The organism is Cytobacillus sp. ABV4_503, from assembly GCF_056158445.1.
In genome coordinates, this window is sequence record NZ_JBSWTH010000001.1 from 3,738,645 (window position 1) to 3,853,987 (window position 115,343).

The following is a 115,343-nucleotide window of genomic DNA, read 5'->3' on the forward strand; positions in this document are numbered from 1 at the left end:
CTTTAAAATGGCGCTGATAACGGAAATCCATTAACGTGCGCAATCCCTCATTCACTTCAAAAACAACATTGGCACCCTTACCGCCATCTCCGCCGGCAGGGCCTCCGTTCGGCACATATTTTTCACGGCGGAAAGCAACCATTCCGTTGCCCCCGTCTCCGCCTTTAACATAAACTTTGACTTGATCGACAAACATATATTATTCCTCCCGTCTGCAGTATGTCCCAATTGTCTGGCATTCAGCCAAATTACCGGCACTGACTGGATCCACTCTTACACTTAAGAAATGCTCCAGCCTGCAGAGTTTCACACTTAGTATTGCTTTTTTCAGCGGAAATCACTCTCTGCCATTAGCAATGAATGGCACAAATAACTCCAGTGCAAGCTCCTCTTCAGCTAAATCCTGAACAGAAGCGATTATGTCATCGTTCTTCTTTTTGAAGAACTGATCTAATTTATCGATATCTGTTAGTATTCCGCTAAAATCAAAAAAGAAACGAGCCCCTTCTTTTTCATGCCTGATGGATACAGATAAATGATTATCATGGTAAGGCTTTACTGATGAATCCAAAATGGCAAAAAAAGAGCCTGTCCACTCAGAAAGGACAAAATCATCCAATCTGCCGGGAATGGTATCATCGAGCACCTCATATTCAAGCTGAAAGTAGTGGTTCTCCCAATTATAAGTCAATAAAAGCGAAGCAAACGCAGGAAGGTTTAAATTAGAAAGTCTTGCTTCCTGCTGTGCTTCCACCACGATTTCATCTATGATTTCCTTAGCCCTGTCTACCTTGTTAAGGGAAAGGTTGCCTTTAATTAATTGTATTTTGTTCAGCCAGTCATGCCGGGCATGACGCAGCACTTCAATCATATTCCAGTCTTTATCCATATTTGCACTCCTGTATGGTTATTAGGCTGTCAGAAGACTGTGCTTGCTGTAAGTATATCAAAAAACATAAGTCCAGTAAGCAAATTTATGTTAAATAAGAAAATATTGCTTATGCGAAGAAGAGCTGCCTGTCTTCTGCAGCTATAAATTCATTAGATAAAATGTGAAGTGCACTGGCGGATTTTTTTGCCAAAAAAAGAAAACCCTAACCTTGTGGGCTAGGGTTTTCTCGAAAAGGCTTACGCCTCTTGAGCTGCAGGATATACGCTCACTTGCTTGCGGTCACGTCCAAGACGCTCGAACTTAACAACACCGTCAACTTTCGCGAATAGTGTGTCATCGCCGCCTTTACCCACGTTTACACCTGGGTAGATCTTAGTACCGCGCTGACGGTATAGGATTGAGCCGCCAGTTACGAATTGTCCGTCCGCACGCTTAGCGCCAAGACGCTTAGAGATTGAGTCACGGCCGTTCTTTGTAGAACCTACTCCCTTTTTAGAAGCGAACAACTGAAGATCTAATTTTAATAGCATTTATTCCACCTCCTGCTTTTTGAAGGTAATCTTTATATACTTTCCGTAGTCTTCTTCAATCGTCTGCAATGAAACAACCATGCCTTCAAGAAGAAGCTGCACTTTCTCATTCATATCATCATCCTGAAGATCAGGAAGGACACAGCGGAGAAAGCCATCACCGTGGCTGATTTCTGGTGTCACGCCGGTTAAGGCATGGACAGCATTAATGGCACCGATGGAAACGGCAGATACGCCTGCACAGACGATATCCTTGCCTCTGTTTGCGAAGAATGCATGACCGCTTATTTCAAACGAATGAATATTTCCGGAATCTTTACGAATAATCGTAACTTCAATCATCTGAATCGCCTGATTAAGCGTTGATTTTTTCAATCACAACTTTAGTATAAGGCTGACGATGACCTTGCTTTTTACGATAGTTTTTCTTTGCTTTGTACTTGAATACAGTGATTTTCTTTTGACGGCCTTGTTTTTCAACTTTAGCTGTAACAGTAGCACCTTCAACTACAGGGCTTCCTACTTTTACGCTGTCTCCGCCAACGAAAAGAACCTTTTCAAAAGTAACTGTTTCGCCTGCTTCAGCGTTAAGCTTTTCGATGTAGATAGCTTGACCTTCTTCTACACGTAATTGCTTACCGCCAGTTTCGATAATCGCGTACATGAACTGCACCTCCTCTTAGACTAAGACTCGCCATCCCAGGCGCCGACACGAAAAGCGGGCTTATGTACCTGTTCTGTGCGGTTGTAGCACGGGTGCGCTACAAACATAACATGAAAATCCTATCATATAATGATTAATCATGTCAATAAGAATTATATGATTCTCTTTGTTTGCACCTAAAATAACTTTTTTGCGTGCCTATACAATTATAATGCTAATGGTTTTATTAGGGAAGTGGGAAATACTGCACTAAAAAAGCAGGCGGGGGCAGTTAACCCAGCCTGCTTTGAACTAACCTAGCTCATTAGCACTGCCAAACTTTCTGATTTCATAAAATGGCTTGCAATTTTCCTTATAGGAAAACATGATCTTTAAGCCAATGCTGCCTTCAATTCGATTTTTATGGGTATTATTTTTCCCTGAGAAGACCGCTGCTGTGTCTTGAGTAGTTTCGATCAGGACAGCTTCATAGTCATTGCCGCGATGTTCCCACAGTTCTCTTTCGAGCTTGAAGGCAATGGTTTCAGCACTCAGCACTCTTCCGGTGCCTTCGCATACTTGACACCTTTCGGTAAGTGATTCTGAAATGGCCGGTTTTGTTTTTTTTCGGGTCATCTGGAGGATTCCAAGCGGGGTGAATCCAACGAGATTAGTGCGTCTTTCATCTTTTTTCAGCGCATTTTCCATGGTGGAGAGGATATGCCTCCGGTCCGATGCTTCTTTCATGTCGATAAAATCGATTAGGATCATGCCGCCAATATCGCGGAGCCTGATCTGTCTTGCAGCTTCTTCTGCCGCCCGCTCGTTCGTTTTTAACACAGTATCCCTTCGGTCCTGATTACCGGTGAACTTTCCGGTATTTACATCGATGACTGTTAAAGCTTCTGTTTCATCAAAAATAAGATAAGCTCCATTTTCAAGCCATACAATTCGTTTCAGCGCTTTATCAATTTCAGCTTCAACATTAAAAACGGAGAAGATATTTTCCTTGCCGGCGTGCAGCCGAATTGGGAGGCTGGTGTGTTTTTGGAGCACACTCTTCAGTGTTAAATCGTCCACTGCGATTTCTCCGTCAGCCATTTTCTTCGCTTCTTCTTTAATTTCCTCAATAAAAGAATCCGCTTCGTACACTTTTCCCGGTTTTTTCTTTGCTTCTGCTGCCCTTAAAAGGTCCCTGTACTCCAGCCTTAGCCTTCCAAGCTCATCTAGGAGGTCAATTTCTTTCTTGTTATCACAGGATGTTCTGAAAATCAGCCCTTCATTCTCTTCTTTAGCACGATAGCCAAATTGGCGCCAATTTTCCCTTGCTTCACTATCCTCAATTTTCTTGGATACAGCAACATAACGGCCATTTGGCATATATATCAGCGAATCTCCTGAAAACTCAATAAGACCTGACAATCTCGGTCCTTTGGTTCCGGCAGCGTCCTTTTCAACTTGAACAAGTATTCTTTCTCCCTGATGGACAAAAGAAGAGATGCTCCGTTTTTCCTTTACTTGCAGTTCTTCAGCAGAACAAACATAGGATGCCAGTTTGTCCCGATGAAGGAATCCGCTTTGATCTTCCCCTATCTCTACAAAAGCTGCATTCAATCCAGGCATTACTTTTGCAACTGTGCCCAAGTAAATATCCCCCACTGATGAACGCTGCTTCGGCTGATCGATAAATAGCTTCTCGACCCTCTTATCTTTTAAAAGCGCAAATCTGCGCTCTCTTGATGCATAATTGACAACTAACATATCCAAAACGATTTCCTCACTTTAAAACATTATTTATTCAGGTTATTAAAAACTTGCTCTTCAGTAAACATAAAGCAAATCGCCAATTTTAGCGGTCAGCACTTTTTCTGCAAAGCACGCATGCAGCAATTCATTTTCATCTAAAGCACCCTTCTCTTTCCCGTCCTTTTCAACTATGATTGGGTGTTTGCACCCTCGCTGAAATCTTTCCAGAACGTCAATAACCAATTCTTCTTCTCTGACAACGATTGGTTTTAATTTCCGGAAGTCGCTGTGTTTCCCGTAGTATCTCTCAAGGAGAAAACGGATAAATATGAATCGGCTCTGCTTCCATTCATGATATAGCGAAAATACCAAAAAAGCGAGGACTACCCATATATTCAGGTTTACTGGGGAAGTCAGCAAAGTTACTATTATGAAACTGATTAGACCCGCAGCCGAAATGAAAAGTGTTTTTCTGTGCGCTTCCGGAAATGCCTGATTAAGAGAAAGCCATAAAAAAACTAGCTTTCCTCCATCCAACGGCCATACAGGGAGCAGATTAAAGATCAGTATCATTAAATTGAACTGAATAAACAGTTGTAATATATCAGCAGACACCCAAGAGAGCTCATAAAATAACAGCGCCGCCCCCATCATCCAAATATGCTGAAGCGGCCCTGCTATAATGACTACTATCTCCTCTTTCAGCGGCCGGTTTCCGTGTTCATCCATTTCCGCTACGCCTCCAAATGGCAAGAGGGCAATCTTTTTTATTCTCCAGGAATAAAGGGATGCTGCAGCGGCATGGCCCATTTCATGAACGAAGATAATCAGGAGCAGCATGCATAATTCCATAAAATGAGCAGTCGCGACAGATAGTCCGATTATGGCCCATAACAAAGGATGAATATGAATATGTTTAATTAATCCTGTTATTTTATTCAAATGGGATCACCTGGATCGGATCTATAAAATCATCATCTTTTTTAATCGCGAAATAAAAAGATCCTTTTTCTCCATCACCGGCGTCACCTGCCGTACCTAAACCGGTTCCTTTTTCAACATATTGATATAAATTCACATTAATTTCAGCCAAATTGCCATACCAGGACTCACTTTTATCACCATGCTGAATAATCACCGTATTTCCGAAACCATCTTTCTTTCCAGCAAACCGCACGAGCCCTTCACTCATTGCTTCAATGGATGCTTCTTTACCTGTTTCGATTGTTATTCTCTGGCCATTATCATTAAAGTCTTCCAGGATTTTTGCAGATGCAGGCAATGCATACTCACTGTTTTCATCAACGTTCTTCTCATCTTTTTGGCCATCTGAAAATGGCAGCAGAGCCAGCGGTTTTCCGAATTGTTCTTCATACCAGCCGGAAACCGCGGCGAATTGAAAATCTTTCTCCATGGCTGCCTTTACAAAATCTCTTGCAGGATCAAATGTCGCAGCCTGATTTTTAAAAAGAATAGCAGCGAATAAAAAAACACATGCAGAAGCAAGCAATTTGAAAAGAAATAGTTCCTTGCGAAATAAGGGGTGATTTCCCTCATCGAGTTTGCTCTCGTATGAAGGCAGCTTATTAAACCCATACCGCTCTTCATCTTCTGTCCAAAGAACAGTTGAGTCTCTCTTTTTTGAGAATCTTTCATTCTCCTTTTTTCTCCGCTCAATTCTCTTGCGTATTTCATCCGCTCTTGAATTCATAATATCCCCACCATTTCTATATAGCTCTATTTGTACAAGTTTATGAGTTGTCCAAATAGAGTATGACTTGAAGTGGGTGTCTGAGATAAAAAAATAAACCGGGGAAGACTCCCCGGCTTTAGTTCTACAAATTTCAATTATTTAACACCAAAAAACTTTTTTAGCTTTGAAAAGACACCTTTATTCTCCTCTTCAAGGGGCTGAAGCGGTACAGCTTCACCAAGTATGCGGCGGGCGATATTACGGTAAGCAACAGAAGCTTTGCTGTTAGGATTTAAAGCAATAGGCTCACCATGATTGGATGCCTTGATCACTTCATCATCATCAGCCACAATTCCAATTAAATCAATCGACAAATGTGCGGTTATTTCATCGACATCGAGCATGTCGCCATTTTTCATCATATGGCTTCTAATTCTATTTATTATCAGTTTTGGAGCCTCTACATTTTCCTCTTTTTCAAGCAAGCCGATAATCCGGTCAGCATCACGTACGGCTGAAACTTCAGGAGTGGTAACAACAATTGCTTTATCTGCACCGGCAACAGCATTTTTGTACCCCTGCTCAATTCCGGCAGGGCAATCTATGACAATATAGTCATAATCCTGCTTTAATTCATCGACCAGTTTTTTCATCTGTTCTGGTGTAACAGCCGTCTTGTCACTTGTTTGAGCAGCGGGAAGCAAATACAGCAAATCCTCAAACCGCTTATCTTTAACCACAGCCTGATGAATTTTGCACCGGCCTTCAACTACATCGACCAGATCATAAATAATGCGATTTTCCAGTCCCATCACCACATCAAGATTTCGAAGGCCAATGTCTGTATCCACCAGGCACACTCTTTTCCCCTGAAGGGCCAAAGCAGTACCTACATTTGCGGATGTAGTCGTTTTTCCGACCCCGCCTTTTCCGGACGTAATGACAATCGCTTCTCCCATCCTAGCTTCCCCCTTGCAATCTAGTTATATTCGGTCTCAGATGCATTAATACTTGTAATCTATCTACGGTTATTTGATCGTTTTCATCTATGTAAGCACATTCCATTTCTCTTTTTTCGTCATCCTGATCCTTGTCAGGTGCCCGGTTAATACAATGGCTGATCCTTAATTGGGATGGTTTCATAAGCGAAGCAACGATAACGGCTTCCTTATTCCCATGGCATCCGGCATGGGCTATGCCTTTTAGCGCCCCCATTATAAAGATGTTTCCTCCTGCCATGACAGTGCCCCCGGGATTTACATCTCCGATAAGAAGCAGGTCTCCCGCCACTTCGAGAACCTGCCCGGAACGAATCACCTTTGCAACAGAAACAATTTCGTTTTCTTCCTTCTGTTTTTCAGCTTCTTCTTTGGTAATGACATTGGAGCTTATAGACTCAACAATCAGGTTTTTCTTTTGCCTGATTAACTCCTTCAACTCTTCCTGCTGTACTTCTGTGAGATAACGGTTCCCTACTTGTACCCTCACTGAAAGAAGCCGGTCTTCAACCGATCTGGAGTTTTCTGAAAGCTTTCTATCAAGTTCTTTCTTCAGCTCTCCATATGAACAGGAATCATCGAGATGCAATGTCAGACCATCTTTCGTCCCTTTTATTGTAACGTTTTGGTTTTTTTTCATTTCAAGATGTTCACCTCAATGATAAGAAACACATAAGTGCTGCTGGCACTCTATTTTAAAGCAGTCCATGAACTGCTATTTTTTCAAATAGCCGCAAGGCCATTCTTTTTAAACAAATTATGTCAATTATCCCTATCCAATTTGCCCATAAAGGTAGGATTCGACAGAAACCTTCTAAATTCCTTTTTTACTAAAAATTATTCATTTAAAAGAAACCGGATTAATCCGGTTTCTTTTAAATGAATTGTGAAATTATATCACTTCAAACGATTAGTCGTTTAAGCTATCTGCAAATTTTTCAGAAAGTCTTTTAAAAGGATAAACAGCTAAAACAATGAAAATGGCATTTAATATCAACGTTGGCACGAGACGGGAAGAAAGAAAGGCTGCAAAGACCATATCAGTATGGTGAATTAATAAGTTCATCTGGTAGACACCGGCCTCAAGGAGGGTGATGCCTAAGAGCACAATGATGGAAGCCATAGCCATATTCGTCTGAAGAATTTTCATTAGTTTGGTTGTAATAAAAGCTATGACTGGAAATAGAAACAGGTAAATGCCGATAATTTCCACATACACAATGTCAAAAAGCAAGCCGAATAATAAGCCGTAAAGAATTCCGTGTTTTTTTGAGCCAAAAATGGTCAAAAAAAGCAATCCGGCCATCAGGAAACGGGGAACTGCTATTTTTCCGCTGCCTAACAAATCATGCGGAGTTAATTGAACAAATATGCTTTCACCGATAAATAAGGCCAGGAGTATGAGTGGAAGAAGGAATCTTCTCACAGTTCCTCCTCCTTCTCATCAACCATTTCCATTAGTTCAGGCTGCAAAGCACCTCTTTTAACGACCATTACATGTCCAATATCGTAGAAATCTGCCCCCGGCTTAACATAGGCGGTCTGGGTAAGTCCAAATTCATCAGGAACAACATCAACAACCTTACCAATCGGCAGGCTCTCAGGAAAAACGCCGCCTAGACCTGATGTAATAACGTTTTGATCCTTTTTAACCTTTGCATCATAAGGAATTCGCTTAAGCAAAAGAAGACCTTTTTCCTTATCATAGCCTTCAATCAGACCGAAAAAGTTATTTTCGCCTGCCTGAATTTTTGCAGAGATGCGATTTGTCGGGTCCATCGAACTAAGAAGCTGAACTGTTGAAGTAAAGGTATTGCTGCTTTTCACTTTGCCGATCAGGCCTTTAGACGTAATGACAGCCATGTTCGGTTCAATGCCAGCATTTTTCCCTTTATTAATGATTAGCAATTCATGCCATCTGTCGGGATTTCTTCCTATAACAGTTGCCTGCTTTGGCTCAAATTCACTTAAAGAGTCTTTCTTATCCAGAATCTCACGAAGTTCTGTATTATCTTTTTTCAGCCGCTGAACTTCAGACTCAAGGCGTGCAAGTTCATCCAGTCTTGTCTTCAAATCTTTATTTTCTTTGTATGTATTTTGCAAGTCTTCGACATTTTCAAAGAATCCTGCCACATAATTCACAGGGCTGGAAACAGCATTTTGTATAAACCCGGTAGTATCTTTTAAAAATTGTTCAGGCCAGGTCAAATTTTCTCTATCTTTTAAAGAAAATCCAATCAATGCCACGAGAATAATAATGCTGACAAGCAAAATAATCAGGCGTTTGTTCAAAAAGAACTGTGGCATCCGTTACACCTCGATTAGTAGTATTTCAGAAAAAATTGCGCCATTCAGGCACTGCTCAACAAAATATAACATATATCTGCGAAATTATCATTTAACTTAGAAAAGCGGAAGCGCCTTGCCCACCCCCAACACCTCGAGGGGGTAGGCGCTTCCGCTATACAGTTCTCGTAGTTGAAAATTATATGCTTTCTTATTTTATAAGCCAAATTTGAGCCCATGCACTTTTTATGAAGTGAATGGGCTTTATCATTTTCTTATTCAGGCTTATATTTATCTGGATTCTTTAGCTTTCGTTTTGAATAAATCGATATGGTCAAGAGCTTTTCCCGTACCGATGGCGACACAGTCCAATGGGTTTTCAGCAATAAGGACAGGCATTTTCGTTTCTTCGCTGATTACCTTGTCCAGGTTGCGGAGAAGCGCTCCCCCGCCAGTAAGGACAATACCTCTATCCATAATATCTGCCGCCAGTTCAGGAGGAGTTTTTTCAAGAGTATTTTTTACTGCATCCACAATTGCATAAACTGTGTCATTCAACGCTTTTGAAATTTCTTCAGCAGTAATTTCAATAGTTTTTGGCAGGCCTGTCAGCAGATCGCGTCCGCGAATTTCCATGTTTTCGACGCCTTCCGGATCTCCAGCAGAACCCACTTCCACCTTAATTGTCTCTGCTGTACGGTCACCAATCATTAAGTTGTAATTTTTGCGGATATAATTAATGATCGCATCATCCATTTCATCACCGGCAATGCGGATGGATTGGCTAGTAACAATTCCGCCCAGGGAAATGATGGCTACTTCAGTAGTACCTCCCCCGATATCGACCACCATGCTTCCTGTCGGTTCCCACACAGGAAGATTAGCCCCGATTGCAGCGGCAAACGGCTCTTCGATGGTATAAGCATCGCGTGCCCCTGCCTGGCGGGTTGCATCGACAACTGCACGTTCTTCAACAGCTGTAATACCGGATGGCACACAAACCATTACATATGGCTTGCCTGAAAAGAAGCCCTTATTTTTATTGGATTGTTTAATATAATATTTCATCATAACTGCGGTTGTTTCATAATCCGCAATTACGCCATCCTTCATTGGACGGAGCGCAACAATATTACCTGGTGTACGGCCGATCATATTTTTCGCGTCATTGCCGACAGCTACAATATTTTTCGTATCAGTCTGCAGTGCTACTACTGACGGCTCTCTGACAACGATTCCTTTTCCTTTCACATAAACAAGTGTATTAGCTGTTCCTAAATCTATTCCAAGGTCTCTAGTACCGATTCCAAACATAAATGGTATCTCCCTTTCTGATACAAATTGCTCATTTTCCTAAGTAAGGTATTTTAATGGAATTTTCTTTAATTTTTCTAGTACAATGAGCCTCCAAAAAGCAAGGCATCTCAAAAATCATAACCAATATTATAGCGCAACGTCAAATAAAAACATAGTGTTATAAATACCCTTTTTCCTTTAAACTGACAAATTTATTTTCACCGATGATCAGATGGTCCAGCACATCGATGCCGATTATTTTTCCGGACTCTGCAAGTCTCCTGGTTACTTCAATATCTTCCCGGCTTGGAGTCGGATCACCGCTCGGATGATTATGAATGCAGATAATGGACGCAGCCGATCTGCGAAATGCCTCTTTAAAGACCTCCCTTGGATGAACAATGGAAGCATTCAGGCTTCCAATAAAGATGGTCTGCTTATGAAGCACCTGATTTTTTGTATTTAAATAAAGGCATACAAAATGTTCCTGAGACAGGAATCGCATATCATGCATAACATAATTTGCTCCATCCTCAGGAGAACGGATAATATATCTGTCTTCATATGTGAGATTTGAAATCCTCCGGCCGATTTCAACTGCTGCCAGCAGCTGAATTGCCTTTGCCGATCCTATGCCTTTAATGGACGTTATTTCATCCAGGGATGCATCCTTTAATAGCCGGAGTCCTTCAAAATGGGTAAGAAGCCTGTTCGCTAATTGCAGAACAGATTCATCTTTCGTGCCTGTCCTGAGTAGTATCGCTATCAGTTCGTGATTGGATAAGCTCTGCGGACCATTTTGGACAAAGCGCTCACGAGGGCGTTCATCTTGAGGGAAATCTTTAATCAATAGAGTTTCCGTTTGCATATTTTCCTCCCTAAACTCTGGGGTCAGGGAGCTGAAGATGAAAAAAGGATATTAAGGAAGCGGATACCCTGCTTTCCTTAATTCACGAACCGTTCTGGAGACAGGAAGGCCAACAACAGAGAAATAATCTCCGGTTATGCTTTTTACAAGCATGCTGCCAATGCCTTGTATCCCATATGCCCCTGCCTTGTCGAATGGTTCACCGGTGCCAATATAAGAGTTAATTTCTTCATCCGTTAACTCCCAGAACACCACATCGGTTTTTTCATAAAATGTAATTACATTTTCAGGCGTCATAATGGATACACCTGTGTAAACAGAATGGGTGCTTCCAGACAGACTTTTGAGCATAGTGAAGGCTTCCTTGCCGCTGCCTGGCTTTCCTAAAACATTGCCGTCTTTAACTACAACTGTATCTGAGCCAATTACATATGAATCAGGATGCTTTTTAAATACAGCCTGTGCCTTTCTATGGGCAAGCTCCTTCACGATCTCTCCTGGTGACAGCACGGGATCAAAACTTTCATCGACATCACTGCTGGAGACTTCAAAATGCAAATGAAGATTTTCAAGAAGTTCTTTTCGCCGCGGGGAAGAAGAGGCTAAAATGAGGTTTTGCATGTAATCACCTTACCTTTATGTATCGTATTGGGAGATACAGGTTAATCGTATCAAAAAATTGCCAGACAAACAATTTTAAAGAGGTCATTTATTGATATTTTTATCATATATTATCGAATAATGACTAAAAGAAAGAGTCTGTCTAAATTTCCCGAACAGACTCCATTTAATATGTGATATTTCCCAGAAAATATTCGAAACGAATATTATTATGGCAAAATATGCCGGGTCCTTACTGCCCGTCTGACTGCAGCAAAGTCTGATAAGCTGCAAGAAACGCCAGCAGATGCTCCTGAATTTTTCCGGCTGATGCAGAATCACCCGCCTGCTGGTATGCGTCTATTTGCTTTGAAGCACCCAACAGTTCTTCTCTTATAGAAATCAGGCTTTTATTTTTAATTTGATCGGCCGGCAGATCATTCACTGCCTTGCTATGATTTTTTATTTCCTCAGCCGCCTCAGGGGTTATGGAGCTGCCGAGAGAGGCACTGGCTGCACCTTCTGAAAGGGATTGATAAAAGGCAGGAGCATTTTCTGCAAGTTTTTTCTCTTCGGTATTCAGCCCTTTAATCGCTTTACCTTCAAAGGCGACTTCTTTTGCAAATACATCAATCCCTTTGCTTTTTAGATCCGCACCTATTTCCTTCGCCTGATCAAGGCTACCGGAAACCCCTAAAAAAAGAAAAGTCTGCTCTCCCATTTTTATTGTTTGGCTATAGACTCCTTTTTGTGAGTTAGCTTCCTGGATTTGCTGTGCTGCTTCACTGTTTGAGAAAACGCCGCCTTGAACTACGTATGCAGTTAGGGCCTCTAAAGCTGCCGCTGCAGCGGGTGTCTTCTGATTTGATGCTGCCGGAGTTTCATTAATTGGAGGCGCCACAGTTTCTGCTCCCTGATCTGTAAATACCAGCTTCAGCATGATGAATCCAAAGCTTGTCCCAAGCAGTACAGCAAAAAACACAGCCAGAAATATGGATGTTAAGAATCCTTGCTTATTTCTCCCCTGGAATTTCTTAGCCAGAGTGCTCAGCCCATTTTTTGCTGGTGATTTAGGAGGAGCTGCTTTTTTATATTCCTTTAGATCCGCATCTTCCGTTTCCTCAGGCAGAATCCAGTCGAAGCTGTCATCCGCCTCTTTGCCGGCCGCTGTTTGTATGGATGCGAAAAATTCAGTTTGCTCCTGCTTCTTCTTTCTATCCAGCTGTCTCGGATCCCATGCTTTCTCCTGCACTTCTTCCTTTTTCTCCTGAAACGGACGGTCCTTGCCATTTATTTTAATCGTGATCGTTTTTTCGCTTTTAGGCTTGTCCACATCTCATCCTCCTTCCGTACCGTTTCCTGAATTGTTTTCATCCTAACATAAGGAAAAAAAAAATAACAAGACTTTTGTCGTCTTGTTACGGAAGGATTTCGTCAAATTTTTCATTAGTATTTCCGGTTAATTTTCTGTAATTAAATCAGGATCTAATTTATATATGGGGATTCCTTCATTGCCATCAGAATAGCATAAACTCCGCTTTTCGCCTTTAAAACAAACAGCAGTTATGGATTTTCCTTTGACGACAGCAAAAGTATACTCTGAAGGCTGAAGAAGTTTTTTTGTATCCGGGTCCCTAATAGGTTCAATGAAGTCAGCTTCTGCCAGTCTTTTGTATGTCACTTTTTCCGGCAGCGCACTTCCGCTGATCATTTCATTTTTTATATAAAGCTCTGCTGATTCCTTTAATGCAAAGGCATTACCCACAAAAGCCTGATCCTTTACTCTTTGAATGACATTATTAACAGCGATGATGGCTATTAAAGAAATGATGCCTAATATAATTAGGACAGCAAGCACTTCAATTAATGTAAATCCTTTTTGTTTTAGTCTAGCAGCAAACATCATTTACTAGACCTCTCTTCATTTTTTTGATTAAGGTGTTTTCTCATCATCCTCAGCTTCCAGTTCAGAGAAACTGCTTAATGGATTTCTTTTATTGGAAATTCCCGGGGCATCCAAAGGAGGAATCTCCTTTCGCAATTCTTCCAGTTCAGGGTAGTAATAGGCAGCTATCGCCAGTTCGAATTCAACCATCTGGTCTTCCTGCATTACACTTACAACTTCATCGAATCCTGTATACTTCAGGCTTTCCACTTTAATGATTCTTTTTAAATCTAATAGATTCTTTATGAAACTTTCCATTTCAAAATATGTATCTGCTTGTCCATTTAAGACAATAGAAACCTTTTTAATCCCATTTGGCAGCTTCTCTTCAGATAATGGATCTGCTTCTGCAATTTCATTGGAATCATCCGTTTCAGGCTCCGCCTCTGAAACTTCTTGTTGAGACTGATTCCTTTCTTCTTCAGACAGGTCGATTTCTTCATCACTTTCCGTCCCATTCATCTTCAATTCTATGATATTGGTATCTGATATAATTTCAGATTTTTCGATATCCAAAAGAAGCTGATCAAGCAGCCTCTTAACCGGCACCTGTTTTTGAAGTTCAACTGTGCTCAATACGGTTTGATCATTCAGCTGCTGAAGATTATTTTCTAATATGGTTAATTGCTGAGCGGCCATTTGCAGCTCGGTTTGCTTTCTGTCCATTTTTTCGTTCAAAGGGCTAATAAAGAGATAATAACTGCCAAAAGCCATTGCCGCGAATAGAACAACGGCAAGCAAGAAAACCCCAAGCTGTTTTTTGGAAATTTCCCGGTTCACGGAGAATCATCTCCTTCCTCTTGCTGAGCGGCGGAATCCTTCTCCTCTATATCTTTGATTACTTTCTGTTCGGCTTCTTCATTAAGCAATGATGTGATAATTTTTAATTCATATTCTGCATAATACCTCGGCTGAATGTTTGCCTGTTTTCGAAGTTCAGCTGCTTCATCTTTTAAGATGTCTGCTGTTTTAGCTTCGGTTATAATCGCTTCATCAACCCAGGACAATTCCGTCAAACTATGCAAATAATAGGCCGCCTCACTTTTTGCATCAAATTGAACGATTTGTTTGATTCTGTTTTCTTCATCCAGCTCAAATTCTATTACAAATCCTCGTTCAGGAAGAAACCTGGTTATTTGTTCCATAAGGAAGACTAAATCGAATGGCTGCCTGTCTGCCCATTCAATAGCAACTTTCAGCTCCTCTGCCGCATTGGAAGATTGATATTCTTGAAGCTTTGCCTGCTGAGCTTCAAGAATTTCATTTGTCTGGATTATTCTTTTCTCAATTCCCAAAAGCTCATTGTTTTTCTCTTTAACCGTTAAAAAAACAAGCAAGAAGGCTGCAGTAAGCAGGACTACAATAAAAGCTATCATAATATAGACGTTTTTAGGCCCTTTTTCCTTTTGAGGAAGCAGGTTAATGTCAACTCGCATGTGCTACCCCTCTTTTAAACCCAGTCCAATATTTACATGGAAAGATGATTGTTTTAACAGCTCATTTTGTCCGGTGATAAGGCAGTCTTCGAAAGAAGCAACTGGCACTTCCATTCTGTTTTTTATGTCCTTATGAATGTTTTCAAGCCATGGATGGTCACCGCTTACAATGATCCTGTCAATTTGGCGCTGTCCCTGATTTAATGAATACCTGTAAAAATTCATTACTTTTTCTATATCATTGTAAATATCCAATAGGGGATTTAGCACTTCTTCTTCTTTGCCAATGTATTCTATCTTCTTTTCTCCACTGGGCATTTTTACAGTCCCCCACTTGCTGAGATCGATCTCAATCGCAATATTTCTCATGAATACCGGTATGTCCGATTCGAAGATGCTGCACACTGCAGAATTAAGGTCAAACTGAATGAGCATGATATCTTCTCCTGTTTTATCCTCAAAATGGCTGCAATAAAGCCGATACAATGCCAGAGAAGACACATCTGCAGCTGCGGGCCGGAGTTTTGCATCCTCGAAAAGCCCGGTATATTCCATGACAATTTCCTCAGGCGCAGCGAATAGCAGTATTTCAGTTGAATTCTGCTGATTAATACCGAGAACATGATAATCAAATACAGGCTCTTCAAAAGGCAGGTGTATGCTTGTGCCGAGTTCCATATATAAATAGCCTTTAATTTCATCCAGCTGGACATCTCCTGGCAATGTCAGCTTTCTCAAAACAATAAAAGGATCAGGTACAGTAAAAAATACCTGCCTGTTTTTTATTTTCCACTCATTGACGCATTCTTCAAGAATGAGAGCAAGTGTATCATAATCCAGGATCTTCCCATCCTTAATAATTCCCGGCGGCAGAAAACGTTCATTCCATTTTGCCATTTCCAAATCGCGCTGACTTTTTAATTCTGCATAACGAATAACGTGGTCTTTGATAATGATATTTACAGGCTTCTTTTTTCCGGGAAGAAATCGCATTGCCATGATGAAAAACTCCTTGTAAATAGAATTGCCTAGGGAGATAAGAGCCGGAATAATCCAGCTCCTACCCAAAAATTCGTATCCTTATAGAAATGAATGAAAATACCATTCAATTAATTCATTTCCATAGAAATAAGCTATTAAAGTCCCAATTCCTATGAATGGACCAAATGGGATGGGCTTGCCTTTTTGCACAAGTCCCAGAACCATGCCAAGTCCTCCAAGGACAGCTCCGAACAAAGTTGCGAGAAAAAACGAAAGCAAAACAAGCTTTACACCTAATGCAATGCCGATGACAGCATACAGCTTTATATCCCCTCCACCCATGCCGCCTTTACTGATAACAGCTATAAGCATCAGAAGGAAAAAACCAAGTCCTGAACCTGCTAAACTGTTCCACCATGGAGAGAGCGGAATGAAAATGCGTTCTGCCATAATAATTACAGCAAAAAACAATAAAACCTTATCCGGGATGATCATATATTTGATATCAGATACAAACACAATGATCACAAGGGAAATCAGCGTCCAGGCGACAAACAATTCAGCAGTCCAGCCCATAATCAGCGGTGCCGCCGCAAACAAAATACCTGTGGAAAGCTCAACAGCCGGATATAAGGCTGAAACCGGCGCTTTGCAGCGCCGGCACTTTCCGCCTAGAAATATATACGATAATACTGGAATAAGCTCCAGAGGTGATAGAGTATGCTTACATTTTGGGCAATGGGACCGCGGTGCTGCGATAGACTGGTTTTGCGGGATTCTTAGGCCTGCTACGTTGTAGAAGGAGCCAAGGAGAAGACCCACAAGAAAGAAAAAAAGATACATTATCTTTAGTTACCTGTATGAGTTAATAACTCATCTTCAGTTACCGTTGTATCCTCTCCATCATCTTTAACTAAATCTGCAGCTGAATGGCCTTTTAATGTATAAGTATATTCACCTGAACTGTTGGAAACTAAAACACTAAAATCTTTCGTCTCTTCAACGTTATCTAGATATTTCATTAGTTGTTCTTTTGAAATTGAAGTTGCAGTTGGATTAGTTGTTATATACAATTTCGCAGCATTAACAATTTGAACCGCCTCAGCAACTTTTGCATCCTCTTTTGTCTTATTAATCAACCCACCGATACTAGGAACAGCAATCGCCGCAATAATCCCCAAAATAACAATAACCGCAAGCAATTCAATCAGTGTCAATCCCTTTTGATTCTTAAGTCTATTCCTTAAATTTTTCAGCATTTTTTCTCTCCCTCTCAAATATTCTAGTTTATTTTACCTATTATGGTACTATTATACTAAACTCAAATTCTAATAACAGTCGAATTCTTTACTATTTTGTAAATATTTAGCCAATGTGCTGGAATATTTCAAACATCGGTACCATAATGGATATGACTATAGTCCCGACTATACTGGCCAGAAAGACGATCATGAGGGGTTCAATGAGTGATTTAAGCCTGTCTGTGGCGCTTTCTACTTCTTTTTCATAAAAGTCAGCTACCTTCCCAAGCATGGCATCAAGCGATCCTGACTCTTCCCCAATGGCTATCATTTGAGAGACTAGCGGAGGGAACACCCAGTGTTTTTTCATCGGTTCCGTCAGAGACTTCCCCTGCTCGAGTGAATCTCTTGATTTTGCAATTACCTTTGCCATCACTTCATTTTCTACAATGCTTTCTACAATGCTTAAGGCCTGCAGAATCGGCACAGAGCTGGAAAACAAGGAGCTTAAGGTTCTTGTCATTCTTGCTATGGCTGCTTTCTGAAGAATCTTTCCGAAGATAGGCATTCTCAGCAGGAAATAATCAAGATAATATTTACTGGCTTTGTTATTGCGAACTAATACAACACCCATAAAAACGACCAAAAATAAGCTGATGATCAGCCACCAGTATTGCTGCATAAATTCACTGGAGCCCAGAACAAATTGTGTAATGGCAGGGAGTTCTCCTCCGAAATCCTTAAACATCTCCACGAAAATAGGAACAACAGAAACAAGCAGAAAGATGACTACTGCAATAGCTATAATGCCGACAGTTATCGGATAGGCAAGTGCTGAAATGATTTTCTGCTTTGTGTAGTGCTGCTTTTCAAAATGAACTGCCAGCCTTTCCAGCGTTTCATCCATATTCCCGCCTGCTTCGCCTGCTTTGATCATATTGACAAACATTCCACTGAAGATTTTTCTATGTCTGGAGGCAGCATCTGAAAGCGGAAGTCCATCACGCAAGTCCTGTTCGACAGCTTTCAATGCTTTTTTCAGCGCTTTGCTTTCTGTTTGCTTCGCAAGTATTGCGGTTGACTCTACTACTGTCACTCCGGCTTTCAGCAAAGTTGCAAACTGACGCAGATAGATAACAAAATCCTGAAGCTTAACAGGATTGCCAATTGTTATTTCTTTTGTTAAAAAAGTCTCCGGAACTTCCTGTATATCAAGAACTCTTATTCCGTTTTCCTTCAGCTGAAGCATAGCTTCCCTTTTAGAAACTGCTGTCACGATCCCTGACTTCTTGCCTTTTCGGTCACGCCCGCTGTATTTATAGCGGGACATGATCCGTCACCTGTTCCTGTATGTATGGCAATGCTGATTCTTTGGCGATTTTTCCGGTCTCCAGGAGAGAATTAATGCTTGTCTCAAGTGTATGCATTCCCTGGGCGCGTGATGTTTGCATCACATTAATAATCTGATAAATCTTTTCATTTCGAATCAGGTTTGCTACAGCTGAATTATTGATAAGAATTTCTGTAGCTGCATAACGGCCCTTCCTGTCAGCTTTCAGAAAAAGTCGCTGCGATATAATTGATACTAGTACAGTGGCAAGCTGGATTCTGATTTGTGCCTGCTGTGAAGGCGGAAATACATCAATAATCCGGTTAATTGTAGCCGGAGCACTGGAAGTATGCAGTGTTCCAAGAACTAAATGGCCAGTTTCGGCTGCTGTTATGGCTGTTTGAATAGTTTCCAGGTCCCGCATTTCCCCTACTAGAATGACATCCGGGTCCTGCCGTAAAGCAGCTCTCAATCCATTAGCAAAATGCTTTGTATCAAATCCCACTTCACGCTGATCAATAATGCACTTTCCATGCTTATGCAGATATTCAATCGGGTCCTCGAGCGTGATAATATGCTTTCTCATCGTCTCGTTCATATAATTAATCATTGATGCCAATGTCGTTGATTTCCCGCTTCCCGTCGGCCCTGTTACCAGCACTAGCCCCTGGGGTTTTTCTGCCACTTTTTTTAATACAGGGGGAAGCCCAAGTTCTTCTAAAGCAGGAATTCGTGTAGGGACAACACGGATGGCCAGTGATATGCATGACCGCTGAAAATAAGCATTGACCCTGAAACGGGACAGTCCCGGGATTCCATATGAGAAATCAAGCTCGCCGATATCCTCGAATTTTTTCCATATGTCTGCAGGAATAATTGCCTTAGCCATGCCCTCGGTGTCTTCAGGACGCAAACTTTCTTTCCCATATTTTTTTAAACCCCCATTAATTCTTATGACGGGGGGGACCCCAACAGTCAAATGGAGATCCGAGGCCTTCAGCTCATACGCCGCTCTCAACAGATGTTCTATTTTAGTTTTCATACTGTACTCCTAATCAGATATAGCTACCCGTAATACTTCTTCAGTGGTTGTAATGCCCTGTTTTACTTTTAGCAGGCCATCGTCAATAAGAAAAACTGTTTTATTTCTTATTGCATAATCCCGAAGCTTTGAAAATGATTCACCATTCATAATGATTTTACGCATCTCATCGTTTATGGGCAGCACTTCGTGAATGGCAATTCTCCCCTTATATCCAGTCATATTACAGGAAGAACAGCCTTTCCCCCGCACAACCTTCTCAAGCCTTATGCCTCTCTTTGCAAAGATTTCGATTTCCCGCTTAGCCGGCTGCTGTTCTTCGGCACAATCCCGGCAGACTTTCCTTACCAGCCGCTGTGCAACAATTCCGCTCAAAGACGATGCGACGAGAAATGGTTCGACTCCCATATCCAGCAGACGTGTAATGGAACCTAATGAATCATTTGTATGCAATGTACTAAGCACAAGATGTCCCGTTAATGATGCTCTAATTGAAACTTCTGCAGTTTCTCTATCCCTGATTTCACCTACCATAATGATATTTGGATCCTGACGCAGAATAGCTCGTAAACCTTTCGCAAAAGTCATTCCGACATTTGAGTTAACTTGAATCTGATTAATTCCTTCAAGCTGATACTCAACCGGATCTTCAACGGTTATAATGTTTACTTCTTCACAGTTCAGGCGATTTAAAGCCGCATATAGAGTAGAGGATTTCCCTGAGCCGGTAGGACCGGTTATCAAAACAATGCCTGTAGGCTTTTCAATCATTTCGGTAAATCTCTGCAGATTTAATTTATTGAAGCCAAGCTTTTGGATGTCATTCAAAGCACTGCCTAAGTCCAGCAATCTCAAAACAATTTTCTCACCATACACAGTGGGAAGTGTAGAAACCCTCAAGTCTACCGGATGAAAATCAATATTAAGCTTTATTCTTCCATCCTGGGGAATTCTATGTTCAGTAATATCCAGGTTGGACATGATTTTAATTCGGGCTGAAAGCACACTTTGCATATGCTTAGGGAGAACACGCTCAGTTCTTAAAACTCCATCTATCCGGTATCTGATCAGCACCTTTGTTTCCTGGGGATCTAGGTGTATATCACTTGCCTTTAAAGCAGCTGCACTGGCAATGATCTGATTGACAAGACGGACGACCGGGGAATCTTCATCTACCATCTGCTTATCTTCTGCTGCATCAGGATTCCCAGCTGTCCCCAGCAGTTCCTCAAAACCTTCATTCATATCGTAATATTTATTGATTGCCCGGAGAATATCATCCTTTGTTGCAATGGCCGCTTCAATTTGAAACCCCGTTGATAGCCGCAAATCATCAATAGTGTAGAAATCCATAGGATCGGCCATGGCCACAAATAGCTTCTCTCCGTCTTTCTTTAATGGGATGAGGAGATTGCGCTTTGCCACGTCTTTTGGTACGATGCTGAACAGCTTAGTATCAAAGGGATAGCGATACAAGCTGACATGTGGAATCCCAAGCTGAAATTCAAGAACCTCAATCAGCTGCTGTTCTGTAATATATCCTTTTTGAAGCAAAACATCACCGAGCTTTTGATTTGAATCCTTTTCTCTTAAAGATGTTTGAAGCTGCTCCCCGGTGATAAGGCCGGCGTCCACCAGCAAATCTCCCAGTCTCTTACGCATCTGCTTCATGCCCATCACTGCCTTACCTTTTTATTTGACGGCTTCATCCTCTATTCCCCATAGGTCTTCACCATTTCCACTTTTATTCACGCTAGTGTCTTTATTGCCATCTGTTTCAGATTGTTTATTTTTAGTGTCCTGTTCAGCTGAAGTACTGCCATCAACTGATTCTGATTTCTCATTCTCAGTGCTTACGCTTTCTTCAGGCACATTTCCCGCTGTTTCATTTGCGCTATTCGGATTATCCTTTTTAATTGCCAGACTGTATATAAGAACCTCATGAACTGGCGGATAGAAGTCCTCTGCTATTTTTTCGGAGTTTACTAGTTTTCCTGCTTCATCAATCTGATCACGATATACATCTATCAAAATGCCTTCTTCGCCTTCAACTCCAGTTCTTTTTTGTCCAAATGGCAGCTTGGCATCAGTTTGGATTATTGTTTTCGGCTTAAAAGTCTGCTTATTTTTTAGAACTGCCTGATAAGTATATATCGTTTTGGGCCCTTTAACAGAAACATACAAAAGCTTATCAAGCTGCTGGAATTCAATCACGTATTCATGGTCATTCGGATTACTAAAAATTAAATCCATTTGTTTTAGTGAGTCCACTCTGGCCTCAAATCCGGGTTCAATGTATCCAGGAAGCAATCTCCCAATATGCCTTTCTGTAATCATAAAGTTGGTGTTCAGCAGGGCTTTGTAAATAGCAGACGATAGGATGCTTATTTCGTCTGCTTCGAAATGCAAGCTTCCTCTTTCTTCAGCAAGCTCAAGAAAAGAAACTTGTGAATGCGGAGCAACTTCAATGCTTCCTTCTTTGCCAGCCCACATATCAATAACACTTTCTTTACCGGAGATTTTAGTTGACGATTCGGCAATCACCTCATCCTCGAGAAGGTCTCCGGGTAAATAGTTTTGCAGTTTTAACGTATGATTGCCATTTTCCAGCAATGTCGCATACATAAGAAGGTCAGCTAAAAGATTTTCGCGTTCTAAGCTATCTTTATAAAGGTCCGGCAGCATTTCTTCCAGAAGAGCATTGAGCTTTTCTTCATCTATTTTGACAATGAGCTGATTTTTCTTGCCTGACGATGCAAGAGAAATGCTTTGTTGAATATCAAATTGATAAAACGCTGAAACGGGTTTGATATCCTTCGTTACTTCCTGGAATTGAAGCGAGACAGCTGTACCATTAAGCCATTGTTCCTGCTTTTCAGTTATATAGGCTAATGCCCGGGACTTGTCCATTCCTGTTACGTCTTCATTTCCAATAAAAGTACCTTCAGCAAATGCGTCATGATCGGAAAAGACCTTTCCGTATGCTGCAGTTCCAATATAAGAAAAGCTTATAATAAACGAGGTGCAGAGTGCTGTAATCAAAAATAGCTTTATTATCTGAGGATTTCTCACATTGAGCTTCCTCCTTCAATTATGCATTCACATTCATTGACAGATTTACAACTACATTCGGGCCATTTTCTTGAGCTTTCTGTACGTCCTGTTCTGATAAAATTCGCCCGGACGGGAACAATATATTTCCATTTAAGTCATAGATATCAGCTTCTAACTCTTTGCCGACTAATAATTCCATTTGTTTGTTTTTCAATGATTGAAGCTGATAATTGTTGTCTTCTTCACTCGGAAAGACTCCACTTCCAGTTATTGGGTTAAGCAGTGATACATTGCTTAGGTACCTTTCAGATGAATCTTCCTTAACAATAAGAATATCCTTTCCATAAGTTAAGATTTCTTCGGCAGCCATTACTGCAGAAGCATCTGAAAGCTGAATCTCAACTCCTAGTATATTTCCAGTTTCTTCATCTGTGTAAAACTCCGCTGTTTCTCCCAATAATTGGCCTTTTCGTGTCATTACCTTGGTTTGGGTAATGCGGATTTTTTTGTTTACCAGCTGATTTGCAATTGGGATTTCATTTAAATCAATTACGGCACGGTCACTTTCCACTGTCACAGCGTATTCGCCGATTCCGATTATCTTTTTGAATGGAATTGCTTTTACACTAACTTGCCAATCTTCATGCTCAATTGTTAAGAAATCGATGGAGCCTTTTTCAGGATTTATGACCAATGATTTTACTGTTCCAATTTCCTGGCCTTCCTGAATAGAGATAATAGGAAGACCTGTAATTTCTGTATTTTTTTTCATTTTGACATCACCTTAATTTATAGTTTTTTCTCTTGGCTGCAGCAGCATAGGACATTTGGATAAATTTGATTTCCTGTTTTAGGACAGGATAAGCAGAAAATCTTGCTTCAAGACTTTCTGCAAGTTCCAGTAATTTATCAAACTCTTTATGAATGATATAGTGATCGAATAGTAATCTTGCAAATGTATAATAATCTGAGGGCTGCATATTAGGATTCATACATCCAATCACTAACATTTCATAACTTTTCTTATCAAGGCTATTGCGGGCCAGCTCAAGCTGGGGTGCTATCAGCTGGAACATTTGATTCTGGAATTCTGCTCTGCTTCCCGGATCGGCAGCCTGCCGTTTCTCTTCTGCTTTCGTTTCTTTCCCACTTTCATCCTTTATACCGATTTTTGCTTCAGCAGCAGCTGCCGCTTCTTCACTACATAGGGCTGGGGTGTGTTCCTCTGAGTCTGCCACCACATACTCAGTCTCTCCACCCATATAATGTTCCCTCAATTCACCAGAATCTTCAAATACGTTAAGAATTGCAAAGTATTCATCAGGTTCATGATCCGAAATCTTTAGCTCATCCTGACAAGTCTGATCCTCTGGTTCACGAATTTCCACAGCGGTATGGTTAGCAGGTTCCATTTCTTCATTCATCATATCTTCTAGTTCCGAGAGATAATTGATCTCTTGAAGGATTGGATCCAATGGATTCTCCACTTTATCTTTTTCATCTAATTGCAGGGCATTTTCCTCAATCACTTCTTCTAAAAGCATGCTTTCAATTTCCTCCAAACTGAAATCCTCCTGATGGCTTTCTTCCTCCGAAAGACCTATTGAAGCACCTTCTATTAACGAATCTTTTCGACTGCCACTATTCTCATCCTTGCTAAAATCTATTAAATCTAAGTCTTCATTATCTTCTTCTGATACATGTTCCACTAATGCCACAGCAGGTTTTTCAGTTTCCTGGTCTGCAGCGGCTATTGCATTTAAACTCTCATCTGAGACTGTTCTCTCAATTACAGATGCATTTAAAGCTCCTGTTTCTTCAGCTGCATGAAATAATCCGGTGATCTTATTATTGGCTAGATAAGTACCTGCCATTATAAGCAGTAAAAGAAGAAGTGCTACTTGCCATTCGGTGAATAAATCATTTGCTGTCAGCCCAAGCAGCCCTAAAAGGATTGAAACCACAACGACAAGCATTTTCCCTTTTTTAGTTAAGTCTGAAGGAATGAAATAAACAGCGGGAATAATGAAAATTAAAGATGCCAAAGCAAAAGCAAGGTAGATCATCTTATCTCTCCTTTCTTTGATAGACTTAACAGCTAAACTTATCAAAAAATGCATAATTCGACCTATACATACAAATATTGCTATTAAATATTGTATAATACAAATAGGTATTTTGAAAGAAGGAGTGGGCTATGAAATATAAAAAAATACTTACTGATTCTAAAGGCTTAACTCTTGTGGAAGTACTTGTTTCATTAACGATATTAGGAATTGTTTTAATGGGAACAATGAAGTTTTTTTCCCAGGCGTACACTTATACGAATATGAATGAAAAGAAGACGGCAGCTGTAAATGTTGCCAGAAATGCTTTAATGCATATTGAGAAAGAAAATTTTATAGAAGTTAGAGAGAGATTTAGAAATAACAAAAACGAAACTCTTAGCCTTCAAATTTGTAATAGTGCTTACAAATTATTTTGGAGTGATGCTTCTTATGATATAGAATGCAGCCCTATAATAGTAAATAATATCGAGTACAATGTAACTATCAATTTACTAAAATCAGAAGATGAGAATGTTAACCTTGCTGATGGAGAACACTCTTCCTTTTTTGTTCCTCTTGAAGCAAGTGTGTCCTGGGAAATCAATGGCAAGGAAGAAATTTCGACAATTGAAGGAGAAATAAAAAGTGAAGATCTTCGATGAGCGCGGTGCCACACTTTATGAATTGCTGGCTGTGCTGGTGATCAGCAGCATCATTCTTCCAATTATTTATGGAGTATTCACTTCAGGGTACAAGCTCTACAATAAGATTGGCATTGAAGGACAGCTGCGGGATGATGCCGATTACACAGCGACGATGATCATGAATACATTTTATTCTTTCCCTTTTGACTATGTTAGAGAATGCGGAGATAAAGATTGCATTGAGCTGGTCAATTCAGCTGGTACAGCTATAACAAAACAAGAGAAGGAACAACAGACTTTTTATAGTATAAATCAAAATGCTGCAATTGAAGCAGAACAAGTTATTAGGATTGAATTAACTGATTCTGAAAGTGACAGCAGCCGTAAAGTGTTTTCAGTCGATAGCGCAGCGATTGATTCGGCAGCTGATTTTAACGAATCGACATTAGGTTTAACATGTACAGAATTTATCAATGATAATAAATGCTCGCAGGGAATGATTAATTTAAAGCTTCAACTCGGTCATGAAAGGCTTGCAGAGAAACTGGAGCTTAATAGCATGTTCGGATTTTAAGAGGTGATGATTTTGCTGAAAAATGAGCGGGGAAATAGCCTCATTACTGTTTTATTAATGTCACTTATATTTACCGTTTTGGGAATGAGTATTGTGGCAGCTTCTCTGAGCGGGGCCAAAAGAACGGAAACGAGGGAGAGTGATATCTCCATAACATATGATTCTGTAAAGCTTATCGATCAAATGACTTCCAAGCTGGCCAGGATACTGCCGCAGCTTCCCCTCGAAAATTACCGGGGAAAGAGCACTGACGGAAATCTTTATGTGCGCAGTGACTTTGATACACGATTAAAGCAGAAGCTGGAAGATGATTTAATCGTGCCGCATAAAGCAAATGAAAATATAAGCTGTTTAAACATTATTGACTTATCAGGCAGCAGCGCAAGCTTCATCGATACTGACACCCCTTGTATCGACGATATTTCAAAATACGATACATTTAATATAGAAACTGAAAATGATTTTACAAGAGTTCTGGAAATCATAATTGTCACCAAAAACCCTATTGAAACAGAAGGCAGAATTACTCGGACAATTAAGAAAAGACTTATCCTGTCACCGCTTCCGAGCTTTTTGAAGTATGCAGCCGGCTCCTTTTCTGATAAAAATGATGCTGGCCTTATTTTAAACGGATCAGCAAATTTCTCTGGTAATGTATATGCTAATCAGCTGACAATAAATGAGGATGCAGAATTCGAGTTGAGAAATGGAAGTAAAAAGAGACAGGATACCAATATGTCCTCAATCAATGGGGATCTGTACAGTTCAGCAGCAAACCTTCTTCCGCTTCTGGATGAAGAGAACTTTTATAAGGGACAAGTTCCTGTACTAAAGCATGATAGCCAATTTATCAATATTGATTTTGACAAGACGATGAATGAACAGGCAAATCAATTATTATCAGCTAGCGGTATTCCTGTTTTCCGAACCGGAGAAGGCGAATTGTTTTCAAAAGAAATAGCATCAGGCATCCTTGCTTCCTTCTCAATGAACACTTTAATTGAGGGGCAAATTGAAAAACTAGCCGGCTTGCCTAAAACTTTGCAGCAAATCGTTACTAATATGGATGCACCTCTTGAAAGTTACCTAATAAACAATTCTGAAGCTGCCATACTGCTCAGTGGCCTTATTCAAGGTGATGTGGTAATCATGGCTGAGAATGCTCCAATTGAAATAAATGAAAAGCTGATTGTTGATGGTGATCTCTATCTTGTTAATTATGAAAGTTTAACACTGAACGAAGATATATTAGTAACCGGGAGAACTCACCTTGTCAATTTTGACGGCAAGCTTGAGGTAAATGAAAGTATTACTTCCGCAAATAATGTTATCATCGAATCCTATGCTAAAAACAGGGATGATCTATTCGAGAAAGGCATTAAGGTGAATGGGGATATTTTAACCGGGAAAAGCACTATAATTAATGCACTTAATACTTCTATTGAAATGAAAGGGACAATAGTCTCCAATGAATCTTTCACTATTAATGGAGATGAAGCCGGTGAGCCTTCAGAAAACGATCAAGTGATCTTTGATTCTGTTGTGTATGCCGGCAAACGGGCCAATATTTCGAATGTAAATATTTTAGGAGCAGAAAATAATTCGAAACAGCTTGTGCTAATGGCAAAGGAAAACCTGCTTTTAACCCGCATTAATGAATTCAATAATTTTAATCCTCCTAGAGAAGGTGAAAAACCGTATATTCCTGAAGATGAAGGTATAAAGCCTTTAAAAGGATTTTTCTATACGGAAAATGATGCAGAATTATATGGAGTGGGTTCATTGTTTTATATCAATGGAGGAATTTTTGCCAAAGAAAGGCTGACAATTAATGCTATTCGAGGTGAAGTAGATTCCATAGAAAATCTACCTTTAAAATCATCACAGGAGGATAGGTATTCTCGCTTTATTGTGAATTACGATCAAAATGTCCTTCTTCAAAGGATAGACACCCTTCCAATCGTAAAACATCTTCAAATCTTTTCGGATGAATTATTAATAGAATAAGAAAAAGGTGCTCATATCAGCACCTTTTTCTTCTACCATTTTCCTTCCCCAGCAGGACCATTGTCAGTTTGATCAGCTTCATTCACTACTTCAAATAGAGCTGAAGCTTTCGGCTGCTTACCGTCTTTTTGCTCTTCAGCTGCAGCCGTTACCTTTGAGTATCCTATTGCTACACCTTCAATATACCACTCAGCACCTCTCTGAACTATTCGGACTTTATCCGGCATCTCAGAGAGCACTTCAACAATATCCTGGTCTGTGGCATTAGAAGGATTAAAGATCAGCAAATTTTTTACTGCGATGCTATCATCTTTGTCAATTTTGTATACAGCTTTATCAAATTTAATTTCCTCTAAGGCAATGTAATGGTCAGTGACAATTATTTTAATTTTCCTCTCTATATTGGAGCCGTCCTTAGCTTTAACAACCAAATAAGTTTCACCTGCAGATTTTCCCAATATTGTATTGTCATCAACGAAGTCTGCTTTGGATGTATCCTCAATTATCATTTCGAGTTCTTGATTAGAAGCATCAGATGGAGAAATTTCTACTTTAAAGGATTTTGATTTATCAACATCCAATTCAATTGGATCTGGAGCTACGCTTATGCTTTCAATTCTTTTCACAATTGTAATTGACTTTGAGATTTCATTCCCGAACGCGAATCCCCCGGATGCTTTAACCTTAATTATATAAGACCCTGGAGCATCTAATAATACACTGCCCTCAGGAGCAAAGGGGTTCCAAATGCCTTCATTCCCATCTTTTTCAACTTTGTAAAAATAATTGACATCCTTGCCGGCAACCAGTTTAGATAGATTGATGGCAATTGGTTCGTAAGCAACACCCTTATCAGAAAAGACATTCCCAGTAACTTCGCCATTCATCTCAAAATCCGGTTCAAAATAAAGCTGTGCGAGACTATCATCCGTATATTCAATTTTAAGGCCTGCAGCTTTGCTGTCTGAAAGGAAATATAAATTTTTGACAGGTTTATTTTTCAGGCCATAATTATTCGGAAACTCTGACTGTGCCAGTTTTTTACCGTTATTATTTAAATCTAACTTTGAAATGATCCCGGCTGCGTCTCCATCATAAGCGATGTTATTAAAACTATTTAATCTTACCTTTGCATCAATAACCTGGCTGGAAGCAGCAATACTAGTTGATTGAGGCTTGTCTGGGAATCTGCTGTCAGAATAGAAAACCTGTGAACGGGGCATGGTTAAGCCATAAAAGGCTCTATCAGCTTTTAATACTATTTTGGCAGAAAGACGATTTGGTGTGAAAGCACCATTTTTATAGCTGCTTTGCTGATTTGTTAGAGTAAGTACCGCATGCCTCTGTCCATTTATGATCTCTTCTTTCACGGAAGGATCTGCAATAAGTATCCCTTCAGGAAGCGGCTGTTTGATAATAATATTCCTCAAGCTGCCTTCCACTCTATTGTCTGGAATTCCTATAGGCTCCAAATTATATTTGATATTAAACTGGTTTGACTTTTTATCCGAACTCATTTCTTTTACTAAGTCACGTAAATCGTTAAGCTCTTTTTCCAGAAGCATCGTCCCATTAAATGATGCTGGTGCATCATCCTGAACTTCAATCTGCACTTCCGGATGGACTATTACGTGTTCCTTATTATTCAAATCTTTGTATTTTAGCTTTATATTATCTTTAAAAACATACTTTCCTTCTTGTGCAAAATTTAGTGGAATACTGAAATCCAGTTCACTTATTGTTTCTTTCCCGATATCGTATTTGAAATTAACCTGCTTGGTAATGATGTTATCGGCATTTTGTATGGCATTTGCGCCTTCTGCCAGCGTTACTTTTCCTTTAAATGGATTTAAGTCTACTTGTATTTCAGCAGTGATGGATGGCTTTAGTACACTGCTTGAAATTCGCTCAAGAATATCTTCTATATTTCCTGTACCTGCCTGAATGGCGGTTTCTCCAGTATAATAGGACATCTCGTTTAGAAAATTTATATCGATATCATCGTCACTGCCAAACCCAATCGAATGCAGCTTGATATTACTTGCAGTGAGCTTTTTTACTTCATCGATAATAGCCTTTCTAATAGAAGTTTGAGTCGAAGCATAGTGTTCACTATTATTTTTTATTGAATAACTTCGGTTATTATTATCTATAAAATATTCATCGGCCAGGTATTGGTAGGGAATATAAGGATAAAATATGCCATTTTTTGTATAACCTCTCGTTAGAAGTTCTTCTATATACGTTACTTCTTCTGTTACTCTATTTGAATCGCAAAATATAAAAACACAGGATTTTTTATTAAAAGTTCTTATTTGTATACTCTCAGAATAAGTAGGCACACCATCTGTCAAAAAGACAATATTATTATTTCCATTCCCGCCTTTCAATAGCTCTTCAGCTTTTTTTATCGGGTCCTTATAATTTGTTCCATTGATTGCTGTTAATGTCCTGACTTTTTCTTTTATCATTCCAAGGTCATTAAGGGCATTTCCCGAAGGATAAAAAAATCCCTCTTGCTCACTGATTTTTTTATTGAAGGGTATTAAAAAGTATCTGTCTGCTGAATTTGCGGTCTGCAAAAAATGGTCAAGAGCATTATTCATGGCGGTTTTAGCACTATCAAGTTTACCAGCATCATTCATTGAACCGGAAATATCCATAATAAAGACAACATCCATTGGTTCTCTATTAATATCAGATGCAGATCCGCCCTGCTTTACTCTGAAATCCAGATTTGCTGCTGCTGGCCTATCGGCTGGTTTAACGATTATATTCTGGGAAGGCTGAACAGTGAAGTTTAATTTGGCATCATTTAATCCAGACGCCATTGAAGATTGTGCAGATAAGAAGCATATGATAAGAACGGTCAATAAACTAAGCAGTATTTTTTTTGCCATATAATAATATCCCTCCTTTACCAGAATTATGTATCACTACTATTATACCAATACACCTATAAGAACAATATATTTAATAGGTAAAAAGGTTTATTTTTGCACAAAAAAAATCCTTTTGTTTGTCAAAAGGATTTTTACTTCGCATATTCCGCAACCCTATTCCTCCCAGCCCGCTTCGCCCCGACATACAAAGCCCTATCGGCATGACGGATAAGGGCGAGTGCATCATCAGCATCTTTTGGAGTCGCGAGCTACCCCGATGGAGGCTGTGATATGAACGGCCTTATTTTTGCTGCTGCCATCAATATGCTGTTCGAGTATGAATGGACGGTTGGCAATGGTCTGTCTGATTAACTCTGCCCAGCCTATCGCATCTTCTTTGCTGGTATCAGGCATTAAGACAACAAATTCCTCGCCGCCATATCGGGCAGCAATTCCTGCCTTATCTATTAAATTTGTCAGACGATCAGCCAGCTCACAGAGGATTTCATTACCGCTTTGGTGCCCATAAGTATCGTTCACTTTTTTAAAATGATCGATGTCAAGTATGATGAGTGAAAGTAGTTCTCTTTCACCATTTTGCAATCTGCTGAATTCTTCATTTAATTTAGCTTCCATATATCTATAATTGAATAGTTTCGTTAACGCACAGCGCTCGCTTTTATCTTTTGTTTCCTCATAGTGCTTTGCATTCTCTATTGCTATTGCAAAATGCGAACATAAAATATCGACAATCATGAGCTGTGACTTTTCATAGGACCTCTTTTTTGCTGAAGAAAGCAGCAGTATTCCCAATACTTCATTACTTCGGATTATCGGAACACAAATAAGGCTTTCGGCATCTTCAGGCAAGAATTCCTTAGCAATAATTTTCCATTTATTCCCAGAATGGAAAAGGGCAGATTTTCGGGTGCCCAAAACCAATCCGCTGATTCCCTCACTTTTTTTGGTAGGCTTAAGGTCATTAGGCTTTATTTGGCTATGCTCAATTCGGTATATTGTGTGAAGTTCCTCGTTATCCTTAATATCAAGAATATAGGCATAGTCAACAGGCATCATTTCGCTCAATTTCAAAATGAAAAGCTCCATAACTTCATTCACATCAAGGCGCTCTGCCATTTGATGGCCTATATCTGCGGCTTTCTGAAGGTAATCAATAACCTTTTCACTTGAGTAATAAAGATGAAGAATGATTGAAAGACTTACAAATGGCACCCCTACAAACAGCAGTGCAAGAATCCCCACCTCAGAATATAAAATGTAAAGGATAAGGCCAATCGGGAATGTTATGAGAGAGGTAATAGTTTCCCAAATAACGTCTTTTTCCAGAAAAGATATTTTTCTGCCATACAATACAGCCTGGATTACGCTGATCAATACCTGATTTAGAGTAAAATGGATGACCGGATATGCTGCAGCAACCCAGAAATATTGGGGATTGGCTATTAGATCTACACCAACTTTACCACCCATTGCAAAGTAAGCGAGTCCGCTCAAAATAGATAATGCAAAGAACAAAAGTGAGTTAAGCGGCAGACGGAACAGCTGGTCCTTTTGTATTTTCAGCCTTAAAAGAAGTACCAGGATCCCCAATTGAACCATTATCATTTCAGCAAGGAGCCCAAAGGTTAAAAACACTGCCATCGTAACCCATTGTATTAAAAAGATTGGTGTATTATTGATTACCATCGGCATGGATGAAACGAAAAACATCAATATGAAAAAGGCAAACAAACTGATTCCCTGTCCTGAAAGATCGGGTGGGTAAAAATGATAGGTTAGCATGGAACCTGCAGGAAATATCAGTATCCATAATAACCATATTATTTTTTTGGCCAGTGAACTAACTATCTTTTTCCCCTCCTCCAATTTATTCAGGAAAATAGTCGGATGATACGAACATTTTATCAAATTTTCTAACTTTTGTCATATTTTCATTTATTATTTTCCAAAAGCTTCAAAAGAATAGGCTTCACATCTGAGAGGAAGTAAAGTGATCCAGTAATAACCAGCACGCTGTTTTTTCCTGCTTCACGCAGTTCAGTCTCCAATAACACTTTCCAGTCCGTATGAAACTGTCTCCTGGCATTTTTACTGAGATTATATAAATCTTCAGCTGATGCTGCTCTCGGAAACTCAAATTCGGTAAAGGTGATGCGTTCTGCAGCTGAATCAAGCATAGTGATCATTTTTTCAAGCTTTTTATCAGCCAGCGCAGCGAATACAATATTTTTGTTTTTATCTCCAAAACGGTTGTTCAGCTCCGCAGTTAAGGCAGCTATCCCTTCTTCATTATGGGCTCCATCTATTATCACCAGCGGGTCTTCAGATAGAATTTCAAATCGGCCGGGCCAGAAAGCTTTTTTCAAGCCTATTCTTATATGGTTTACCTCTATAAGGAAAGAATAAAATTTATTTAATAGCTCTGCTGCCATCACAGCCAGGGAAGCATTTTCAGTCTGGTGTTTTCCGCTCATTCCTGTCTCAAAATCAGGGTAGTTCTGAAAGACTGTCTTCAGGGAAAATACTTCTCCCTGGCCCAGGGATTTATGATCAGAAATCGTAAATTCATTCCCCAGCTGATAAACAGGGGACTTCATGCTTAAAGCTTTATCTTGAATAACAGCGAGAGCATCTTCTTGTTTAACAGCTGTAATAACACTGATTCCAGGTTTAATTATTCCCGCTTTTTCAAAAGCGATTTCCCCGTATGTATTCCCAAGTATGGCGGTGTGGTCGAGCCCGATGCTTGTAATGATTGATAATAATGGATAGATGATGTTAGTGGAGTCAAACCTGCCGCCAAGTCCCACTTCTAACAAAACGAGATCTACCTGCTGTACATGGCCAAAATATTGGAAAGCCATGGCGGTAATGATTTCAAACTCGGTTGGACCGCCAAGTTCCGTCTGTTCCAATTCAATTGCCAGCGGATATATATCATTAGCAACCCGAACGAGATCTTCATCTTTTATTGGAATTCCGTTAAGAGAAATCCGTTCATTAAATTTCTCAAAATATGGCGATGTAAACGTTCCGACTGAATAACCCGCCTCTTGAAGAATGGATCTTAAAAACGTAACTGTTGAGCCTTTACCATTCGTTCCGCCAATATGAACAGACTTAATTCTTCTCTCGGGATGCCCGAGTTTTTCCATCATCCATTCCATCCTTTGCAGACCCGGCTTCATCCCCAGTCTCAGCCTTGAATGAATCCATTCCAGTGCTTCTTCATAAGTAGAAAACATATATATGCACCTCCGTTATACAGGAAGGAAGACGAATCCTTCCTATGGACCCGCCTTCCGCAACTATTAATTATTCTCCTTTTAGCTCTTTAATGCGAGCTTCTACAGCTGCTCTCTTCTCGCTGTAGTCTTGTTCTTTTGCTTTCTCTTCCTCAATTACCTTTTCAGGCGCCTTTTTAATAAAGCCTTCGTTTGAAAGTTTCTTCTGGACTCTTTCAACTTCTTTATTTAATTTATCCCACTCTTTCTGAAGGCGTGCAACTTCTTCTTCAATGTTAATCAGGCCTTCAAGTGGAAGAATGATTTCTGCACCAGTCACAACTGCTGTCATCGCCTTATCAGGCGTCTCAACATTCAGAGCCAGCACTAGTTCTTCAGGGTTACAGAATCGTTCAATATAGGCACGGTTATTTTCCAGTGTACCCAGAATTTCCTCATCCTTAGCTTTAACCATCATTTTAATCTTCTTGCTCATCGGTGTGTTCACTTCAGCACGGCTGTTGCGGACAGAGCGGATGATTTCTACAAGCAGCTTCATTTCGTTTGCAGCCTGGGTATCTGTATACTCATCGTTTACTTCCGGCCACTGGGCAACCGTAATGGATTCACCTGAATGAGGAAGGTTCTGCCAAATTTCTTCCGTAATAAATGGCATAAATGGATGCAGCAGACGCATTGTATTGTCCAGAACAAATGCCAGGATGGAACGCGTAGTTTTCTTGGCAGCTTCATCTTCTCCATACAGCGGAAGCTTTGCCATTTCGATATACCAATCACAGAAGTCATCCCAGATGAAGTTATACAGAACTCGGCCAACCTCGCCAAACTCGTAGCGGTCAGACAATCTTGTAACCGTCTCAATTGTTTCATTCAAACGGGTTAATATCCATTTATCGGCAACAGACTTTTCACCGCTTAAATCAATTTCTTCGTATGTTAATCCATCCATGTTCATTAAGGCAAATCGGGATGCGTTCCAGATTTTATTGGCAAAGTTCCATGTTGCCTCAACCTTTTCCATACTAAAGCGCAAATCCTGTCCCGGCGAGCTGCCTGTAGAAAGGAAATAACGGAGTGAATCGGCACCATACTGATCGATTACATCCATTGGATCAACGCCATTTCCAAGGGACTTACTCATCTTGCGTCCCTGTGAGTCACGAACAAGACCATGAATTAATACATCCTGGAATGGACGCTCTCCTGTAAATTCGAGACCCTGGAAGATCATTCGTGATACCCAGAAGAAAATGATATCATAGCCAGTTACCAGAGCAGCAGTCGGATAGTATCTCTTGAAATCGCTTGAGTCAGTATCCGGCCAGCCCATTGTTGAAAATGGCCAAAGGGCTGAACTGAACCAGGTATCCAAAACATCCTTGTCCTGCTCCCAGTTTTCAATATCTTCAGGTGCTTCGTGCCCTACGAAAACCTCACCTGTCTCTTTGTGGTACCAGGCCGGGATGCGGTGGCCCCACCAAAGCTGGCGTGAAATACACCAGTCACGAATATTTTCCATCCAGCGCAGATACGTTTTTTCAAATCGCTCTGGAACAAAGTTTACTTTTTCTTCTTTAGTTTGAAGAGCGATGGCTTCATCAGCAAGGGGCTGCATTTTAACAAACCATTGTGTTGAAAGGTACGGTTCAACTACTGCGCCGCTGCGCTCTGAATGGCCCACAGAATGCATATGTTCTTCAATTTTGAAAAGAACTTCTTCTTCCTGCAGATCCTTCACGATCTGCCTGCGGCATTCAAAGCGGTCCATATCCTGGTATTTACCGGCTCTGCTGTTCATTGTGCCATCTTCATTCATTACAAGAATTCTTTCAAGATTGTGGCGGTTTCCAATTTCGAAATCATTTGGGTCATGAGCCGGCGTAATTTTTACTGCACCTGACCCGAAATCCATTTCTACATAATCATCTGCAACTATTGGAATTTCGCGTCCTGTGATCGGCAGTTTAACTGTTTTGCCGATTAAATGCTTATAGCGCTCATCTTCCGGGTGTACTGCTACAGCTGTATCGCCAAGCATCGTTTCAGGGCGTGTAGTGGCAATTTCGATATGACCTGAGCCATCTGTCAGAGGATATCTCATATGGTAGAAAGCACCTTGCACATCCTTATAAATAACTTCGATATCAGAAAGGGCCGTTTTCGTAGACGGATCCCAGTTGATGATGTACTCGCCGCGATAAATCAAACCTTTATTATAAAGTGAAACGAAAACCTCTCTAACAGCTTTTGATAAGCCTTCATCAAGGGTGAAGCGTTCACGGCTGTAATCAAGCCCTAATCCAAGCTTTGACCATTGCTGGCGAATATGGCTCGCATACTCATCTTTCCATTTCCAAGTTTCTTCTACGAACTTCTCACGGCCTAAATCATAGCGGCTTTTGCCTTCATTGCGAAGCTTTTCTTCAACCTTTGCCTGAGTGGCAATACCCGCATGGTCCATTCCTGGAAGCCATAATACATCGTATCCCTGCATACGCTTCATCCGGGTGAGGATATCCTGCAGGGTCGTATCCCATGCATGGCCAAGATGAAGCTTTCCAGTTACGTTCGGAGGCGGAATTACAATTGTATAGGGCTGTTTAGTTTCATCGTCTTTTGCTTCAAAAAACTTCCCTTCGAGCCACCAGTCATATCGTCCTTTTTCAATCCCCTGCGGATCATATTTCGTCGGCATTGATAATTCATTACTATCCATATGTCATTCTTCCTTTCTAAAAACAATCCTAAACAAGAAAAGCGGAAGCGCCTTGCCCACCCCCGACATGTTGAGGGGATAGGCGCTGGAGCTAGACAGTTATCGACGTTTAGAATTGAATACTTTCTTTTAAAAATAAAAAACTCCATTCGCCATAAAAGGACGAATGGAGTATGCTTCGCGGTACCACCTTTTTTTCAATCACCAAAGAAAATCAGGGAAAGACATTCTTATAGAGATTGACACTTAATCAGATAACGGATTTCCCGTCTTTTACTACTAGGCTGCAGCCTTTCGCAAAAGATGCTCTAGGGCGACCTTCCAACGGTTCTGCCTGGATAACCTTTCAGCTGCTGGTTTTCCTCTCTAAAAGGCAAATGGCCATTGTACTCTTCCCTGTCTTAGCATCGATATTCAATTTTATATATAAAATATACTACCGAAAAAAGACTATTATAGTCAATAAGGATACCCGAGTTTTTTTTATATTATTCATTATTACCATTGAAGTGATGATGATTTTGCCCGAAAAAAATATTATAGGGGGTATAAAAATGCCGTTATACAGGAAAGAAACGAAAATAGGCACTTTACCGGTAAATGAATCATAGAATATACATATGAACATTCGGGAAAGGGGCATGCGACAATGAGAAGAAAATATAATCCTTACACACTGCCTCCCTGGTTAAGAACTTTCAGGAATGTGTGTGCACAGTTTATTATCCCGTTCTGTGTTTTTCAAGGCATAAGAACAATTTTGCTGCCTACCACCTTTGATGTACTGCTGCTATCGCTGTTCATTCTGATTGCAATTGCTTTCCACCTTCAACTGGTTTAGGAGCCCGCATTTTTAGCTTTGGGCTCCTTCTTGCGCTTGAGCTTCGGCAGCTGCCATTGCTTCTTGTTTTTGCCGTTCGATTTCATCGATTCTCATTGCAGCATATTCAATATTTTTTAAAAGCCAATACTGCCTTTGCAAATGCTGGACAGCCTTTCTTTCCCCCCTTTTTCCTTCCCCTTTATAATATTGCTCAGCAGCCCTGATAATAGGACCCGGATGAGCAAAGTAACTTTGAAACAGCAGCATCTCATCGTCTCTGAATGGAAAGTATTTCATATAATTGTAAATCCACTCTACACATTCTTCCGATCTTTTCGGATAAGTTTTCAGCGTTCTAGATAAAAACGGCAATAAATCATGGAGCGGCGACCCCTGTCTTGCATTTTCAAAATTCGTGAAGAATCCATATCCCCTATCGTCGTATAGAAAATGTTCGGTTGAAACTTTCCCATGAATGATTACCGTTCGTGCTTTGTCGCTTTCTTTCGTTTTTTCATACCAATCTTTAAATTTGTTTGTGGAGAATTTTAATGCCTGGCTGACATCGTGATAATAAAGTGAAAACATTAGCTCAAAGGGGGACATATACTCTTTTCTTTCGCATGATTCAATAAATCCGTCCAAAAATTCATTTTCCTTTTCCCATTCCTGCAAGGTTTTCTCATAATGATCGGTTCGATCTTCCTTTTTTATAGGAACTTCCCGCGAGGACAATGTGTGCAGTCTTGCCAGTTCCCTCAGCATTTGCTGATGCCTCTCAAATCTGTCCTCCTTTTCTTCATTGGGCATCCAGGGCATTAAATAAAATAATTCATTCTGATGGAGCACTGCATATCTTCCATCCACCGTCGGGTAAATAGGAACAATTCTGTTATACCCTTTTTGAAAGAGAGTTTGTACATGCCTTATAAAATCCGCTCCATGCTGAGGCTTTATTTTCTTCAGAGCAAACACACCTTTGCTGCTGTAAACCTTTTGAACTCTCCCAAACTCCTCTACAAAATGCGGCTCTAATGAATAATGATTTAAAATGGGGGAGACTTTCCGCAGCCGATTTTTTTCTTCCACCTAAACCACTCACTTTCCAGAATGAGAAAAAATGATGTTATTCTGAAATATATTAGCTAAACGAAAATAGCTGAGCGGGTTATCAATACCTGCTCAGCCTTTTAACCATTTAATGGGCTACCGCAACAGGAATGTACAGCACTTGCCCTTCATAAATATCCTGATTGATTTCAAGATGATTCACCCGTAATAGCTGCTGGGCTGGTATATCATACCTTTCAGCAATGGCATCAATTGTGTCGCCGTTCTGCACAATGCAAACCTTGAGCTTAACATGTTCCTCTGTCTCTTCTTTCCGGGCAAAGAACTCTGTTAACGACATGCTTTTCTTCTTGGAGAGTTTCTTCTTCTTAGCTTCCTGTTCTGAAGAGGATGAGGATTCCTCTGTTTCCTCATGAGCTGCCTGTGCAGCCGCTTGAACAGGCTTCTTTTCAAAGGAAGGACTATCTGATTCTGATGCTTCCGTCATTTGATAGATTTCCTGTGCGGTTGGCGGTGCTTCCTCCTCATTGCGCTGAGAAGAAAAAGATATTTCCGGTGCAGTTTTTGGCGTCTGTTCTTCTTCTGGCTGCTCTTGTTTTACTTCGAGGGCTGCAGGCACTGACGGTTTAATCACTTCTTGCTCTACCACTTCTGGCTGCTTTCTTGCTTCCGCCTCAAATGGAATATATACCTCATCTGTTTCTGGCTGCTCTTCCTGAGGCTCCTCTTCCCGTATATCTTCCTCGGTGCCAGCGTATACCTTTTCCTCTCTTTCTTCCTCCTCCTCCTGCTCCTGTTCTTCTAGCTGATATGAAGGCCATTCCTGCTGAATTATTTCTTCTTCCTCTATCTCCTCTGCCGCTGCAGAAGACCTGTACAGAGGCTCTAATTCTTCCGTTTCAGTTTCAGCTTCTTCCTCCCATTCTTGAATAGGAACATGCTGCTGATCGCCATACAATCCGGTTATGGTTAAATTTGCTGTCAATTTCATACAGCTTCGTTCCGGCAGAACATAATCGAAGGACTCTACCGCAACGTCAATATCGTAGATGCTTTGGATTCTATTATTCGGAATAGTGATATCGACAGGAAAATAGTGTTTGAATTCACAAACTCCTTCTCCTCTTTCTTCAACTGTCTGAACGAATTTGGTGACTGCCAAATCCTCTTGTTCTTCCTCAGATGCTTCTTCATCGCTGCGTCTATACTCACCTGCCAGTTCAAGAGCTCCCTGGATCGTTACATATTGATCGCTTTCCTGAATTGTTATATTGGGGTCTAACGAGATGGAAATCAGGTCCGATACTTCCTGTCCTTTTTGAAACCATACTGATTCTTCTAAAGAAAATCGTAAACACGATGGATTCCCCTGAGACAAAGCGACTCCTCCCTTCGAATCTTTACGTTTAATCACTATGTCATTAACAATCCTATGAGGGATTAGGATACTTTATGATTAGAAAAATAGCGCTCTGAGGGAATCTTAGATTAATTTAGAAAAAGTTCCTTGGATTAGACTTTTATCGTTCCTTCCACTCCAATCAACACCGTGCAAAATAAAAATTTTGGATAATCACAGTCTATTGAATTCCAGCAACAGTAAAGGGGTTTCTTTCAAACGATACATAAAGACTCAAATAACCATAATTATAAGGGCATAAAAAAACACTCATCAAACCTGATGAGTGTCAGGTCTTGCTTATTTTAATTTGGAGAATGCCTTTTCAGCTGCCTGGATTGTTTTTTCAATATCTTCATCAGTGTGTGCAGTTGAGAGGAAGAGTCCTTCGAATTGGGATGGCGGCAGGAAGACTCCCTGGTTTGCCATTTCCCTGTAGTATTCTGCAAAGAAATCCAGGTTGGATGTTTTAGCTTTTTCATAGTTAATAACATTTTCATTTGTAAAGAAGATGCCAATCATGGATCCTGCACGGTTAATGGTGTGCGGGATATCATATTTTTCAGCAGCTGCTTTAAGCCCTTCTTCCAATCTGTCAGCTTTTCTTTCAAATTCTTTGTAGGAATGTGGAGTCAGCTGGCTTAAAGTCTCGAAGCCGGCAGTCATGGCAAGAGGGTTTCCAGATAGTGTTCCTGCCTGGTAAATTGGACCGCTTGGTGCAATCTGCTTCATAATTTCCGCTTTTCCGCCATATGCACCAACTGGGAGCCCACCGCCAATAACTTTTCCGAGACATGTAATATCCGGTGTCACTCCAAAGTAGCCCTGCGCACAATTATAGCCGACGCGGAAACCAGTCATTACTTCATCAAAAATAAGCAGTGAGCCGTTTTGCTCTGTAATTTCTCTTAAGCCTTCAAGGAAGCCTGGCTGAGGAGGAACGACTCCCATATTTCCAGCTACCGGTTCCACAATCACACCTGCTATATCATCTCCGAATTGCTCAAAGGCATATCTTACGCTTTCTAGGTCATTGTAAGGCACCGTAATTGTATTTTTGGCAACTCCTTCTGGAACACCTGGACTGTCAGGCAGCCCCAGGGTTGCTACACCAGAACCAGCTTTAATTAAAAGGGAATCACCGTGGCCATGATAGCAGCCTTCAAATTTCATGATTTTATTTCGGCCGGTATATCCTCGGGCAAGCCTCAGGGCACTCATAGTAGCTTCTGTTCCGGATGAAACCATTCGCACCACTTCAATGGAAGGCACGCGTTCAATGACCAGCTTGGCAAGCTCGTTCTCGATTTCAGTAGGAGCTCCAAAGCTTGTCCCCATTTCAGCTACTTTCTTAATACCTTCGACCACACGTTCATTAGTATGGCCGAGGATCAATGGGCCCCAGGACAAAACATAATCAATATATTCATTTCCATCGATATCGTAGATTTTAGAGCCTCGTCCGCGTTCCATAAAAATGGGATCCATATTAACTGATTTAAAGGCACGTACAGGGGAGTTTACTCCTCCAGGCATCAATTCGCTTGCCTCTTTAAAAGCCTTGACAGATTTTTCGTAAGAGCGCATGTCATCCCTCTTTTCGTTTAATAAGAAATTTTCAATTACTAAGACATCATATTATTAGTACTGTTCCTTAATCCACCTTGCCGCATCTTTCGCATGGTAAGTAATAATTAAATCACTTCCTGCACGCTTCATGCCTGTGAGCATTTCCATGACGATTTTCTGTTCATCGATCCAGCCGTTCTGTGCAGCCGCTTTAACCATTGAATATTCACCGCTCACATTATAAATCACAATCGGAAGGTTGATGTTGTTTTTAACATCCCGAACTATATCCAGATAAGGCATTCCCGGCTTAACAATCAGGAAGTCTGCCCCTTCCATTAAGTCAGATTCAGCTTCGCGCATGGCTTCCATGCGGTTGGAAGGATCCATCTGATATGCTTTTCGGTCGCCAAATTGAGGCGTACTGTCAGCTGCATCACGGAAAGGACCGTAGAATGCAGAAGCGTATTTAACCGCATAAGACATAACCGGGATATCTTCAAATCCGGCTTCATCGAGACCAGCACGGATCGCTGCTGTAAATCCGTCCATCATATTTGACGGGGCAATTATGTCTGCTCCTGCTTTAGCCTGGCTGACAGCTGTCTGCACAAGCAGTTCGAGGGATGCATCGTTCAGCACTTCTCCATTTTCAATCAACCCGCAATGGCCATGATCGGTATACTCGCAAAGGCATGTATCAGCAATTACGATAATTTCCGGATATCTAGCTTTTATAAATCTTGTAGCTTCCTGTACGATTCCATGATCATGATAAGCCTGCTGCCCGCATGCATCTTTCTCTTTCGGTATTCCAAATAAGAGCACCGATTTTATTCCAAGAGAAACAACCTCATTCATTTCCTCTTCAAGGTGATCAAGCGACAAATTGTATATTCCCGGCATTGAAGGGATTTCTCTTTTAATGCCGTCTCCTTCTGCCACGAAAATCGGATATATTAAATCCTCTGTACGCAAGAAGTTCTCACGGATAAGCGCTCTCATATTCGGACTTTTGCGAAGGCGTCTATGTCTATTAAATTGAAGATCCATTATATTTCCCTCCTGATTTCTGCCAAGTAGCTAATAATACTCTTTAGCATGCTATGTACTGTATATTCTTCAGGAACCGCATGAACCTGCAGCCCGTAGGCATTTGCGCGATCTCTAGTCACAGGCCCGATGCAGCCCACCACACTGTCTTTAACAGCATTCTGATATCCAAGCTCCTTTAAAGCCCCTATAAAATGATCCACTGTGGAAGGGCTGGTAAAAGGAAGGACATCTAACCCGGTTCCAGAAAGCTGTTTTTTTATCAGATCAATGCTTTCACGTGGAAAAGTTGTCTCATAAACAATGATTTCATCAACGTCTGCACCATTTTCCGAAAGGGAGGCTGCGATATAGTCACGTGCCAGATTCCCTTTGGGGATTAATACTTTCATTCCTTCTTCTACAAATGGCAAAAAATCCTCAACAAACCCTTCAGCAACATATTCCCGGGGCATAAACTGCACCTTTAATCCCTTATCCATAAGCAATTTCTTAGTCTTCTCTCCGATAACCGCTATGTTAGGGAAAGGCCCGTCCAGACTCAGATTTTCAAAAAAAGCATCCACAGCTATTTTGCTTGTAAAAATCACCCAATCATACGTGTGAATCCGCTTATGGGCTTGAAATAAAACTTCCTTATCCTCCAAAGGCTCGAAAGCAATCAAGGGGATCTCAACAGGTATCCCCCCATAGCTTTGGATAAGAGCTGAAAAGGAGTGAGCCTGATTTTTCCCTCTTGGCACTAAAACAGTCATGCCTTCTAAAGGGGAAGTCTGTTTCATTGCCCGTCAAGCTCCTCTTTAACCCTGTCAATCAGCTCTTTGGCCCCCTGTTCAGTAAGCTTGACTGCCATCTGAACACCAAGTTCTTCAGGATCAGAACCTGTCAGGGTCTCCTTATAAATCACTTTTCCATCAGGGGAACCTACAAGTCCGGTTAACTCCATTTCACCCGTTTCATTAATTGTGGCAAAGCCTGCAATCGGAACCTGGCAGCCGCCTTCCATTTTATGAAGGAACGCACGCTCAGCACGTACTGTCTGATTCGTCTCAGAGCATGTGAATTTATCCAGCAATGCCCGAAGCTCCTTATCACTTTCACGGCACTCAATGGATAGTGCCCCCTGGCCAACAGCCGGCACACAAACTTCCGGCTCCAGGAATTCTGTAACAACATCAGCTGCCCAGCCCATTCTGGAGAGACCAGCTGCTGCAAGGATAATCGCATCATATTCTTCCGTTTCCAGTTTAGATAATCTGGTATCAATATTTCCTCTGATCCACTTAATCTCCAGATCCGGACGCTGTGCGAGCAATTGCGCCGCTCTGCGCAGGCTGCTTGTTCCTACAATAGATCCTTCCTTTAAGTCATTCAGTTTTATATGCCCTTTTGAAATAAGCGCATCCCGATGGTCTTCCCTTTCAGGAATGCTGCCGATTGTCAGGCCTGCCGGAAGAACAGCGGGCATATCCTTCATGCTATGTACAGCCATATCTATTTCTTCGTCAAGCATGGCCTGCTCTATTTCCTTTACGAATAATCCTTTTCCTCCGACCTTCGAAAGGGTAACATCAAGAATTTTATCTCCCTTCGTGACAATTTCCTTCACCTCAAACTCAAAGGACGGGTCAATGCTTTTCAATTGGCTGATCACCCAATTTGTCTGAGTTAGTGCCAGCTTGCTTCGTCTTGAACCTACGATAATTTTTCTCATGACTGCCTCCTGCAAATATGTCTATCTTTGGCTCCTGCTGAACAGTCGCCTCCGCTTTTCTTTACTGTTTTTCCAGCTGCGGCTCTTAGCCCCTCGAGGTCATAAGCTGTTCTGCTCTGCGGCAACCTGCGCCGCGGCCGCAGCCCATCTTATGCTTGTCAGGGCTGAACAGTCGCCTCCGCTTTTCTTTGATATGTCCAGCTGCGGCTCCTAGCCCCTCGAGGTCATAAGCTGTTCTGCTCTGCGGCAACCTGCGCCGCGGCCGCAGCCCATCTTATGCTTGTCGGGGCTGAACAGTCGCCTCCGCTTTTCTAGGAATACCAAAAATGGAAAGATGAAAGTTTGCCAAACAAAAAGAAGTTAATTAATACAATTAAAAATGATGCCAAGTTCCAGAGGGCTAAAGATTTTCCATATAGGCCCTTTCCAACTTTCATATAGAGATAAATACTATATAAAGCAAGGACAATGAATGAACCGATCACCTTGGAGTCATACCAGACCATATAGGGCAACTTAATATATGCCCACTGGATTCCTAAAATTAAACTTATCATCAGCATAGGTACACCGATTACATTTAATACATAGGACATATGTTCAAGCTTTGACAAGTCCGTTATCCGGAGCAGCCGCGTTCCCCATTTTTTCCTTTTGAGCAAATCATATTGAATCAGATAAAGCAGGGAAAATACGAAGGAAAGCGAGAATGCTCCATATGAAAGGATTGCAACTGTTATATGAATCAGCAGAAGTTCTGAGATGAGCTGCTGTGCTTTTACAGCCGAATCAATCTGAACAGGTGCGAATGTATGGATCGCCATTATGATAAAGCCGAGAACATTTGTAAAAAAGACGATAAAATCTACTCTGAGCAGCCTGTTAATTCCCAAAGAAAGAGTGATAAGCACCCAGGCATAAAAGTATAGGCCCTCAAAAATGGTCAATACAGGGAACCTTCCTGTATTAATCATATAAAGTATCAGGAACACCGTTTGAAGCACCCATACAAATGCAAGTAACCAGAAGGCAATCCTATTCGCCTTCCGGTTATGGTGAAGAAAATCAATAAAATATAATAAGACACATAGGGCATACAGAACCACCGTTAATTCGTGCAGCCGTGTCATATAGATGTCAGACATGGACAGGACCCCTTTTACGATTGAAAGGAAGTCTGCGGTGATTGAGCGAATGCGTGCTTTGTTTTGGCTGCTGCGTGCACGTTCTGCTGATCTGAAACAAGTTCTTCTATATTAAAGATTTTTACAAATAAGTCTAATGCCTGTTCGGAATCTTTCTGTCCAGCCATTTCTTTAGCTTGTAAAATAGGATCTTTTAATAGCTGATTGATGATGCTCTTTGTATGCTTGTTCAGCACTTTTTTATCACGATCACTCAAATGCGGCAGCTTTCTTTCAATGCTTGTCATGGTTTCACTCTGTATAGCCAGTGCTTTCTCACGCAAGGCGGAAATTACCGGAACAACACCAAGCAGGTTCAGCCATTGCTTGAATTCAACAATATCCCCTTCAATCATCAGCTGAATCTTCTGGGCTGCCTTTTTACGCTCCTGAAGGTTTGCTTCAACAATGCCTTCAAGATCATCGATATCATATAGGAAAACGCTGTCCAGATCAGCCAATTTCGGATCCAGGTCTCTTGGGACAGCAATATCCACCATAAATAGAGGCTTGCCTTTGCGCATTTTTTCTGCGTAAGCCATCATATCCTTCGTGACAACAAACTCTTTGGCCCCAGTAGAGCTGATTAAAATATCAGCTTCAACAAGGGCACATTGAAGCTCATGCAATGTTTTTGCCTGGCCCGCATAGCGGCTTGCAAGATCCTGCGCTTTTTCAAATGTACGGTTAATAACTGTTACTTTACTGGCTCCGCTGGCATGAAGGTTTTGGATTGCCAGCTCACCCATTTTACCCGCTCCTAAAATAAGAACATGTTTCTTTTCGAGAGAGCCAAAAATCTTCTTTGCCAGTTCCACTGCTGCATAGCTGACAGATACTGCATTTGCCCCTATTTCCGTTTCAGAGTGTGCCCGCTTAGCAAGCGTTACTGCCTGCTTAAACAAGTGGTTGAAGACTGTTCCGGTTGTATTTTCTGATTGAGCCTCCAGAAAACTTGTCCTTACCTGTCCTAAAATCTGTGTCTCGCCAAGGATCATGGAGTTAAGGCCGCATGCTACCTTGAATAGATGCTCAATGGCCCCATCCTCTTCATAAATAAATAGGAATGGAGAAAATTCGCTCTGATCCATATTGAAATGTTCTGCCAAAAATTCCTTTATATAATAGCGGCCAGTATGTAGCTGGTCCACAACTGCATAAATTTCGGTCCGATTGCATGTAGACAGAATGACATTCTCTAAAATGCTTTTTTTGTCATTTAATGTCTGCATTGCCTCGCCCAATTGTGAAGGATTAAAGGTTAGACGTTCACGGATTTCAACAGGGGCAGTTTTATAGTTTAGACCGACGACCAAGATATGCATTGAAATTGACACCCCCAGAATTATTGCCTAGTTCATTAATATTAATTATATCATTTCTATTATTTCAATTAATGCTTAAATGTGAACAGATATTGAACACATATGGTACTATATTTTAAAAAGGAGCCCAGTCCTGGGTTTCCTAAATAGACAAATACTCCCTTATGTACAGTAACAAAAAAACTTGCCGGATTCAAGTGAACCTTATTGGAAGTGGTGTTTTTTATGAAAAATCAGCGTATTTTCCCAGGAATTATTTTACTCGGATTTGGTGCATACTTTTTCCTGCAGCAGAGCGGATTTACTGCCCTACAGCCTTTTTATTCCTGGCCGACTCTTCTCATTATTGTCGGAGCAGCCTTTTTAATTCAGGGATATGGTGCAAGAGATTATGATTCCATATTGCCTGGTGTCATTTTAACCGGATTTGGCCTGCACTTTCATGTGGTGAAACGCCTGGAAATTTGGCCGGATCACATCGGAACATTCATTCTGATAATAGCTCTCGGCTTCCTCCTTCGGCATCAGAAAACAGGGGCAGGATTGTTCCAGAGTATCTTATTTTTAATTCTTGCCGCATTGCTTCTTTTTTATGACAGGGTAGCAGAGTGGATGGGACTGCTGGAAAGTGGTGTTTCTGATGTTTGGCAGCTATGGCCGATTCTTTTAATGCTAATTGGATTATATTTTTTATTATCAAAGAAAAAATAAGGCTCTTTTCGTATATATTGTTGTTTTTGGCCTATTAATGTTGTCCGTTGATTTCCGCTCCAGGATGCTCGCTTTCCGCGGGGCGGTTTGCCTCCTCGACGCTGTGTCTGTGGGGTCTCACCTGTCCCGCTACTCCCGCAGGACTTTGAATAAGCTTCCTTGAGTAAACACCGCACGAAGAAAATGCGAAACCATTTTCGAGGATCTCGCACCTTCCGCTACAATCAACTCAGTAAATAAGGTACATAAAGCAACAAACCTTTCGAAAACATCCAAAAATAAAAGACAGGGATATTTAGCTTTTCCCTGTCTTTTACCATTCAAACTGTTTAGAGAACCGAATCCAGAAAATTTTTGGTTCTCTGTTCTTTTGGATTGTTAAACAGATCCTCCGGATGCCCCACCTCTACAATTTTTCCGTCATGCATATAGACAGCCCAATCTGCTACTTCTCTTGCAAAGCCCATTTCATGAGTGACGACGACCATAGTCATCCCTTCAAGAGCCAGCTCTTTCATTGTGGAAAGCACTTCCCCCACAAGCTCCGGATCAAGTGCAGATGTCGGCTCATCAAAAAGCATGATATCAGGCTTCATTGCCAGTGCCCTTGCAATGGCCACACGCTGTTTTTGTCCGCCTGAAAGTTTTGATGGATATACGTTTTCCTTATCAGAAAGCCCGACTTTTTTTAATAGTTCCTGGGCATCCTTTTTCACTTGATCCTTTGGAAGCTTTTTCACATGTAAAGGTGCTTCCATCACATTTTCGAGAACAGTCATATGAGGAAATAAATGAAAGTGCTGAAAAACCATTCCTACTTTTTCTCTTACTTTATTTAAATCGTGTGTATCTTTTTCAACCTTTTCACCCTCAAAAATGATATTGCCGCTGTCCTTTAATTCAAGAAAGTTTAAACAGCGGAGAAGTGTGCTTTTTCCGGACCCGCTTGCACCGATCAGGCAAACAACATCACTTTCTTTCACTGTTATGTCAATGTCCTTTAGTACGTGAAGATCCCCGAATGATTTGTTCAATTTTTCCACCTTAATCATATACGATTCACTCATGCCTTGATCCCCCCTTAATCACTGCTTGCCATTCTTTTCTCAATCATATTTACAAGGATGGAGAAAATAAGTACAAGTACTAAATAGTAAACAGCTACGATCAGCAAATAGCTCATGTAGTCATATTCATTAGAACCGTATGTCGTGGCTACGTTAAAGAGCTCGTACATGCCGATAAAAGAAGCAAGTGATGAATCCTTCAAAGCAATGATAAATTGATTGCCCAGAGGCGGCATAGCCCGGCGGAAAGCCTGAGGAAGAATGATCCTTCTCATTGCAAGGCCAGCAGTCATACCCAGCGATCGCCCTGCTTCCATTTGTCCTTTGTCTATGGATTGAATAGAGCCCCTGAAAATTTCGGCTATATAGGCACCATTGTGAAAAGCAAGTCCAAGAACAACCGACCAAAACTGTGAAATATCCAATGCTGTCAATCCGAAATAGAAGATAAAAATCTGGACAACAAGAGGCGTTCCCCTGACAAGGAAAATATAGATGTCCGCAATCCATTCCAGAACTTTAATTCTTGAAATCTTTAAAAAGGCAAAAAACAATCCTATAAAAATAGCAATAAACACGGCAACAATGGTTAATTGAAAGGTTAAGAGCATTCCCTTTAAAAATACGGGATATGTATCAATAAACTTTGTAAGCAAATCCACAAAAATCCCCCTTCAGATGGCTATTTCAGTATGTGTAAAAACAAAACAGGCGAATGTTTGTCACACATCCGCCCGCAATGTTATTCCTTCTCAGGATCAACTGTTATATCTTCACCGATATATTTTTTGCTGATTTCTGTGAGTGTTCCATTCTCGCGAAGTGTTTCAAGAGCTTCATTCACTTTTTCGAGCAGCTCTTTATTATCCTTTGCAACAGCAATTGCCTGCTCACTGCGGCCCAGCAGCTCTTTGCCTTCGATTTTCATTCCGGCCCCAATCGCTTCTTTACCTGTTACGAAGTCAGTGATGACAGCATCATGTTTTCCCTTGCTCAAGGCCTCCAGGGCGACGACATCACTATCGTAGAACTGGATGTTATCTGTAACCTCCTCTGCATTTGAAGTGTATGTAGAACCCTTGGATACTGCTATTTCCATGCCTTCGAGATCGGCAAGCGTTTCAACGCTGCTGTCTGGACGCACATATATTTGCGGGCCGGAATAGTAATATGGCGTAGAAAAATTGACTGCCTTCAAACGTTCTTCTGTAATGGTGTGACTGGCTACCGCTGCATCAAAACGGCCGGACTTCACACCTTCGACAATACCGCCAAACTTAAATTTATTCTGAACCGGCTCAAGCCCGAGTTCTTTTGCTACAGCCTCGGCCACATCAATATCAAAGCCGCTCATGCTTCCATCATCATTTGTATAACTAAAAGGTTTGAACTCTCCCGAAGCAGCGTACGTAAATTTGTCTTCGTCTACCAAATCCATTCCGCTTTTAGACGCTTCCTCTGATCCGCATGCCGCCAGGACCAAAACAAAAGCAGCTGCTATAATTCCTTTTAACCAATGTCTCACTAGTCTAAATTCCCCCTTCAGTATCTCTCTTTTATAAATGCCCCTTAACTCTATCATGATTTTAAAATATTCTCAAAATTCATATTATATGATAATTAATGATATTAAAGAATTTAAGCTGTTCTCATCAACTGACCCTCTTTGAACTCCAATATGACTCCATATCCTCCAGTATTCTTCAGATTCCTCACCCTTCGACAAACATTTTATCCATTTTATCCCATAATCTATTCCCCTTCGAAATATTGCAATGAAAGCACTCCTAGGAGGAAAGACCTTAATTCAGAAATACAAAAATCCCGCTGCCCATTGCAGCGGGATTTTTTTTTACATAAAGCTTTTCAATGCCGACCAAGCCTTGTCTTTTCCATAACCCGTTTCAGAGGAAAACATAATAATCTGATCATTCGGATCGATATCCAATGTTTCTTCCGTGATTTTCATATGTTTTTGCCACTTGGACTTAGGTATTTTATCCGCTTTGGTAGCAATCACTATACAAGGAATTTCATAATGCTTTAAAAAGTCGTACATCATGACATCGTCACTTGTAGGGGGATGGCGCAAATCAACTATCAGCACAACTGCTTTTAACTGTTCTCTGCTGGTTAAGTATGTTTCTATCATCTTTCCCCATGCTTCGCGTTCCTTTTTGGATACCTTTGCATACCCATAGCCTGGAACATCAACAAAATGAAGAATTTCGTTAATAAGGTAAAAATTCAGGGTCTGTGTCTTCCCCGGTTTAGAGGATATCCTGGCAAGTCCCCTACGATTAAGCATTTTATTAATGAACGAAGATTTGCCGACGTTGGAACGGCCGGCAAGGGCGAATTCCGGCAAATCACTTTCAGGGTATTGATCAGGCTTAACAGCACTGATGACGATTTCTGAGCTGGTTACCTTCATGCTTGAACACCGCCATTCAGGGCATGTTTTAAGACTTCGTCCACATGTGATACCAAAACAAAATCAAGCTCTTCCCTGATGCTTTCGGGGATATCTTCAATATCCTTTTCATTATCTTTAGGGAGGATAATCTTAGTCAATCCTGCACGATGGGCGCTCAAAGATTTTTCCTTCAAACCGCCAATAGGAAGCACTCGGCCTCTTAAGGTGATCTCCCCTGTCATTCCCACTTCTTTACGGATTGGTTTTCCAGACAGCGCAGAAACCAGTGCGGTTGTAATGGTAATTCCTGCAGATGGACCATCTTTTGGAACAGCACCTTCTGGTACATGGATGTGAATGTCATGCTTTTCATGGAAATTCTCATCAATGCCCAGTTCTTTAGCCTTTGAACGAACATAACTGAATGCCGCTTGAGCAGACTCTTTCATAACATCCCCAAGTTTGCCTGTAAGAACAAGCTTCCCTTTTCCAGGAGAAAGGGATACTTCTATCTGAAGGGTGTCGCCGCCAACTGTGGTATAGGCCAGCCCTGTAGCAACGCCAACCTGGTCTTCAAGCTCAGCCTGACCGTAGCGGTATTTAGGCTTTCCAAGAAACTCATCAGTATTTTTACTATTCACAATCACTTTCTTCTTTTCGCCGGATACGATAATTTTCGCCGTTTTTCTGCAGATAGTAGCCAGCTGACGCTCCAACCCCCGGACTCCTGCCTCACGAGTATAATAGCGGACTACCTTCTGCAGGCCATCTTCACGAATCTGAAGCTGTGATTTGGAAAGTCCATGTTCTTTAATTTGCTTAGGCAGCAGGTGGTCTTTTGCTATATGAACCTTCTCTTGCTCTGTATAGCCTGCAATCGTGATAACTTCCATTCTGTCCAGCAGCGGACCAGGGATCGTCCCGAGATTGTTGGCTGTTGCTATAAACATGACCTTTGAGAGATCATATGTTTCTTCAATATAATGATCACTAAAATTATGGTTCTGCTCAGGGTCTAAAACCTCCAGCATCGCAGATGAAGGATCCCCGCGGAAATCAGAAGACATTTTGTCAATTTCATCAAGCAGGAACACAGGGTTAATGGTCCCTGCCTTTTTCATGCCCTGAATGATGCGGCCAGGCATGGCACCTACATAAGTCCTTCTATGTCCGCGAATCTCAGACTCATCCCGGACCCCGCCTAGGGATACCCGGACGAAATTGCGGTTAAGCGATGTTGCAATAGAACGCGCAAGGCTTGTTTTACCGACACCCGGAGGGCCAGCAAGACAAAGAATCGGCCCCTTAAGGGAATTCGTCAGCTTTTGCACCGCGAGGTATTCCAGAACCCGTTCCTTAACTTTTTCCAGGCCGTGATGGTCTTCATTCAAAATTCTTTCCGCCTTCAGGATATCCAAGTCATCATCTGTTGCCCTTGACCATGGCAATGTGACAAGCCATTCGATATAGTTGCGGATAACTGCACTTTCAGCTGAACTGGATGGAACTTTCTCATATCGGTCCAGTTCTTTTAAAGCTGTCAGCTCGACATGCTCAGGCATGCCTGCATTTTCAATCTTTTCCGTCAGCTCAGCTATTTCTCCTGTCTTGCCTTCCTTATCCCCCAGCTCTTTTTGGATTGCTTTCATCTGTTCACGCAAATAATATTCCTTCTGCGTTCGCTCCATTGATTTTTTCACACGCTGGCCAATCTTTTTTTCAAGGTTCAGAACTTCTTTTTCATTATGAATGATTTCGATAACCTGGTTCATGCGCTCTTTTACATCAATGGTTTCAAGAATTTCCTGTTTTTCTTTAAGCTTTAAAGGCAAATGGGAAGAAATGATATCTGCCATGCGCCCCGGCTCTTCTATATCTGCTACAGAGGAGTACGTTTCGGCTGAAATCTTCTTCGATACCTTTATGTATTGCTCAAAATATTCAAGCATGGTCCTCATCAATGCCTGATCTTCTACGTCCTTGGTTTCAGGATCCTCAAAAACCTTCACACTAACGGAATAATGTTCGGCTTCTTCCTGAAAATCAATGATTTCCGCTCTCTTAAGCCCTTCAACAAGAACACGGATTGTACCGTTTGGAAGCTTGAGCATCTGCTTTACACGTGTTAGCGTGCCCATTCCATATAGATCATCTTCTGATGGTTCATCTATAGATATATCCTTTTGTGTTGTTAAGAAAATTAAATGGTCATCTACCATTGCTTTTTCAAGAGCCTGAACCGATTTCTCACGGCCTACATCCAAATGCAGAACCATGGTCGGATAAACAAGCAAGCCCCGAAGCGGCAGGAGGGGGACGATGATTTCTTTCTTTTTCGCCATTCCATTGCACCTCCAAAATGCATCTTTTTAACCCCATTATTGCTAATAATTTCTTTGTACAATTCTATCGTATTTAAATAGCAGTGTCTATTAAAGAGAAATTGCTGAAAGCCTGTATTAAAAAGATATTCATTTATAATTACACTTTATCCTTCTTTACGCAAATAAAACTTCGGTTTGTAGCCTAAACTGCAAACCGAAGTTTCTGACCGCGATTAGCGGGAGGCGTTTGTACAGCGGTTTTTCCATAACTGACAAACCCTGAATGGGTTACTGGGCCACACATCATATGCTCTCTTTTTTCTTTAATTCGATTGAAGCGGTTATGGCCTGCTCTTTGAGATACTCTTTTTGCAGCGCTGCATCAAATACTTCATTCAAATGGGTTACAGGAATAATCTTAATACCTGTTATCTCCTTTAAGATGGATTGCATATTTTCTTTTGGGATAATTACTGTCTGTGCTCCTGCTTTTTTGGCAGCTTTCACCTTTGGATATACTCCTCCAATTGGCTTAACGTACCCATGTATGCTGATTTCCCCGGTCATAGCTACAGTATTGTCCACTGGCCGTTTATAAATAGCAGAATAGATCCCTGTCGCCATAGCAATGCCCGCAGAAGGGCCGTCAATTGGAACTCCGCCAGGGAAGTTGACATGAATATCATATTCGTCAGCCGGTACGCCCATTGATCTCAAAACAGTAATAACATTTTCAATTGAACCCTTGGCCATACTTTTTCTGCGGATTGATTTTCCTTGGCCGCCAATACTTTCTTCTTCTACTATGCCTGTAATATTTATACTGCCTTTTTCTTTTGCAGGAATTACAGTAACTTCAATATCAAGCAAAGCACCTGTGTTCGGTCCATATACGGCCAGCCCATTTACAAGACCAACAGCAGAATGGGAATTGATTTTTCTTTCCATTCTCGGTGAAAGCTGACTCGATTGCACAACCCATTCAATATCTTCATCTTTTATGTAATCTCGGTCTTCAGTAATCGCTAAACCTGCAGAGATTTGAATCATATTAACCGCTTCCCGCCCATTTCTTGCATAATTAGCAAGAATGCCAAGCGCATTTTCACTAATAGTGAGATTAACCTTTTCCGAAGCCTTTTTTGCTACAGCTGAAATCTCTTCTTCAGCCAGCTCTCTGAAAAAAACCTCCATGCATCTTGAACGAATGGCAGGCGGTATTTCATTCGGAGTCCTGGTAGTTGCTCCGATCAGGCGGAAGTCCGCAGGCAGGCCATTTTTAAAAATATCATGAATATGGGTTGGTATTTGAGTATTTTCTTCATTATAATAAGCACTTTCCAGAAATACTTTCCGGTCTTCAAGCACTTTCAGAAGCTTGTTCATCTGTATGGGGTGAAGCTCACCGATTTCGTCAATAAAAAGTACGCCTCCATGCGCATTTGTAACAGCACCCTGTTTAGGCTGCGGAATTCCCGCCTGGCCCATTGCCCCAGCACCCTGATAGATAGGATCATGAACAGAACCAATCAGAGGATCTGCAATGCCCCTCTCATCGAATCTCGCTGTAGTAGCATCCAGTTCTATAAAAACAGAAGCTTTCTCAAAAGGGGACTTTGCATTTTTCTTGGCTTCTTCCAGTACCAATCTGGCCGCAGCCGTTTTTCCCACGCCAGGGGGACCATATATTATAACATGTTGAGGATTGGGTCCGCACAATGCCGCTTTCAGAGATTTAATTCCATCCTCCTGCCCCACAATGTCTGCAAAACTGGCTGGACGAACTTTTTCTGATAATGGTTCAGTTAGTGAAATGGAACGCATCTTTTTTAATACATCCATTTCCTTCCTTGATTCACGGTCGATAGAAACCTTTTGTGTCCGCTGGCTCCTAAGCAAATTCCAAAAGTAAAGTCCAATGACAATTCCAAAAAACAATTGGATAAATAAAGCGATCCCCGTCCAACTCATTGTGTTCCCTCCTGCATTATTTGTTCTCGTTGATAATGCTAGTATCTCCCTGACTGAGTTGGAATAAACAAGGAATTCATTTAAAAGTAAGCGTCTTGTCCACCACCGATTGTTCGCGAGGAAGGTGGCGCTTGACAATCCTAAGTATACAAAGTTTTAAATTCCGAAAGGCATAAAAAGTGGCCATGCCCCAAGGCTGGCCACTTTTTATTATGCTGAAGTCTTGCGCTCTTCTTCTACAACTGTTCCGTCCTCCAAAACAAGTTTTGGCGAACCATTGTCAATAACCGTTTCTTTCGTAATAATGCACTTTTTAATATCTTCGCGCGATGGAAGATCAAACATTACATCCAGCATGATTCCTTCAATAATGGAGCGCAGACCGCGGGCCCCTGTTTTTCTTTCAATTGCTTTTTTAGCAATTTCTTCAAGTGCGCCTTCTTCAAAATCAAGCTCAACATCGTCAAGTTCAAGCATTTTCTGGTATTGTTTGACAAGTGCATTTTTAGGTTTAGTTAAAATCTCAATTAATGCAGCTTCATCAAGCTGGGAAAGACTTGCAATAACCGGAAGACGCCCGATAAATTCAGGAATTAACCCGAATTTCAGCAGGTCTTCAGGAAGCACCTTTGCAAGAAGATCCTTTGGCTCAATTTCTTTTTGATTCTGGTCGGATCCAAAGCCAATAACCTTCTGGCCTAAACGGCGTTTAATAATTTGCTCGATGCCATCAAATGCGCCGCCGCAAATAAACAGGATATTGGTCGTGTCAATCTGGATAAATTCCTGATGAGGATGTTTGCGGCCCCCTTGTGGCGGTACGCTCGCAACTGTACCTTCCAGAATTTTCAATAGAGCCTGCTGAACACCTTCACCCGATACATCACGAGTAATTGACGGATTTTCCGACTTACGTGCAACCTTATCAATCTCATCGATATAAATGATTCCTTTTTCTGCCTTTTCCACATCATAATCTGCTGCCTGAATAAGCTTTAGGAGGATGTTTTCAACATCTTCCCCGACATATCCGGCTTCAGTCAAAGATGTTGCGTCTGCTATTGCAAACGGAACATTTAGAATACGGGCCAATGTCTGAGCCAGCAAGGTTTTACCGCTTCCAGTCGGACCGATCATGGCAATATTACTTTTTGATAGTTCAACTTCATCAATCTTGCTGTTGGAATTGATGCGCTTATAGTGATTATATACTGCTACAGATAACGATTTCTTAGCCTGATCCTGGCCAATTACGTACTCATCCAGAATATCGCGGATTTCTGCTGGCTTTGGAACATCTTTGAATTCCACTTCTTCTTCTGTCCCCAGCTCTTCTTCCACAATTTCAGTGCAAAGCTCAATGCATTCATCACATATATATACTCCTGGCCCAGCAACAAGTTTGCGGACCTGATCCTGTGTCTTGCCACAGAAAGAACATTTCAATTGCCCTTTTTCATCATTAAATTTAAACAAATCCTTCACCCCTTGAAAAAACTTCAAAACGATATATTAAGCTTGCGAGATCACATGCAAATAGTTTTTTATTCAGCCATAGAAAGGTTGGGAATTATAGTGGACTCTGTGAAATATACGTGCAAACATGCCCTCTTTAATAATTCACACTTTCTTAAAAATCAAAACCTTCAGCAGTTATGTATTGCATTGTAACACATTTTTACAGTGGACAGGAAATGATAACTCTTAAAACATTCCAATTATGTATGCATGCATGTGATGGCATTTCGCAAAGAAAAAACAGGCTGAATTTTATATGTACTTTCATAAGCTTAACCAAAAATGGCTAAATTAAGTCGGTCCCTTGGACCGATAATTAAATTATCTATATATGTATTTGTATTCCTGTCCATGTCCAATATGCCGTAAAACTTTTCACCAGGCAAAAGATACAAGGGAGATTTTCATTATGTATGGTCTTGATGGTATAAAACAAGGCACGATAAACTCGCGCCTTGTTTACTACTACTTCTATTATGCAACAGTCTTGCTATTTTCCACAAGGAAATCGACTGCTTTTTTAATTTGAAGATCTGCTTTTAGGCCTTCAAGGCTTCCAAGAGCTTGTGTGATCTGTTCAGCAGACATGTTGTACATTTCTGCCATTTTGTTAAGTTCTTCTGTAACTTCTTCATCGCTTACTTCGATGTTTTCTGCTTTTGCAATTGCTTCAAGAGTCAGGTTAACGCGTACGCGTTTTTCAGCTTCCTCTTTCATTTGCTCGCGCAGTGCATCTTCATCCTGTCCGGAGAACTGGAAGTACAGTTCAAGGTTCATGCCTTGCATTTGCAGACGCTGTTCAAATTCCTGCATCATGCGGTTAACTTCTGTGTCAACCATAGCAGCTGGAATTTCCATTTCAGCGTTAGCTGCTGCTGCTTCAACAACAGTATCGCGGACATGGTGCTCAGCTTCATGCTTTTTGCTTTCTTCTAAGCGAGTTTTAATTTTTTCTTTTAATGCATCCAAAGTTTCAACTTCTTCGTCTGCATCTTTAGCAAACTCATCATCAAGCTCAGGAAGCTGTTTTGTTTTGATTTCATGTACAGTTACTTTAAAAGTTGCAGGCTTTCCAGCTAGCTCAGCAGCATGGTATTCCTCTGGGAATGTAACTTCAACTTCCTTAGATTCTCCAGCTGCAGTACCAGCCAGCTGATCTTCAAAGCCAGGGATGAATTGTCCTGAACCAAGTTCTAAAGAGTAGTTCTCAGCTTTTCCGCCTTCGAAAGCTTCGCCATCAACGAACCCTTCAAAGTCCATAACAACTGTATCGCCATTTTCAGCTTTTCCTTCTTCTTTAACGGCAAGTTCAGCTTGTCTTTCCTGAAGTGAAGTTAGCTCGCTGTTAACATCTTCATCTGTAACGTTTGTTTCAAGCGGCTTAACTTCAAGGCCTTTGTATTCGCCAAGCTTTACTTCAGGCTTAACAGTAACTGTAGCTTTGAAGATAAGGCTTTTTCCTTTTTCGATTTGCTCAACATCGATTTCAGGACGATCTACCGGCTCAACGCCTGTTTCATCAATTGCATTAGCATAGGCTTCTGGAAGAAGATAATCTACTGCATCCTGGTATAAAGATTCAATTCCGAAACGCTTTTCAAACATTCCGCGAGGCATTTTCCCTTTACGGAATCCTGGAACGTTAACTTGCTTAACTACTTTTTTAAATGCAGCGTCTAATCCTTCGTTTACTTTCTCTGCATCTACTTCAATTGTAAGAACCCCGCGGTTCCCTTCTAACTTTTCAAATTTAGCAGACATACAATCATTTCCCTCCAAAAATCTATTGTCATTTCATTCAACACAGAATGTTATGAATATCTCTTGTTTTCAAGCCATATCCATTAAAAAAAATGTATATATACACATAATACAACCATTATATTATAACATACACTCTCTGTCTTTCAACATTGAAGGCTAAATATTGGGATAAGAAATTTCTTCTATCTTTCTTATTAAGACAAGAGCCTGCTCTATTTCCTCATCTGGAGCTTCATAAATATCTCCCAGTTTGCTGATAGAACTGGTTAAGCCATGATACTCATATGAAAGCATATGGTATGCCGCCGCCCAGGACGCAGCATTATCCGGTGAGGCTTCAAGCGGATATAACAGGAAAAAGTGCCTTTCTGCAAGGCTCTTTGTATTTTCATATAATACCGGATCTTCCTGCTCAATCTGAATCTCCAGTTTATTGACTATTTTTAACAGCATCGGCTGCCGATGTACAGGGGGGAGTTCAGCAGGAATAACCCGGACACTTTTATTAAACTTCCGAATCGGTACATATTTATCATATTCATGCTCTGTAAGCACATTTAACAGCATCGTTTTAAAGAAAGGATTTCCGTCATCTGCTTCAAGGTATGCTTTAATATCTTCTATATATGGCCTGATATTATGTTCTGCCAGCTGTGCAGCAATCTGCATTTGTTCATGCTGATCCTGGCAGGAGAACAGATCGAGCTTTCTACCTTTGAATTCCTCCATTTCGGGTGCTTCAATTTCGGCTTCGGAGGGTGAAGCAGCCATCTTTCTGCTGAACTCAAGCATTCTGCTGAAATGCTCAAACTTCTCCTTCGGAATCTCCCTCTCTTCAAGGAGAACTTCAATCATTGCTGCAATCTCGCTGTATTGATGCAGCTGCACAAGGATCATTAAATAAAGATCCATTACTTGTATGTAATCCCCTATGCCTGTCTGGAGCATTTTATTAGCCAGTTCTTTCGCTTTTTCCAAAGCTCCCGCTTCATAATATGCCAGAACAAGCCCGATATGGACATCGGTATTATCAGGATCCATCTCCTTCGCTTCTTCAAAGTACTGGATCGATTCCTGATACCTTTTCAGCTGAAAGGACTCAAGCCCTTTTTCCAGCAGTCTTTTCTCAAGGCCGGGGAATAGAATTATTTTATTGTTTTGTTTTTTCCGTTCCCGCTTTCCCATGCTAGTACCGCCTCAACTTATATTTTTGAAGTTAGTGTAGCATGAATCAGCAGAAAAACAAAAAGATTCATGGTTTCCCGCCATGAATCTTTCACACATTCTTACTGTACTGCTAACTGTTTTCCTTCAAAATTTGAAATGTTTTTTTCTAATTGAAGGGTAATCTCTATTTCATCCCAGCCATTAATCAGCATTTTTTTCCAGTAATCATTAATAGAAAATGACGCTGAAAAATTATGTTCATCTTCAATTACTTGATTCTGCAAATCAACCTTCAATTCGTACGGCTGGATTTTAGCACTCTTTAGCAGATATTCGACAGTTTCAGCCGGAAGAGTGATTGGCAATAGTCCATTTTTTAAGCAATTTTGATGAAAAATATCAGCAAATGAAGGGGCAATGATGACTTTAAAGCCATAATCTCCTAAAGCCCATGGTGCATGCTCCCTCGAAGAACCGCAGCCGAAGTTTTCATTTGCAATGAGGATAGGGGCACCCTGGTTTTCTTCCTTATTCAACTCAAACTCAGGGTTTGGCAAACCATCTTTTGTAAATCTCCAGTCATAGAATAGGTACTGTCCAAACCCCGTTTTCTCAATTCTTTTAAGAAATTGCTTGGGGATAATCTGATCGGTATCCACATTTGCTCTATCTAAAGCAGCAGCTTTCCCTTGCAGTGTTTTAAATCCGCTCATTTTGTTCTCCTCCTTCTTATTGAACTGTTTCTGCACTAAGCAAAGCACCTACGTCCACAAAATGTCCGTACAAAGCTGCAGCTGCCGCCATTAATGGACTGACAAGATGTGTTCTGGCCCCTGATCCCTGGCGTCCTTCAAAATTTCGGTTGGATGTTGATGCACAATGCTCGCCGCTTGGCACAATATCATTATTCATGCTCAAACACATGCTGCAGCCTGATTCCCTCCATTCAAAACCAGCCTGCTTAAAGATTAGATCCAGTCCTTCAGCCTCCGCCTGCTTTTTGACCTGCTGTGACCCAGGAACAACAAGTGCACGGACTCGAGGATGAACCTTCTTCCCTCTAATTATTTCCGCGGCCTGTTTTAAATCTTCCAGCCGGGAATTTGTACAGGACCCGATGAAAACATGCTGAATCTGAATGTCTTCAATTCTCTGCCCTTCCTGCAGCCCCATATAATCTAACGCTCTGGAAAGTGATTTTTGTTCAAGCTCATTCTTGCATTCCTCAAGTTTTGGAAGCGGTTCATTTATTTTGGAAGTCATTGAAGGATTCGTTCCCCAGCTTACCATTGGCGCAATATCTGCTGCATCAATTCGAATGGTTTTATCGTAATCCGCATCAGGATCGGACACAAGCTCTTTCCAATTCTCGACCGCTTGCGCAAATTCTGCTCCTTCTGGTGCATACTTCCGTCCTTGCAGATACGCAAACGTCGTTTCATCAGGACTGACAAGCCCCGCCCTTGCTCCTCCTTCAATGGACATATTGCAAATTGTCATTCTTTCTTCCATTGACATTTTCGCAATGGCATCCCCGCAATATTCAATAATATGACTCGTGCCAAAGCCAATTCCGTTTTGAGCAATAATATAAAGTATGACATCTTTAGCGGTAACACCCTTTTTCAGCTCGCCATTAATCTCCAGCTTTAATGTTTTAGGCTTGCTTTGCCATAAAGTCTGGGTAGCCATGACATGCTCCACTTCACTTGTTCCAATGCCAAATGCTATTGATCCAAAAGCTCCATGAGTGGATGTATGGCTGTCGCCGCAAACAATCGTCATGCCTGGCTGAGTAAGCCCCAGCTCCGGACCGATCACATGTACAATCCCCTGTTCAGGACTATCCAGCCCGGCAAGAGGGATGCCGAATTCCAGGCAGTTTTTTTCCAAAGTGGTCATTTGATTTAATGCAACAGGATCATTGATGACTTTTCGGTCATCAGTAGGAATATTGTGGTCAACTGTAGCAAACGTTTTATCAGGCCTTCTCACTTTCCTGTTTTTCATTCTTAAACCGGAAAAAGCCTGAGGGGATGTAACTTCATGCACCAAGTGGAGGTCTATGTACATCAAATCCGGCTTTCCCCCTTCCCTGTGGACTACATGCTTTTCCCAAATCTTATCTATTATTGATTTTCCCATTCTGCTCCACTCCCTTTTTAAAAGAAACACGGCCGATGAAGGCCGTGTCTCAGTTTTTAAAACCAGCTGTAACTGTGTCCAGCCATCATTTCAGCTTTTATGCATAAGCCCCCATGATATTTAGAATAGCTTCGTTATCCAAAAGGGTAGCCTTCACCTCTTCAATCATTTCAGAAGTAGTAACTACCTTTTTTCCAAATGAAACAATATCTCTTGTTCGATAGCCAGCTTCAAGCACTTGATTAACAGCATTCTCAACCGCTTCAGCTTCCTCTTCCATTCCGAAAGATAAGCGAAGCATCATGGCTGCTGATAAAATCATGGCAATAGGATTGGCTGCATTCTTCCCTTGAATATCCGGTGCTGAGCCATGGATTGGTTCGTATAAATAAGGTCCGTTTTCCGAAATGCTGGCAGAAGGAAGCATCCCTAAAGAGCCAGTCAATACAGACGCTTCATCGCTCAAAATATCGCCAAACATATTTTCCGTTACTACAACATCGAACTGCTTCGGATTTTTAATCATTTGCATCGCTGCATTGTCAACCAGCATATGCTCCAATGCAACTTCCGGATATTGCTTTGCGATGTCCTCTGCTACCTCTCTCCACATTCGGCTTGATTCCAGGACATTGGCCTTGTCAACAGAAGTCACCTTGCCACGGCGGCTTCCGGCAAGTTCAAAAGCCAGTTTAATGACACGCCGCATTTCTTCTTTTTGATAAAACAATGTATCTACCACAGCATCTTTGCCGTTTTGCTTGGTCCTCTCGCTTGGCTTTCCGAAATACAGGCCGCCGGTTAATTCCCTGACCATCAGCATATCCACACCTTCAATTACTTCATTTTTTAATGGAGAAGTATCAGAAAGGCTGGAATAATATTGGGTTGGCCGCAGATTGGCATAGAGATTTAATTCCTTGCGGATCTTCAAAAGACCCTTTTCAGGACGAAGGTGGGGAGGCTGCCGGTCCCATTTAGGCCCTCCAACCGCTCCCAGCATGACCGCATCGCTATCTTTGCAAAGCTCCAGCGTTTCATCAGGCAGAGGAGTTCCTGCTTCATCAATAGCAGATCCGCCGATTTTGCCATATGAAAATTGGAATTGATGTCCGAACCGTTCTCCAACGGCCTGCAGGACTTCAATTGCCCCCTTCACCACTTCTTTGCCGATTCCATCTCCTGGAAGTACTGCGATACGTTTTTTCATTTTTAATCCCTCCGTCTGTTTGTTTGTTTGTGCTTATTTATTATCGTTTAGTGAATGAAGCACTTTGATTTCAGCACAGGTTACTTGCTTTCCGCAGGGGAAGAACGGGAGCTCGATCAATTCGCCTCTACCGCCTGTGCCTGTGCTTTCTCTTTCATATATATCACTCTATTAACAGCGTTCAAGTAAGCTTTTGAGGAAGCCTCAAGCACATCCTGGGCCAAACCGCGGCCGCTGGTTTCCATTCCTTCGTAGTTCAGCTTTACATAAACCTGTGCTAATGCGTCTCTTCCGGCCCCTACGGATTGAATGCGGTAATCCAGAAGGTTAGCTGTTCCATTCAGGCATTTTTCCAATGTGTTATAGAGCGCTTCGATGCTTCCTGCTCCAGTACCCGCTTCCTGGATCACTTCGTTGTTCGATCCTGACAGAGTAACAGTTGCAGTCGGAACAGAGTTAGTGCCATATTGAATTTGAATACCGATTAAATCATAGAACCGCTGCTCCTTGGAGAGCTTCTCTTCAAGTACGATGGCTGCAAGGTCGTCGTCTGTCATCTCTTTTTTGCGGTCGGCCAAATCTTTGAAAACTGTGAATAGACGGTTTGCTTCTTCATCTGCTACTTCAAGCCCCAGTTCACTCAAGCGGTTTTTAAAGGCATGACGTCCAGAATGTTTTCCAAGCACCATGGAATTGGATTGGAATCCGACTAGATCAGGGGAAATAATTTCATAAGTTGTTTTTTCCTTCAGTACCCCATCCTGGTGTATTCCTGACTCATGTGCAAAAGCATTTCTTCCAACAATTGCTTTATTTGCAGGTACCACCATGCCTGTCAGCTTGCTGATCAGGCTGCTCGTTCTGCTGATTTCCTGAAGGTTCAGACGCGTCGAAGCCTGATAATGATCATTCCGGATATAAAGGGCTACCGCCAGCTCCTCCAAAGCCGCATTTCCAGCTCTTTCACCAATCCCGTTGATGGTGCCCTCAACCTGTGTTGCTCCATTCTCTATAGCTGAAAGGGAATTAGCTATGGCCATTCCCAAGTCATCATGGCAATGAGCCGATAGAGACACTTTATCAATAGAAGGAACATGATTTCTTAGATATTGAAATATCTCTCCATATTCCTGAGGTGTTGTATATCCAACAGTATCCGGTATATTGATGATCCTCGCCCCTGCCTGGATGACCCTTTCAATTATTTCAGCAAGAAAAGGCAATTCTGTTCTGGTAGCATCCTCTGCAGACCATTGGACGATCGGAAACTTTGAAGCAGCATACTTAACTGTTTCTACTGCTGTTTCAACCACTTCTTCTTTCGTTTTCTTTAGCTTATATTGCCTGTGGATTGGAGAGGTTGCCAGGAATGTATGTATTCTTGGCTCAGCCCCGTCCTTTAATGCTCCCCATGCAGCATCTATGTCAGAGATAACTGCTCTTGCCAGTCCTGTGACCGAGCAATTTTTAATCGTCTGGGCAATTTTCTGTACAGAAGCAAAATCACCTTTGGACGCTGCAGGAAAACCGGCTTCAATAATATCTACATTCAGGCGCTCCAGCTGCCTGGCTATTTCTAACTTTTCGGAAAAGTTAAGGTTGACACCTGCTGATTGTTCGCCATCTCGTAACGTTGTGTCAAATATTTTAATTGTTTGCACTTACGACCACTTCTTTCTTCTTGCTGCTATTGACAAACGGCATCATTTTGCGAAGCTCTCTTCCTACCTGTTCAATTGGATGCTCATTCTCTCTCTGATTCACTGCATTAAATACCGGTCTATTTGCCTGGTTCTCCAAAATCCAGCCTTTAGCAAAATTACCTTCCTGGATATCTTTCAAAACTGCCTTCATTTCTTCTTTCACCCTTGCATCTACCACGCGCGGGCCGCTGACAAAGTCACCCCATTGTGCAGTATCCGAGATGGAATAGCGCATTCCTTCCAGACCTCCTTCATACATAAGGTCAACGATGAGTTTAAGCTCATGCAGACATTCAAAGTATGCAAGTTCCGGCTGATAGCCTGCTTCTGTAAGAGTTTCAAATCCTGCTTTAACCAATGAAGTAAGCCCTCCGCAAAGCACTGCCTGTTCACCAAACAGATCTGTCTCCGTTTCTTCTTTAAAAGTTGTTTCCAATGCACCTGCGCGAAGTGACCCAATGGCTTTAGCGTAAGAAAGGGCAAGCTCCTTTGCTTCTCCTGTTACATCCTGATGGACTGCAAACAGAGCTGGGACACCTGCATCCTGTTCATATGTTCTTCTGACCAAATGCCCTGGCCCTTTTGGTGCTACAAGCAATACATCACACTCTTTTGGAGGCACGATCTGATTAAAATGGATATTAAATCCATGGGCAAACATTAATGCCTGGTTTGATAGATTCGGTTCAATTTCTTCCTTGTATACTTTTGGCTGGAGTTCATCCGGCAATAGAATCATCACTACATCTGCCTGTGCTGCTGCCTCACCCACTGAGTATACCTGGAAGCCGTCTTCTTCTGCTTTTTCCCAAGACTTCCCTTTTCTAAGGCCGATTACAACTTCAACTCCGCTGTCCCTCATGTTTAACGCATGCGCATGTCCCTGAGATCCGTATCCGATAACCGCTACTTTCTTTCCGTTTAAATAAGCTGCATTTGCATCTCCGTTATAGTACATTTTTGCCATGTTTTATCTCCCTCTCCGATTAAAATTTTATATTTTAGTAATAGATTTATTAAACAATTGAATATGATTTGGACTGCTGGGAAGTACGCTGTGTTCCTCTAGGGAATGCCGTTGTTCCCGTCCTGGCAAGCTCTTTAATTCCATATGGTTTAATGAGTTCAATGAAAGCTTCTACCTTATCAGATTCACCTGTAATCTGAACGGTCATGCTATCCTTGCTGACATCTATTACAGAAGCTCTGAAAGGTTCAATTAATGAGTAAATTTCATTTCTGGTATAAGGGACCGCCTGAACTTTAATGAGGGCGAGCTCTCTTGCCACTATCGATTGATCAGTGATATCAGTCACTTTTATCACATCGATTTGCTTGTTTAGCTGTTTTGTAATTTGTTCACTGGCACTGGAGTCCTCAACATGGACCACACAAGTGATGCGCGACATCCCTTCATGTTCAGACAGGCCAACTGAAATGCTTTCAATATTAAAGTTTCTTTTGGAAAATAAATTCGTGATTCTGTTTAGAACGCCCGGCCGATTCATAACAGTCAGGCATATAACTCTTTTCATGGTTTTACACCTGCCATTTCATGAAGTCCTTTTCCAGGTGCAATCATCGGATACACATTTTCATCCGGATCCACCCGGAAATCGATAAGCACTGGCTCACGGTTATGAAGCACTTCATCCAATAACTCTTCAGCTTCTTCTTCAGATTGAATGACATATCCTTTTATTCCATAGGCTTCTGCCAATTTTACGAAAGATGGTTGTACTGGGATTTTGCTGTGAGAGAAGCGGGACTCATAAAAAATCTCCTGCCATTGCCGAACCATGCCAAGGGCCATATTATTAAAAATGATAATTTTTACCGGCAGGTTCATTTCCTGTATAACGGCAAGCTCCTGCGTTGACATTTGGAATCCTCCATCTCCGCAAATAGCGAGTACGCATGCTTCCGGGTCAGCCAGCTGAGCTCCGATACTTGCAGGGAATCCAAATCCCATTGTTCCTAGCCCCCCTGAAGTCACCCATCTGTCTGCCTTATTAAAGCGGTAGTATTGGGCTGCCCACATTTGATGCTGCCCTACGTCTGTTACGACGATGGCATTCCCTTCTGTTTTTGAATGAAGCATTTCCATGACTTTCTGGGGTTTCAGCCGTCCAGATTCTTTATCATAGAAATATGGATATTCCTCCTGCCACCTCAGGATGGTTTCCATCCATTCTTTATGGGCCGGCGGTTTTCCATCCTGCAGAATCAGCTGCTCAAGAGCTTCTTTTGCATCTGCCACAATCGGAATGGACGTCGGAACGTTCTTGCCGATTTCAGCAGGATCAATATCAATATGGGCGACTGTTGCATGTGGTGCAAAATGCTGTAAGTTTCCTGTTAATCTGTCATCAAATCGGGCTCCAATATTTATCAGCAAGTCACATTCTGTAAGTCCCATGTTGGCTGCATAACAGCCATGCATCCCTGCCATTCCGATGAATAATGGATGATCTGCCGGGAACCCGCCGAGGCCCAAGAGTGTGTGAATAACAGGAATTTGCTGCTGCTCTGCGTACTCTTTTAATTCTTTGGATGCTCTTCCATGAAGCACGCCAGCACCAGCCAGGATGACAGGCTTTTTCGATCTGCTGACCGCTTCAGTTAATTTCCTTATTTGCAGGTAATTTGGTTTCAATGTCGGCTGATATCCCGGCAGATTCACTTCCTTTTCTTCCTCGGGCTGATCTGAAATTCCCGCAGCGATATCTTTAGGGATATCGATCAGCACCGGTCCTGGCCTGCCGGTTGAAGCTATATAAAAAGCTTCTTTAACAATTCTCGGGATATCTTCAATGCTGCGGACCTGATAATTGTATTTTGTAATTGGAGTGGTTATCCCCAGGATATCTGCCTCCTGAAAGGCGTCTGATCCAATGACTCCCGTTGCCACCTGACCTGTAAAAACAATCAGCGGAAGTGAATCCATCATTGCGTCTGCAAGCCCGGTAACAATATTAGTGGCTCCTGGTCCTGAAGTGGCAATTACAACACCCGGTTTTCCAGTTATCCGGGCATACCCTTCAGCAGCATGAATTCCTCCCTGTTCATGACGCGGCAGCACATGAAGAATCTCTGAATGATACAGTTTGTCGTAGAGTGGAAGAACAGCTCCTCCAGGATAACCAAAAATCACTTCAACATTTTCTTTCTCCAAGGCTCTTAATAACAGATCTGCACCGGTGACAGGATGTGTCTCCGTTTTTGTTTCTGTTAAGGCAGCTTCCTGCAGCATTTGTTGATAACCTCCTCATGTAATTTATAACTCCAATATAAAAAGCCCTTCCACCCCTAAAGACACCTATCGATTGTAGGTATAAGGGATGAAAAGGCTTTGATAACCTGTTCCACGGTACCACCCTGATTCACGCTTATAGTGCGTGCACTCATGAACAGCTATATGCTGTCCGTTTTGATAACGGGTGAAGAACACCCGGCAGCCCCTAGTCGATCATCGATCATCTTTCAGGACTGCGCTCAGAGGTGAGTTCATTTTAAGAGGGCATTACCGGTTTTCAGCAGGTCCGGCTCTCTGTGAATGCCTGTCATAAAACTACTTATCCTCTTCTACGCTTTTCCTATTCGGAGTAAAACCCATTAAAACATTAACGCTTTAAACCACTGAATTATTAAGTTAAAAAAATTCATATTGAGAGAGAGATTTCACTTAGATGAAGGTTATAATTCTATTTAACTTAAAGGTGTGAATTTCTTATATTGAGGACTATCTTACGCCCATTTTTATCAGCCGTCAACACCCTTTCTGTGAATTATTTGATAATTTCGATTAATCTGTTTTTCTGTATCCGCTTACATTGTTGATATATTCACATTCCCTGGGACAAAAAAATTTTAGAGAATTTTTTAATTACGGGAGATGACAGCTGATATGTGGTTCAAATATTAAGAGGTTTGTAAAGACGATTTAAGTCGAGGGCTGCACTGGCAGACTCCTGCCATTGCAACTAAATTAAAAACAAAAAAACTCACCAAAAAGGTGAGTAAGGATTCGGTAAGATATGTAGTGCTGCCAGATGTGTAAATGGCGTCCCAGGAGAGATTCGAACTCCCGACCGACGGCTTAGAAGGCCGTTGCTCTATCCAGCTGAGCTACTGGGACGTATTGAAAATTTTTTACTTGGTTGAGATTAATTAACTTAACGACAAGATTTATTATATTAGACAAATGTTAAGAAGTCAACACTTTGGTAAGATATTTTTTATTAATGAGGGAAGACTGGCTTCCCTCAGTTATTATATTCAAATTACTCGCTTTTTACCAGTAAAAAATTTTGTGTCAAATCAGGAATTTTCCCATTAGACAGGTCATACACATCCAATGTAACATTTTTCCCCCTGGCTTCCAGTATGACATATGTCTTTTCATTTCTTCCTCTTGGCAGCCGGATGCTCCCAGGGTTAATAAATAATATCCCATTAGACATTTCAGCTCCCAGACCATGTGAATGGCCAAAACATACAATATCTGCTTCCATTTCACGTGCCTTGTATGACAGATTCATTAAGGTAGACTTAACGGAATATCTGTGTCCGTGTGTGACGAAAAGGCGGAGTCCCCCTGCTTCTTCTATTCTATCCTCCGGGAATGCTGCCTCAAAGTCGCAATTTCCTCTTACAGCAGCGTAGCCTTCCAATGCTTCATGATCTGCCTGAAGCTCAGAATCTCCGCAATGAATCATCAGATCCATATCCGGATGCATTTCGCGGATTTTGCTGAGTTCAGAGGTTAACCCATGGCTATCACTGACAATCAGAACCCTCATGAGTTCTCAGCTCCGGCTACGAAAGAAGGAAGCAGCTCCTCCAGCTTTTTGAGAGCATTTGCCCTATGGCTGATCAGGCTTTTTTCCTCCGGCATTAATTCAGCCATTGCTTTGTCTTTTTCTTCTGCAAAGAAAATAGGATCATAGCCAAATCCATAAGTCCCTCTTTTTTCTCTTAAGATATGGCCTTCACAAGTTCCTGCAGCTGTTATAGTAGTTTTTCCGGGTGCAGCGACTGCAAGAGCGCAATAGAACCGAGCCTGCCGCTTATGATCCGGAATGTTTTTGAGCTCATCGAGAACCTTTTCCATGTTTTTCTGGTCGTTTTTTTCTTCTCCTGCATAGCGGGCGGAATAGATGCCTGGCTTTCCTCCAAGCGCATCAATGATCAATCCTGAATCATCGGCAATTACCATTCTTCCAAAAGCTTCTGAAACGGCTTCCGCTTTCAGAATGGCATTCTCTTCAAACGTGCTTCCTGTTTCTTCTACATCCTGAAAATCAGGATAATCCAGCAGCGTTTTAACTTCATACCCAAGAGGCTTGAACATCCGTTCAAACTCTCTGGCTTTGCCTGCATTTTTAGTAGCGATAATGACTTCCTGCATGCTATGACCTCCCCTCCAGCTTTTCTCTTTTGCTTTGAATGCTTCCTGAGATTTTTTCTCCAAGCGCAGCCTTTTGAAACTCAAACAGCTCTGTTATCCCTTCCTGCGCAGCACCCAGCATTTCCTGCAGCTGGGTATAAGAAAAAGTCGCTTCTTCTCCCGTTCCCTGAAGTTCCACAAACTCACCGCTTCCAGTCATAACGACATTCATATCTACTTCCGCTGAAGAGTCTTCAAGATAATTCAAATCCACTGCAGCCTGCTTGTTTTTAAGAATTCCCACGCTTGTGGCAGCAAGGAAATCATTTATTGGATAGTGAGTAAGCTTCTTGCTGCTGTATAATTTATCCATCGCCTGTGACATAGCGACAAAGGCTCCTGTAATGGATGCTGTCCGAGTCCCTCCATCCGCCTGGATTACATCGCAATCAAGCCAAACCGTTCTTTCGCCAAGTGCATCAAGATCCACCACTGCACGGAGAGCACGGCCGATCAGACGCTGGATTTCCATTGTTCTCCCTGAGATTTTCCCTTTTGCTGATTCCCTGATATTTCTCTGTTCCGTTGCTCTTGGAAGCATGGAATATTCAGCTGTTATCCAGCCTTTCCCCTGTCCCCTCATAAAAGGAGGGACCCTTTCATCGATACTTGCTGTGCAAATCACCTTCGTGTCTCCCACAGTTATAAGGACAGAGCCCTCAGGATGCTTTAAGTAATCTGTTTCAATATGTATAGGCCTAAGCTGCTTCGGTTCACGTCCATCTGCACGCATAAGCTGATTCCCCCTTCTTTTCCATATGCAAAAAAATTATTTAACCAGAGCATCGCCCTAAGTATGTTTTTGTCCAGGTACATTGGCATAACTTCATTTCACCAACAAAGAAGAGGCGGCATTAAATGCCAACCTCTTTTTCCTGTTACTATATAGTATAACAAAATCTGCCCTATTAAAAACTTCCTGTATTCACATTTTCAGGACGGGTTACAGGCTCAGACAGTTTTTGGCCATCCTCATTGACAATCTCTGCTTTGCCATCAACAGTGACAGCAACGCTTTCGATGCCCTTTTGTTCTGTCAGTGAAAGGACAAGTGCAGTCAGCAAGTGCTTGGAAATCATTTTCTCTTCGAAGCTGCTGAAAACATTCTCATTGAAGTTTAATGTGACTTTTCCTTCTTCAACTTTTGGATCTTCAAGCAGTTCTACATCCGGAAGGAAGTCTGTCACCAGATTGGATGCATAGTTCGGCCCTTTTATCAGTTCGGATACAACCGCTTCAACTTTATTGTCCATATCATTGCTTACACGCTTTGTAACAGGCACGTAATAATAGTTTTCTTCATCCCCGCCCAGATAATAAACGGTCACCGGCTTCGTATTCGTGATATCTACTACTTCCGTTGTATCCATGTTTATTCCATTGGCTCTGCTTAACGCAGAACTGACCGGAGTGCCATTCACAGGCATCTCTTTTAATTCATGTCCGTTTAATGTCAGCTTAACTTTATCAATGGAATCAAATTGTGTAAGTGTCCAGGTAACTGATTGGAGAATTTTCTTTTCATCTTCCTTAGCATATTCCTGAAATTCTTTTGAAAAATCGACGGTTGCAACTTTATCTTTAATATTTACAGAAACTTTTGTATCAGCCGGAAGGACTGCTCGGAAATCATTTGGAAGAAGCTCTGTAACAGGACCGTTTTCTACCAGGTACTCTAACGCCTGTGTAGCAACTGAATTAGTTTTTGGAAGATCTATTGTCTGGGGAACGACATACCCATTCTTATCAATCAAGTAAAGCTCTGTTTTAAGATTTGCCGTAACACCCTCTTCATTTTCGGCTGTTTCTTTTCCAGCTGTTTCTTCTGCAACACTCTCGCCTTCATCGGTATAAGATACTGCTTTTGGCGGATCGACCTTTTCCTTCCCCTGGCTTCCAAACAATCCGCAGCCTGATAATAGAACAGATGATACCAGCACAGCTGACACTAAAGACGTTTTTTTATTTAAAGACATACATAATCCCCCCTGAGACAGTTTGTACTACATGTATACGAGCCTATCTGAAATTTAGACCGTCTTTTAGGATAAAAGTGTTAATAGATTTTTGACAAATTTGGACAAACCGAAGGAAAAGCGCAAGCGCCTTGCCCACCCCCGACACCTCGAGGGGGTAGGCTGCTTATCGACGTTCAAAATTCTCTTATCTTTCATAAAAAAAGAAGCCCCCATAAGGAGCTTCTCTGTCATATTTGTTTCAGCAGTTCATCTTTTATCAGGACAGCTTTGATTTTAAAATAATCTATCTCCTCCGGAAGTTCTTCTTTGATTGGTTTAAGTTTGTCTCTACCAGCCTTTTCAGCAGCCTGTAAAACGAGCTTTTCTTCAGTTTCATTGAAAATATCTGACCAGTCAATTACATTGCCTTCTCTGATAGAGCGAAATATATGCTCTTGAATTGTTATCGGTGAGAAATTTCGCTTTTTGGCTATTTCTCTTATTGAATCTCCATCCTTGTAATAGTCAAAGGAAATCTGGTAGCTTGGACGATCATCTATGGGTTCCTCTGATTTTGATGGCGCTTCTGCAGCCGGCTTAGGCGAAATATTATGTTCTTCGGCAAATTCTCTGATAGCCTGGATAAAGTCTTCTCCATACTTTTCAAACTTCATTTGCCCTACGCCTTTAATATTTAACATCATGTCCTTGCTGACGGGAAAATAGCGGCTCATTTCTTTTAATGCTGCATCAGCAAATACTACGAAAGGAGGGACATTTTCTTCATCTGCAATCTTTTTCCTAAGTTTTCTCAGCATCTCGAAGAGCTCATTGTTTTCCTCTGTTTCCTGAATACGCACCGGCTCGCTTATTTTCATAAATAATCTTTTCTGCCCCTTCAACACGGGAACTGCACTGGCCGACAGCTTTACAGTCGGATATTTTCCATCTGTTAAAGCCAGATAGTCCTCAGCGAGCAGATAATTTATCATATCACCAATCTCTTTTTCTTTGCGGTTTTTCAGCAATCCGAATGTTGAAAGTTTATGAAAATTCATTTCGCGGATTCTCTTATTATTCGATCCTTTCAAAACCTGGGCTGTCAAAGTAATTCCAAATCTTTCTCCCATCCGCTTGATGCATGAGAATATCATTAAAGCTTCCTGTGTAATATCCATGCTTGTCCGTTCATCCAGACAGCTGCTGCATTTGACGCATTGAATAGGATCGGCATTCTCATCAAAATATTCAATGATATAGGACTGAAGGCATTTTTCTGTATGGCAGTAATTAACCATATCCTTAAGCTTGCTGTATTCCTGCTCCATTTTTTGTTGATTCAGACTGCTCTCCTCTATCAAAAACTTCTGCAGCTGGATATCCTGAGGGGCAAACAGCAGGTAGCAGGTGCTATCAACGCCATCTCTGCCGGCCCTTCCCGCTTCCTGATAATAGGCTTCAATGTTCCGCGGAAGATTATAGTGGATGACATATCTGACATTGGATTTATCTATCCCCATTCCAAAAGCATTCGTTGCAATCATAATGTCTGATTCATCGTATACAAAGGTATCCTGTGCTTCTTTTCGTTCTTCTTCCTTTAGGCCTGCATGATATTTGGCAGCAGACAAATTCTTGCCTTTTAAAAATTGGTACAGCTGGTCCGTTTCCTTGCGGCTTGAAGTGTATATTATTCCCGCTTCGTTTTTATGTTTCTTAATGGTCTGCAATATAAAGTCCCTTTTGTTAACACCTTTCAAAACGTGGAAAGATAAATTCTCCCTTGCAAAACCGGTAATAAACGTATGTTCCTCTCCTATGTTTAAAAGCCTGCGAATATCATTTGCAACATCCCGTGTTGCTGTTGCTGTCAAAGCAGCGATTACAGGTTTCTGGTTCAGGCTGTTAAGCTCAGCGACAACCGAACGATAACTTGGTCTAAAGTCATGCCCCCATTGGGAGATGCAGTGCGCCTCATCAAAGACGATAGCACTAATTGAAATATCGTTTAATAAATCCAAAAAGACCATGGAACCAAATCGTTCCGGCGCCACATACACGAGCTTATATTCACCTTTGCGTATTCCCGCTACAACATGCTGATACTCAGCAGAAGACAGCGTGCTGTTGATAAAAGCAGCCGGGATGCCGGCAAGACTAAGAGCATCTACTTGATCTTTCATCAGGGAAATTAAGGGAGAAATCACAATGGCCGTTCCGGGGAGTACAAGAGCGGGTATTTGGAAGCAGATTGACTTTCCGCCTCCAGTTGGGAGAATGCCAAGAGTATTGGTTTGAGAAAGGATATTTTGAATAATCTCCTGTTGACCAGGACGGAAAGAGGTATATCCAAAATATTTTTTCAGATAGTTTTCGGCTTGTGCGAGCAAATTGATCACCAACTCAACTAATATATTTTGTCTTTCATTCTCATGATACCAAAGCTTTTTTAAAATGTAATCCTAAAAGAAAAGCGGAAGCGCCTTGCCCACAAAGGAACGCAGATTAAGAACGCCACGTCCTGTGGCAACGTCTGCATAACCCCCATCCTGGGGGCCTCACCTCGAGGGGATAGGCGCTCCTCATAAAAGCTAGCGCTTTTAGTCGTGCGATGATAAAGCTGTCGAAGCATTCCTTGTGGAGCTAGACAGTTATCCGCGTTCAAGATGTTATGATTAGCTTTAAAAACACCTTCTGAAAAAGTTCAGAAGGTGTCTGCATGTGTTAAAGCGATATTTTTTCTGCAGTATTTACAGGAAATCCCAGCCACTTTGAAGCAATTTTAGAAAAAATGGCCGGTGAGCCCGTTGTGCAGAATTTATATTCAGGGTTCTCTGCAACAGCTTTAAGCATTCCATAGTGATGCAGAATGGTACTTGCTTCCCTTGCTGTTTCTTCACCGGAACTGATGACATTTACGCCTTTTCCCATTACATTTTTAATAATTGGTTCTAATAAAGGATAATGGGTACATCCGAGAATGAGTGTATCCATTCCTTTTCCTTTAATAGACTGAAGAGTCTCAGCCACGATTTTTTTGGCAACAGAGCCTTCATACTCTCCGCTCTCTACAAGAGGAACGAACTTAGGGCATGCCAGACTATGAACATCAGATCTCCTGTTTAACTGAATCAGCGCATTTTCATATGCCTTGCTTTTGACTGTGCCTTCTGTGCCAATGACACCAATCTTATGATTTTTCGTTACTTTTATAGCTGTTCTGGCCCCAGGGAAAATGACACCGATAACCGGTATCGTTAGCTCTCTGCGAATTTCTTCCAGGGCTACGGCAGTGGCAGTATTACAGGCAATGATAAGCATTTTAATATTTCTGCCAAGCAAGTATTTCGTCATTTGCCAGGTAAAAGATTTTACCTCGTCACCAGGCCGGGGGCCATATGGGCATCGGGCTGTATCTCCAAGGTAAACAATATCTTCATTTGGCAGCTGCCGCATAATTTCTTTTGCGACTGTTAAGCCTCCAACTCCGGAGTCAATAATTCCTATAGGTTGTTTCACAAGTACCGCCTCATTCTCCTCGCATATCATGGTGTAATTTCGTTAAGTTATCTTTTAAGAACAAGACCTCATTATGTGAAGAATTTTTAAGAACTTCTTTTAAATAATCCTGGCGTTTTTTTATAACTTCTTCAATAATCCGTTCTCCTTCTTCAAGCAGGTGGATTCTGACCACTCTTCGGTCATTTGGATCTTTAACCCTTTTCACAAGGGTGTTTTTCTCCATTCGATCAACAAGATCTGTTGTCGTGCTGCATGCAAGATACATTTTGTTTGACAGCTCACCGATGGTCATATCGCCTTCTTCAAAAAGCCATTGCAATGCAACAAACTGGGGAGGGGTAATGGTGAAATCACTTAGAATTTCCCTTCCCTTCTGCTTGATAATGCCGGATATGTATCTTAAGTCTTTCTCAATTTCAGCTACAACATCATTTATTTCATTTGTTTTAGGATCTTCAAGCTTCATTCTTAAACACTCCCATTTAAGCTTTTACGATGTTTTCTGCCCTTGTGCATTTATTTTCACCTTTTTCCGTATAAATTTCAAGACAGAAATAAAACCAATTAATGAAAAAATCCCTTTATAAATGTGATAACCGGCTTCCCAGAAGGATAGCCGGTCTAAATTAAAGTTCTAGCTCTCCCATTCGAAGGAGCTCTACAACAGCTTGTGATCGCCCCTTTACACCAAGCTTTTGCATGGCATTGGAAATGTGGTTCCGAACCGTTTTTTCACTTATAAACAATTCACCAGCGATTTCCCTTGTTGTTTTATCTTGTACTAACAATTCGAATACTTCTCTTTCTCGTTTGGTGAGTAACGGCTTGTGAGTATATTCATTCTCCTTCAAGTATTGTAACCCTCCTTGCCTTTCGCCAGCTATGAACCGCGGGATGGGTATATATTTAGTCACCATATCATATGTCAGCAAAACAGCCGAAGTGACTATATTTAGTGAAAGGAGAAAGTTATTTTCAAAAATGTGCCATTGTGCCGCTAGGCCCGTACTTTAACCCCGCTTTTCAGCATTTCTTTCATTTCTGCGGTCCAAGGCACACCCTTGCCTGTCACCTTTGATATCTGCACCATCGTGCCCCTGCCGGTGAAGCAAACTGAACCGTCTGATTTCTTGCCCATATAATGAAGGTCAACAGAAGAATTACCTATCGAAGCAGCTTTTACATAAATTTGTAACTCTTCATCAAAGAAAACCTGGCAGATAAAATCGCATTGGAGGTCTGCTACGACTGGTATGGTTTCATTATCTTGTTTTACCCAGTCCTGCATAAAGCCTTTGCTTTTGAAAAATTCTATCCTTGCTTCTTCATAATATGTGAATGGAACGGTATTGTTCAAATGTCCAAACATATCTGTTTCAGAAAATCTGACTTTTACTGGATGAAAGAAAATGAATTCTTCTTCCCATTTTTTAAAATTGTCAATATAGCTCAATTTTTTCATGGCAGTTCCTCCCGGCTATTTATGAATGAGCGCTCACTCTGTTATATTTCATTATAGTGTTTTTTGAATTATTTGAACACCAAAACCATTCAGCTTTGAATGCAAAAACCCCTCTCCAAAAAGGAAAGGGGGTTTAAGAAGTTTAGATCTGGTCGCTTCCAAAGAAGTTTTTGAAAGACTGGAATGTTGTATCGCGGTTAAGTGCCGCAATGGATGTTGTTAAAGGAATGCCTTTCGGGCAGGACTGTACGCAGTTTTGAGAGTTTCCGCAGTTGGCTAGTCCCCCATCACCCATGATTTGCTCCAGGCGTTCTGCTTTATTCATTTCACCAGTTGGGTGAGCATTGAACAAACGAACCTGTGATAATGGAGCTGGCCCGATAAAATCAGATTTGCTGTTTACATTCGGGCATGCTTCCAGACAAACACCGCATGTCATGCACTTTGACAGTTCATATGCCCATTGGCGCTTTCTCTCAGGCATACGCGGTCCTGGTCCCAAATCATAAGTGCCATCGATCGGAATCCACGCTTTAACCTTTTTCAAGGAGTCAAACATACGGCTTCTGTCGACCTGCAGGTCACGGACTACCGGGAACGTGCGCATAGGCTCAAGACGGATTGGCTGTTCCAGCTGATCGACAAGCGCCGTACAGGACTGACGTGGCTTTCCATTAATAATCATTGAACATGCACCGCAGACTTCTTCCAGGCAGTTCATATCCCATGCGATTGGAGTGGTATGTTCACCCTTCACGTTGACCGGATTACGGCGAATTTCCATAAGAGCAGAAATAACATTCATATTGGGACGGTAATCTATTTCAAACTCTTCCTGAAAAGGGGCTGAATCAGGAGTATCCTGGCGGCTGATTACAAAACGGACTGTTTTAGTTTTTGTTTCTTGCATGGATTAATTCTCCCCTTTCTTTTTGGAATAGTCACGCTTACGCGGTTTTATTAAGCTGACATCAATGTCTTCGTAATGGAATGCAGGAGCGGAATTTGCATCAACAAACTTCGCCATTGTTGTTTTCATGAATTCCTCATCGTTACGCTCAGGGAAATCCGGCTTATAGTGTGCACCGCGGCTTTCGTTACGGTTGTAAGCACCAATTGTAATAACACGTGCCAATTGAAGCATATTCTGCAGCTGGCGCGTAAAGCTTGCACCCTGATTGCTCCACTTCGCAGTGTCGTTAATATTGATGTTTTTATAGCGCTCCATAAGTTCAACAATTTTTTCATCTGTTTTTAGAAGCCTGTCATTGTGGCGGACAACCGTTACATTGTCTGTCATCCATTCACCAAGCTCTTTATGAAGAACGTATGCATTCTCTGTGCCATCAAGAGACATGATATTATTCCATTTTTCTTCTTCCTGTTTTACATGGCGCTCAAATAATGATGATGGCAGATCTTCAGCAGTCTTATCCAGGCCGCTGATATATTTGACAGCATTAGGACCTGCTACCATACCACCGTAGATGGCTGATAGAAGGGAGTTTGCACCCAGACGGTTGGCACCGTGCTGTGAATAATCACATTCACCTGCAGCAAATAAGCCAGGGATATTTGTCATCTGATCATAGTCAACCCATAGTCCGCCCATTGAATAGTGGACAGCAGGGAAGATTTTCATTGGCACTTTACGAGGGTCTTCACCCTGGAATTTTTCATAGATTTCAATAATTCCGCCAAGCTTAATATCAAGCTCTTTAGGATCTTTATGGGAAAGATCAAGATAGACCATGTTTTCCCCATTAATGCCAAGCTTCTGGTTAACACACACGTCAAAAATTTCACGGGTTGCAATATCACGAGGCACCAGATTTCCATAAGCAGGATATTTCTCCTCAAGGAAATACCATGGTTTGCCATCTTTATATGTCCAGACTCGTCCGCCTTCACCGCGAGCAGATTCACTCATTAGACGAAGCTTATCGTCTCCCGGAATAGCGGTTGGGTGAATTTGAATAAATTCTCCATTTGCATAATAAGCACCCTGCTGATAAACAATCGAGGCCGCTGAGCCTGTGTTAATAACAGAGTTAGTCGATTTCCCGAAGATAATTCCCGGTCCGCCGGATGCCATAATAACGGCGTCAGCAGCAAAAGACTTGATCTCCATAGAAGTCAGGTTCTGAGCAACGACGCCTTTACATGATCCATCATCGTCGATTACCACCCCTAGGAATTCCCAGCCTTCGTACTTTGTTACTAACCCTGCCACTTCATGGCGGCGGACCTGCTCGTCCATCGCGTAAAGAAGCTGCTGACCTGTTGTAGCACCAGCGAATGCTGTACGGTGATGCTGTGTTCCGCCAAAGCGGCGGAAATCCAGCAGTCCCTCAGGTGTACGATTGAACATAACACCCATACGGTCAAATAAGTGAATAATTCCTGGTGCTGCCTCTGCCATCGCTTTAACAGGCGGCTGGTTCGCCAGGAAGTCTCCGCCATAAATAGTATCGTCAAAATGAATCCAAGGAGAATCGCCTTCCCCCTTTGTATTTACTGCTCCGTTGATGCCGCCCTGGGCACAAACAGAGTGAGAACGTTTAACCGGCACTAATGAAAATAATTCAACCGGAGTCCCGGATTCTGCAACTTTAATTGTCGCCATTAAACCGGCTAATCCGCCGCCGACAACTATAACCTTTCCTTTACCCATAGTGACTCACTCCCTAATTACTAGTACAACTAAGAAAAGCGCAGAGCGCCTGCCTATCGCGCTTAAAGCAGACCGCTTCTCAAAACTGCAATATTATTGGCACGTTATAAAACCGAAGTCTAATAGTCTTTTATTGTCTTTTAAATAAATGCTGTAAGAGCACGTACACCAACAATAGATAGTGCAATGAAAATTCCGATCGTTACATACGTGGAAATGACCTGTGAACGAGGAGATACTGTAATTCCCCAGCTGACAAAGAATGACCAAAGCCCATTAGCAAAGTGGAAAATTGCAGAAATGACTCCAATAATATAGAACCAGAACATAAATGGATTAGATAAGATGTTCTCCATCATCTGAAAGTTAACTTCTGCTCCAAAGGCAGCCTGTACACGTGTTTCCCAAACATGCCATGCAACAAAAACCAGTGTAATGACACCTGAAACACGCTGCAGCATAAACATCCAGTTACGGAAGTATCCATACCTGCTTGCGTTATTTTTCGCAGTAAAAGCAATATAAAGGCCATAGATTGCGTGGAACAGCAAAGGTAGATAGATTACAAACGTTTCAAGGAATATTCTGAATGGAAGACTTTCCATGAAATGCGCCGCATTATTAAAAGATTCCTCTCCCCCTGTTGCAAAATGGTTCACTACAAGGTGCTGCACCAAAAACAAACCAACCGGTATAACACCAAGTAATGAATGCAATCTGCGATTAAAAAACTCACGATTACCTGCCATAAACTTTCCCCCCCTGATTTTAAAAAAATGATGCTGAGCCCCCGCTCAGGACATCATCTCGAAAATGTTATTCATTTTCTTACAATTATGTGACATGTCCATTTTACTCCCAAGATAATAGAGCGTCAAGAAAACGGATACATAAAATGTTCCATATAAATAAAATTTTTAAAAAATATTAACGGCTAAAAATCATATTTTATTCTGCGGTTCAATATGACCTAGTTACTGGTCTCCAGTATACTGAAATAGTAATTATTTCTATGCAAATCGTTCTATTTTTTCCTGAATTGATATTAACTCCCTCAGCATATTGTATATAATAGAATCATAGAAAGAGGGGAGACTATTGAGCGAATTAGCATCTGCGAAATCCACTAATGAAGATCACATACAGACAGTTCCGGTATTTGGCTATGAACTAATCCGGGAAGTGCTGCTGCATGACCTTTTGGGAAATGAAGCACCCGAAATTTTATATTGGGCCGGCAAAAGGATCGCACGCATGTATCCTCTTGAGACAGCCGGCCAGATTGCCGAGTTTTTTACAAACGCCGGCTGGGGAAACCTTTCCATCGCAAACGAATCGAAACATGAAATTGAAATGGAATTATCAAGCCAGCTGATTGCAGACCGCTGCAAAAAGAACAAAAACTGCGCCTTTCAGCTTGAGGCCGGTTTTATAGCACAGCAGATTGAACTTCAAAAAGAAGTCATTTGTGAGGCATTCGAACATCCCCGTAAAAAAACTGGCAAAATCCTTATTACAGTGAAGTGGGATAAAAAAGATCCTGCTGAGTAATATCATATGTACTAACAATAAGCTATCAATTTTGATAGCTTATTGTTTGATATTCCTGGAATTAAGCCTTAACCGGAGAAACTGACAGCTTGAATGCATCATGCAAAGCATCCACGGCATCAATCATTTTGCTGTTTTCAACAACAGCCGAGACTTTAATTTCTGACGTGCTTACCATTTTCACCGTAATTTCATTTGCGGAAAGCACTTCAAACATTTCTGCAGCCACACCCGGATTGGAAATCATGCCTGAGCCAACAATCGAAACCTTGGCAAGGCCGGATTCCCATTCAATTCGGTCATAATTTAATTGTTCTCTATGCTTTTCAAGCACTTTTACTGTATCTGTGAGATCTTCATTCTTTATTGAAAATGAAAGGTTTGTCGTCTGAGCTTCTGTCATGCTCTGTATAATGATATCAACATTAATGTGATTTTTGGCAAGCGCCGAGAAAATAGTAGACAATCCAGTCAGTGAATTAGGAAGACCAAGAATCGTCACCCTTGTTATATCATCCTCGAAAGCCACACCGCGCACGACTAAGTTTTGTTCCATTTTTACTTCCTCCTCAATGATTGTTCCGGCTTCCTGCTCAAGGCTCGAACGCACTTCAAGGGGAAGTCCATAATTTTTAGCAAATTCGACTGCTCTTGGATGGAGCACACCAGCCCCCAAGTTGGCAAGTTCAAGCATTTCATCGTAGGAAACAGAATATAATTTTCTCGCATTCTTTATAAAGCGGGGATCAGATGTAAATACCCCTGTTACATCAGTATAAATATCACATTTATCTGCTTTAAGTGCTGCAGCCAGTGCAACAGCCGTTGTATCAGAACCACCCCGGCCAAGTGTAGTGATGGAACCATCTTCAGTCATCCCCTGGAAGCCTGCCACAATCACAATTTTCCCTTGGTTTAATTGACCCTTAATGGTAGCTGGATCAATATTCACTATCCTCGCATTGCCATGGACTGCTTCTGTCTTAATACCAGCCTGCCACCCTGTAAAAGAAACAGAGGGATGCCCTTTCGCATTTAAAGCCATCGCCAATAAAGAGATGGTCACCTGTTCGCCGGTTGTTAGCAGCATGTCCATTTCCCTTTTATCAGGTGAAGGGGAAATCTCCCTTGCCATGCCAACCAGCTGATCAGTCGTTTTCCCCATTGCCGAAACAACCACAACAACATCATTTCCCCGACTCTTTTCTTCAATTACCCGATTGGCGACATTTTGAATTCTGTCTACAGTCCCCACGGAGGTGCCTCCGAATTTCTGCACAATGATTCCCACAGCTTTCCCTTCTTTCTAAAGATCTTTTAAATATGATTTGCCGTCCTATGTAAGTGAAGCATGACAGTTCACTCTGCTGTATTTAACAATGGCTATAACTCTAAATTACCCTTTTGGGCAATAAAAAAAGCAATGGAATAGTTTACTATCCCATTGCTGTGCAGCCAAAGTATAAAAATGAGCAAACACAGTGAGATAGCTCTCCAGGACGGCACTGTCCTGACAATCCTGCATTTGTTCAATGCAGAACCAGCAGAAAAAATGATGAGATTTTCTCCACTTCGGCGAACATACCCTTTCAAAGCTTTTCATGGAAGCCCATTCTTCTCCAAGCTTTTACTGATGAAGTTCGCACCTCTACCTTCACTTAACGATTCTGTTCACAGCTCAGAAACTTAATGAACTATTATGAACATACGCTTTATCGCTATAAAGTGATATTGATATAAAGTTTCAATTAGTATAACATGTCTGAATTTTTCTGTCTATATCCATTTTATGACTTAGTATTTCCATTTTGTTCCTCAAGCCTCTGTTTTAATTCCTCAGCGACATTCGCTGGAATGCCCATTTTTCTAAACTCCTCGATTGGTGCCTCTTTCATTTTCTTTACAGATCCAAAGGTTTTCAGCAGCTGTTTCTTTCGCTTTTCGCCTATGCCGGAAATTTCATCAAGAATAGACTGAAAGGCACTTTTTCCGCGAAGCTGACGATGAAAAGTAATCGCAAAGCGATGAACCTCGTCCTGAATTCTCTGCAGCAGATAAAATTCCTGGCTGTTCCTTGCAAGCGGAATAATTTGAAGCGGATTACCATATAACAGCTGTGAAGTCCTGTGCTTTTCATCCTTTACCAGGCCAGAAATCGGAATATCCAGACCGAGCTCATTTTCAAGCACATCCCGTACAGCTTCAACATGCCCTTTTCCCCCATCAATCATAATTAAGTCCGGAAGCGGCAGCTCTTCTTTCAGCACCCTTGTATATCTGCGCCGGACTACTTCTCTCATGGATTCATAGTCATCAGGGCCTTTAACGGATTTAATTTTGTATTTACGGTACTCTCTTTTCTCTGGTTTGCCATCAATAAAGACGATCATGGCTGAAACAGGGTCAGTTCCCTGGATATTCGAATTATCAAATGCCTCTATCCGGTGAGGAGTATAAATTCCAAGCTGATCCCCCAGATTTTCTACAGCTTTAATTGTCCGTTCTTCATCACGCTCAATTAAAGAAAACTTTTCCTGGAGAGCAATTTTTGCATTTTTATAAGCAAGCTTCACCAGGTCCTTTTTTTGCCCGCGCTGCGGTTTTAGCACTTTAACATCCAGAAGCTGTTCTGCCATTACAGCATCAACCGAATCCGGTGCCAATATTTCACGCGGTTTAAAGTGGTTTGCTTTGGTATAAAACTGGCCGAGAAAAGTTAGGATTTCTTCTTCCGGCTCATTATATATAGGGAACATTGATACATCCCGTTCAATGAGTTTCCCCTGTCTGATGAAGAATACCTGAACACACATCCATCCTTTATCAACCGCGTATCCAAATACATCCCGGTCGGTAAAGTCTGTCATTGTCATTTTTTGCTTTTCCATCGTTGCATCTATATGGGCAATTTTATCTCTAAGTTCCTTCGCCCTTTCAAAGTCTAATTCTTCAGCAGCTGCTGTCATTTTTGCAGTCAGGTCTTTTTTAATCTCTTTGTATCCGCCATTTAAGAACTTTGCAATCTCATCTGTCATTTGCTTATATTGGTCTTCGCTTACAGCCTTCACACATGGCGCAAGACATTGGCCTAAATGGTAATAAAGGCAAACTCTGTCCGGAAGAGTTGAACATTTACGGAGAGGATAAATTCGGTCGAGCAGCTTTTTGGTTTCATTGGCAGCCTGCACATTGGGATAAGGTCCGAAGTATTTTCCTCTGTCTTTCTTTACTTTTCTGGTTGTAATCAGACGGGGATGGCGTTCGGCCGTCAATTTGATAAAAGGATAACTTTTATCGTCCTTCAGCATTACATTATATTTTGGATCATATTTCTTGATCAGATTCATCTCAAGGATCAATGCTTCCATATCTGAAGAAGTGACAATGTACTCAAAATCTGCGATCTCATTAACAAGTCTTAATGTTTTTCCGTCATGTGACCCTGTAAAATAGGATCTTACACGGTTTTTCAGGATTTTTGCTTTTCCCACATATATAATGGTTCCCTGCCTGTCTTTCATTAAATAACAGCCCGGCTGGGCAGGAAGCAGCATCAGTTTATTTTTAATCGTATCATTCATGGCACTTCACCTCCCCGGTTAAAACTTTTTTATCGAAGTTCAATACATTCATTATTTGGCATAATCATTTTCGGGTGCAAACTAGTAATAAAACATAGTTTGCACTGGAAGCAAACCAATATTATTTAGCCTCTAAAACGCTGTTGGCACATTATTACCATCTTATTATATCAGCCTGGAAACCTGCAGCATAACAACAAAACCCATATGACAAAAAAAAAATCCCGATGTCCTCCTGGGGACACCGGGAAATTCTTTATAGGTTAAGCATGTTTTGAAAGTAATTCGGCAAGAGCTTCTTTTGGCTGGAAACCAACCACTTTATCTACAACTTCACCGTCTTTTAAAACGATTAATGTCGGAATGCTCATTACGCCAAACTTGCCAGCAGTTTCCTGGTTTTCGTCAACATCGATTTTTACAATTTTCACTTTATCGCCCATTTCAGAATCAAGCTCTTCTAAAACAGGAGCGATCATTTTACAAGGGCCGCACCAAGGAGCCCAGAAATCTGCCAGTACTAATCCCGAACCAGTCTCAGCAGTAAAGTTTTGGTCAGTTGCGTGTGTAATAGCCATTTGATATGCCTCCTAAAATTCAACTCAAATACTAACGACAGTATATCATCGTTTTTTATATGTTGCGAACAATCTGCTCGATCGTAATTTACCCTATTTGGAGCAGATTATTCTCTTTCTTTTACTATTGGCACTATGTATAATGGGCGGCCATCAGCCGCCCATTAGTTATACTATCTTATGCGTTTACTTTAAGCTTTTTGAATTCTTCTGTTAACAGTGGAACAACCTCAAATAGATCTCCAACAATACCGTAATCAGCTACTTTAAAGATATTGGCTTCCGGATCTTTGTTAATGGCTACGATTACTTTTGAGTTGGACATCCCAGCTAAATGCTGAATAGCTCCTGAGATACCGCATGCAATATATAGATCAGGGGTTACAACCTTACCGGTTTGTCCAATTTGCAGCGAGTAGTCGCAATAATCAGCATCACATGCTCCGCGTGATGCACCCACTGCTCCATTAAGAACAGATGCAAGCTCTTTTAATGGTTCAAAGCCTTCCTCGCTCTTAACACCACGTCCGCCGGCAATGATAACCTTAGCTTCGGATAAATCAACGCCTTCACTGGCTTTGCGGACAACTTCCTTAATGATTGTGCGAAGATCTTTGATTTCTGCTGCAACAGAAGCAGCATCTCCTGACCTTGATTCATCTTTTTCCAATGGAGTTATATTGTTTGGACGAATTGTCGCAAAGAGAAGGCCATCTGTAACAATTTTCTTTTCAAATGCTTTGCCAGAATAAATCGGGCGTGTGAACACCAGGTTGCCGCCTGCCTCCTCCAGGCTCGTTACGTCAGAGATTAAACCTGACTCCAGCTTGGCAGCAATTTTAGGAGCTAAATCTTTCCCTAATGCTGTGTGTCCAAAAATCAGACCTTCCGGACTTTCGGAATCAATCACAGCCATTAATGCCTGTGAAAAGCCGTCAGGAGTATATTGCTTCAGCTTTTCATCTTCAACAGTTACAACACGGTCAGCACCATAGTGAATCATTTCATCAGCTAAAGCGCTTACAGAATTACCAATTAAAACACCTACAACTTCTCCGCCTTCTGACGCAGTTTTAGCAGCTGCAACTGCTTCGAAGGATACATTACGCAATGAACCGTCACGGACTTCACCTAATACTAATACTTTTCTAGCCATATGTTTTACCCCCTGCGTTATTATTATCAGTTATTGATGATCAGACAACTTTGGCTTCAGTATGAAGAAGTTTCACAAGTTCCTTAACTTGAGCTCCCAGCTCGCCTTCAAGAACTTTTCCTGCTTCCTTCTTAGGCGGCAAATAGATTTCAATTGTTTTTGTTTTGGCTTCAACATCGTCCTCATCAAGATCAAGATCGTCAAGCTCAAGCTCATCAAGAGGCTTCTTTTTTGCCTTCATAATTCCCGGCAAGGACGGATAGCGCGGCTCATTTAAACCCTGCTGGGCAGTGACCAATAATGGAAGTGATGTCTCAATTACTTCTGAATCCCCTTCAACATCGCGCACTACTGTCGCAGAGCTTCCATTGATATCAAGCTTTGTAATAGTTGTTACATAAGAAATGCCCAAAATTTCTGCTACACGAGGTCCAACCTGTCCCGAACCCCCATCAATTGCTACATTTCCTGCAATGACTAAGTCAGCATCTTTGTCTTTCAAGTATTCAGATAAGATTTTTGCAGTCGTGTACTGGTCCCCATCTTCAAGGTCATCTTCAGTATTTATTAATACAGCTTTATCGGCACCCATCGCAAGAGCGGTACGGAGCTGCTTTTCCGCTTCTTCTGTTCCCACAGAAACAACTGTCACTTCTCCGCCATTCGCATCACGAACCTGGATTGCTTCTTCAATTGCATATTCATCATATGGATTAATGATAAACTCAGCGCCATCTTCATTGATTTTGCCGCCTGAGATTGTAATTTTTTCTTCAGTATCAAATGTTCTCTTCATTAATACGTAGATGTTCATGATTTCCCTCCTAGTAATTAAGCATTGTCATAAAACAAAGCCATTAATTAAAACATTTCTTCACTTCGAAAGATTGAAAATATTTAATGCATACAGAAAGGCTAATCTGCTTGGAACGCCACTCTTTTTTGAAATATCTCTTTTCTCATAGATTATTATTGTTACTATAAATACAGTCCGTTGATTTCCGCTTCAGGCACTTGCTTTCCTCGGGGAGGAATGCGAGCCTCCTCGGCTTCGCCTATGGGGTCTCCCACTTTCCTCTCCTCCCGCAGGACATTGAATATGCTTCCTCGAATGGGCACCGCACGAAGGAAACGCGTCAGCATTTTCGAGGATCAAGTCCCTTCCGCTCCAATCAACTCAGCGAATTAGAATAGAAAAACAACAAACTATACGTAAACAACCTTTGAAATTGAGCGGGCGCTCGCTCACAGACCATAACTTAACCAAGGAATCTTCTGAAGATTAAATCATCCGCATACAAGACTATTATAATAGATTATGAGGATGAATGTAATCATTCAGCACAAATCTTTTAAAACACTATTTTCCGGTAAAGCTTGGTTCACGTTTTTCAATAAACGCAGATATGCCTTCCTTGCCATCTTCGGAAACAAATACTTCTCCAAACAATTCTGCTTCTTTTTTAACACCTTCGTAGAATTGCCCTGTCTTTCCGTAGTTTAAGAGCTCAATGGCCGCCTTAATCGAGCCAGGACTCTTCTTGGCAATCTTCTTTGCCATATTATAAGCGTTGTCCAAAAGCTGATCCTCAGGATAGGCATGGTTAGCCAGGCCATATTGCACTGCCTCAAGCCCGGTAATCGGGTCACTTGTAAAAAGCATTTCTGCTGCACGCGCAGCACCGACATAGCGGGGAAGCCGCTGAGTTCCGGCAAAACCAGGAATTAAACCAAGCTGAAGCTCTGGTAGACCCAGCTTTGCGTTTTCAGCTACGAGACGGAAATGACAGCCCATGGCGAGCTCCAGGCCGCCGCCCAACGCTGCTCCATGAATCGCTGCTATAATTGGCTTAGGGAATTTTTCCATTCTTTCAAAGAGATCCTGTCCATAGGTCGCCAAGCTTGAAAAATCTTCTCCGCTTTCTATGGTTGTAAATTCTTTAATATCAGCACCTGCTGAGAAGAATCTGCCTTCCCCATGAATAAGGATTACCCTGATTTCTTCATTATCTTCAACTTCATCCAGGACAGCTGAAAGCTCTCTCAATAGACCTGATGAAAGAGCATTCGCAGGCGGACGTTCAATAGTAATCGTCGCCACGAAGTCCTGATGGGACCATTTTAGATATTCCATCTTATCCCTCCTGACTATATTTATGGAGCACTTTATCTGCCTCAAAGTTTTCCGCACCCGCCGATCAAAAGTTTATGAACAGGCTTCGCCAATGCAATAAGATCATATTTTTGCTCATTCATTACCCATGTGGTCACTGTTTCATCCATGGTGCCAAAAATCATCTGGCGCGCCAGCCTAATGTCAAGGTCAGCTGGAAATTCACCGCTTTCCCTGCCATCAGCAAGAATCCTTTCCACTAAAGCAAGGTATCCTTTGAGCACCTCATTAATTTTATGGCGAAGGTCTTTATTGGACTGCCTCAATTCGAGCTGGGTTACAATTGCCAGGTGCCTGTCTTCTGAGAGCATTCTAAAGTGTGATTCTACCATCATTAATAGTTTCTCTGCAGCTTTCTCTTTTCCTGCAATTTTTTCTTCAATTTTCTCAACAAAGTAGCCCATTTTATCCTGAAAGAGGGATATTAATATATCTTCTTTGTTCTTAAAATATAAGTATATGGTGCCATCAGCGACACCAGCCTGTTTGGCAATTTTTGATACCTGTGCCTGGTGATAGCCATTTTCAGCAATCACAACTACAGCTGCATCAATAATTTGCCGGTATTTAGGCTTTGTTTTTTTCAAGCTGTTCCCTCCTTTCAGAATAAACAGGTGTATTGATTTTCATCGAGCATCAGGAATGGAGTAATACCATTCCTGATGCCAGGATTTGCCAATCAACTTAGTTTATTTTTTGAATTTAAACATCGGTCTAAAATGAATGAATAATCATTCATATTTTTATAATAGTAGGACAATTCATTTGTGTCAAGAAATTATCCCTGGAAATATAATTTATTATTACATTTCTTAAATGCCTGGACAAGCTTATTGGCTCAAAAATAAAGAGCCGATCGAAAATCGGTCTCTGAAGTTAAGCCCGCTTTTCCTCTTCTTCTTTTAATTTCTTTTTTTCTTCATCTACTAATGCCCTTCTCAGAATTTTTCCAACAGCTGTCTTAGGAAGCTCCTTGCGGAATTCATATAACCTTGGAACCTTATATGCTGCAAGATGCTTTCTTGCAAACAGATTCAGTTCTTCTTCCGTTGCTTCTTTGCCCTCTTTCAGCACAATATATGCTTTTACTGTTTCTCCGCGATATGGGTCAGGTATACCTGCAGCAACCACTTCCTGCACGGCTGGATGCTCGTATAGCACTTCTTCTATTTCACGCGGATAAATATTGAATCCCCCTGCAATAATCATATCTTTCTTCCTGTCCACTACATAGAAGTATCCATTCTCATCCATATAGCCAAGGTCACCTGTCAGCAGCCAGCCATCCCTTAAGGTCTGTGCTGTTTCTTCCGGGCGGTTCCAATAGCCTTTCATTACCTGAGGACCTTTAACTGCAATTTCACCAACTTCTCCTGCCGGAAGCCCTTCTCCCGTATCCAGTGAAAAAATGGCAGCATCTGTATCAGGCCAGGGGACACCTATACTGCCTTTGACCCGGGGGCGGTCCCATAAGAAATTCGCATGTGTAACAGGTGAAGATTCCGTCAAACCATAGCCCTCGACAAGCTTTCCCCCTGTTATTTCTTCAAATTTCTGCTGGACTTCAACGGGCAGGGCAGCAGATCCGCTGATGCAGGAGTCTATGGAAGATAAATCATATTTTTTAATATCAGGATGGTTCAATATTCCAATATAAATAGTTGGGGCACCAGGGAATAAAGTCGGCCTCTCTTTATGAATAGTTTTCAGGGTCGTTTCCGGATCAAATTTCGGAAGGAGGACCATTTTGTGAGCATCCATAACAGATAAGATCATAACTGTTGTCATTCCATACACGTGAAAGAAAGGAAGTATGCCCAGCACTGTTTCTTCGCCGCGCCTGCACTTATAAAGCCAGGCTTTACACATGGCTGTATTGGATACCAGATTGCTGTGCGAAAGCATGACGCCCTTTGGAAAACCGGTTGTACCGCCTGTGTATTGCAGTAATGCCAAGTCTTCTTCAAAATCGAAGTCATGGATTTTCAGAGGTTCCACCGGCCTTTTTAAAATCTCCGTCAGCAAATGGTTATGCCCTTCATGTTTTACATTTACGACAATGCCATACTGTTTTTTCTGGATAAAAGGATATATTAGATTTTTAGGGAATGGAAGAGCATCTTTGATAGCGGTTACAATTATATGCTTCAATTCTGTCTGCGGCATCACTTTGCTCACTCTCGGAAATAAGATATCCATTGTAATGATTGCTTTTGCTCCTGAGTCTTTCATTTGATATTCCAATTCCCTTTCCATATACAGCGGGTTTGTCTGGACAACAACCCCGCCAGCCATCAGAATTCCATAATAGCTGATAACAGACTGCGGAGTATTCGGAAGCATAATCGCCACGCGGTCTCCCTTTTCAATTCCAAGCTTCTGCAAATATGCAGCTAGCTTCAGGGAAGAGTCATATATATATTTATATGTGACTTCCTTTCCCATAAAGTGGATGGCTATTTTCTCTGGAAATTCTTCTGCAGCATTTTTCAAATAATCCTGTACCGGCTGTTTGGGATATGACAAGGTTGAGGGGATTTCTGCCGGATATTGCTTAAGCCATGGTTTCGCTTCTGCCATTTTGTCCCTCCTTTGTTTCATGCCCATCAGAAAAGCGCAAGCGCCTTGCCCACCCCCGACAAGCACAAGACGAGCCTCCCGGAAAGGCGTTCTTTGCCTTTTGGGAGGATTGCCCGAAATGTGAAGGCGACTGTCCAGGGGCGACAGGCATAAGACGGTTCCTGTAAAAAGGCGTTTTTCCTTCTGAAAGGAAACGGCTTATGATCCCGAGTCCCTATGAGCCGCAACTAGACAAGCTTGTGACCTCGAGGGGGTAGGCTGCTTGCGCTAGACAGTTATCGAAGTTCAAAGTTTCACTTGCTAAACTTTTAGAAAAACGATGGACACCTTCTGAACTTTTAGAACATTCTAACTGTTCGACCTTATTATAATATAATGCTGGTTCTATGACAATTAGAATAAGACCTTACACTCAGGAAGATATTTTTTTCAGAGGGCTGTCCAGCCAATCGGGGATATTCTTTTTAATGGGCACAATAAAAAAATCGCCCTATATACTGGCGATTTTCCCATATCCCTATTTCACAAAAATATTATGTTAGGAAAAATATATAAATGGCCCCTATAAGAATAAACACTCCGCTAAGAACCAGCAGAACCTTCGCTAACTTTTCCAATGTTAATTCTCTCCTTATGATAAACCTGCACCGATGACATATGACAATCCGATTGACAGCACCATGGAAATAAAACCGACTGCTTTGTTATTATTTTCAATTTCTTCGTCAATTCTAAACTTAGGTGTTAAAAATTCAAATATGAAATAGCCGATCAATAAAAGAAAAAATCCAAAAATTCCCCAGGTAATCATTGTCAGCAAGGTATCATTATGCATGATGGAATGCCTGAAGATATTTGCAATTCCAAATATTTTCCCGCCGGTCGCCATTGCTACAGCGATATTTCCATTTTTGATTTCTTCCCAATTGCGATACTTGGTAACTAATTCAAAAATAGCTAAAAAAACAATCATACATAAAATGACAACACTGTAATAAGCAGCTGTCTGAATAAATTCATTTTCCCAAAATTCTTTCATTTCCATTCTCCCCGCTGGAATTAAGTACCCTCTCCCCTAATCAAAAACAAAAGGGGAGGGGCTGGCAAAGCTATTTAAATTCAACGACTGTAACCCCTGTGCCGCCTTCTCCTGCTTCACCAAATCGAATTTTTTTAACTGACCTGTGATTTTTTAGATACTCCTGAACACCCTGCCTCAAAGCCCCAGTTCCTTTACCATGAATGATGGAGACACGTGGATATCCAGCCAAAAGGGCATCATCTATATATTTCTCCACTCTTAATAGTGCGTTTTCATATCGTTCGCCCCGTAAATCAAGTTCAAGGCTCACATGAAAATCTTTGCCTTTTACGGTTGCAACTGGTTTTGTTTCAACAGGTTTTGGACTCTTGATATATTCTAAATCCTTCTCGGCAACTTTCATTTTCAAGATGCCGATTTGAACCTGCCATTCATTGTCAGACACCTTTTCAAGCAAATGCCCTTTTTGCCCGAAACTCAGAACTTTTACCTCATCACCTGCTTCAAAAACATGTTTATTATTGATTGGCTCTAATTTATTCTTTACCGAGCTCATCTGCGGTGCAGCATCGGACAGGCGTTTCTTTGCTTCTATCAGCTCATGTTCCTTTACTTCAGCATGTTTCTCCATGCGCATTTTTCTTAAGTCACGGATAATTTCTTCTGCTTCTGCCTTGGCTTTCTCAACGATATTCCCGGCTTTCTCTGCTGCCTTCTCATGCATTGCATCTTTTTGCTCATAAAATTCAGCCATTTGCTTTTGCAGATCTTTATGAAGTTTTTCTGCACTTTTCAAAAAGTCATTGGCTTCTTCCATGTCAGCCTCTGCTTGTCTGCGGCTTTCTTCTAGTGATGCAATCATATTTTCAACCTGATTTGTATCTGCTCCGATATAGGATCTTGCGGTATCAATCACTTGATCATTAAGCCCAAGCCGTTTTGATATTTCAAAGGCATTGCTTCGGCCCGGAACCCCAATCAGCAGCTTATAGGTTGGACTTAGCGTTTCAATATCAAATTCTACACTGGCGTTGATAACTCCTTCTCTGTTATAGCCATAGGCCTTCAGTTCAGGATAATGAGTTGTGGCGATAACTCTTGCCCCCCGCTTGTATACTTCGTCAAGAATAGAAATCGCCAGGGCAGCACCTTCCTGCGGATCGGTACCTGCACCAAGTTCATCGAATAATACCAGACTATTGAAGTCAACCTGGTCAAGAATTCCCACAATATTAACCATATGCGAAGAGAAGGTGCTCAAACTTTGTTCAATTGACTGTTCATCTCCGATATCAGCATAAACATTTCCGAAAACAGCCGTTTCAGAACCATCAAGCGCAGGGATCTGCAGACCGGCCTGAGCCATTAATGTGCAAAGCCCTACTGTTTTTAATGTAACTGTTTTACCGCCGGTATTTGGTCCTGTAATGACAATGGTAGAATATTCAGATCCGAGCTTAATATCATTTGCCACTACTTCATCCATAGGAATAAGCGGATGCCGGGCTTTAAATAAGGAAATTTTCCCTTCATTATTGATTTTTGGCTTGGAGGCTTTTATGCGTTTACTGTACCTGGCTTTTGCAAACGTAAAATCGACTTCTCCAAGCACATCTACAATGGTTTCCAGTTCACTGCTATTATCAGCGGTCTGTCCTGAGAGCACTATTAGAATCCGTTCGATCTCCTGCTGTTCTTTTACCCTGATGCCCTGTAATTCATTGTTCAGCTGGACAATGGACGCGGGCTCAATGAATAATGTCTGGCCGGATGAACTTTGGTCATGGATAATGCCTCCATAATGCCCCCGGTATTCCTGCTTTACAGGTATGACAAATCTGTCATTGCGGATTGTAATAATCGCATCGGAAAGCATTTTTTGTGCGCTGGAAGACCGAATCATGCTCTCCAGCCGCTCCCTTACGCGCGATTCTTTTGTGCGGAGCTGATTTCGAAGGGAACGGAGAGTCTCGCTTGCACTGTCAAGAACTTCCCCATTATCATCGACCGCATTGCGGATAGCTGTTTCCAAATCGGCCAGGACGATAATTTTATCTGTATATCCCAATAGGATCGGCAGGCTGCTTTCTTCGTCGGCAAATTCCTCGATAAATCTTTTCATCTGCCTGCTTGCATGAATCGTGCTGGATATCTGGTTAAGTTCCTGGTGACTAAGCATTCCGCCAATAACCGCCCGCTTCACATGAGGACGTATATCAAAAATGCCGCCAAGCGGTACATTCCCTTTAATTCTAAGCACTGTTACGGCTTCATCTGTTTCTTCCTGCCTGCGGATTACTTCTTCATAGTCAGTTGAAGGAAGAATATTTAAGGCCTTTTTTCTTCCCAAGGATGAAGAAACATGTTCTAGCAGCTGTTCCTTCACTTTAGTGAACTCAAGTATCTTCAATACTCTTTCTTGCATGAGGATTTTCCCCTTTCATGCCCAATTTCCTACTGCCGTTCTTTTAGAAATTTGAGCAAATCTTCTGTTTCCATGGCATTTAGAACGGAATCCTTCTTGATCCATCCCTTCTTTGCCGCAGAAACGCCGATTTCCATGTGATTTAGAGTGTCTATTTTATGTGCATCAGTATTAATCACTATTTTCACACCGGATTCCTGAGCTTGTCTGATATGCTCAGAAGCAAGGTCCAGCCGGTTCGGATTTGCATTCAGCTCAAGGGCTGTATTTGTTTCCTTTGCAAGCTCGATGAGCATTTCCATGTCTACTTCATAGCCTTCCCTGCGGCCGATCAATCTTCCCGTAGGGTGGGCAATAATGTCGACATGGGCATTATGCAGCGCCGATTTCAAGCGAGCCATGATTTTTTCCTTCGGCTGTGAAAAAGAAGAATGAATGGAAGCAATGACAATGTCCATTTCTTCGAGAAGTTCATCATCATAATCAAGCGATCCGTCGGGCAGAATATCCATTTCCACCCCTGATAGTATCGTGAAATCATCGAATTGCTCATTAAGCCGCTTTATTTCTTCTTTTTGACTGCGAAGTCTTTCAGCAGTCAAACCGTTCGCCACCTTCAAGTACTGAGAATGGTCTGTTATAGCCATATATTTATAGCCGCGGGCCCTGCAAGCTTCAATCATTTCCTCAATGGAATAGGCGCCATCACTCCAGGTTGAGTGCATATGAAGGTCACCCTTAATATCTTCAAGAGATATTAATTCCATGTCTTGCGTATATTCATCCACTTCTTTCCCATCTTCTCTAATTTCAGGCGGGAAGATTGGAAGTCCGAAATGGGCGTAAAATTCCTCTTCATCTTTAAAAGTAAGGATTTCACCTGTTTCTGTGTTTTCAACTCCGTATTCACTGATTTTTTCCCCGCGCTCTTTTGCAAGCTGCCTCATTCTGACATTATGGTCCTTCGATCCAGTAAAATGATGGAGTGTTGTGGCAAATTCATGCGGCTCAACTAAACGGAAATCAGCCGATATATCATAGGAATGTTCAAAAACAACGGAAACCTTTGTATTTCCTGCGGCTATCACTTCTTTGATCCCGGATAAACTTAATAACTGCTCTTTGACAGAAGCAGGTTTGTCTGTAGCTATAATAAAGTCTAGGTCTTTGATTGTTTCCCTCATTCTCCTTAAGCTTCCTGCCCTTGAGTATTTTTCTATATCCTTCATTTCCCCCAGAGCGGCTTCTATGCCTTCTGCTATAGGCAGCATAAATGCAAGCGGCAGCCGTTCCGGTCTGGTTCCTGCATTTTCAAGGGCAGCGAGTATCTTTTCTTCCGATTTTTCCCCAAATCCTGCAAGGCCGCGGACCTTCTTATTACGGCACGCATCCTCAAGGTCTCCGGCATTTTCGACGCCAAGTTCTTTATATAGCTTGGCAATTTTCTTGCCGCCCAGTCCTGGAAGCTGAAGCAGAGGAATTAATCCGGAAGGCACTTCTTCTTTTAGTTCATTCAGAACAGAAGACTTTCCTTCTTTTATGTACTCCTCAATAACAGCAGCGGTTCCTTTCCCGATGCCGGATAACTTTGTAAAGTCTTTTATTTCTGTCAAGCTTTCATCATTGGATTCAAGTGCCAGTGCCGCTTTTCGGAAGGCAGCTGTTTTGAAAGGGTTTTCTCCTTTTAACTCCATATAAACAGCGATTGTTTCTAAAAGCCTGACAACATCTTTTTTATTTATACTCATGGAAACCACCTGCCCGTAACTGTATTCGTATCCGTATTATCTCTTATTTTGCGTTGGAACTTCAAATCTTGGCTATCTCTAAAGCCTCTTACTTAATAAGTGATGTTTTACCTTTTATATTGCCCGTTGGTTTCCACTGCGGACACTTGCTTTCCGCGGGGAGGCACAGAGCTCCTCGGCTTCGCCTGTGGGGTCTTCCGCTCCCTCTCCTCCCGCAGGACATTGAATAACCTCCCTGAGCAACACCGCACGAAGAAAATGCGAACGCATTTTCGAGGATCAAGCGTCCTCCGCTCCAACCAGCTCAGCGGATTTAGCTAGATTGTAGGTTTAAATCCACAAAACTTATATTAACAGCCTTTCAAAAAGAAAACTCCTCTAGAAATAGAGAAGTTACGCAGCCATATATTCAACCCACATTTCTTTGAGCTGGTTAGAGAGAACAGGCGTATTCTTAACCATTAATTCTGCCATAAAGGAATTATTGATCGGCCCCTGCAGCACTTCTATTGGAACCAGTGCGGCTATGTATAATAGAATAAACATGATAAGATAGACTTCGATAAATCCGAGAATGCCGCCAGCCCAAACATTCAGCTGTTTTAAAACAGGAAGATGGGCAACAAAATCAAGCATGCTTCCGATAATCTGCAGTAATATTCTTACCGCAAAAAAAATCACGACAAATGCGATGGCGCGATAGTAAGCATCTTCAAGATCTGCATTCTCAAATAACATCTGAATCGCCGAGTCACTGCTAAAACTGGGATATGGCACCCATAAGGTCAGCTTAGGTGCTAGCTCGCCGTAATACATACGGGCTACAATGAAAGCAATAATAAATCCAGTCAAATGAATTAATTGGAGGATAAATCCTCTTTTCAAGCCTATAAAAAAGCCAAAAACCAAAATAATGATAATTGCAAGATCCAGCATACTACTTTCCGTCCTTTACTCTATTTAATTCGTTTTCCAGCCGTTCCAGACGGTCTGTTAGCTTTATATAATCATTAACAGCATTGACTGCAGTCAGCACGGCTAACTTACTAATGTCGAGTGAAGGATTCTTCGAACTGATCTCACGCATTTTATCGTCAACCAGCGAAGCGACAAGGCGAACATGGCTGGAGCTCTCGGAGCCTACTATTACATATTGCTGTCCATAAATATCTACACTTGTGCGATTTCTTTGTATCTCTGACAACGTCCATGCCCTCCTTCTTTAAAGAATCCTAATCAATATCATAACATGAACGTATATTGGTGGGAAGTCAAAGCATGTCAAAAGAGCTCAGTTCTTACGAAAAGCGGAAGCGCCTTGCCCACCCCTGACAAGTTGTGACCTCGAGGGGGCAGGCTGCTTTCGCTAGACAATTATCCAAGTTCAAAATTAAGCGGAATCTTTGTGCTTTTACCAACAAAAAGCAGCAGATTCAATCAGTTAACAAAGATGAGGAGAATTAATATGAGCCAAGTAGTACTTTTAAAAAAAGCAAATGAAATCTCAGAAATGAAAGCCTATTATTCAGGCAGCCTAAATGATAAGCAGCCTCCTGGAAGCGTATTTGCTGCAAAGGTGCCAGGATGTTCGATCACTGCCTATAAATCAGGGAAAGTCCTCTTTCAGGGCAGCGGGAGTGAAACAGAGGCAAAAAAATGGGGAGATACCGCACGCAGTGCACAGCCAAACAAAAAAACCAGCCCGGCCGCTTCCAGCTTGCCGGAAAATATCAGTTCCCTTTCTGTCATAGGATCAGACGAAGTGGGTACCGGTGATTATTTTGGTCCCATCACGGTTGTTGGAGCTTACGTAAAAAAAGAGCAAATCCCTTTACTGAAGGAGCTTGGAGTTAAGGACTCCAAAAATCTGGGAGATGAAAAAATCTTTGAAATTGCAAAACAGATTAAAGATATCGTTCCTCACAGCCTGTTAACCCTCCATAATGAAAAATACAATAAGCTTCAGCAATCAGGGATGTCCCAGGGGAAAATCAAAGCATTACTGCATAATCAGGCAATCGGGCATGTTTTAGGGAAAATTGCTCCTGAAAAGCCTGAGGCCATTTTGATTGACCAGTTTGCAAAGAAAGAGGTTTACTTCAACTATTTGAAAAACCAGCAGACCATTCAGAGGGAACGGGTCCTTTTCAGCACAAAAGCGGAAGGTATCCACCTCGCAGTTGCAGCAGCCTCGATCCTGGCACGCTATGCGTTTGTGCGCCACTTTGAAAACCTTAGCACAAAGGCCGGTTTCCGGCTCACTAAAGGCGCCGGTCCGAAGGTTGATGAAGCAGCAGCCCGGCTGATCAGAGAAAAAGGGCGTGAGGCATTGCCTTCCTTTGTAAAACTGCACTTTGCGAATACTGAAAAGGCGATGAATCTTTATAACAGTAAGTATAAATGATAATGAAGCAGCCAATTTAAGGGAGATTGGCTGCTTTTTTCCTGTTTAAGAGGACCATAACTCTTTGGAATATATATTTATCGACCAAAAGCAGAGGTTTATCGGCCAGTTTTGAGTATTTATCGGCAAAAATGAGAGGTTTATCGGCCAAATGAGCTGTTTTAACGGCCAAATAAAGAAAAGGCAGCCCGAGGGCTGCCTTCCTCATTATTTTATCCTCTCAATACTGCTCCGGCTTTTTCCTTCACAGCATCCAGCACTTTATCATGCGCTTTTGTAACATCTTCATCGGTTAGTGTACGTTCAGGGTCGAAGTATTTGAGGGAGAAGGCAATTGATTTTTTGCCCGGCTCCATCCGTTCGCCTTCGTACAGGTCAAAAACATGGACGTCTTTTAATAACTTGCCGCCAGCTTCTTTAATGATTCCTTCAAGCTCGCCAGCTGCTGTTCCCTTATCTGCTACAAGGGCAATATCCCTTGTGATGGAAGGGAAACGCGGGATAGCTTCATACTGCAAAGGTGAAACTTCCTCTTCCAGGATCGCCTTTAAGGAAAGCTCAAACGCATATGTTTCTTTCAAATCAAGCTCTTTTTCCACAGTTGGATGTATTTGGCCGACAAATCCCACTGATTTACCGGAAAGCAATACTTCTGCTGTTCTTCCAGGGTGCATCCCTTCCTTTTGTGCCTGACGGAATTCAGCATTATCGGATAGTCCCAGCTTATCAAATAAGCCCTCAAGAATTCCTTTTACAGCGTAAAAATCCACAGGCTTCTTTTCTCCCTGCCATGGGTGGCTGTGCCATAAGCCAGTAACCGCTCCAGCAAGGTGCTCACGCTCTTCAGGCAGATCCTCTTCTCCATTGGAGAGGAACACCGCTCCTGTTTCATAAACAGCCAGGCTGTCGTTCTGGCGTGCAGAGTTATATTTTAATACTTCCAGAAGCTGCGGAACAATACTTAATCGAAGCAGGCTGCGATCTTCACTCATAGGCATTGCCAGCTGCACAGGCTTGCACGCTTCCAGTGCATATTGAGCCGCTTTTGCTTCATTTGTTAATGAATAAGTCACTGCCTGGTAAAGTCCAGCACCTTCAAGGTAACGGCGGACTAATCTGCGTTTATTCTGGTATTCAGTAAGATGCCCTGGGGTAGACGATCCAACCGGTAAAGTCGAAGCCAGATTATCGTAGCCAAATAAACGGCCAACTTCTTCAATAAGGTCTTCTTCAATCGTAATGTCGCCTCTGCGTGTTGGAACTGTAACAGTAATCGTATCATTATCAGTATTTGTTTCAAATTGAAGACGGGCAAATATATCCTCTACTTCTTTCATGGATAACTTCGTGCCAAGGACACGATTGATTTTTTCAAGCGTTACAGACACCACAGCAGGTTCCACTTGGAGTGCATCTGCTTCTGCAGAACCCTCAAGCACTTCCCCGCCCGCATATTGTGCAAGCAATTGAACAGCTCTATCTGCAGCAGCTCTAACTCTGTTTGGATCCACACCTTTTTCAAAGCGGGCACTTGCTTCGCTTCTTAAGCCATGGTCTTTTGAAGCTTTTCTAACCGTTGCCCCTTTAAAATAAGCTGATTCAATAAGTACATTTTTAGTGTCAGTCTGTACTTCAGAATTTGCCCCTCCCATGACGCCGGCAAGTGCAATTGGTTCTGTCCCGTTTGTTATTAAAAGATGGTCTGAGGTTAACTCACGCTTCGCATCATCAAGCGTAACAATTACTTCGCCATCGCTTGCTTTGCGGACAAGGATTTGCTTTGATCCCAGCCGGTCATAATCAAAAGCATGGAGCGGCTGGCCGTATTCAAGCAGAATGTAGTTTGTGATGTCCACCACGTTATTGTGAGGGCGAATGCCCGCCCCCATTAAACGAGCCTGCATCCATACAGGAGATGGACCGATTTTTACATTTTTCACCACTTTCGCCACATAAAGAGGATTATCTTCTTTTGCTTCCACCTGAATTTCAATGTAATCAGACGCCTTTTCAGAAGAAGTCTCAGCATGCGGCTCAGGAAGCTTTACATCTCTTCCTAAAATAGCTGCTACTTCATAGGCAACACCCAGCATGCTTAAGCAGTCAGATCGGTTCGGAGTCAATCCAAGCTCAAGAATCTGGTCGTCACGATTTAGCTGCTCAAGAGCATCCTGGCCAACTTCTGTATCATTAGGGAAAACATAAATGCCTTCAGAATATTCCTTTGCAATCAGCTTACTCTCAATGCCCAGTTCTTGAAGCGAACAGATCATTCCATTTGATTCTTCGCCGCGGAGCTTAGCGCGCTTAATTTTAAAATTGCCTGGAAGAACAGCTCCTACTGTAGCCACGGCCACTTTCTGTCCCTTATCCACATTTGGGGCACCGCATATGATTTGTACAGGCTCACCAGCTCCTGTATTAACTAAGCATTTATTCAGTTTATCAGCATTTGGGTGCTGTTCTCTTTCAAGGACATGCCCTACAACAACACCTTTGATGCCTTCATTCAAAACCTCTATGCCTTCAACTTCAATCCCGCTTTTTGTAATCTTTTCTGCAAGCTCTGCAGGTGTAACGCCTGATAAATCAACATATTCCTGCAGCCATTTATATGAAACGAACATTTATGATCCTCCTCTTTTATTGTCCAGCTCCGGCTCCTGGTACAGCCGCCTCCGCTTTTCTAATTACTCATGAATTGAAAATTGCTTTAAGAAACGAACATCATTTGTATAGAAGTGGCGAATATCATCCACACCATACTTCAGCATGGCGATTCGCTCAGGACCCATTCCGAATGCAAAGCCTGTGTATTTCTTAGAATCGAAGCCTGCCATCTCAAGAACATTGGGATGAACCATTCCGGCGCCAAGAATTTCAATCCAGCCAGTGCCTTTACATACGCTGCATCCTTTTCCGCCGCAGATTTTACAGGAAATATCCATTTCCACAGATGGCTCTGTAAATGGGAAGAAACTTGGGCGAAGACGGATTTCCCTGTCATCTCCGAACATTTTCTTCGCAAACACTTCCAGTGTTCCTTTCAAATCGGTCATTCGGATGTTTTCATCCACAACAAGTCCTTCAATTTGCATGAACTGGTGAGAGTGTGTTGCGTCATCATTATCACGGCGATACACTTTACCCGGGCAGATGATTTTAACCGGCCCTTTGCCTTCATGCTTCTCCATTGTTCTAGCCTGTACCGGTGAAGTATGGGTGCGCAGAAGAATCTCTTCTGTAATATAGAAGGAATCCTGCATATCGCGGGCAGGGTGGCCTTTAGGAAGATTCAAGGCTTCAAAATTATAGTAGTCCTTTTCAACTTCAGGACCCTCAGCCACTGTATAGCCCATTCCAATGAACAAATCTTCAATTTCTTCGATAATGCGTGTCAGCGGATGATGGTTTCCTGATTTGACAGGACGTCCAGGAAGAGTAACATCTATCTTTTCAGCAGACAGCTTTTCCAGTACTGCCGCTTCCTCAAGATGCTTCTGCTTTTCTTCAATTCCCGCAGAAATGCTGTCTCTCACTTCATTTGCCAGTGCTCCCATTTTAGGGCGCTCTTCCGCAGACAGTTTCCCCATTCCTTTAAGAACTTCTGTTATTGGGCCCTTTTTGCCCAGGTAAGATACACGGATGTCATTTAATTCTTTTAAATCAGCAGCAGTGCTGATTTTTTCCAACGCTTCAGTTTGCAGTTCCTTTAAACGCTCTTGCATCTAAAAATCCTCCTTGAAATTAATTCTTTTACTTTTTTGGCCAAAATAAAAAACCTCTATCCCCATAAAGGGACGAGGTTTCGCGGTACCACCCTTTTTAACACATATATGTACTTCATGCACGTGTTCACTTCATTGGGATAACGGCTTATGCCGGTACATCTTTACACGGAAAAGCGGAAGAGGCTCGTTCAGCCGCTTCAGCTGGACAACTCAGCAGAGCGCCAACAATACTTTTCAATGGTCCCGATGCCAACTCAGGAGGTGAATGTTCCCTTGCATTTCCTGTAAAAATGCTTTCAGTCTTAGGCATTTTCTCCCTGAAAAGGCTGACTGCAAGGTACTGGTCTCCGTCATCGTTTTGTTATTATAATTTTGCTGTTAATTATATTACATTCTTGAGGCTGTTTCAAACGGTTTTCAAAAAATTGCCGCCCTTTTTCTATTTTCTTAAATGATAAAGAAGAATTCCGGCAGCCACCGCCACATTAAGTGATTCGCTTTTCCCGAATATCGGTATATAAAGGTTTGCTGCTGTATTAGCCAGCAGCTCTTTATTAACACCATTTCCTTCATTTCCAACAAGCAGTGCAAAGGAATCAGAGGACTCATACTTCGTGTATTCCTGGGCATTTTCCAGAGCGGTTCCATAGACAGGGACTTTCCTTTCTGTCAGTCTCCCGATCCAGTCAGACAAATTCCCTCTTAACACCGGCAAATGGAAGTGACTGCCCTGTGCAGAGCGAAGCACCTTTGGGTTATATGCGTCAACGCTGCCTTCACCCACAATAATGGCATCGATACCAGCAGCATCAGCCGTCCTTATCAACGTACCCAGATTTCCGGGATCCTGGACGGCATCTATTAATAAAAACCGTTTTCCCTTTACTTCCTCAGTGGAGGGTTCCTGACTGCAGACAGCAAAGATTCCCTGCGGCGTTTCCGTATCCGCCAGCTGCCCGATGATTTCATCTGTAACCATTGTTACAGGGATGTCCCCATAATCCCATCCGGGAGGCATGTCTTTATTTTCACTAATGATTATTTCAGCTATTTGATTGGCTTTGAGTGCTTCTTCCACTAAATGAAAGCCTTCAACCAAAAAGGTTTCTGTTTTGTCCCGCTCTTTTTTAGTCAAAAGTTTCTTCCATTCTTTAATTTTTGGATTTTTTGCAGATTGTATATGCTTCAACACGGTCTCTCCTTTTATAGAAAATCCCGCACAACCGGAATTTCTTTATACAGTTTTTTCATTATAGCCTATTTGAAATACATAATAAAAGCGAAATTAGAGAAGATAATAACGAATTAAATCTGGAAGGAGTGCATCAAGGTGAATTTAAACCTGCGCAATGCCATTTTACACAATGTTTCAGGAAACTCTCAAGACGAACTTAAAGATACGATCGTAGATGCCATTCAAAATGGGGAAGAAAAAATGCTGCCTGGATTAGGTGTATTGTTTGAAGTAATCTGGAAAAACTCTTCAGAGGAAGATAAACAGGAAATGCTACACACATTGGAGAGCGGCCTAAAATAAAGTAGAAAAACTCCGGTATTAGCCCCGGAGTTTTTTCTATTATTCAAAAGTAATTTGATCAACTGTTTCCCGGTCAAGCTTCTTAATCACTTCAGCAATAAGCTTAACGGCATTTTCATAGTCATCGCGGTGAAGCATTGCTGCATGGGAATGGATATAGCGAGTTGCAATGGTGATGGAAAGTGATGGAACTCCATTATGAGTAACATGAATGGCTCCTGAATCTGTTCCGCCGCCAGCGATGGCATCAAACTGATAAGGGATATTCAGTTCATCCGCAGTGTCTGTTACTAGATCACGAAGGCCTTTGTGCGAGACCATTGATGCATCATAAAGGATGATTTGCGGACCTTTGCCCATTTTGCTCATGGCTTCTTTTTCAGAAATCCCTGGTGTGTCCCCTGCGATTCCCACATCTACACCAAATGCGATATCCGGCTCGATTTTTTGCGCAGAAGTGCGGGCTCCGCGAAGTCCAACCTCTTCTTGTACCGTTCCTACACCATATACTTCATTTGGATGATCAGCATCTTTCAATTGCTTAAGCACATCAATGGCAATAGCGCAGCCAATGCGGTTATCCCAAGCCTTTGCCAAAAGCATCTTTTCATTTTTCATAACCGTAAACTCAAAATAAGGAACCACCATGTCACCAGGTTTTACTCCCCACTCTTTCACTTCTTCACGGCTTGAAGCACCAATATCAATGAACATATCTTTAATTTCAACAGGCTTTTTGCGCGCTTCCGGGGACAAGATATGCGGCGGCTTTGAACCAATTACCCCAGTGACATCTCCCTTGGACGTTACAATCGTCACCCGCTGTGCAAGCATAACCTGTGACCACCAGCCCCCAACTGTCTGGAAGCGGATGAAACCTTTATCGTCAATGTTTGTTACCATAAATCCAACTTCATCCAAGTGGCCAGCTACCATGATCTTAGGACCGCCTTCTTTGCCGGTTTTTTTAGCAATCAGGCTTCCCAATCCATCTGTAGTGACTTCATCAGCATATGCTGTTATGTATTTTTTCATAACCTCGCGCGGTTCGCGCTCATTTCCCGGAATTCCTTTCGCATCCGTTAAGTCTTTAAGCATGGTTAGCGTTTCATCTAATTTAGCCATCATTTCGACTCCCTTAATATTTATTCAACCCTATTATACAGAACATGCGATTTAATATAAAGAATTATCAGACGGATATTTACTCAGGCTGCAGGCGGACCTTCAGGATTAGTATCCTTCATCCTGCCTTTTATAATTTACTTCATTTTTATCTATATATGCTTTTTCTATATGTGAAGAGTTAAAACCAAGCATTTTCCCTAGATGTAAATAGGCAGCAATAAGCCTTTTATAATCTGCTAGGGAACGGCTTGTCCGAAACTGTCCGATTCCATCATAGACAGACAAAAACTGGCCATTAACTGACTCTGCCTTTTCCAAAGGAACAGCATATTCCTTTTCAGTGTCAAATCCGGATTCAATTCCAAGTGATAAAATGAAATGTATACCGTCTACAAACTCTTCCAATACTGTTTCCTGAGGAGAGGATGGCTTAAGGCTCCAAAACTTGAAGCATCTTGTCTCATTTGCAAGCTCTCCCAATTCAACCAGCAGCGCAAGCACTTTACGTTCAAATAAATCTTCTTCCTCTAAACCATGGTTCGATTCTATATGGCTGTCCAGCCCTTTTTGCATTTGAAATAATAGCTGATAATTCATTTTCCACCATCCTATAAGAAATAAATGATTAATATTCATATCCTTGCCCATCAAAAAAATTATAACAAATCGCAAAAAAGTTGAAACTTTTTTTAATCTTATCCGTAAAGAAAGGAAAATAATAATGGAGGGCTGGTTAATATGTGGCTCCTGCGTATGCTATTGTTTGCTCTGATTCTGTTTCTTATATACACCGCGGTAAAATATCTGCTGAATTCTAAGAGAAAGCTCGAGCTTGCACACGAACAGAAACGATATTATTTTTGGGATGACCAGGAAAATGTCAGGAAGAACTTCCTGATTACGTATAAAGGGGTTTTATTTGAAGGCGAAAAATATCTGGGAACCACGGACAATGCTTTTGATGTGGTCTCCATTTTCATCTGGCCGCATAATACATCGGCCCTTAAAGGGATGGTAAGGGAGGACTTTCTATTTATAGAAAGAAAGATAACCGAGGCATACCCCACTGCAAAAATTGACTGGAAAAGCCCTGTAAAGGAATTTATGCATAAAACAGCTTCACCACAAGATGAAATTAAAGACCATTTATAAAAAAACGTTCGGCAGCCCCGAACGTTTTTTTATGCTGCTTTAAAGAATTCCTTCCATTTGATAACAGTCACCTTTTCCCTCAGCACAAATACTAAGACAGAAAGTGAAAGCAAAATCAGGATAATCATTGAAGAAGTGAATCGGCTGATGAATTCACCAAAAACCGTATAAAAAACAGCCAACGGCAAATTGGTGGTCCATGAATTTTTCAAATATTGGTCAAAACCCTTATGTCTCTCCATAAGACAAAAATTCAATAAATGGTAATGAATAAAAGGGATGAGCCTTAAAACCGCAACCTGGCCGACAGTTAGATTCCGATATTCCCCGAACCACCGCTTTTTTAGTAATGAAAGCTTTTGATGTGTCCTCGGCATTTTTGTAATCAAGAAATAGAAAAGAACACTGCTGATCATCAGTCCTGCAATGGAGAAAACAGAACCAAAAAAACTTCCAAATAGAACTCCGCCAGTTATGCAGACAAGCGGTACCGGAATGAATAGAAACTGCCTGATGATATGAAAAAAGATAAAAGCAATGGGAGCAAGAATTCCAGCAGTCTCTGCCATGGCAAACAATAGAGTCAATTGATCATTCATGCCTTCACCTCTCCCCGATGTCTTTCCTGCTGTTCACTAAAGCTTATGGATAGCCCTGACTGTTTATGACAAGAGAATAACCAGGTACACAAGCAAGCCTGCTTCAAGCATCGCCAGAATAGGCAGTCCCCATTTAAACTGCACATGCTTCGTTTTATGCCTGAAGGTCTTCATTCCAAGAGTCATTCCGGCAGCCCCGCTCAAAAAGGCTGTGATCCAGAGGGTTTTTTCGCTGATTCGATACTGATTCCTTTTCGCCTTCTCCTTATCAAGCTTCATCAGGTAAAAACCAGCCACATTCATAACCAGATAGATAAGAGCAATTGTATTGACCATGAGCTTTCTCCTTTAAATGTATTAAGTCTGTATTGAGCTTAAATGAAACGAAAGCTTCTGTCCATTTAAAGCAAAATAAAAGCCATTCCCACATTTAAGGGAATGGCTATTTTATGAATAATTATTACTTGCTAAGCTGCTGCTTTGCAACTGATGCTAATTCAGCAAATGCTTTTTCGTCAGCGATTGCTAATTCAGCAAGCATTTTGCGGTTAACTTCGATGCCAGCAAGCTTTAAACCATGCATTAAACGGCTGTAAGAAAGACCGTTCATGCGAGCTGCTGCATTGATGCGAGTAACCCAAAGTTTGCGGAAGTCGCGCTTTTTCTGGCGACGGTCGCGGTATGCATACATTAGGGATTTCATAACCTGCTGGTTAGCAACTTTATATAATGTATGTTTTGAACCGAAATAACCTTTAGCTAATTTAAGAACTTTTTTACGACGTTTGCGAGTAACAGTACCGCCTTTTACACGTGGCATATTATTTCCCTCCTAATTTCGAGATATTACTTAAGATTTACTAGTAAGTTACGGATGCGCTTGTAATCGCCTGAAGAAACAAGAGTTCCTTTGCGAAGCTTACGCTTTTGCTTTTGAGATTTGTTAGCGAACATATGGCTTCTGTAAGCATGAGAACGCTTCAGTTTACCAGAACCTGTTCTTTTGAAACGCTTAGCAGCGCCGCGGTGAGTTTTCATTTTTGGCATTGGGAATTCCTCCTCTTACTTGTCGTTTTTCGGTGCTAAGACCATAAACATGCTTCGGCCATCCATTTTTGGATGAGATTCCACTGCTGCAACTTCATTGCATGCCTGTGCAAATCGGATTAAAACACGCTGGCCAATTTCCTTATGCGTAATGGCACGACCTTTAAATCGGATCGATGCTTTTACTTTATCGCCTTTTTCAAGGAATTTAATAGCATTGCGAAGCTTTGTATTAAAGTCATGCTCTTCAATAGTCGGGCTAAGACGAACTTCTTTAATACTAATAATCTTCTGGTTTTTGCGAGCTTCCTTGTCTTTCTTCTGCTGCTCGAATTTGAACTTTCCGTAGTCCATGATACGGGCTACCGGAGGTTTCGCATTCGGTGCAACCAGAACAAGATCAAGATTGGCACGAGAAGCAATTTCAAGTGCGTCGAATTTTGATTTAATACCTAACTGCTCGCCGTTTTGGTCAATAAGACGGACTTCGCGGGCGCGAATGCCCTCGTTTAACAACATATCTTTGCTAATAGCTAGACACCTCCAAGGTTTAATGCGAACACAACGTTTGGGTCAAGAAAAGCGCAAGCGCCTGCTGAAGCAGACAGCTTTACAGCTGCCAGCTGCACCGGACCAAAGCTGAATCGCAAGTTATGCAACATTTCTCTTCCGGAGAGGAAGCTGAGCTGTTTTTAACCAAATAAAAAAGTGCGGATGAAAACACCCACACTTACGTATATAAACACAAAATGTTCACGTAAAACCTGCCAACTGCACTTTGCGTCAATCAGGTGAGAAGCGGGTGCTTCTTCTTTTCCTCAAACTGTATTCAATTTACCTTAGCTACTATATCACAAAGTATGATTTCGTGTCAAACGAATAACTTTTATCACAACGAAGAAAAGCATAACAAAATTATTCGCTTTTGGCAATATGATTTTAACATTTTTTCAAAATGAATTTAATGCCAACTTTCTGGTTTGCAGCAGCTGATTTGGGTATTTCAAATTCTGAGGGTTGTCACGAAGACTTCACAAAAAAAGAGCTGCAGCTCATGCAGCCCTTTTTTAATGATTATCGTTTAACTTCAGCTTTTAGTGCTGAGATGAAGTTTTCAAATGAAACCGTTTCTGATTTTTGCTCTCCATATTTGCGGACATTTACAGCTTTTTCAGCTACTTCATTGTCTCCAACAACAAGCATGTATGGAGTTTTTTGCATTTGCGCTTCACGGATTTTATATCCGATTTTTTCATTGCGGTCATCCAGCTCTACACGGAAGCCCTCTGCCTGAAGATGCTCCTGGACCTGCTTGGCATAATCAAAGTGAATATCAGGAGAAACCGGAATGACCTGAACTTGAACGGGGGCAAGCCAAGTTGGAAACGCTCCCTTATACTCTTCAATCAGGAATGCCACAAAACGTTCCATAGTGGAAACGACACCGCGGTGGATAACGACCGGACGATGAGGCTTTCCATCTTCACCTACATAAGTCAGGTCAAAACGTTCAGGAAGCAAGAAGTCCAGCTGGACAGTAGATAATGTCTCATCCTTGCCAAGCGCAGTTTTAACTTGAACATCCAATTTCGGACCGTAGAAGGCTGCTTCGCCTTCTGCCTCAAAATAATCAAGACCGATTTCATCCATGGCTTCTTTAAGCATGGCCTGTGCTTTTTCCCACATTTCGTCATCATCAAAGTACTTTTCAGTATCCTGTGGATCTCTGTAGGAAAGACGGAATGAGTAGTCATTGATATCGAAGTCTTTATACACTTCAAGCACCAGATGTACTACACGCTTAAACTCTTCCTTTATCTGGTCAGGGCGAACAAAGATATGAGCATCGTTCAGAGTCATGCCGCGTACACGCTGAAGGCCGGATAGTGCTCCTGACATTTCATAGCGGTGCATAGTTCCAAGCTCAGCAATACGGATTGGCAGTTCACGATAGCTGTGGATGCCATTCTTATAGATCATCATATGATGCGGGCAATTCATTGGACGAAGAACAAGCTGTTCGTTATCCATTTCCATTACAGGGAACATGTCTTCCTGATAATGATCCCAGTGACCAGATGTTTTATAAAGATCTACACTCCCCATGATCGGAGTATATACATGGTCATAGCCCAGTCTTTCTTCTTTATCAACGATATAGCGCTCAATATTGCGGCGGATTGTTGCCCCTTTCGGAAGCCACATCGGCAAGCCCTGTCCGACTTTTTGCGAATTCATGAACAAGTTAAGCTCTTTGCCGATTTTACGGTGGTCACGCTCTTTCGCTTCCTCAAGGAGACGCAAATGCTCAGCCAGGTCTTCTTTCTTGAAGAAAGCTGTTCCATAAATGCGCTGAAGCATCTTATTATCACTGTCGCCTCTCCAGTAGGCGCCAGCAATGCTTAAAAGTTTGAACTCTTTAAGTTTTCCAGTTGATGGAACGTGGACTCCGCGGCAGAGATCAAAGAACTCACCCTGCTCATAGATTGTCACTGTTTCATCTTCAGGAATGGCTTCAATCAGTTCAAGCTTGTATTCATCACCAATTTCCTTGTACATCTGAACCGCCTCATTACGGCTGACTTCCTTGCGGACAACGTCAAGGTTTTCATTAATAATTTTCTTCATTTCTTTTTCAATCACAGGAAGGTCCTCTGGTGAAAGTGACTCTTCCAGATCGATGTCATAATAAAATCCGCCTTCAATGACAGGACCTACCCCAAGCTTTACATTTTTATATAAACGCTTGATTGCCTGCGCCATTAGATGGGCAGTACTGTGGCGAAGAACCTCCAGCGCATCTTTTGAGTCCGGTGTTACAATTTCAACAGCTCCATCCTTTTCGATTGGACGGCGAAGATCATACATTTCTCCATCCAGCTTGCCGGCAATTGCCTTTTTCTTCAGGCCCGGGCTGATCGAAGCTGCAATATCTTCTGTTGTCGTTCCCTTTGGAAACTCCTTTACAGCTCCATCCGGAAACGAAACTTTAACAACTTCTGACATGATATTTCCTCCCTTTTTATGTTAGCGCAAGACACCTGGATCAGATGCTATAGCGTTTTACACTAAAAAAATAAAAAAACCCGTCCCTAAAAAAGGGACGAGTTGTATTTAACACGCGGTTCCACCCTACTTCTCGTTCTCTTAGAAAAAAAACGACTCTGTAGTAAGATAACGGTCTTTTCCCGCCAGCCCATTTCCTGGCTGGAGTTCAGAGGCGGTAAGCATTCGAATCGTGTTAGGAAGGTTTCAGCCTTGCCTTCCCTCTCTTTAAACCGTATTAGAATACCCATATCCTCATCGCAACTTGTGCTCGATTTTTATAATATGTACGTTATTATAGTTTGTTATTTCAGGAAAATCAAGGGTATCTTTTACATTTTTCATCATCGGCATTTTGATATTTATAAAAGTCTTCAATAGATCTTAATTCAAGTCTTTCTTCAAAAATATTGCGGATTGTTCTGACCAGCGGCTGGTCGAAATCATCCGAGTACAGATAAATAGCTGAGGGTGCGATTGAGAGCAGCGGAGCAATCGTAACGGAATCCACGTATACAGGATGATTGGATAATAGCTTGCGGTCAATCATTCTTAATAGCTCTCCACGTTTAATTTCGCACAATTGCCCATCATAAAAATAAACGCTTTCTCCCATCAGGACATGGATCGTATTAATCTTTGGCTCCTTTCCTGCCAGGAAATCTCTCAATGTATGAATAAACATCTGGTATTCCTGCTCCATTTTATATTCATCGATGGAAACTTCAACGTATTTGGTCATTTCATTCATAAGCGGCCGCATCCGGAATTTTACGAAAGAATCAAAAGAAAAGGAAATGTTATTCTGGAACAGCAGGTCAATAGCACTTTTCAAGCTTTCTTTTACATCCAGGCCACTGACAAACGCAGCAAGATCCTCCCGGCTTCCTTCCAAAATAGAGTGAATGATTTCAAGAATCTGCTGCTGCTCGCCTTCGTCCTCATAATAATAATGCTCCATCAGTATCCGTTTAAACCAATCATCCTGCTTCTGGCTCACTATAAATTGGAAAAACACTTCCTTAACAGTATTTAGGACATCGCTGCTATTATCAGCAGAAACTCTGACTATATGTTGATCTTCAAAATGAAGAATATTATTATCACATTGACAAAAAGACTGCAGCTGTTCATAAAGATGCTCATAAAAATTCCTCGCATCCGTGCTGCTTTGGAAAATGATTTCGATCAACCAAATCCCCCCTTTATACAAATCTCTGTTCTATGTATATGGCGGACTTGGCCAAGTTAGAAGCGGGATTAGCCTTTTAGTGCATTAAACTATTGTAAATTGAATAATAAAAGCTGCCGGACACTTTATCGGCAGCTTTCAGGTTATACTCTTCTGTTCGGTCCTTCTACAAGCACTGGTTCAGCAAGGTATTTAATACGCTCCATGATTCTCCTTGCCTTCATTTTCTCCTCCTCGCCGCGCTGGCTGTAGGAGAGATGATGTTCGAGACCCTGCAGATCGAAATTGGAAGTAAAGAAGGTTGGCAGGCTTTCCTGCATGCGGAACTGCAGAATTGGCCCTAATATCTCATCCCTTGTCCAGCTGGACATGGTTTCGGCACCAATGTCATCGAACATTAAAACAGGTGCTTTTTTAATGGTTTCAATCTTGCTGTTCAAAGTTTGATCTCCAATTGAATTCTTCAATTCCCTGAATAGTTCGGGAACGTAGACAATCATGGAGGATACTTTCTGGCTTGCAAGCTTATTGGCAATAGCACCAAGCAAATAAGATTTGCCTACACCGAATTTCCCATAAAAATAAATTCCCTTTCCCTTGGATCCCGGCTGGTAGTCCATGACAAAAGATGCCGCCTTATCAACAGCCTCAATGCGATCGTCATCATCATATATGGAATCAAAAGTGGCATGAAGGATATCCGATGGTACATATAAGCTCTGAATTAATTTTTCATTTCTCCGCTTCTCATCGTGCATGACCTTTCGAGGGCACTTATCATATTTCAAATCGACCGATCCTCTTTGAATTACAAGTTCCGGATGATAGCCCTGCATAAAATTCACACAGCCCTCCAAGCTCGGACATTTATTGCATTCCTTGCTCTGCTGTGTATACTCAAAGAGTTTGCTAAGGCTCTTTTCAACCATCTCAGATGTCAATTCATCCCGATGAGTTTGGATAAAAGCCTTCACTTCAGGGTGATTAAGCGTTTGATTCCTCATCATTTCATACCTTTTTTGAAAACCTTCATTGCCCGCAAGGCGCCTTAATGTTTCATTAATTTTCTCCATCAATCAGTCACCTCCTGTGAACGCAGTTTTTTTAATTTTTCATGAAGCTCCTTTTTTTTCATTTCCAGCTCATACTGATCCTTTTCGCTTACTTGCTGCTGAGGCTCTGTCTTTTTGGCGGATGCACTGCTTTTTTCATCAAACCAGTCCGGAAGCATTTCTGTCCTGATCGGCTTCTTTTTGTTTCCAGTTGTGCTGGCTGTTTTCTTTCCTTCCGCCCAATCCAGGTATTGCCGGTGTTCTTTCTTAGCTAAATCAATAGCTGCCTTGGGTGTTTTAATTTTCTTTCTAGCCCAGTGACCAGCTATTTTTTCTACGTAGCCTTTGGTCAATTTCATATCTGTTTTGAGCATAACATATTGAATCAGCACATTAATTACCCCTGGCAAAAGCTTTTGCTGAAACATGACATCTTCAATGATCTGCAGGTCGCCTTTTGATGGATCTGCCCCTCCTGATATATCTTTTAACAGCTGCCTTGGTGAGGTGATTTCCAAATAACGGATCAACTCTTCTTCCTGTGTTTCAGGCTGTTTTTTATGAGACTGATGGATGGCAGGCTGAACCCTGTCAATCAGGGATGGCAGCTGGTCCTGGTTCTGGAATTGATACCAGTCCCGTGCAGATTTTCTCAACTCATCAATGTTTATCTCATCATCTTCATTTACAGCGCTGATGACGATATTTTTCATTTGAATAGGGTCAATTCCGTACAAAAAGGCAAGATTGCTGATGGATTCCTTTACTTTAACTGTGATGGCCTTTTTCGGTACTAGTGATTCATTCAGCCCTGCCTGAAGCAGTTCAAAATTAAAATCTTCATTCCCGATTTGAATGCCTTCCTGTTCCTGCCTTCCAATATACCCTTCTGTCTCTGATTCATTCATCAGCTGCACCACTTCATCGTCAACCTCAAAAGAACCAGGGTGTCCTGATTTAAATACATCCTGAAAAGCCTTTGTAACTTCCTCATATCCTGTGGCTGTCTTTACCTTCTGGTCTGAGAAGAAGCGTTTCAGCCTCATAAATTGGTTTCTGCCCAATTTCTTATAAAGATAAATATTGAGCATGCCATCAAGGAAAAATTGTTCAGGTGTCAGCGGGGGGAGAAGTTCATAAATAAATGACCTTGTCTCTTCATCTTTATTTACGTATACCTTTAAAAGTCCTATCCCTTCTAGCTTGAGGCGGGCTTCATATATATCCTTAAGCCCCATGCCCATGAAATTCATTAAACTATGGTGTGAATTAGAAGATGCCCATAGCCGGTTTTCTTCAAGTTCCGCCCATAATGTCATATATAAACTGAAGCACACAGAGCCAATGAGCGGCTGATATAACAGAGTCAGCACTTTTCGGTCATAATCATGCAAAAGCCCGCTGGCTGCTACTGTATATCGATCAATGGGGAGCATCTCCTGCCAATGCTGGGCCATGGTGTTCACCTTTTTCTATTAAGAATATTTATTACTCTGATTAATATCAAAAGCATATACCGTAAAAAAAGAGCCAAAGAAATCCTTCAGCCCATTAGACTATTTCATTAGAAATCAGGGACAGCAGCAACTGACCTGATTTAAGATTGTTCTTTTTTGATTAATTCTTTGAGTTCATCGATAAAAACATTAATATCTTTAAATTGCCTGTATACAGATGCGAAACGAACATATGCCACATCATCCAC

The 115,343-nt window shown here is 41.6% G+C and carries 106 protein-coding genes, 1 tRNA gene, 1 riboswitch and 5 other annotated features (2 of these 113 cut by a window edge); of the genes, 9 read left to right on the forward strand and 98 right to left on the reverse strand.

Annotated elements, in window-relative coordinates; genetic code table 11:
- The 28 genes from obgE to ACXAD1_RS19005 form a co-directional block, all read right to left on the reverse strand.
- Positions 1-196: the 5' portion of a GTPase ObgE gene (gene obgE / locus ACXAD1_RS18870; protein ID WP_474910757.1), read on the reverse strand. Its footprint begins 1,097 nt before the window's first position; only the first 196 of its 1,293 coding nucleotides appear in the window; it begins with the start codon at positions 194-196; its stop codon lies off the left edge, out of view.
- 141 nt (positions 197-337) lie between these two features.
- Positions 338-889, reverse strand: a complete 552-nt coding sequence (locus ACXAD1_RS18875) for a Spo0B C-terminal domain-containing protein (protein ID WP_474910758.1) — start codon at positions 887-889, stop codon at positions 338-340.
- A gap of 239 nt (positions 890-1,128) precedes the next feature.
- Positions 1,129-1,422 (reverse strand): 50S ribosomal protein L27, encoded by a 294-nt coding sequence (gene rpmA, locus ACXAD1_RS18880; protein WP_009333115.1) that lies wholly within the window; start codon positions 1,420-1,422, stop codon positions 1,129-1,131.
- On the reverse strand, positions 1,423-1,764 hold the full coding sequence (locus tag ACXAD1_RS18885) for a ribosomal-processing cysteine protease Prp (RefSeq protein ID WP_474910759.1): 342 nt from the start codon (positions 1,762-1,764) through the stop codon (positions 1,423-1,425).
- A 13-nt stretch (positions 1,765-1,777) separates the two neighbouring features.
- The gene (rplU, locus tag ACXAD1_RS18890) at positions 1,778-2,086 is read right to left on the reverse strand and encodes a 50S ribosomal protein L21 (protein ID WP_035331309.1); all 309 of its coding nucleotides are present in this window, start codon (positions 2,084-2,086) and stop codon (positions 1,778-1,780) included.
- Between the two features lie 13 nt (positions 2,087-2,099).
- Positions 2,100-2,179, reverse strand: a sequence feature (ribosomal protein L21 leader region).
- A 198-nt stretch (positions 2,180-2,377) separates the two neighbouring features.
- Positions 2,378-3,826, reverse strand: coding sequence for an Rne/Rng family ribonuclease (locus tag ACXAD1_RS18895; protein WP_474911333.1), 1,449 nt, complete (start codon positions 3,824-3,826; stop codon positions 2,378-2,380).
- A gap of 60 nt (positions 3,827-3,886) precedes the next feature.
- A complete protein-coding gene (locus ACXAD1_RS18900) occupies positions 3,887-4,753 on the reverse strand; it encodes a M50 family metallopeptidase (protein WP_474910760.1) in 867 nt (288 codons plus the stop codon).
- Positions 4,746-5,522 (reverse strand): M23 family metallopeptidase, encoded by a 777-nt coding sequence (locus ACXAD1_RS18905; RefSeq protein ID WP_206838930.1) that lies wholly within the window; start codon positions 5,520-5,522, stop codon positions 4,746-4,748. Before ACXAD1_RS18905 ends, ACXAD1_RS18900 begins: the two co-directional genes overlap by 8 nt.
- 137 nt (positions 5,523-5,659) lie before the next feature.
- Positions 5,660-6,463, reverse strand: coding sequence for a septum site-determining protein MinD (gene minD / locus ACXAD1_RS18910; protein WP_206838931.1), 804 nt, complete (start codon positions 6,461-6,463; stop codon positions 5,660-5,662).
- A gap of 1 nt (position 6,464) precedes the next feature.
- Entirely contained in the window at positions 6,465-7,142 is a 678-nt protein-coding gene (gene minC, locus ACXAD1_RS18915; RefSeq protein ID WP_206838933.1) for a septum site-determining protein MinC, read from the reverse strand.
- A gap of 270 nt (positions 7,143-7,412) precedes the next feature.
- Positions 7,413-7,928 carry a rod shape-determining protein MreD gene (gene mreD, locus ACXAD1_RS18920; protein ID WP_206838935.1) on the reverse strand — a complete coding sequence of 172 codons (516 nt, stop codon included), beginning with the start codon at positions 7,926-7,928 and terminating at the stop codon, positions 7,413-7,415.
- Entirely contained in the window at positions 7,925-8,809 is an 885-nt protein-coding gene (gene mreC, locus ACXAD1_RS18925) for a rod shape-determining protein MreC (RefSeq protein WP_206838938.1), read from the reverse strand. The genes mreD and mreC overlap by 4 nt, the downstream gene beginning before the upstream one ends.
- 270 nt (positions 8,810-9,079) lie before the next feature.
- Positions 9,080-10,102, reverse strand: coding sequence for a rod shape-determining protein (locus ACXAD1_RS18930; protein WP_474910761.1), 1,023 nt, complete (start codon positions 10,100-10,102; stop codon positions 9,080-9,082).
- A 160-nt stretch (positions 10,103-10,262) separates the two neighbouring features.
- Entirely contained in the window at positions 10,263-10,952 is a 690-nt protein-coding gene (radC, locus tag ACXAD1_RS18935; protein ID WP_206838940.1) for a RadC family protein, read from the reverse strand.
- A 51-nt stretch (positions 10,953-11,003) separates the two neighbouring features.
- On the reverse strand, positions 11,004-11,573 hold the full coding sequence (locus ACXAD1_RS18940) for a Maf family protein (RefSeq protein WP_206838942.1): 570 nt from the start codon (positions 11,571-11,573) through the stop codon (positions 11,004-11,006).
- 232 nt (positions 11,574-11,805) lie between these two features.
- Positions 11,806-12,885: an SPOR domain-containing protein gene (locus ACXAD1_RS18945; protein WP_474910762.1), complete on the reverse strand. Its 1,080-nt coding sequence runs from the start codon at positions 12,883-12,885 to the stop codon at positions 11,806-11,808.
- A 126-nt stretch (positions 12,886-13,011) separates the two neighbouring features.
- On the reverse strand, positions 13,012-13,458 hold the full coding sequence (locus ACXAD1_RS18950) for a pilus assembly FimT family protein (protein WP_206838944.1): 447 nt from the start codon (positions 13,456-13,458) through the stop codon (positions 13,012-13,014).
- A 27-nt stretch (positions 13,459-13,485) separates the two neighbouring features.
- A complete protein-coding gene (locus ACXAD1_RS18955; RefSeq protein WP_370223406.1) occupies positions 13,486-14,277 on the reverse strand; it encodes a pilus assembly protein PilO in 792 nt (263 codons plus the stop codon).
- Positions 14,274-14,933: a fimbrial assembly protein gene (locus tag ACXAD1_RS18960; protein WP_474910763.1), complete on the reverse strand. Its 660-nt coding sequence runs from the start codon at positions 14,931-14,933 to the stop codon at positions 14,274-14,276. The genes ACXAD1_RS18955 and ACXAD1_RS18960 overlap by 4 nt, the downstream gene beginning before the upstream one ends.
- Positions 14,934-14,936: 3 nt before the next feature.
- The gene (gene pilM, locus ACXAD1_RS18965) at positions 14,937-15,932 is read right to left on the reverse strand and encodes a type IV pilus biogenesis protein PilM (RefSeq protein WP_474910764.1); all 996 of its coding nucleotides are present in this window, start codon (positions 15,930-15,932) and stop codon (positions 14,937-14,939) included.
- Positions 15,933-16,013: 81 nt separating this feature from the next.
- On the reverse strand, positions 16,014-16,757 hold the full coding sequence (locus ACXAD1_RS18970; protein WP_474910765.1) for a prepilin peptidase: 744 nt from the start codon (positions 16,755-16,757) through the stop codon (positions 16,014-16,016).
- Between the two features lie 5 nt (positions 16,758-16,762).
- Positions 16,763-17,173 (reverse strand): prepilin-type N-terminal cleavage/methylation domain-containing protein, encoded by a 411-nt coding sequence (locus ACXAD1_RS18975; RefSeq protein WP_474910766.1) that lies wholly within the window; start codon positions 17,171-17,173, stop codon positions 16,763-16,765.
- A 106-nt stretch (positions 17,174-17,279) separates the two neighbouring features.
- Positions 17,280-18,485, reverse strand: a complete 1,206-nt coding sequence (locus ACXAD1_RS18980; protein WP_474910767.1) for a type II secretion system F family protein — start codon at positions 18,483-18,485, stop codon at positions 17,280-17,282.
- Positions 18,472-19,527, reverse strand: coding sequence for a type IV pilus twitching motility protein PilT (locus ACXAD1_RS18985; RefSeq protein WP_206838952.1), 1,056 nt, complete (start codon positions 19,525-19,527; stop codon positions 18,472-18,474). The genes ACXAD1_RS18980 and ACXAD1_RS18985 overlap by 14 nt, the downstream gene beginning before the upstream one ends.
- Before the next feature lie 9 nt (positions 19,528-19,536).
- On the reverse strand, positions 19,537-21,198 hold the full coding sequence (locus tag ACXAD1_RS18990; RefSeq protein WP_370223397.1) for a GspE/PulE family protein: 1,662 nt from the start codon (positions 21,196-21,198) through the stop codon (positions 19,537-19,539).
- A gap of 21 nt (positions 21,199-21,219) precedes the next feature.
- A complete protein-coding gene (locus ACXAD1_RS18995; protein WP_474910768.1) occupies positions 21,220-22,599 on the reverse strand; it encodes a VanW family protein in 1,380 nt (459 codons plus the stop codon).
- Between the two features lie 19 nt (positions 22,600-22,618).
- Positions 22,619-23,353: a PRC-barrel domain-containing protein gene (locus ACXAD1_RS19000; RefSeq protein ID WP_370223395.1), complete on the reverse strand. Its 735-nt coding sequence runs from the start codon at positions 23,351-23,353 to the stop codon at positions 22,619-22,621.
- Positions 23,354-23,360: 7 nt separating this feature from the next.
- Entirely contained in the window at positions 23,361-24,647 is a 1,287-nt protein-coding gene (locus ACXAD1_RS19005) for a hypothetical protein (protein WP_474910769.1), read from the reverse strand.
- Positions 24,648-24,778: 131 nt separating this feature from the next.
- On the opposite strand from ACXAD1_RS19005, the gene ACXAD1_RS19010 reads away from it, so the two are divergent.
- The 3 genes from ACXAD1_RS19010 to ACXAD1_RS19020 are packed head-to-tail and all read left to right on the forward strand — an operon-like array spanning position 24,779 to position 27,854.
- Positions 24,779-25,291 (forward strand): type IV pilus modification PilV family protein, encoded by a 513-nt coding sequence (locus tag ACXAD1_RS19010; protein WP_474910770.1) that lies wholly within the window; start codon positions 24,779-24,781, stop codon positions 25,289-25,291.
- Complete coding sequence (locus tag ACXAD1_RS19015; protein WP_206838958.1) at positions 25,275-25,847, forward strand: hypothetical protein; 573 nt, start codon at positions 25,275-25,277, stop codon at positions 25,845-25,847. Before ACXAD1_RS19010 ends, ACXAD1_RS19015 begins: the two co-directional genes overlap by 17 nt.
- A gap of 12 nt (positions 25,848-25,859) precedes the next feature.
- Positions 25,860-27,854 (forward strand): hypothetical protein, encoded by a 1,995-nt coding sequence (locus ACXAD1_RS19020; protein WP_474910771.1) that lies wholly within the window; start codon positions 25,860-25,862, stop codon positions 27,852-27,854.
- Positions 27,855-27,886: 32 nt separating this feature from the next.
- Here the strand turns inward: ACXAD1_RS19020 and ACXAD1_RS19025 are convergent, their stop codons facing one another.
- The 4 genes from ACXAD1_RS19025 to ACXAD1_RS19040 form a co-directional block, all read right to left on the reverse strand.
- Positions 27,887-30,754 carry a VWA domain-containing protein gene (locus tag ACXAD1_RS19025; protein ID WP_474910772.1) on the reverse strand — a complete coding sequence of 956 codons (2,868 nt, stop codon included), beginning with the start codon at positions 30,752-30,754 and terminating at the stop codon, positions 27,887-27,889.
- A 228-nt stretch (positions 30,755-30,982) separates the two neighbouring features.
- Positions 30,983-32,539 carry a sensor domain-containing diguanylate cyclase gene (locus tag ACXAD1_RS19030; protein WP_474910773.1) on the reverse strand — a complete coding sequence of 519 codons (1,557 nt, stop codon included), beginning with the start codon at positions 32,537-32,539 and terminating at the stop codon, positions 30,983-30,985.
- 149 nt (positions 32,540-32,688) lie between these two features.
- Positions 32,689-34,002 (reverse strand): bifunctional folylpolyglutamate synthase/dihydrofolate synthase, encoded by a 1,314-nt coding sequence (locus ACXAD1_RS19035; protein WP_206838964.1) that lies wholly within the window; start codon positions 34,000-34,002, stop codon positions 32,689-32,691.
- Between the two features lie 70 nt (positions 34,003-34,072).
- On the reverse strand, positions 34,073-36,718 hold the full coding sequence (locus ACXAD1_RS19040) for a valine--tRNA ligase (protein WP_474910774.1): 2,646 nt from the start codon (positions 36,716-36,718) through the stop codon (positions 34,073-34,075).
- Between the two features lie 155 nt (positions 36,719-36,873).
- Positions 36,874-37,130, reverse strand: a binding site (T-box leader).
- 237 nt (positions 37,131-37,367) lie between these two features.
- Between ACXAD1_RS19040 and ACXAD1_RS19045 the strand changes: the two genes are divergently transcribed.
- On the forward strand, positions 37,368-37,559 hold the full coding sequence (locus ACXAD1_RS19045) for a hypothetical protein (RefSeq protein WP_019380294.1): 192 nt from the start codon (positions 37,368-37,370) through the stop codon (positions 37,557-37,559).
- 12 nt (positions 37,560-37,571) lie between these two features.
- On the opposite strand, the gene ysxE is transcribed toward ACXAD1_RS19045, so the two are convergent.
- From ysxE to hemA, 8 genes are all read right to left on the reverse strand, one after another.
- Complete coding sequence (ysxE, locus tag ACXAD1_RS19050; RefSeq protein WP_474910775.1) at positions 37,572-38,630, reverse strand: spore coat protein YsxE; 1,059 nt, start codon at positions 38,628-38,630, stop codon at positions 37,572-37,574.
- Between the two features lie 109 nt (positions 38,631-38,739).
- A complete protein-coding gene (gene spoVID / locus ACXAD1_RS19055) occupies positions 38,740-39,990 on the reverse strand; it encodes a stage VI sporulation protein D (RefSeq protein WP_474910776.1) in 1,251 nt (416 codons plus the stop codon).
- Between the two features lie 321 nt (positions 39,991-40,311).
- A complete protein-coding gene (hemL, locus tag ACXAD1_RS19060) occupies positions 40,312-41,598 on the reverse strand; it encodes a glutamate-1-semialdehyde 2,1-aminomutase (protein WP_206838971.1) in 1,287 nt (428 codons plus the stop codon).
- 54 nt (positions 41,599-41,652) lie between these two features.
- On the reverse strand, positions 41,653-42,633 hold the full coding sequence (hemB, locus tag ACXAD1_RS19065; protein ID WP_206838973.1) for a porphobilinogen synthase: 981 nt from the start codon (positions 42,631-42,633) through the stop codon (positions 41,653-41,655).
- Positions 42,633-43,415, reverse strand: a complete 783-nt coding sequence (locus tag ACXAD1_RS19070; protein WP_206838974.1) for a uroporphyrinogen-III synthase — start codon at positions 43,413-43,415, stop codon at positions 42,633-42,635. Before ACXAD1_RS19070 ends, hemB begins: the two co-directional genes overlap by 1 nt.
- Positions 43,412-44,347: a hydroxymethylbilane synthase gene (gene hemC / locus ACXAD1_RS19075; RefSeq protein WP_206838976.1), complete on the reverse strand. Its 936-nt coding sequence runs from the start codon at positions 44,345-44,347 to the stop codon at positions 43,412-43,414. The genes ACXAD1_RS19070 and hemC overlap by 4 nt, the downstream gene beginning before the upstream one ends.
- Before the next feature lie 311 nt (positions 44,348-44,658).
- Positions 44,659-45,492: a cytochrome c biogenesis protein gene (locus tag ACXAD1_RS19080; protein ID WP_206838986.1), complete on the reverse strand. Its 834-nt coding sequence runs from the start codon at positions 45,490-45,492 to the stop codon at positions 44,659-44,661.
- 14 nt (positions 45,493-45,506) lie between these two features.
- Entirely contained in the window at positions 45,507-46,856 is a 1,350-nt protein-coding gene (hemA, locus tag ACXAD1_RS19085; RefSeq protein WP_206838988.1) for a glutamyl-tRNA reductase, read from the reverse strand.
- A 225-nt stretch (positions 46,857-47,081) separates the two neighbouring features.
- On the opposite strand from hemA, the gene ACXAD1_RS19090 reads away from it, so the two are divergent.
- A complete protein-coding gene (locus ACXAD1_RS19090; RefSeq protein ID WP_206838989.1) occupies positions 47,082-47,567 on the forward strand; it encodes a LiaI-LiaF-like domain-containing protein in 486 nt (161 codons plus the stop codon).
- A 329-nt stretch (positions 47,568-47,896) separates the two neighbouring features.
- Here the strand turns inward: ACXAD1_RS19090 and ACXAD1_RS19095 are convergent, their stop codons facing one another.
- From ACXAD1_RS19095 to ACXAD1_RS19235, 29 genes are all read right to left on the reverse strand, one after another.
- Positions 47,897-48,634, reverse strand: a complete 738-nt coding sequence (locus ACXAD1_RS19095) for an amino acid ABC transporter ATP-binding protein (RefSeq protein ID WP_280516076.1) — start codon at positions 48,632-48,634, stop codon at positions 47,897-47,899.
- 14 nt (positions 48,635-48,648) lie between these two features.
- The gene (locus tag ACXAD1_RS19100; protein ID WP_206838991.1) at positions 48,649-49,296 is read right to left on the reverse strand and encodes an amino acid ABC transporter permease; all 648 of its coding nucleotides are present in this window, start codon (positions 49,294-49,296) and stop codon (positions 48,649-48,651) included.
- Positions 49,297-49,376: 80 nt separating this feature from the next.
- Positions 49,377-50,159, reverse strand: coding sequence for a transporter substrate-binding domain-containing protein (locus ACXAD1_RS19105; protein ID WP_370223377.1), 783 nt, complete (start codon positions 50,157-50,159; stop codon positions 49,377-49,379).
- 327 nt (positions 50,160-50,486) lie between these two features.
- The gene (gene yihA, locus ACXAD1_RS19110) at positions 50,487-51,068 is read right to left on the reverse strand and encodes a ribosome biogenesis GTP-binding protein YihA/YsxC (protein WP_206838993.1); all 582 of its coding nucleotides are present in this window, start codon (positions 51,066-51,068) and stop codon (positions 50,487-50,489) included.
- Complete coding sequence (gene lon, locus ACXAD1_RS19115; RefSeq protein WP_474910777.1) at positions 51,065-53,392, reverse strand: endopeptidase La; 2,328 nt, start codon at positions 53,390-53,392, stop codon at positions 51,065-51,067. Before lon ends, yihA begins: the two co-directional genes overlap by 4 nt.
- Positions 53,393-53,677: 285 nt before the next feature.
- Entirely contained in the window at positions 53,678-55,345 is a 1,668-nt protein-coding gene (lonB, locus tag ACXAD1_RS19120; protein WP_206838995.1) for an ATP-dependent protease LonB, read from the reverse strand.
- Positions 55,346-55,555: 210 nt separating this feature from the next.
- Positions 55,556-56,821 carry an ATP-dependent protease ATP-binding subunit ClpX gene (gene clpX / locus ACXAD1_RS19125; protein ID WP_009333167.1) on the reverse strand — a complete coding sequence of 422 codons (1,266 nt, stop codon included), beginning with the start codon at positions 56,819-56,821 and terminating at the stop codon, positions 55,556-55,558.
- 516 nt (positions 56,822-57,337) lie between these two features.
- Positions 57,338-58,624: a trigger factor gene (gene tig / locus ACXAD1_RS19130; protein WP_474910778.1), complete on the reverse strand. Its 1,287-nt coding sequence runs from the start codon at positions 58,622-58,624 to the stop codon at positions 57,338-57,340.
- A gap of 159 nt (positions 58,625-58,783) precedes the next feature.
- A complete protein-coding gene (locus ACXAD1_RS19135) occupies positions 58,784-59,812 on the reverse strand; it encodes a tetratricopeptide repeat protein (protein ID WP_474910779.1) in 1,029 nt (342 codons plus the stop codon).
- A gap of 101 nt (positions 59,813-59,913) precedes the next feature.
- Positions 59,914-60,507, reverse strand: coding sequence for a 3-isopropylmalate dehydratase small subunit (leuD, locus tag ACXAD1_RS19140; RefSeq protein ID WP_474910780.1), 594 nt, complete (start codon positions 60,505-60,507; stop codon positions 59,914-59,916).
- A 16-nt stretch (positions 60,508-60,523) separates the two neighbouring features.
- The gene (gene leuC, locus ACXAD1_RS19145) at positions 60,524-61,939 is read right to left on the reverse strand and encodes a 3-isopropylmalate dehydratase large subunit (RefSeq protein WP_474910781.1); all 1,416 of its coding nucleotides are present in this window, start codon (positions 61,937-61,939) and stop codon (positions 60,524-60,526) included.
- 97 nt (positions 61,940-62,036) lie between these two features.
- Positions 62,037-63,149, reverse strand: a complete 1,113-nt coding sequence (gene leuB, locus ACXAD1_RS19150) for a 3-isopropylmalate dehydrogenase (RefSeq protein ID WP_206839002.1) — start codon at positions 63,147-63,149, stop codon at positions 62,037-62,039.
- Between the two features lie 116 nt (positions 63,150-63,265).
- The gene (locus tag ACXAD1_RS19155; RefSeq protein WP_370223367.1) at positions 63,266-64,810 is read right to left on the reverse strand and encodes a 2-isopropylmalate synthase; all 1,545 of its coding nucleotides are present in this window, start codon (positions 64,808-64,810) and stop codon (positions 63,266-63,268) included.
- Positions 64,797-65,819, reverse strand: a complete 1,023-nt coding sequence (gene ilvC / locus ACXAD1_RS19160) for a ketol-acid reductoisomerase (RefSeq protein WP_206839005.1) — start codon at positions 65,817-65,819, stop codon at positions 64,797-64,799. The genes ACXAD1_RS19155 and ilvC overlap by 14 nt, the downstream gene beginning before the upstream one ends.
- Before the next feature lie 49 nt (positions 65,820-65,868).
- Complete coding sequence (gene ilvN / locus ACXAD1_RS19165; RefSeq protein ID WP_009333175.1) at positions 65,869-66,387, reverse strand: acetolactate synthase small subunit; 519 nt, start codon at positions 66,385-66,387, stop codon at positions 65,869-65,871.
- Positions 66,384-68,105, reverse strand: coding sequence for an acetolactate synthase large subunit (gene ilvB, locus ACXAD1_RS19170; protein ID WP_206839007.1), 1,722 nt, complete (start codon positions 68,103-68,105; stop codon positions 66,384-66,386). Before ilvB ends, ilvN begins: the two co-directional genes overlap by 4 nt.
- Positions 68,106-68,186: 81 nt before the next feature.
- Positions 68,187-68,449 (reverse strand) — a binding site (T-box leader).
- A gap of 464 nt (positions 68,450-68,913) precedes the next feature.
- Positions 68,914-68,990 (reverse strand) — tRNA-Arg (locus ACXAD1_RS19175).
- Positions 68,991-69,135: 145 nt separating this feature from the next.
- On the reverse strand, positions 69,136-69,654 hold the full coding sequence (locus tag ACXAD1_RS19180; RefSeq protein WP_474910782.1) for a metallophosphoesterase: 519 nt from the start codon (positions 69,652-69,654) through the stop codon (positions 69,136-69,138).
- On the reverse strand, positions 69,651-70,262 hold the full coding sequence (locus tag ACXAD1_RS19185) for an XTP/dITP diphosphatase (protein WP_474910783.1): 612 nt from the start codon (positions 70,260-70,262) through the stop codon (positions 69,651-69,653). Before ACXAD1_RS19185 ends, ACXAD1_RS19180 begins: the two co-directional genes overlap by 4 nt.
- 1 nt (position 70,263) lies before the next feature.
- Positions 70,264-71,034, reverse strand: coding sequence for a ribonuclease PH (gene rph / locus ACXAD1_RS19190; protein ID WP_474910784.1), 771 nt, complete (start codon positions 71,032-71,034; stop codon positions 70,264-70,266).
- Between the two features lie 175 nt (positions 71,035-71,209).
- Positions 71,210-72,277, reverse strand: a complete 1,068-nt coding sequence (locus ACXAD1_RS19195; RefSeq protein WP_474910785.1) for a GerMN domain-containing protein — start codon at positions 72,275-72,277, stop codon at positions 71,210-71,212.
- A 230-nt stretch (positions 72,278-72,507) separates the two neighbouring features.
- Positions 72,508-74,649 (reverse strand): DNA helicase RecQ, encoded by a 2,142-nt coding sequence (gene recQ, locus ACXAD1_RS19200; protein WP_474910786.1) that lies wholly within the window; start codon positions 74,647-74,649, stop codon positions 72,508-72,510.
- Between the two features lie 334 nt (positions 74,650-74,983).
- Positions 74,984-75,778, reverse strand: coding sequence for a glutamate racemase (gene racE / locus ACXAD1_RS19205; RefSeq protein ID WP_312886157.1), 795 nt, complete (start codon positions 75,776-75,778; stop codon positions 74,984-74,986).
- A 10-nt stretch (positions 75,779-75,788) separates the two neighbouring features.
- Complete coding sequence (locus ACXAD1_RS19210; RefSeq protein WP_206839014.1) at positions 75,789-76,247, reverse strand: MarR family winged helix-turn-helix transcriptional regulator; 459 nt, start codon at positions 76,245-76,247, stop codon at positions 75,789-75,791.
- A gap of 160 nt (positions 76,248-76,407) precedes the next feature.
- Positions 76,408-76,632 carry a helix-turn-helix domain-containing protein gene (locus tag ACXAD1_RS19215; RefSeq protein WP_009333184.1) on the reverse strand — a complete coding sequence of 75 codons (225 nt, stop codon included), beginning with the start codon at positions 76,630-76,632 and terminating at the stop codon, positions 76,408-76,410.
- A gap of 146 nt (positions 76,633-76,778) precedes the next feature.
- On the reverse strand, positions 76,779-77,243 hold the full coding sequence (locus tag ACXAD1_RS19220) for an acyl-CoA thioesterase (RefSeq protein WP_206839015.1): 465 nt from the start codon (positions 77,241-77,243) through the stop codon (positions 76,779-76,781).
- A gap of 142 nt (positions 77,244-77,385) precedes the next feature.
- On the reverse strand, positions 77,386-78,153 hold the full coding sequence (gene sdhB, locus ACXAD1_RS19225; RefSeq protein WP_206839017.1) for a succinate dehydrogenase iron-sulfur subunit: 768 nt from the start codon (positions 78,151-78,153) through the stop codon (positions 77,386-77,388).
- Between the two features lie 3 nt (positions 78,154-78,156).
- Positions 78,157-79,917: a succinate dehydrogenase flavoprotein subunit gene (gene sdhA / locus ACXAD1_RS19230; RefSeq protein ID WP_206839018.1), complete on the reverse strand. Its 1,761-nt coding sequence runs from the start codon at positions 79,915-79,917 to the stop codon at positions 78,157-78,159.
- Positions 79,918-80,057: 140 nt separating this feature from the next.
- Positions 80,058-80,666, reverse strand: coding sequence for a succinate dehydrogenase cytochrome b558 subunit (locus tag ACXAD1_RS19235; protein ID WP_206839020.1), 609 nt, complete (start codon positions 80,664-80,666; stop codon positions 80,058-80,060).
- Positions 80,667-81,015: 349 nt separating this feature from the next.
- On the opposite strand from ACXAD1_RS19235, the gene ACXAD1_RS19240 reads away from it, so the two are divergent.
- Positions 81,016-81,468: a YslB family protein gene (locus ACXAD1_RS19240; protein ID WP_370224288.1), complete on the forward strand. Its 453-nt coding sequence runs from the start codon at positions 81,016-81,018 to the stop codon at positions 81,466-81,468.
- A gap of 61 nt (positions 81,469-81,529) precedes the next feature.
- Here the strand turns inward: ACXAD1_RS19240 and ACXAD1_RS19245 are convergent, their stop codons facing one another.
- The 13 genes from ACXAD1_RS19245 to zapA form a co-directional block, all read right to left on the reverse strand.
- Positions 81,530-82,759, reverse strand: a complete 1,230-nt coding sequence (locus ACXAD1_RS19245) for an aspartate kinase (protein WP_474910787.1) — start codon at positions 82,757-82,759, stop codon at positions 81,530-81,532.
- Between the two features lie 188 nt (positions 82,760-82,947).
- A riboswitch (Lysine riboswitch) is annotated at positions 82,948-83,127 on the reverse strand.
- Between the two features lie 128 nt (positions 83,128-83,255).
- A complete protein-coding gene (gene uvrC, locus ACXAD1_RS19250) occupies positions 83,256-85,049 on the reverse strand; it encodes an excinuclease ABC subunit UvrC (protein WP_474910788.1) in 1,794 nt (597 codons plus the stop codon).
- Positions 85,050-85,312: 263 nt separating this feature from the next.
- Complete coding sequence (gene trxA, locus ACXAD1_RS19255; protein WP_206839024.1) at positions 85,313-85,627, reverse strand: thioredoxin; 315 nt, start codon at positions 85,625-85,627, stop codon at positions 85,313-85,315.
- 178 nt (positions 85,628-85,805) lie between these two features.
- Complete coding sequence (locus ACXAD1_RS19260) at positions 85,806-86,783, reverse strand: electron transfer flavoprotein subunit alpha/FixB family protein (protein ID WP_206839025.1); 978 nt, start codon at positions 86,781-86,783, stop codon at positions 85,806-85,808.
- A 40-nt stretch (positions 86,784-86,823) separates the two neighbouring features.
- Entirely contained in the window at positions 86,824-87,597 is a 774-nt protein-coding gene (locus ACXAD1_RS19265) for an electron transfer flavoprotein subunit beta/FixA family protein (RefSeq protein ID WP_370224293.1), read from the reverse strand.
- A 546-nt stretch (positions 87,598-88,143) separates the two neighbouring features.
- Positions 88,144-88,917, reverse strand: a complete 774-nt coding sequence (locus ACXAD1_RS19270; RefSeq protein WP_206839028.1) for an enoyl-CoA hydratase — start codon at positions 88,915-88,917, stop codon at positions 88,144-88,146.
- Between the two features lie 41 nt (positions 88,918-88,958).
- Positions 88,959-89,543 carry a TetR/AcrR family transcriptional regulator gene (locus ACXAD1_RS19275; protein ID WP_206839029.1) on the reverse strand — a complete coding sequence of 195 codons (585 nt, stop codon included), beginning with the start codon at positions 89,541-89,543 and terminating at the stop codon, positions 88,959-88,961.
- Between the two features lie 289 nt (positions 89,544-89,832).
- Positions 89,833-91,536: a long-chain-fatty-acid--CoA ligase gene (locus tag ACXAD1_RS19280; RefSeq protein WP_474910789.1), complete on the reverse strand. Its 1,704-nt coding sequence runs from the start codon at positions 91,534-91,536 to the stop codon at positions 89,833-89,835.
- A 631-nt stretch (positions 91,537-92,167) separates the two neighbouring features.
- Positions 92,168-92,575 carry a DUF350 domain-containing protein gene (locus tag ACXAD1_RS19285; RefSeq protein WP_206839031.1) on the reverse strand — a complete coding sequence of 136 codons (408 nt, stop codon included), beginning with the start codon at positions 92,573-92,575 and terminating at the stop codon, positions 92,168-92,170.
- 70 nt (positions 92,576-92,645) lie between these two features.
- Complete coding sequence (locus ACXAD1_RS19290; RefSeq protein ID WP_474910790.1) at positions 92,646-95,003, reverse strand: endonuclease MutS2; 2,358 nt, start codon at positions 95,001-95,003, stop codon at positions 92,646-92,648.
- Between the two features lie 29 nt (positions 95,004-95,032).
- Positions 95,033-96,751, reverse strand: coding sequence for a DNA polymerase/3'-5' exonuclease PolX (polX, locus tag ACXAD1_RS19295; RefSeq protein ID WP_206839033.1), 1,719 nt, complete (start codon positions 96,749-96,751; stop codon positions 95,033-95,035).
- Positions 96,752-97,144: 393 nt separating this feature from the next.
- Entirely contained in the window at positions 97,145-97,687 is a 543-nt protein-coding gene (locus ACXAD1_RS19300; RefSeq protein ID WP_206839034.1) for a CvpA family protein, read from the reverse strand.
- 1 nt (position 97,688) lies between these two features.
- Entirely contained in the window at positions 97,689-97,955 is a 267-nt protein-coding gene (zapA, locus tag ACXAD1_RS19305; protein ID WP_009333202.1) for a cell division protein ZapA, read from the reverse strand.
- 261 nt (positions 97,956-98,216) lie between these two features.
- Here zapA and rnhC point away from each other — a divergent pair, with 261 nt between their 5' ends.
- Positions 98,217-99,155, forward strand: a complete 939-nt coding sequence (rnhC, locus tag ACXAD1_RS19310) for a ribonuclease HIII (RefSeq protein WP_474910791.1) — start codon at positions 98,217-98,219, stop codon at positions 99,153-99,155.
- 16 nt (positions 99,156-99,171) lie between these two features.
- On the opposite strand, the gene ACXAD1_RS19315 is transcribed toward rnhC, so the two are convergent.
- The 4 genes from ACXAD1_RS19315 to ACXAD1_RS19330 all read right to left on the reverse strand — a co-directional run bounded on the left by ACXAD1_RS19315 (position 99,172) and on the right by ACXAD1_RS19330 (position 104,075).
- A complete protein-coding gene (locus tag ACXAD1_RS19315; RefSeq protein WP_474910792.1) occupies positions 99,172-99,363 on the reverse strand; it encodes a hypothetical protein in 192 nt (63 codons plus the stop codon).
- 4 nt (positions 99,364-99,367) lie between these two features.
- Positions 99,368-101,782, reverse strand: coding sequence for a phenylalanine--tRNA ligase subunit beta (pheT, locus tag ACXAD1_RS19320; RefSeq protein WP_474910793.1), 2,415 nt, complete (start codon positions 101,780-101,782; stop codon positions 99,368-99,370).
- A gap of 63 nt (positions 101,783-101,845) precedes the next feature.
- Positions 101,846-102,883, reverse strand: coding sequence for a phenylalanine--tRNA ligase subunit alpha (gene pheS / locus ACXAD1_RS19325; protein ID WP_206839037.1), 1,038 nt, complete (start codon positions 102,881-102,883; stop codon positions 101,846-101,848).
- Positions 102,884-102,948: 65 nt separating this feature from the next.
- Positions 102,949-103,249: a binding site (T-box leader), on the reverse strand.
- Positions 103,250-103,325: 76 nt separating this feature from the next.
- Complete coding sequence (locus ACXAD1_RS19330; protein ID WP_474910794.1) at positions 103,326-104,075, reverse strand: TrmH family RNA methyltransferase; 750 nt, start codon at positions 104,073-104,075, stop codon at positions 103,326-103,328.
- Between the two features lie 141 nt (positions 104,076-104,216).
- On the opposite strand from ACXAD1_RS19330, the gene sspI reads away from it, so the two are divergent.
- On the forward strand, positions 104,217-104,423 hold the full coding sequence (gene sspI / locus ACXAD1_RS19335) for a small acid-soluble spore protein SspI (protein WP_206839039.1): 207 nt from the start codon (positions 104,217-104,219) through the stop codon (positions 104,421-104,423).
- 39 nt (positions 104,424-104,462) lie between these two features.
- Here sspI and ACXAD1_RS19340 read toward each other — a convergent pair whose 3' ends face one another.
- A complete protein-coding gene (locus ACXAD1_RS19340; RefSeq protein WP_206839314.1) occupies positions 104,463-105,548 on the reverse strand; it encodes a M42 family metallopeptidase in 1,086 nt (361 codons plus the stop codon).
- 108 nt (positions 105,549-105,656) lie between these two features.
- Positions 105,657-106,148: a dUTP diphosphatase gene (locus ACXAD1_RS19345; RefSeq protein WP_206839040.1), complete on the reverse strand. Its 492-nt coding sequence runs from the start codon at positions 106,146-106,148 to the stop codon at positions 105,657-105,659.
- A 141-nt stretch (positions 106,149-106,289) separates the two neighbouring features.
- Between ACXAD1_RS19345 and ACXAD1_RS19350 the strand changes: the two genes are divergently transcribed.
- Entirely contained in the window at positions 106,290-106,703 is a 414-nt protein-coding gene (locus tag ACXAD1_RS19350) for a sigma-w pathway protein ysdB (RefSeq protein ID WP_206839041.1), read from the forward strand.
- A gap of 29 nt (positions 106,704-106,732) precedes the next feature.
- On the opposite strand, the gene ACXAD1_RS19355 is transcribed toward ACXAD1_RS19350, so the two are convergent.
- The 10 genes from ACXAD1_RS19355 to nrdR form a co-directional block, all read right to left on the reverse strand.
- On the reverse strand, positions 106,733-107,302 hold the full coding sequence (locus tag ACXAD1_RS19355; RefSeq protein WP_474910795.1) for a TVP38/TMEM64 family protein: 570 nt from the start codon (positions 107,300-107,302) through the stop codon (positions 106,733-106,735).
- 63 nt (positions 107,303-107,365) lie between these two features.
- Positions 107,366-107,638 (reverse strand): DUF1294 domain-containing protein, encoded by a 273-nt coding sequence (locus ACXAD1_RS19360; RefSeq protein ID WP_474910796.1) that lies wholly within the window; start codon positions 107,636-107,638, stop codon positions 107,366-107,368.
- Positions 107,639-107,762: 124 nt separating this feature from the next.
- Positions 107,763-108,122 (reverse strand): 50S ribosomal protein L20, encoded by a 360-nt coding sequence (gene rplT, locus ACXAD1_RS19365; RefSeq protein ID WP_053434161.1) that lies wholly within the window; start codon positions 108,120-108,122, stop codon positions 107,763-107,765.
- 26 nt (positions 108,123-108,148) lie between these two features.
- Positions 108,149-108,349, reverse strand: a complete 201-nt coding sequence (rpmI, locus tag ACXAD1_RS19370; RefSeq protein ID WP_009333215.1) for a 50S ribosomal protein L35 — start codon at positions 108,347-108,349, stop codon at positions 108,149-108,151.
- 15 nt (positions 108,350-108,364) lie between these two features.
- A complete protein-coding gene (infC, locus tag ACXAD1_RS19375) occupies positions 108,365-108,868 on the reverse strand; it encodes a translation initiation factor IF-3 (RefSeq protein ID WP_206839046.1) in 504 nt (167 codons plus the stop codon).
- A gap of 177 nt (positions 108,869-109,045) precedes the next feature.
- Positions 109,046-109,169: a sequence feature (ribosomal protein L20 leader region), on the reverse strand.
- Positions 109,170-109,423: 254 nt separating this feature from the next.
- Positions 109,424-111,355, reverse strand: a complete 1,932-nt coding sequence (gene thrS, locus ACXAD1_RS19380; RefSeq protein ID WP_474910797.1) for a threonine--tRNA ligase — start codon at positions 111,353-111,355, stop codon at positions 109,424-109,426.
- Between the two features lie 358 nt (positions 111,356-111,713).
- Positions 111,714-112,586 carry a putative sporulation protein YtxC gene (locus ACXAD1_RS19385; RefSeq protein ID WP_474910798.1) on the reverse strand — a complete coding sequence of 291 codons (873 nt, stop codon included), beginning with the start codon at positions 112,584-112,586 and terminating at the stop codon, positions 111,714-111,716.
- 143 nt (positions 112,587-112,729) lie between these two features.
- Positions 112,730-113,659, reverse strand: coding sequence for a primosomal protein DnaI (gene dnaI / locus ACXAD1_RS19390; protein ID WP_206839316.1), 930 nt, complete (start codon positions 113,657-113,659; stop codon positions 112,730-112,732).
- Complete coding sequence (locus ACXAD1_RS19395) at positions 113,659-115,095, reverse strand: replication initiation and membrane attachment family protein (RefSeq protein ID WP_370221781.1); 1,437 nt, start codon at positions 115,093-115,095, stop codon at positions 113,659-113,661. Before ACXAD1_RS19395 ends, dnaI begins: the two co-directional genes overlap by 1 nt.
- A 140-nt stretch (positions 115,096-115,235) precedes the next feature.
- On the reverse strand, positions 115,236-115,343 hold the 3' portion of the coding sequence (gene nrdR, locus ACXAD1_RS19400) for a transcriptional regulator NrdR (protein WP_206839317.1). The gene runs 354 nt beyond the window's last position; 108 of the gene's 462 nt are visible here — the last part of the coding sequence; its start codon lies off the right edge, out of view — the gene reads right to left on this strand; it ends in the stop codon at positions 115,236-115,238.

Bases quoted from the DNA above. Each gene is read 5' to 3' on its own strand.
- ACXAD1_RS18875 (WP_474910758.1), bottom strand. From the start codon at position 889: ATGGATAAAGACTGGAATATGATTGAAGTGCTGCGTCATGCCCGGCAT.
- rpmA (WP_009333115.1), bottom strand. From the start codon at position 1,422: ATGCTATTAAAATTAGATCTTCAGTTGTTCGCTTCTAAAAAGGGAGTA.
- ACXAD1_RS18885 (WP_474910759.1), bottom strand. From the start codon at position 1,764: ATGATTGAAGTTACGATTATTCGTAAAGATTCCGGAAATATTCATTCG.
- rplU (WP_035331309.1), bottom strand. From the start codon at position 2,086: ATGTACGCGATTATCGAAACTGGCGGTAAGCAATTACGTGTAGAAGAA.
- ACXAD1_RS18895 (WP_474911333.1), bottom strand. From the start codon at position 3,826: ATGTTAGTTGTCAATTATGCATCAAGAGAGCGCAGATTTGCGCTTTTA.
- ACXAD1_RS18905 (WP_206838930.1), bottom strand. From the start codon at position 5,522: ATGAATTCAAGAGCGGATGAAATACGCAAGAGAATTGAGCGGAGAAAA.
- minD (WP_206838931.1), bottom strand. From the start codon at position 6,463: ATGGGAGAAGCGATTGTCATTACGTCCGGAAAAGGCGGGGTCGGAAAA.
- minC (WP_206838933.1), bottom strand. From the start codon at position 7,142: ATGAAAAAAAACCAAAACGTTACAATAAAAGGGACGAAAGATGGTCTG.
- mreC (WP_206838938.1), bottom strand. From the start codon at position 8,809: ATGCCACAGTTCTTTTTGAACAAACGCCTGATTATTTTGCTTGTCAGC.
- ACXAD1_RS18930 (WP_474910761.1), bottom strand. From the start codon at position 10,102: ATGTTTGGAATCGGTACTAGAGACCTTGGAATAGATTTAGGAACAGCT.
- radC (WP_206838940.1), bottom strand. From the start codon at position 10,952: ATGCAAACGGAAACTCTATTGATTAAAGATTTCCCTCAAGATGAACGC.
- ACXAD1_RS18940 (WP_206838942.1), bottom strand. From the start codon at position 11,573: ATGCAAAACCTCATTTTAGCCTCTTCTTCCCCGCGGCGAAAAGAACTT.
- ACXAD1_RS18950 (WP_206838944.1), bottom strand. From the start codon at position 13,458: ATGATGTTTGCTGCTAGACTAAAACAAAAAGGATTTACATTAATTGAA.
- ACXAD1_RS18960 (WP_474910763.1), bottom strand. From the start codon at position 14,933: ATGCGAGTTGACATTAACCTGCTTCCTCAAAAGGAAAAAGGGCCTAAA.
- pilM (WP_474910764.1), bottom strand. From the start codon at position 15,932: ATGGCAATGCGATTTCTTCCCGGAAAAAAGAAGCCTGTAAATATCATT.
- ACXAD1_RS18970 (WP_474910765.1), bottom strand. From the start codon at position 16,757: ATGTATCTTTTTTTCTTTCTTGTGGGTCTTCTCCTTGGCTCCTTCTAC.
- ACXAD1_RS18975 (WP_474910766.1), bottom strand. From the start codon at position 17,173: ATGCTGAAAAATTTAAGGAATAGACTTAAGAATCAAAAGGGATTGACA.
- ACXAD1_RS18980 (WP_474910767.1), bottom strand. From the start codon at position 18,485: ATGTCCCGCTATAAATACAGCGGGCGTGACCGAAAAGGCAAGAAGTCA.
- ACXAD1_RS18985 (WP_206838952.1), bottom strand. From the start codon at position 19,527: ATGAAAACTAAAATAGAACATCTGTTGAGAGCGGCGTATGAGCTGAAG.
- ACXAD1_RS18990 (WP_370223397.1), bottom strand. From the start codon at position 21,198: ATGAAGCAGATGCGTAAGAGACTGGGAGATTTGCTGGTGGACGCCGGC.
- ACXAD1_RS19000 (WP_370223395.1), bottom strand. From the start codon at position 23,353: ATGAAAAAAAATACAGAAATTACAGGTCTTCCTATTATCTCTATTCAG.
- ACXAD1_RS19005 (WP_474910769.1), bottom strand. From the start codon at position 24,647: ATGATCTACCTTGCTTTTGCTTTGGCATCTTTAATTTTCATTATTCCC.
- ACXAD1_RS19010 (WP_474910770.1), top strand. From the start codon at position 24,779: ATGAAATATAAAAAAATACTTACTGATTCTAAAGGCTTAACTCTTGTG.
- ACXAD1_RS19025 (WP_474910772.1), bottom strand. From the start codon at position 30,754: ATGGCAAAAAAAATACTGCTTAGTTTATTGACCGTTCTTATCATATGC.
- ACXAD1_RS19030 (WP_474910773.1), bottom strand. From the start codon at position 32,539: ATGCTAACCTATCATTTTTACCCACCCGATCTTTCAGGACAGGGAATC.
- ACXAD1_RS19035 (WP_206838964.1), bottom strand. From the start codon at position 34,002: ATGTTTTCTACTTATGAAGAAGCACTGGAATGGATTCATTCAAGGCTG.
- ACXAD1_RS19040 (WP_474910774.1), bottom strand. From the start codon at position 36,718: ATGGATAGTAATGAATTATCAATGCCGACGAAATATGATCCGCAGGGG.
- ACXAD1_RS19045 (WP_019380294.1), top strand. From the start codon at position 37,368: ATGAGAAGAAAATATAATCCTTACACACTGCCTCCCTGGTTAAGAACT.
- hemL (WP_206838971.1), bottom strand. From the start codon at position 41,598: ATGCGCTCTTACGAAAAATCTGTCAAGGCTTTTAAAGAGGCAAGCGAA.
- hemB (WP_206838973.1), bottom strand. From the start codon at position 42,633: ATGGATCTTCAATTTAATAGACATAGACGCCTTCGCAAAAGTCCGAAT.
- ACXAD1_RS19070 (WP_206838974.1), bottom strand. From the start codon at position 43,415: ATGAAACAGACTTCCCCTTTAGAAGGCATGACTGTTTTAGTGCCAAGA.
- hemC (WP_206838976.1), bottom strand. From the start codon at position 44,347: ATGAGAAAAATTATCGTAGGTTCAAGACGAAGCAAGCTGGCACTAACT.
- ACXAD1_RS19080 (WP_206838986.1), bottom strand. From the start codon at position 45,492: ATGTCTGACATCTATATGACACGGCTGCACGAATTAACGGTGGTTCTG.
- hemA (WP_206838988.1), bottom strand. From the start codon at position 46,856: ATGCATATCTTGGTCGTCGGTCTAAACTATAAAACTGCCCCTGTTGAA.
- ACXAD1_RS19090 (WP_206838989.1), top strand. From the start codon at position 47,082: ATGAAAAATCAGCGTATTTTCCCAGGAATTATTTTACTCGGATTTGGT.
- ACXAD1_RS19095 (WP_280516076.1), bottom strand. From the start codon at position 48,634: ATGAGTGAATCGTATATGATTAAGGTGGAAAAATTGAACAAATCATTC.
- yihA (WP_206838993.1), bottom strand. From the start codon at position 51,068: ATGAAGGTAACCAGCTCAGAAATCGTCATCAGTGCTGTTAAGCCTGAT.
- lon (WP_474910777.1), bottom strand. From the start codon at position 53,392: ATGGCGAAAAAGAAAGAAATCATCGTCCCCCTCCTGCCGCTTCGGGGC.
- lonB (WP_206838995.1), bottom strand. From the start codon at position 55,345: ATGAGTTGGACGGGGATCGCTTTATTTATCCAATTGTTTTTTGGAATT.
- tig (WP_474910778.1), bottom strand. From the start codon at position 58,624: ATGTCTGCTAAATTTGAAAAGTTAGAAGGGAACCGCGGGGTTCTTACA.
- ACXAD1_RS19135 (WP_474910779.1), bottom strand. From the start codon at position 59,812: ATGGGAAAGCGGGAACGGAAAAAACAAAACAATAAAATAATTCTATTC.
- leuD (WP_474910780.1), bottom strand. From the start codon at position 60,507: ATGAGCGGATTTAAAACACTGCAAGGGAAAGCTGCTGCTTTAGATAGA.
- leuC (WP_474910781.1), bottom strand. From the start codon at position 61,939: ATGGGAAAATCAATAATAGATAAGATTTGGGAAAAGCATGTAGTCCAC.
- leuB (WP_206839002.1), bottom strand. From the start codon at position 63,149: ATGAAAAAACGTATCGCAGTACTTCCAGGAGATGGAATCGGCAAAGAA.
- ilvC (WP_206839005.1), bottom strand. From the start codon at position 65,819: ATGGCAAAAATGTACTATAACGGAGATGCAAATGCAGCTTATTTAAAC.
- ilvN (WP_009333175.1), bottom strand. From the start codon at position 66,387: ATGAAAAGAGTTATATGCCTGACTGTTATGAATCGGCCGGGCGTTCTA.
- ilvB (WP_206839007.1), bottom strand. From the start codon at position 68,105: ATGCTGCAGGAAGCTGCCTTAACAGAAACAAAAACGGAGACACATCCT.
- ACXAD1_RS19180 (WP_474910782.1), bottom strand. From the start codon at position 69,654: ATGAGGGTTCTGATTGTCAGTGATAGCCATGGGTTAACCTCTGAACTC.
- ACXAD1_RS19185 (WP_474910783.1), bottom strand. From the start codon at position 70,262: ATGCAGGAAGTCATTATCGCTACTAAAAATGCAGGCAAAGCCAGAGAG.
- rph (WP_474910784.1), bottom strand. From the start codon at position 71,034: ATGCGTGCAGATGGACGTGAACCGAAGCAGCTTAGGCCTATACATATT.
- ACXAD1_RS19195 (WP_474910785.1), bottom strand. From the start codon at position 72,277: ATGTCTTTAAATAAAAAAACGTCTTTAGTGTCAGCTGTGCTGGTATCA.
- ACXAD1_RS19210 (WP_206839014.1), bottom strand. From the start codon at position 76,247: ATGAAGCTTGAAGATCCTAAAACAAATGAAATAAATGATGTTGTAGCT.
- ACXAD1_RS19220 (WP_206839015.1), bottom strand. From the start codon at position 77,243: ATGAAAAAATTGAGCTATATTGACAATTTTAAAAAATGGGAAGAAGAA.
- sdhB (WP_206839017.1), bottom strand. From the start codon at position 78,153: ATGCAAGAAACAAAAACTAAAACAGTCCGTTTTGTAATCAGCCGCCAG.
- sdhA (WP_206839018.1), bottom strand. From the start codon at position 79,917: ATGGGTAAAGGAAAGGTTATAGTTGTCGGCGGCGGATTAGCCGGTTTA.
- ACXAD1_RS19235 (WP_206839020.1), bottom strand. From the start codon at position 80,666: ATGGCAGGTAATCGTGAGTTTTTTAATCGCAGATTGCATTCATTACTT.
- uvrC (WP_474910788.1), bottom strand. From the start codon at position 85,049: ATGAATGATACGATTAAAAATAAACTGATGCTGCTTCCTGCCCAGCCG.
- trxA (WP_206839024.1), bottom strand. From the start codon at position 85,627: ATGGCTATTACACACGCAACTGACCAAAACTTTACTGCTGAGACTGGT.
- ACXAD1_RS19260 (WP_206839025.1), bottom strand. From the start codon at position 86,783: ATGGCTAGAAAAGTATTAGTATTAGGTGAAGTCCGTGACGGTTCATTG.
- ACXAD1_RS19265 (WP_370224293.1), bottom strand. From the start codon at position 87,597: ATGAACATCTACGTATTAATGAAGAGAACATTTGATACTGAAGAAAAA.
- ACXAD1_RS19270 (WP_206839028.1), bottom strand. From the start codon at position 88,917: ATGGAATATCTAAAATGGTCCCATCAGGACTTCGTGGCGACGATTACT.
- ACXAD1_RS19280 (WP_474910789.1), bottom strand. From the start codon at position 91,536: ATGGCAGAAGCGAAACCATGGCTTAAGCAATATCCGGCAGAAATCCCC.
- ACXAD1_RS19285 (WP_206839031.1), bottom strand. From the start codon at position 92,575: ATGAAAGAATTTTGGGAAAATGAATTTATTCAGACAGCTGCTTATTAC.
- ACXAD1_RS19290 (WP_474910790.1), bottom strand. From the start codon at position 95,003: ATGCAAGAAAGAGTATTGAAGATACTTGAGTTCACTAAAGTGAAGGAA.
- polX (WP_206839033.1), bottom strand. From the start codon at position 96,751: ATGAGTATAAATAAAAAAGATGTTGTCAGGCTTTTAGAAACAATCGCT.
- ACXAD1_RS19300 (WP_206839034.1), bottom strand. From the start codon at position 97,687: ATGCTGGATCTTGCAATTATCATTATTTTGGTTTTTGGCTTTTTTATA.
- rnhC (WP_474910791.1), top strand. From the start codon at position 98,217: ATGAGCCAAGTAGTACTTTTAAAAAAAGCAAATGAAATCTCAGAAATG.
- ACXAD1_RS19315 (WP_474910792.1), bottom strand. From the start codon at position 99,363: ATGAGGAAGGCAGCCCTCGGGCTGCCTTTTCTTTATTTGGCCGTTAAA.
- pheT (WP_474910793.1), bottom strand. From the start codon at position 101,782: ATGTTCGTTTCATATAAATGGCTGCAGGAATATGTTGATTTATCAGGC.
- pheS (WP_206839037.1), bottom strand. From the start codon at position 102,883: ATGCAAGAGCGTTTAAAGGAACTGCAAACTGAAGCGTTGGAAAAAATC.
- ACXAD1_RS19340 (WP_206839314.1), bottom strand. From the start codon at position 105,548: ATGGCTAAATTAGATGAAACGCTAACCATGCTTAAAGACTTAACGGAT.
- ACXAD1_RS19345 (WP_206839040.1), bottom strand. From the start codon at position 106,148: ATGAATTATCAGCTATTATTTCAAATGCAAAAAGGGCTGGACAGCCAT.
- ACXAD1_RS19350 (WP_206839041.1), top strand. From the start codon at position 106,290: ATGTGGCTCCTGCGTATGCTATTGTTTGCTCTGATTCTGTTTCTTATA.
- ACXAD1_RS19355 (WP_474910795.1), bottom strand. From the start codon at position 107,302: ATGAATGATCAATTGACTCTATTGTTTGCCATGGCAGAGACTGCTGGA.
- ACXAD1_RS19360 (WP_474910796.1), bottom strand. From the start codon at position 107,638: ATGGTCAATACAATTGCTCTTATCTATCTGGTTATGAATGTGGCTGGT.
- rplT (WP_053434161.1), bottom strand. From the start codon at position 108,122: ATGCCACGTGTAAAAGGCGGTACTGTTACTCGCAAACGTCGTAAAAAA.
- rpmI (WP_009333215.1), bottom strand. From the start codon at position 108,349: ATGCCAAAAATGAAAACTCACCGCGGCGCTGCTAAGCGTTTCAAAAGA.
- infC (WP_206839046.1), bottom strand. From the start codon at position 108,868: ATGTTGTTAAACGAGGGCATTCGCGCCCGCGAAGTCCGTCTTATTGAC.
- thrS (WP_474910797.1), bottom strand. From the start codon at position 111,355: ATGTCAGAAGTTGTTAAAGTTTCGTTTCCGGATGGAGCTGTAAAGGAG.
- dnaI (WP_206839316.1), bottom strand. From the start codon at position 113,659: ATGGAGAAAATTAATGAAACATTAAGGCGCCTTGCGGGCAATGAAGGT.
- ACXAD1_RS19395 (WP_370221781.1), bottom strand. From the start codon at position 115,095: ATGGCCCAGCATTGGCAGGAGATGCTCCCCATTGATCGATATACAGTA.